The following is a 112,598-nucleotide window of genomic DNA, read 5'->3' on the forward strand; positions in this document are numbered from 1 at the left end:
GGCCGCCACGGGAAGCGAGAACGTGCCGGTGGTGATCGCGGCCACCGCGAAGCGATACAGGATCAGCGCCGTCGCATCATTGGCGAGGCCTTCGCCCTCGAGGATGACCATCACCCGGCGCGGCAGATGCAGCCGGCGCGCGATCGCGAGCGGGGCCACGACGTCGGGTGGCGCCACGATGGCGCCGAGCAGGAAGCCGAGGCTCCAGGGCAGGCCGAGCAGCGTGTGGGTCGCGACCGCCACCATGGAGGCGGTGAAGATCACGCAGCCGACCGCCAGCAGCACGATCGGCCGCAAATTGCGCTTGAACTCGCGCCAGCTCATCGCGACGCTCGAGGAATAGATCAGCGGCGGCAGCACCACCAGCAGCACGAGCTCGGGAGGCAGCACGAACGCCGGCATCTTCGGCACGAAGGCGAGCGCGATGCCGGCCAGCATCAACAGGATCGCGGGCGCGAGGTTGGCGCGCCGCGCGATCAAGGCGGTTCCCGCCAGCACCGCCAGCAGGATGAGGAATGTCTGAAAATGTGCTTCCATCGGAAACAGCCGGGCGCTGCAGCGCCGGGCTCAGTCCCGGAGATCGTAGCGGTAGGACTTCGAGACGATCTGCCAGCCGTCCTTCAGCTTCATCGCCACGAGGTAATCGGTGAAATAGCGCGGCGGCAGCTGGCAGCGCACCTTGATGAAGGCGGTCTTGTCGTCCGAACGGTCGATGGTGACGATGAAGTCCTCGCGCGGCTTGCCCTCAGCCCTGGCCGACGGACGCTTGCGCACCCAGGCGAGCCAGTCGGGGACGGTCAGGATCTTGAGCTCGCCGTTCTCGACCCAGCGCAGGTCGGCCGAGGGGTGGAAGACCGCGCCGAGCTTGTCGGCATCGCCCTCGTAGAGCGCATCGAAATAGCCCTGCACGACGGCCTCGACGCTGGAACGATCTGTGCTCACGGCATGCTCCTGGGAACCCGGACAAACAAGCATCGCATTTTCGATGCAAATCCGGGCTTGGCAAGTCATGAACTGCGGCCGATGCTCCGCCGACAGAAATATACTGGCCGACGCGGCAAGTTCCGGGAATATGGGCCTTACGTGATTCCGATCACAGGCCGAATGGCCGCTCTCCGGTACGCAAAGCCAACAGGTCTCCCTTGGCTGTGGGGTAGGTACGATGTCTTGGTCATCTGGATTGGGCGGATTTCGATGGGCCGGGTTCCTGCTGGCGGCCGTGCTGCTGCTGGCCGGCCACCCCGCGCTCGCGGAGAAGCGGGTGGCGCTCGTCATCGGCAACTCCGCCTATCAAAACGTGCCGCAGCTCACCAACCCCGCCAATGACGGTGCGGTGATGACCGCGACCTTCAAGAGTGCCGGCTTCGACGTCGTCGATTACCGCCGCGACCTGACCGCGCGGGAGACGCGGCGGGCGCTGCGCGATTTCGCCGACGCCGCCCGTGATGCCGACATCGCGGTGGTCTACTATGCCGGCCACGGCATGGAGGTCGAAGGATCCAACTACCTGATCCCGATCGATGCGCGGCTCGAGCGCGACACCGACGTCTATGACGAGACGCTGTCGCTCGATCGCATCCTTGTCGCCGTCGAGCCGGCGAAGAAGCTGCGGCTCGTCATCCTCGACGCCTGCCGCGACAACCCGTTCACCCGCAACATGCAGCGGACGGTGGCGACCCGCAGCCTCGGCCGCGGCCTCGCAAAGGTCGAGCCGACCAGCCCCAATACGCTGATCGCCTATTCCGCCAAGGCCGGCTCCACCGCGCAGGATGGCGACGGCAAGAACTCGCCGTTCACGCTGGCGCTGTCGCGGCACATCGCCACCCCCGGCCTCGACGTCCGCAAGGCGTTCGGCTTCGTGCGCGACGAGGTTCTGAAGTCGACCGCCAACCGCCAGGAGCCCTTCGTGTATGGCTCGCTCGGCGGCGAGGACGTGCCGCTGGTTCCGGGCGTGCCGCGGGTCGTCACGCAGATGCCGGTGACGCCACCGCCGGCCAATCCGCAGGCCGACATGCGGCGCGACTATGAGCTCGCGATGCAGGTCGGCAACAAGGGCGCGCTGAACGCCTTCCTGGCGCAGTATCCGGACGGCTTCTATGCCAGCCTCGCCAAGCTGCAGCTCGAGAAGCTGGCGGCCGAGGAGAACCGGGCGGCGGCGTCGGAGAAGGCGCGCCTGACCGAAGCCGAGCGGGCCCGCCTCGCCGCGGAAGGCGCGCGCAAGGATACGCTGGCGAAAGCGGAGGCCGAAGCCAAGGCGGCCGAGCAGGCGCGCGTCGCTGCCGAGAAGGCCAATCAGCTGGCACAGCAGCAGGCTGCCGAAGCCGAGAAGAAGCGCCAGGAGCAGCAGCTCGCGGTCGTCGACAATCCGCGCGCCGCGACCTCGCCTGCGGCGGCAGCGCCCGCGCCCGAGAAGGGGCCGCAGGTGGCTGCGCTGACCCCGGCCGATCAGCCCGCGGATCTCGCCAAGTCCGTGCAACTCGAATTGCGCCGCGTCGGCTGCCTCACCGAGGATGCCGATGGCGATTGGGGCTCCGCCTCGCGCCGCTCGCTGTCGCAGTTCAACCGCTTCGCCGGAACCAAGCTCGAGACCCAGACCGCCTCGGCCGATGCGCTCCAGGCGATCAAGCTCAAGCAGGCGCGGGTCTGCCCGCTGACCTGTCAGCACGGCTACAAGTCCGACGGCGACCGCTGCACCCGCATTGTCTGCGCCGAGGGCTCGTTCGTGAACGACGACAACGAGTGCGAGAAGCGGCGCGACAAGAAGCCGGTGGCGAAGCGCGACAATAGTGACGAGGCGGATGCGCCGTCGCGTCGCCGCGCCCGCACGCTGTCCGAGCCGGGCATGCCGATGCCGGCTCCCGGCGTCGGCGTCGGCATTGGTGTCGGCGGCGTTGGTGTGGGCGTCGGGATGGCGCCGAGCATGGCCGCCCCCAAGCCGCAGGCGGCGGCGCGTCCCAAGTCGTCGTCGGGGCAGATCTTTTGTGACCAGCATACCTGCCGCCCTGTCACGCCGGGCTGCCGGCTGGAATTCCGCGGCGGCGGCGGCATGTTCAACAACGCCAACGCCGAGGTGTGCAACTGATCAGGACGAGATCGCGCTGGCGGCGATGTTGACCATGAGGGCGACGAGCGCAGTGTTGTAGATGAACGAGATGATGCCGTGCACGGTCGCGGTGCGGCGGATGATCTTGTCGGTGATCCCCACGTCGGAGACCTGAGCGGTCATGCCGATGATGAAGGAGAAGTAGACGAAGTCCCAATAGTCGGCGTGCTCGTCCTTGTCGCCGCTCGGGAATTGCAGGCCGCCGGGCTTGGTGCCGCGGTAGTAGTCGTGGGCATAGTGCAGGGCGAAGGTGGTATGCACCGCGGCCCAGGACAGGCTCACGGTGAGCAGCGCAAGCGTCAGCGCCGGGGCGTCGCGCTTGGAGGCGCCGAGCTCGAACACGATGGCGGCGATGCTGGCGAAGGCGCCGAGCGCCGTCACCAGCAGGATCACGAAGCGGCCGTCGTCCTGCATGATCGCCTTGCGGCGGATGTGCTGGTGCTCGCTGCGCAACATCATCACCGCCACCAGCACGAGATAGATCGTCGTGAAGATGTCCCAGCTGATCAAGAGCCGCGTGATCAGCCGCAGCGCAGCGGGCAGCAGGAAGAACGCGGCGGCTGCAATGCCCAGCGCCATGAAGGTGCGGGGCCGCGCATAGACGATGCGCAAGGCGGCCGGCAGCCGCGCGAAGCGCGCCAGCGCCGGGTCGTCAGGATGCAGCCCGGCCAACGGCGCGGCTCAGCTCTTGCGTTCGGCGACGAAGTGCGCGGCGGCCCGCAGCACGTCGCCCTTGGCGCCGAAGATCGACAGCGCGGCGTCGCCGCGGGCGAGCAGGTCGCGCACGCGCTGCTTGGCGCCCTCGATGCCGAGCTGGGTGACGAAGGTGGTCTTGCCGAGCTCGGCGTCGGCGCCGGCCGGCTTGCCGAGCGTGGCGGCATCGCCCTCGACGTCGAGCAGGTCGTCGGCGATCTGGAAGGCTTCGCCGAGCGCGCGGCCGTAATCGTCGAGCGCCTGGTACTCGGCCGACGAGGCCTGGCCGAGCAGGGCGCCGGCGATGCAGCCGAAGCGGAGCAGGGCGCCGGTCTTCATCTGCTGCACGCGGGCGACGTCGACCGGATCGCGGTCGCCGAACCGGCCCTCGCCGGCAAGGTCGAGGATCTGGCCGCCGGCCATGCCGCCGACACCGGCGCAGCGGGCGAGCGCGCGGGTCAGCGCCAGGCGGACGCCGGCGTCGGGGTGGATCTCGTCGCGGGTGATGATGTCGAAGGCGATGGTCAGCAGCGCGTCACCAGCCAGGATCGCGGTGGCATCGTCATACGCCTTGTGCAGCGTCGGGCGGCCACGACGCAGGTCCGAATTGTCCATCGCCGGCAGGTCGTCATGGATCAGCGAATAGCAATGGATGCATTCGAGCGCCGCGCCCGCCATCAGCGCGCCGCGGCGGGGCACGCCGAACACGGCGGCGCTCTCGACGACCAGGAAGGGGCGCAGCCGCTTGCCGCCGCCGAGGCTGGAATAGCGCATCGACTCGATCAGCCGCTTCGGACGGGCGATCTCGTCGGCCATCGCGGCATCGGACAGGAGCTCGCCGAGCAGCGCTTCGGTCTCCTCCGCGGTCTTGTCCAGGCGTTGGGTGAAGTCGTTGGCCGTCGCGGTCATTTAAGAAGAGCTCCAAGGGCAAAATTCGCCGGACAATCGTTGATGGCGGCGACTTCGTCAATTGTGGGAACGGTGGCGGCTTTCGGCCGCAATGGCGGAAAAAGGCAGGAATCCTGATGGAGATGTCGGATAATCCCGGGCCATCGTCCGTCCCCGCGGCGGTCCAACCCGAGCGACGCCTGCCCTTGCGTACCGTCAGAGCCATCCTCCTGGTCGTCGTCCTGGTGCTGCTCGTGCCCTACGTGCTGACGCCGTTCTATGCCGTCGGTCACCCCATCTCGACCCTGATGCTGTGGCGGTCGCTGACGGGGCAGCCGGTTACGCGGCACTGGATCGATCTGGCGGCGATGTCGCCCTATCTGCCGCGCTCGGTGGTGGCCGCGGAGGACGCCAAATTCTGCGGGCATCACGGCATCGACTGGGGGGCGCTGCGCGAGGTCATGGACGATGCCGAGGACGGCGAGGTCTCGCGCGGCGGCTCGACCATCACCCAGCAGGTCGCCAAGAACCTGTTCCTGTGGCAGGGCCGCAGCTACGTCCGCAAGGCGCTGGAGCTGCCGCTGGCGCTGTGGATCGACCTCGTCCTGAGCAAGCGGCGCATCCTGGAGATCTATCTCAACATCGCCGAGCTAGGCCCGTCCGGCCAGTTCGGGGCGGAAGCCGGCGCCAATTACGCCTTCAACCGCTCGGCCGCCGGCCTGGGCCCGCGCGAGGCGGCGCTGCTGGCCTCGATCCTGCCCAATCCCGTCCGGCGCAGCGCGCGGACGCCGGGTCCCGGCGTGCGCCGGCTGTCCGCGACCTATATGGTACGGGCGCAGGCACAGAGCCTGCAGGCCTGCTGGGGAGATCGCCGTTGAGGGGGCGCGGTACGGCGCGAAATTTGGCCAAAAATGCCTCGGAGAGCCCTAGCCATCCCGGACCCCTTCCTCTATAAGCGCGGCCTTGATCGGCATCCGGGCTCGCCAGCTTCATGGCTGCAGCCGTCCGTTGCGGACGATGCCTTGCAAAAATACCCTAGAGGATACCGATATGGCCGTCCCCAGAAGAAAAACTTCGCCGTCGCGTCGCGGCATGCGCCGCTCGGCTGACGCGATCAAGAAGCCGACCTATGTCGAGGACAAGGACTCCGGCGAGCTGCGTCGTCCGCACCATCTCGACCTGAAGACCGGCATGTACAAGGGCCGTCAGGTCCTGAAGAAGAAAGACGCCTGAGCGTCCGCAGGGTAGCTTTCGAAGCTGCCCGAATTCGGCCATTGATGGGGTTGAAATCGGTCCCGCGCGATTTGATTCGCCGGGGCCGTTATCTGCGTCATGTGTGATCCCGTCGCGCCGGAACACGTTCGGACCCGTCGATCTCGCGCGAGCCATCGCCCGCGCCATCCCCAAGGCTTCAACCGATGTCCATGGTCGGTTTCCCGCTGCTGCTGATCCCGCTGGCGATCTACAACATGATCGTCTTCCTGATGCCGGGGGTCGCCTTCAGCGAGACGCTGCTGCGTCTCCAGCTCCCTTCCGGCGAGGTCTGGACGATCTCGCTCGGCGACATGCTGCTGGCGCTCGGCGTGCTGCTGCTGCTGCTCGAGGTCATCAAGGCGGCGAAGCCGAACGGAAAATATCTCACCGACCATCTGCTGTCGTTGCTGGTGTTCGGCGGCGCCGCAGCCGAGTTCGTGATGTGGCAGAAGTTCGGGAACTCGACCTTCCTGCTGCTCACGCTGCTGGCCATGGTCGATTTCTTCGGCGGCATCTCCCTGCGCACCAAGCGCCGCGCCCGCGCGGCGATCGCCGTGCCGGCTGCAGCCCCGGCCGTCGAGCCGGTCGCGGAGGCGACACCCGAGCCGACCGAGGAGCCCGCCAAGGTCGAGGTTCCGCCGCCGCCGGCTGCTCCTGTTGCCGAGACGCGGGTTGTCGAGGAGCCGGTCGATGCCGTGCCGGCCGCAGCGTCGGTCGCGGAATCAGTGCTGCTCGACCGCTCGGTGCCCCGGCCCGTGGCCTCGCCTGCTGCTGTCGAAGAGAACGCGGCTGCGGAGCATCTGGAGCCGGAGCCCGCCGGCCACACCGTGCCCGAGTTGTCGAAGGACGACGCCAAGGCCCCGGACGCGCCGAAGCCGTGAGCTGTCAGCTATAGCCTGCGTCAGATCACACGGCGGGTCGCACCGCCTGCGCCCGGCTGCAGCGTTGCTGAATAGGCCGATCTGGCATCGGCGGGTGCCGCGCGCCTGAGCTGTCGCGTCTGCGGCAACTGCTCGGCGGTCGCGATCAGATGGGTGACGAAACCGGCATCCGGACGAGCCGCACGGATGACGCTCTCACGGCGCTCGAAGGCGCGGCCGGCGGGCACCAGCGCGACGCCAGCAGACGCTTCGGCCGCGGCCGTATGGCGGTCCTCATCCCGATGATTGGTTAACATCGTCCTACCCAATCCGGCGCGGTTGTCACGCTATGGGACGCCGGAGCCTTTCGCCAGTCGAACTCGCAAGAGAAATGCCTCTCCGGCAGATCGCGTTCCGATTCGATCAAACATGGTTGACGGGCAATCGGAGCCGCAGTGTCGCGACGACATGCGCTCCGTTAACCAGAGGTGCGTAGTCTGATTCGCGAAGCTCGGCGTCTCCGCTCGCATCGGTAGGCGCTGGACGCATTGCAATCGAGGCCGGGCCGCCCCCGGCATGTCCCGAAACGAGGCGATCTTGACCCCCGATTTGCCGCAGACCGCGATGATCCTGTCCTCCCTTGGCCAAGCCGCCTTCGTGTGGGATCTGGCGAGCGATGTGATCGTCTGGAGCGATCATGTCGGCGCCGTGTTTCCAGACGTGCCGCTGCCGCAGCTCTGCAGCGGCGCGGAGTTCGGCAAGCTGATCGAACCGGAACGTGCCGTCCGCTCCGAGGTCATGCGCCAGGCAGCGCCGTTGCACGGCGTGGATGGCACGCCCTATCGCATCGAATACGGCGTGCGGACGCATTCGGCGGCGCCGCTGATCTGGGTCGAAGAGACCGGCTGCTGGTTCGCCGGGCCGGACGGCCAGCCGGCGCGGGCGCAAGGGATCGTCAGGGTCAACAACGAGCGGCATGCGCGCGACGAGCAACTGCTCAAGCTGTCGCGCCATGATCCGCTGACCGGCGCACTGAACCGCACCCATCTGCTGGCGACGCTCGCCGAGGTGATCGAGGAGTCACAGCGTTTCCGCTTCGCCTGCGCCTTCATGCTGGTCGGGATCGATCATCTGGCGCGCATCAACGATGCATTCGGCTTCGACGTTGCCGACGGTGTCGTGCTGGAGATCGCCCAGCGCATCCGCGCGCGTTTGCGTGGCGGCGACACGCTGGGACGGTTCTCGGGCAACAAGTTCGGGCTGATCCTGAAGAACTGCACGATGGACGACATGACGATCGCTGCCGAGCGGTTCCTCGCGGCGGTGCGCGACGATGTCGTGCCGACCAAGTCCGGACCGGTCGCGGTGACCGCGACCATCGGCGCGGTCAGCGTGCCGCGTCACGCGCGATCGGTCGAAGAAGCCGTCAATCGCGCGCATGAGACGCTGGATCTGGCGAAGCATCGTCGCATCGGTTCGTTCTCGACGTGGCGGCCGAACGTCGAGCGCGACGCCCAGCGCAAGGTCAACATCCGTGTCACCGACGAGATCGTCACCGCGCTCAACGAGCGTCGCATCGTCACGGCGTTCGAGCCGGTCGTGCACGCCCAGTCGCGCGACACCGCGTTCTACGAATGCCTGGTGCGGATGCGCCAGGACGACGGCCGCGCCGTGCTCGCGCCGGACATCGTGCCGGTCGCCGAGCGTCTCGGCCTGATCCGTCTGGTCGATCACCGCATCCTGGAGCTGGTCGTGGCTGAGCTGGCGAGCTCGCCGGGCGTGACGCTGAGCCTCAACATCTCGCCGGAGACCACCATGGATCCGGACTGGTGGGCCTCGATCGAATCGATGATGCGCGCCCATCCGGGCGTTGCCGAGCGGCTGATCGTCGAGATCACCGAGACGGTCGAGATCCAGGACATCGACGATCTTCGCGGCTTCGTGTCGCGACTGAAGGATCTCGGCAGCCGGATCGCGATCGACGATTTCGGCGCCGGCCACACCTCGTTCCGCAACCTGCGCAAGCTCGGCGTCGACATCGTCAAGATCGATGGCGCGTTCGTGCAGAACCTGGTGCGCTCGGCCGATGACCGCGCCTTCGTGCAGACGCTGGTCGAGCTGGCGCGTCGGCTGCAGATCAGGACGGTCGCGGAATGGGTGCAGGACGAGGCGTCGGTTGCGCTGCTGCGTGACTGGGGCTGCGACTACATCCAAGGCCGGGTGATCGGCCTTGCCTCGGTCGAACGTCCCTGGATCGGCAAGACGTCCGGGACCGGCCAGGTGGAATTGCCGGCGGCGAGCTGATCGGCCGCCGGCTCCGAACGGCGGGCCTCAGCCCTGCTGCTCGTCCTTCTTCGGATCGGACATGCGGTCGAGCCGGTCCTGCATTTCCCTCATCTGGCGGCGCAACTCGTCGATGTTGTCGTCGGCGGGAGCCGCCGGCTCTGCCGCCTTGTCTTCCGCGCGTGCAGCCGGCACAGGCGGCGCGAACGGCTTGAACATCGAGAAGGTCTGCTGGAACAGCTCCATGTTGCGGCGCACCTGCTCCTCGAGCGGGGCGAACGGCGTGCCGCTGAAGGTGTCGGCGATCTGCTTGCGGAACTTCTCCTGCTCCCTGGTCAGCGTATCGATCGACTGCTCCAGGTATTTGGGAACCACCATCTGCATGCTGTCGCCGTAAAAGCGGATCAACTGGCGCAGAAAAGTGGTCGGCAGCAGGTTCTGGCCGGCCTTGTTCTCCTGCTCGAAAATGATCTGGGCCAGCACCGAGCGGGTGATGTCGTCGCCCGTCTTGGCGTCGTAAACCAGGAAATCCTCACCGTTCTTAACCATTGCGGCCAAGTCCTCGAGGGTCACGTAGGTACTCGTCCCGGTATTATAGAGCCGCCGGTTCGCGTATTTCTTGATTGTGGTGGGTTGGTCAGATTTCGCCATGGAGCTCACACATGCAAACCGAGAACAGGGAACCCGGCGGGATTGCCGCAGGGCAAACGAGCTACGCAATGCAATAACGTAATCACTTTCGAGCGAGTTCGGCTACGGTTTTGTGCGGAACGGTTAATCCCACAGCAGAAATCTTGCCCAGGAAACGGCCAGCTGAACTAATTTGAGTGCGGCGCAGCAGGAATTGCTGCTTCCGCCAATTGACATGTCGCAACGACGTTAACAGGATGACGGCCGAAGGTTGCACTTGCCACTCCGGGCTTGCGGACGGCCGGCACGACCATGAATTGAAAAATTCGCTTTCAGTTCAAACACCCCTCAAGCTCTCAAGCCCTCGTTCTCACACCCAAGATCAGAAACTCCAGGAGATGCCCATGTCAGACGATGTCGTCATCGTCAGCGCCGCCCGCACCGCGGTCGGAAGCTTCAACGGTGCCTTTGCCAGTGTTCCGGCCCATGAGCTGGGCGCAGTCGCCATCAAGGCCGCGCTGGAACGTGCCGGCGTCGAGCCGGGCCGCGTGTCCGAAGTCATCATGGGACAGATCCTGACCGCCGCGCAGGGCCAGAACCCGGCGCGCCAGGCTTCGATCGGTGCCGGCATTCCGGTCGACAGCCCGGCCTGGGGTATCAACCAGCTGTGCGGCTCCGGCCTGCGCTCGGTCGCGCTCGGTTATCAGGCTCTGAAGAACGGCGACTCCGACATCGTGGTCGCCGGCGGCCAGGAGTCGATGAGCATGGCCGCGCATGCGCAATATCTGCGCGCTGGCGTGAAGATGGGCTCGCTCGACCTGGTCGACACCATGATCAAGGACGGCCTGTGGGATGCCTTCAACGGCTACCACATGGGCAACACCGCCGAGAACGTCGCCAAGCAGTATCAGATCACGCGCGCGCAGCAGGACGAGTTCGCGGTGGCATCCCAGAACAAGGCCGAGGCGGCGCAGAAGGCCGGCAGGTTCAAGGATGAGATCGCGGCGGTGACGATCAAGGGCCGCAAGGGCGACACCGTGGTCGATACCGACGAGTATCCGCGTCACGGCGCCACCATCGAGTCGATGGCCAAGCTCCGCGCGGCGTTCGAGAAGGACGGCACGGTCACGGCCGGCAATGCCTCGGGCATCAATGACGGCGCCGCTGCCGTGGTGCTGATGACCGCCAAGCAGGCGGCCAAGGAAGGCAAGACGCCGCTGGCGCGGATCGTCTCCTGGGGCCAGGCCGGCGTCGATCCGAAGATCATGGGCACCGGCCCGATCCCGGCCTCGCGCGCGGCGCTGAAGAAGGCCGGCTGGAACATCGCCGACCTCGACCTGATCGAAGCCAACGAGGCGTTCGCGGCGCAGGCCTGCGCGGTGAACAAGGATCTCGGCTGGGACACGTCCAAGGTCAACGTCAACGGCGGCGCGATTGCGATCGGTCACCCGATCGGCGCATCCGGCGCCCGCGTGCTGGTGACCCTGCTGCACGAGATGCAGAAGCGCGATGCCAAGAAGGGGCTCGCCACGCTGTGCATCGGCGGTGGCATGGGCATCGCGCTGTGCGTTGCACGCGACTAAAAAGACGGCAGTGCTTGCGAAGCGTTCGGCCTCGCAATCGCGTCCATCTCAACTAAAGATCAACGCCCGGCGATCTCGCCGGGCGTTTTGTTCTTGATGTCCGTCAAACACGTCGCATAATCGACCACTAAAAAATGGAAGTGAGCGATCATGAATGTCTCTGCGGCAAGTTGATTGTCGCGCGGACGCGCATGATCCAATAACAACGGAAAGCTGTGGCGGCATCCAGAGGTTGTCGTCGCGCGATCGATCATCGAGGGAAGGATTCGATATGGCACGTGTGGCGTTGGTGACGGGAGGGACGCGCGGCATTGGCGCGGCGATCAGCAAGGCGCTGAAGGCTGCGGGACACAAGGTCGCGGCGAACTATGGCGGCAACGAAGCCGCCGCGGAGAAATTCAAGGGCGAGACCGGCATTCCCGTCTTCAAATGGGACGTCAGCTCGTTCGACGCCTGCGCCGAAGGCATCAAGAAGGTCGAGGCGGAGCTCGGTCCGGTCGATATCCTGGTCAACAATGCCGGCATCACCCGTGATACGGCTTTTCACAAGATGACGCTCGAGCAGTGGAGCGCCGTCATCAACACCAATCTCGGCTCGCTGTTCAACATGACCCGCCCGGTGATCGAGGGCATGCGCTCGCGCAAGTTCGGCCGCATCATCAACATCTCGTCCATCAATGGTCAGAAGGGCCAGTTCGGTCAGGTGAACTACTCGGCCGCGAAGGCCGGCGACATCGGCTTCACCAAGGCGCTGGCGCTGGAAACGGCGAAGGCCGGCATCACGGTCAACGTGATCTGCCCGGGCTACATCAACACCGAGATGGTGCAGGCCGTGCCGAAGGACGTGCTGGAGAAGTCGATCCTGCCGTTGATCCCGGTTGGCCGCCTCGGCGAGCCCGAGGAGATCGCGCGCGCGGTCGTTTTCCTCGCGGCCGATGAGGCCGGCGCGCTCACCGGCTCGACGCTGTCGATCAACGGTGGTCAATACATGGCCTAGCATTGCATGGCGTAGACCTCCCAGGGGACGTTGCTTCGCGGCGTCGCCTGCGGCAAAAGAACGTGATGCCCGCGCTCGTCGCGGGCATTCACGTCTTTGAGGATGACCCGCATGGGCACAGGCGTGGATGGCCGGCAACAACGCCGGCGGTGACGGAGCCTGCCGCCTGATGTCCCAGCGCAACGCGACCCTGATCGGATTGACCGCGATCCTGATGTGGTCGCTGCTCGCGCTGATGACGGTGGCGACGGGTACGATCCCAGCCTTTCAGCTTGCCGCCATGACGTTCGCCATCGGCGGTCTGGTCGGCCTGCTGACCTGGATCGGCCGGCGCGCGGCGTGGGGCGCCTTGCGGCAGCCGTGGCAGGCCTGGGTCGTCGGTGTCGGCGGGCTGTTCGGCTATCACGCGCTGTATTTTCTGGCCCTGCGTTTTGCGCCGCCGGCCGAAGCCGGACTGCTGAACTATCTTTGGCCATTGTTGATAGTGCTGTTCTCCGCCTTTCTTCCCGGCGAGCGGCTGGCGCTCCACCACGTCATCGGTGCCGCCATCGGTCTCGTCGGCACCGCGCTGCTGCTGGTCGGCAATGGCGCGAGCTTCGCATCGAGCCACGTGCCCGGACTCGCTGCTGCCGTCATCGCGGCCTTCGTGTGGGCGATCTATTCGGTGCTGTCGCGCCGTCTCAAGACGGTGCCGACCGACGCGGTGGCAGGCTTCTGCCTCGCCACCTCCGTTCTCGCAGCGGTGATGCATGCAGGCCTGGAACGCACGGTCTGGCCGGCCACGACGGTGGAATGGCTCGCAGTCTTGGGTCTCGGCATCGGTCCGGTCGGGGCGGCGTTCTATGCCTGGGACATCGGCATGAAGCGTGGCGACATCCGCGTGCTCGGGGCCGCATCCTACGCCACGCCGCTGCTGTCGACCGCCTTCCTCATTGTCGCCGGCTATGCCCAGCCGACCGCCACGATTGCGCTCGCCGCGCTGTTGATCGCTGGCGGCGGATTGGTTGCGGCCAAGGACATGCTGCTGCGGAAGCGCCGTTGAGGCATCCGCCGGCTTCGCTGCAGATCCCTGTCGTTATCCTTGATGCACGCTTAACCTTTCGTGCTGCAGAGCGGTCTGTCGGTAGCTTGCAACCGCCGATATAGTTTTCGTTCCATCTGCACCTAACCCCGCCTTTACCCGTGCTGCGCAAGAGTCGCCGGCAATGAGATTGACAACGGGGCGGCGGATGCCGGACGTGAGACATTACATCGCTCGCGCGGGGAGCTTGTTTCGCGTGCCTGCGGACAATCCCGAGCTGACGCGCGCGCAGTTTCAGGCCTTCTCCAAGCAGGTGCCGCTGCTTTATTTCATTCTGATCACCAACAGCCTCGCGCTCGCCTACACGTTCCTGCCGCTCGCCCCGACATGGCTGACGGTGTCCGTGCCGGCGCTGCTCTCGACCATCACCGGCGTTCGCATGCTGTGGTGGCTGCGCCAGAACAATGTCACCAGCGGCGACGCGGAGGTGCTGCATAGTCTGCGCGTCACCAACCGGATCGCCGGGCCGATCGGTGTGTTGTTCGTGGTCTGGTCGTTCCTGCTGTTTCCCTACGGCGATCCGTTCGCACAGGGGCAGGTCGCGTTCTTCATGGCCGTCACGGTCATCGGCATCATCTTCTGCCTGATGCATCTGCGCTCGGCTGCGCTGATCGTCACCCTCGTGGTCATCGTTCCCTACGTGATCTTCTTCATGGCGACTGGCGTCCACGCATTGCGCGCGATCGCCGTCAATCAGCTGCTCGTGTCCGGCGCCATGGTCACGGTGCTGTTCATCTACTATCGCGATTTTGCCGCGCTCGTCGCGAGCCGCAAGTCGCTGCTGGCCGAGCAGGCCGCAACGCAAGCGTTGTCCGACGAGAACTTCCGGCTCGCCAATCTCGATGCGCTCACCGACCTGCCGAACAGGCGCCGCTTCTTCTCCGAGCTCATACAGGCGTTCGCCGAAGCCGAGCGGGATGGCACACGGCTCGCGGTCGGCATCATCGACCTCGACGGCTTCAAGCCGATCAACGACACCTATGGACATAGCGTCGGCGATCGCGTGCTGATCGAGGCGGCACGCCGGATCAGGGAGGTGTGCGAGGGCGTCGGTCAACAAGTCCATCTTGCTCGGCTGGGAGGCGATGAGTTCGGATTGATCGTCGCCGGAAGCCCGTCGGATGAGGATCTTCTGGCGCTCGGGCGCCTGATCACCGAACGCATCAAGCTCCCCTACGAGCTCGATACCGCGCATACCGGGCTGTCATGTTCGACCGGCTTCGCGCTCTATCCGCGTTCCGCGACCGCTGCTGATGCGCTGTACGAGTGCGCCGACTATGCGCTCTACCACGCCAAGCGCCGCGCCCGCGGCCAGGCGGTGATCTTCTCCAGCGAGCTGGAAGCCGAGGTCCGCAGCCGCAACCTGATCGAGCATCTGCTGCGCACCGCCGATTTCGAAACTGAAATGGAGCTGGTGTTCCAGCCGATCATGGATGCGATGAACACGCGCACCACCGGCTTCGAGGTGCTGGCCCGCTGGCGCAGCCCCCGGCTCGGGCTGGTGTCACCGGCCGATTTCATTCCAGCGGCCGAGCGCATCGGCATGATCCGCACTCTCACCCGCGTCCTGCTGGTGAAGGCCCTGGCGGCGGCGCGGACCTGGCCCGACGACATCCGCATCTCCTTCAACCTCTCCGCCCACGACATCTGCTCGCCCGACGGCGTCCTGCCGCTGATCGCCGTCATTCACGCCAGCGGTGTGCCGCCCCGGCGCATCGAGTTCGAGATCACGGAGACCGCGGTCACCTTCGACTTCACCCGCGCCGAGCAGTCGGTCCTGGCGCTGAAGGCGATCGGCTGCAGCATCTCGCTGGACGATTTCGGCACCGGCTATTCGTCGCTCAGTCACGTTCACCGGCTGCCCCTCGACAAGCTCAAGGTCGACCGCAGCTTCGTGAGGGACGTCAACGCCAATCCGGTCAGCCACAAGATCATCAAGTCGCTGACCGGCCTGTGCGCCGATATGGAAATCTCCTGCGTCGTCGAGGGCGTCGAGACCCAGGAGCAGCTCGACAGCCTGCGCCGGCTCGGCGCCGACTACATTCAGGGCTACTACTTCGCCAAGCCGATGCCGGGGGATGCCGTGCTCGGCTTCCTGACCCGGGAACGCCAGCGTTTTGCCAACGCGGACGTCGGTGTCGAACCGGTCAAGTTCGCCGGCGCGGGCATCTAGCGTGCCTCAGCCTTGCGGCTCGAAATCCGCAGGCGCGAGCTCGAATCCCTCGAACATGAATCCCGGGGCGACGGTGCAGCCGACCAGGGTCCAGTCGCCCGTGCTCGCTGCGGCCTGCCACGCATGGGCGGGGACCACCGCCTGCGGCTGCTGACCAGCAACGAGGTCGATGCCCAGCGTGATCGTCTGCCGCTCTTGTCTCTCGCCTGCGATCTGCAGGATCAACGGCGCGCCGGCATAGAAGTGCCAGGTCTCGACGGCGTCCACCCTGTGCCAGTGCGAGCGTTCGCCGCGGGCGAGCAGGAAGTAGATCAGGGTCGACGCAGCCCGGCCGTTCGCATCGGTGGCTGGATCGCGGAAGGTCTCGCGAAAGTGGCCGCCTTCCGGATGCGGCTGCAGGCCGAGACGTACGATGATGTCGGCAGCCGAAAGTGCAGGCATCGGCCCGTCCGCCTCAGGACTTGTTCTTGCGTTCGCGCAATTCGCCGAACACCTGGTCTGGGCTTGCCCCCTTCATGCGCAATCGGACGGCCACCGCCGGGTCATCGGCGCGCAGGAATACGTTGGCCAGCTTCTCCTCGCCGAGCAGCGTCGGAATGGTGGCCTGATTGGCCGCGCGCAGCCGCACCACCTCGTCGGCGCGAGCTTTCAACGCCGCGTTGTCCGGATCGACCGTCAGCGCGAATTTGACGTTCGAAGCCGTGTATTCGTGGCCGCAATACAGCCGGAAATCGTCTGGCAGCGCCCGCAGCTTCAGCAGCGAATCCCACATCATCGGATAGGTGCCCTCGAACACGCGGCCGCAGCCGATCGAGAACAGCGTGTCGGCGGCGAACACGGCCTTGTCGGCATCGAACACGTAGGAGACATGGTCGAGCGTATGACCGGGCGTCTCCAGCACACGCGCGAGCAGGTCGCCGATCTTGACGACATCGCCATGGCCGACGCGCAGATCGGCATTGGCGATTGCGGTCGTCTTGTCGTGCGGCGCGACCACGCGACAGCCATAGCGCTGCTTCAGCTCGGCAACGCCGCCGACGTGGTCGTGATGGTGATGGGTGATCAGGATGTCGGTGAGGCGCCAGCCGGCCGACTCGAGCTGCCGCGCGATCGGGCCGGCCTCGGGCGCGTCGATCGAGGCGGTCGCGCCGGTCGCGGGGTCATGAATCAGGTAGCCGAAATTGTCGGACAGGCAGGTGAAGACGCGGATGTCGGCGGCCATGATGTCTCCGTCGGCGGGACCTGGCGGGGCACGATCGTGCCGCTCGCGATGTCAAAAAAGTCGTGAGGGACCAGGGGCCGGGCCCGGCGTCGTGGGCGGTCCCCGGCCTCTCCTGGAGGCAGAGATATGGCGTTAACGTTGCGGGCGCAACGCAATATTCGGCGCGCGGCAGGCCGCCCCCGCATGATACATTGCCCTCATGGACGTGATCGATCTGCGAAATTTCTATTCGGGTCGCCTCGGGATCGTCGCGCGGCTCCTGATCAACCGCGGCATCCGCGCGCGCTGGCCGAGCGCGACCGGGCAGCGCGTGCTCGGCATCGGTTATCCGACGCCTTATCTCGGCCTGTTCCGGGAAGACTCCGAACGCTGCATCGCCTTCATGCCGGCCGCACAGGGCGTGCTGAAATGGCCGACCGCGCGGCCGACGCTGGCTTCGCTGGTTGACGAGTTCTCATTGCCGCTGCCGGATTCCGCTGTCGACCGTATTCTCATCGTGCACGCGCTCGAAATGTCGGATGATCCGGCCGGGCTGCTGCGCGAAGTCTGGCGGGTGCTGGCGCCGGCAGGGCGCGTGATCATCGTGATCCCCAACCGGCGCGGCGTCTGGACGCGGACCGACAACACCCCATTCGGCCATGGCCGGCCGTATTCGCGCTCGCAGATCACCCAGCTGCTGCGCCAGACCTGGTTCACGCCGAGCGCCTGGGGCGAGGCGCTGTTCATGCCGCCGGTCGGCGGCTGGTTCCTGAAATCGGCGATGGCCTGGGAACGCGTCGGCGCGGCGCTGTCGCTGCCCTTTGCCGGCGTGCATATCGTCGAGGCGACCAAACAGGTCTACCGCGTCATTCCTGCGCGCCGCGAGCGCATCCGGCTAATTCCGCGCCTCGAGCCGGTGCTGGCACCGTCGCCATCGACGCAGGGATCGAATCGGCGGGGCGCGGCGCTGCCGGCCGCCCATGGCCATGGCGACATCGCGAACTGAGCGGCTCACCGCCGGCGGCGGAAGCTCGCCCGATCCGTCGTAAGCGCAGAGCAGGTTCGCAAACAAAAAAGGGTGGGCTCGACGCCCACCCTTTCGATCCTACTGATCGTCAAGATCACTCGCCCGGATTGAGATCCTCGCTCGGGGCCGGCGCTGCTGCGGCAGCCTCGGAACGCGGGCCGTGCGGCCGCCGGCGGCGGCGCGGATAGCGCTCGCCACCGCCCTCGAAGGCGGCAGGCGGGTTGGCGATCTGCGGCTGCGGACCGGTGATGAAGGAGGGCAGGCGGTCGACGCCGCTGTCGGCGATCACGGGCTGCGGTTGCGGCTGCGGCTGATATTGTGCCGGCTGCGGCCGCTCGCGATGCTCTCGGGGCTCGCGAGGTTCACGATGCTCGCGCGGTTCACGATGCTCCCGCGGTTCGCGTTGCTCCCGGGGCTCGCGATGTTCACGCGGCTCACGATGTTCGCGGGCTTCGCGGTGCTCGCGCGGCTGCTGCTGATCGCGCTGATAGGGCTGCTGATTGTCGCCGCGTTCGCGCTGCCCGCCCTCGCGGTCGCGCATGAAGGGCTGGGGCTGCTGCTGGGGCTGAACGAAGCCCGGCTCCTGGCCGAAATTCGAGAAGCTCTCGCCGTCATCCTCGAGGTCGTCGACGGTCAGGTCATCGGTGGCGCGCGGCTGCTGCGGCTGGTTCTGACGGAACTGCTCCTGGGCGGCCGCGATCAGGCGGAAATAGTGCTCGGCGTGCTGGTAGTAGTTCTCGGCGGCGACGGGATCACCCGAGGAGCGCGCATCGCGGGCAAGCTGGACGTATTTCTCGGCGACATGAGAGGCGGTGCCGCGGATCTTGATGTCCGGCCCGTTGGACTCGAACACCCTGGTCAGCGGATTCTGGCCGCGCCGGTTATTATTATTGTTATTACCGTTGTTACGGTTGCGCATCCGCTTGTTGTTCTGACCGTTTCTCATGTCCTGCCTTTATTCCAACCCTGCGTTAGGAGCACTGATTGTCACAGCACTGATTGTCGTCGGAGTACCAATGCCGTATTGAAATACCGTTTCGCGACCCGCGCGCCCTGCGCGTGGTCCACTGGACCAGTCCGAACCCATGCCAGTTGCGGCATGCCGGTCTTGGCCGATGTCGATGTGATCGACAGCCGAATCTCTCGACAAAAGCGCGTTCAAAACGCGTTCCCCACCCACCAGCCCTTCCGGCCGGCGAACCACGTCATTCAGCCAGCCACGGCGGTGTGCGCCACGACGGACCCAGTTTGCTTAGCGTAAGACCTCAAGTGCAAAGTCAGGCTTTCGTTCGCTTTGCAGTCGTAGGCTGCGCAGCCATCCGGCTCTCGCGCTCGACAGATCTGCGTTCTGGAACCAATCGCCCGGCGCGGCTCTCTGGCATTGGTCCGCGGCGGTGTTCCGTGAATACCGCTCGGCGGGGCCTGCGCCGGTGCTATGAGCGGAACGTAGTCGCTCCCGGGGGATATTCCAAGAGCTTTTTCTGCAAGTGCCGGCCTTTACCGGCGCTTTTTTAGAGCCATGACGGCTCTTGGAATACCGCCCAGATCGGCCCGAATCGACGCCGAATCGGCTGCCAGTCCGGCCTCTGCCATGAGCGTGGCGACATCGTCGCTCTGTCCCAGCCCCACCTCCACGATGAGAGCGCCGCCGGGTTGAAGCAGGTCGGCCGCCTGCGGAACCAGCGCGCGATAGGCCACGAGTCCATCATCGCCGCCGTCGAGCGCCCGGCGCGGATCATGGGCGCGCACGTCGATGGAGAGACCGGCGATGTCGGCCGATGGGATGTAGGGCGGGTTGGAGACGATCAGGTCGAACGGCGCTTGCAGCGCGCTCGCATAGGAGCAGGCGACGAAGCCGGCGCGGTCGCCGAGCCCGAGGAACCGCGCGTTGTCGCGGGCCGTTGCGAGCGCGGCGCTGCTGATGTCCGTGCCGACGCCGGTGGCCTGTGGCAGCTCGGACAGCAGCGCCAGCAGGATGGCGCCCGAGCCGGTGCCGAGATCGGCGATGCGCAACGGCCGTGTCAGCGCGCCGCCGGCGGCGAGATGGTCCAGCGCCAGTTCGACCACGGTCTCGGTGTCCGGCCGCGGCACCAGCGTGTCGACTGATAGCCGCAGCTCGAGGCCCCAGAATTCCTTGGCGCCGAGAATCCGGGCGACGGGCTCGCCGGCCAGCCGGCGCTGCGCCAGCGCAGCCAGACGTTCCGCGTCGTCATGGGAGAGCCGTCGCTTGCCGTGCGTCACGAGACCGGTGAGATCGAACTGCAGTGCGTGGCCAACCAGCAGCCGCGCATCGAGCTCGGGCGAATCGAGGCCGCCGGCCTCGAAGCGAGCTGCGAGCGCGCGTCGCGCCGCATCGATCGTTGCGCCGGCGACGATCTCGGTCATCGCGCAAGCTCTCTCCACGGGTCATCCCCGCGAACGCGGGGATCCATACGCCGTGCCGTTGCGGGACGGGAGGTTGGAGTTGCCGTATCGGCCAACCACTGCTGCCGGTGGTTATGGGTCCCTGCGTTCGCAGGGACGACACCGACGGTGCCGCGCCGGGATCGCATCGCCTCTGGCAATGCGTACACGCGCATCACGCCGCAGCGCCCTGCGCGGCGAGCTGCGCCGCCTGGTGCTCGGTCGTCAGCGCGTCGATCAATTCTCCCAGCGCTTCGCCCGCGATCACCTGCGGCAGCTTGTAGAGCGTCAGGTTGATGCGGTGGTCGGTGACGCGCCCTTGCGGGAAATTGTAGGTGCGGATGCGCTCGGAGCGATCGCCGGAGCCGACCTTCTCCTTGCGCTCGGCGGAGCGCGCAGCGTCCACCTTCTGCTGCTCGGCGTCGTAGATGCGCGAGCGCAAAATGTTCATCGCCGAGGCCCGGTTCTTATGCTGCGAGCGGCTGTCCTGCATCATCACCACGATCCCGGTCGGAATGTGGGTGATGCGGATCGCCGATTCGGTCTTGTTGACGTGCTGGCCGCCGGCGCCTTGCGCGCGCATGGTCTCGATGCGCAGATCGTCCTGCTTGATGTCGACGTCGACATCCTCGACCTCCGGCAGCACGGCCACCGTCGCGGCCGAGGTGTGGATGCGCCCTTGTGTCTCCGTGTCGGGCACGCGCTGCACGCGGTGCACGCCGGATTCGAATTTCAGCTTGGCGAAGGCGCCGCGGCCCTGCACTTCGGCGATGATTTCCTTGTAGCCGCCGACGGTTCCTTCGGAGGCCGAGATCACCTCGACCTTCCAGCCCTGCAGGGCGGCGAAGCGCTCGTACATCCGGAACAGATCGCCGGCGAACAGCGAGGCCTCGTCGCCGCCGGTGCCGGCGCGGATTTCGAGCACGACGTTGCGGTCGTCCATCGCGTCCTTCGGCAACAGCGCGACACGGATCTTCTGCTCCAGCTCGCCGCGGCGCGCGACCAGATCGTCGCGCTCGGCCTCGGCCATTCCACGCATCTCGGCATCGGTCTCGGGATCTGCGATCAGCGCCTCGGTATCGGCGAGCTCCTTGACGCCTGCGCGATAGGCCTTCACCGCGTCGATCAGCGGATTGAGCTCGGCGAGCTCGCGGGTGATCTGCACGTAGCGGTCGGAATTGACCTGGCCGAGCAGCTCAGCCTCGAGCGAGGCGTGATGCGCGAGCAGAACGTCCAGTTTGGCTTCGGGAAGCGACGACATGATGCAATCTGATGTAGGAGCAAACGATACGGACGGAAGACGCTCGGCGTGCGACAAGCCCGCTACAGCGCGAGGCCTTCGCTCTCGGCGAACTCGGTCAGCTTCTGCCGCATCGAGTGGCTGCCGGCCGGCGCCGCCAGCCACTCGGCCATCTTGGCTTCCGCCTTGGCGGCGTCGAGCTCGAGGATCATCGCCTTGACCGGGCCGTGCGCGGTCGCCGACAGCGACAGCGAGCGGTAGCCCAGCGCAATCAGCGCCAGCGCGCCGATCGGCTTGGAGGCCATCTCGCCGCACAGCGACACCGAGCGCTTCGCCGCCTTGGCCTTGCACACGATCTCCCGCAGCGCGCGCAGGATCGGCGTCGACAGCGTGTCGAAGCGCTCGGACACCTTGGCGTTGCCGCGGTCGACCGCGAACAGGAACTGGAACAGGTCGTTGGAGCCGACCGAAATGAAATCGACCTTCGCGAGCAGCTCGTCCATCTGATAGAGCAGCGCCGGGACCTCGAGCATGGTGCCGACGTCGACGCGCTCCGGCAGCGTGTGGCCGTGCTGGCGTAAGTATGTCAGTTCGCGCTCGACGATGGCCTTCGCGGTGTCGAACTCGGCGACCTCCGAGATCATCGGGAACATGATGCGCAGCGAACGGCCGCCGCCGGCGCGCAGCAGCGCCCTGATCTGGCCGCGCAGCAGGCCCGGACGATCGAGCCCGAGGCGGATCGCGCGCCAGCCGAGCGCCGGATTTTCCTCGATCACGGTCTCCATGTAGGGCAGCGCCTTGTCGCCGCCGATGTCGAGTGTCCGGAACGTGACAGGCTTCGTACCGGCCGCGTCGAGGACCGTACGATACAGCGCGAGCTGGTCGCTGGAGCGCGGCAGGCTGGCCGACACCATGAACTGCAGCTCGGTGCGGAACAGGCCGATGCCGGCGCTGCCGGTGTCCTCGATGTGCGGCAGGTCGATGACCAGGCCGGCATTGATCATCAGCTCGATCGGCTGGCCGTCCTTGGTCTTGCAGGGCTTGTTGCGCAGCTCGCTGTACTGCGCCTGGCGGCGGGCGCGGAAGCGCACCCGCTCGGCATAGGCGGATTCGATCTCGGCGGACGGCCGCACATAGATCGAGCCGGAGGTGCCGTCGACGATGATGGCATCGCCGGGATCGGCGATGCCGGGCGCGTTCGGCACCTCGCCGACGGCGGGAATGCCGAGCGCTCGCGCCACGATGGCGACGTGCGAGTTGGCGGTGCCTTCCTCCAGCACCAGGCCGCGCAGCCGCTTGCGGTCGTAGTCGAGCAGCGCGGCCGGCCCCATCGCGCGGGCGATCAGGATGGCGTTGTCGGGCAGATGCTCGCGGCTCGGCGCGTGATCCTGGCCGACAAGCTGGCGCAGCAGCCGATAGCCGAGATCCTCGAGGTCGTGCAGCCGCTCGCGCAAATAAGGATCGGTCGAGCGCAGCATGCGCGCGCGGGTGTCGGACTGCACGCGCTCGACGGCGGCCTCGGCGGTGAGGCCGGTGGCGACGGCTTCGTGCAGCTTGTGCGACCAGCCCTGGTCGTTGGCGAACATCCGATACGCTTCGAGCACCTCGCGATGCTCGCCGCCGTCGGCGACGTCGCCGCGCTCCAGCATGCGATCGAGGTCGGCGCGCAGCTTCGCCAGCGCGGCGTCGAGCCGCTTGATCTCCTTGGGCAGGTCCTCGGCGATGTAGTTGTTGACGACGACGCGCGGCTCGTGGAGCACGACATGGCCGAGCGCGATGCCGTCCGACAGCACCGCGCCGGTCTTGTGCACCGAATGGCGCACCGCCGGCTCGGCGCCGGGCTGCGCCAGCGCTGCGAGCTCGCCGGAGGCGATCATCTCGGCGAGCACCATCGCGGTGGTCTGCAGCGCCTCGACCTCTTCCTCGACATAGGTGCGCTTGGCGCGGTTCTGCACCACCAGCACGCCGAGCGTGTTGCCGGCGCGCAGGATCGGGACGCCGAGGAAAGAGTGGTAGATTTCTTCGCCGGTCTCCGGACGGTAGGAGAAGGCCGGGTGATTCTGCGCGTCGCTCAGGTTGAGCGGCGTGGCCTCGCTGGCGACGAGGCCGACCAGGCCTTCATGTGCGCTCAGCACCGTCATGTGCACGGCGTCGCGGTTCAGACCTTCGGTGGCGTAGAGCTCAAGCGTGTTGTCGACGCGCAGCACATAGACCGAGCAGACCTCCGCGACCATGTTGGCCGCGATCAGCACCACGATCTTGTCGAGCCGCTCCTGTGCCGAGACCTGCTCCGCCATGGTCTCGCGAAGCCGTCTGAGCAAGACGCGGGGGCCTCCCGACGTGCTTCGCATGTGGCACAATCCCCCTTCCTGGGACCAACCCGGCGTTCGGCCGGACTGGCGCTAAAGTCGCGAAATCGAACAGCTTTCTTGATTCGTCACCTTCGCACGCCGAGGCTGCCGGGTCGAATCAGGACAACCAACACTGGAGCACAATTTCGCGGCAGCCATCCTGCGAGGCGTATAGCGAATTAGGGCTTGTTTTGCCAAGCAAAACGCCTGCCACTGCAGCCGGCGTCAACGGCTTTCGCGCACGTCTGCGCGATGTCCCGCTGTTACGAAACGGGACATCGCCAGCTCCGGAGGAGAATTTCCTAGGCCTGGTCGAGTCCGTAGAGCGTATGCAGCGTCCGGACGGCCAGTTCGGTATAGGCGGCATCGATCAGCACCGAGAACTTGATCTCGGAGGTCGTGATCGCGCGGATGTTGATGTTGCGGGCGGCCAGCGCCGCGAATCCCTTGGCGGCGACGCCGGCATGGCTGCGCATGCCCGAGCCGATCACCGAGACCTTGGACACGTCGGTCGCGGTGTCCAGGCGCTGGTAGCCGATCTTGTCCTTGGCCGCCGTGATGGTCTCGCGAGCCCGGTTATAATCGGTCGCCGGCACCGTGAAGGTCAGGTCGGTGGTCTTGCCATCCTCGGAGACGTTCTGGACGATCATGTCGACGTTGATGTTGGCATCCGCCAGCGGCCCGAAGATCGAGGCCGCAACGCCCGGCTTGTCCTCGATCTGGCGGACCGAGATCTGGGCCTCGTCCTTGGAGAAGGCGATACCGGTGACGACATGATTTTCCATGATTTGTTCCTCGCTGCAGATCAGCGTTCCCGGCGGCTGGTTGGCATGCGGATCGATATCCTCGGGTTTGTCGAACGAGGAGCGGACGAAGATCGGCATGTTGTGGACCATGCCCAGTTCCACCGAGCGGACCTGCAGCACCTTGGCGCCCTGGGACGCCAGCTCCAGCATGTCCTCGAAGGCGATCTTGTCGAGCCGCTTGGCCTTCGGCACCACCCGGGGATCGGTGGTATAGACGCCGTCGACGTCAGTATAGATGTCGCAGCGGTCGGCCTTGATGGCGGCGGCGATGGCCACCGCGGAGGTATCCGAGCCACCGCGCCCGAGCGTGGTGATTCGGCCCGTGTCGGCGTTGATGCCCTGGAAGCCGGCGATGACCGCGACCTCCTTGCGTTCCTGAAAGCGCTTGATCAGCTCGGAGCCGTCGATGTCGACGATTCGCGCCGAGGCATGGGCGTCGCTGGTCTTGATCGGGATCTGCCAGCCCTGCCAGGAGCGGGCCTGGATGCCCATGCTCTGCAGCACGATCGCAAGCAGGCCGGACGTCACCTGCTCGCCCGAGGCCACCACGGCGTCGTATTCGCGCGCATCATGCATCGGCGAGGCTTCGGTGCACCAGGCCACCAGCTCGTTGGTCTTGCCGGACATCGCCGAGACCACGACGGCGACCTCATGACCGGCATCCACCTCGCGCTTGACGTGGCGCGCGACGTTGCGGATGCGGTCGATGTTGGCGACGGAGGTGCCGCCGAATTTCAGCACGAGGCGACCCATGACGACGCGCTCATTCCCATCAGGAGGATAAGTTGACCGGTCCAGCGCGAAACCGGAGGCGCGCCAGCCGAAACGCGCGTATACATAGCGCCGCGGCCGGGGGCAAGACGGTTCCTATTGGTGATGGGGTGGGGTAGAGGCGGAGTATGGCGCGTTACATCGACGAAATCCTGCAACCCGGCGAGAAGGTGCTGTATTCGACCAATGCGCACTGGATGTTCTACCTCCCCGCCATCGGCGCCTGGATCGTTGCGTTCGGGCTCGTCCTGCTGTCGCGCATGACCGTCAACGACAATCTGACCATGCTGTGCCTGGCCACCGCTGCGGTGATCGCGGCGGTCGCGCTGTACTGGACGGTCCGGGCCTGGTTCCACCGCCTGACCACCGAGACGGATGTCACCAACCGCCGCGTGGTCCACAAGACCGGTTTCATCCGCCGGCGTACCTTCGAGATGGCGCTCGACAAGGTCGAGAGTGTCGACGTCAACCAGACCATCATGGGACGGATTCTCAATTACGGGGACGTCACCATCCTGGGCGTGGGCGAGGGCAAGGAAACCATCACCACCATCGCGGAGCCGCTGGCGTTCCGGAACGCCATCACGGTGCGTTAGCCGTCCGACGGCCCGTCAGGTCCCATCATTGAGTATTCAGCGATGACAATGCCTCAGGATTCCCGCAGCTCCTCCGTTCCCCCGGGCTCGACCGTCGATCCGGCCGAGATCGCCAAGTTCTCGAAACTGTCCGAGACCTGGTGGGACCCCAAGGGCAAGATGGCGCCGCTGCACAAGATCAACCCGCTGCGCCTCACCTACATCCGCGATGCCGCCTGCCGGAAGTTCGAGCGCAACGCCAAGAGCCTCAACTGTCTCTCCGGCTTGCGGATGCTCGACATCGGCTGCGGCGCGGGCCTGTTGTGCGAACCGTTCACGCGGCTGGGCGCGCAGGTCGTCGGCGTCGACCCCTCGGCCAGCAACATCGCCGCCGCCAAGCTCCATGCGGAGAAGGGCCACCTCTCGATCGACTACCGCTGCACCACCATCGAGGAGATGGACGCGCGCGAGCGCTTCGACATCGTGCTGGCGATGGAGGTGGTCGAGCACGTCACCGACGTCAGCGCCTTCCTCGGCCGCTGCGCCGCGGTGCTGAAGCCCGGCGGCATGATGGTGGTCTCGACCCTCAACCGCAACTGGAAGAGTTTTGCACTCGCCATCGTCGGCGCCGAATACGTGCTGCGCTGGCTGCCGCGCGGCACCCATGAATGGAGCAAGTTCGTCACGCCTGACGAGTTGACCAAATACCTGCTCGACAACCGCCTCGTCATCACCGAGCAGAGCGGCGTCGTCTACAGCCCCTTCGCCGACCGCTGGAGCCTGTCCACCGACATGGACGTGAACTACATGATGGTGGCGGAGCAGATGGTGTAGCGGGAGCTTTGGCTTGGGTTTGCCAAAGCTGTTCTCGCTTATCATCCCAACACGGTCTGCAATCCTGACATGCGGCTGAACCTTCGTCTGCGCTGTTGACCCGGCGCGCGGCGCTCGCCACGGTGCACCCCTCACCGTCGCGCAGTTTCCCCCATGCTCTCCATCACCTCGCTCTGGATCCCCTTCACGCTGGTCGCTGCCGCCGGCCAGGTCGCGCGCAATGCGATGCAGCGGTCGTTGACGGCCAAGCTCGGCACCTGGGGCGCGACCAATATCCGCTTCCTGTTCGGGTTTCCGTTCTCGCTGGTGTTCCTAACGGTGGTGCTGCTGGCGACCGGTGACCGGCTGCCATGGCCGTCGGCGAGTTTCTGGCCGTGGCTGCTGCTCGGCGCGCTCAGCCAGATCGTCGCCACCGGGCTGATGCTGCTGGCGATGACTGATCGCTCGTTCGTGGTCACCACGGCCTATCTGAAGACCGAGGCGATCCAGACCGCGATCTTCGGCTTCATCTTTCTCGGCGACCCCTTGTCGATCCCGAAGGTGGTCGCGATCCTGATCGCCACCATCGGCGTCGTCATCACCGCGCTGAGGCCGGGCGGCGAAAAGAGTTTCGCCGAGTTGAAGCCGACCGTGACGGGGCTGGTCGCGGCGGCGGCGTTCGCGCTGTCGGCGGTCGGCTTTCGCGGCGCGATCATCACCGTCGAGGGCGTGTCCTTCGTGACCGCGGCGTCGACCACGCTGGTGTGGGGGCTGTTCGTGCAGACGGCGATCCTCTCGGTCTATCTGCTGGCGCGCGCGCCGAACATCCTGCGCGGAATTCTCTCGCTGTGGCGGCCGTCGATGATGGCCGGCTTCGTCGGCGCGTTCGCCTCGCAGTTCTGGTTCCTGGCCTTCGCGCTCACCGCCGCTGCGAACGTTCGCACCTTGGCGCTGGTCGAGGTGCTGTTCGCGCAAGCCGTGTCGTACTACTCGTTCAAGCAGTCGGCCTCGCTGCGCGAGATCGGCGGCATCGCGCTGATCGTCGCCGGCGTGGCGCTGCTGATCGCGCTGTAGTCAGCCCTTGATGGCGATCAGCACGGCGCCGCAGGCAATCAACGCGATGCCGATCCAGCCCTGCGGCGAGGGCCGCTCGCCGAGGAAGACGACGCCGAACAGCGCGACCAGGACGACGCTGAGCTTGTCGATCGGCGCGACCAAGGTCGCCGGTCCGAGCTTCAAGGCGCGGAAGTAGCACAGCCACGAGGCGCCGGTGCCGAGCGCCGACAGCGTCAGGAAGATCCAGCTCCTGGTCGAGATCGGACCGGGGCTGGTGAGCTGGCCGGTCGCGAACAGGATCATCGCCAAGGTCACCAGCACGATCGCGGTCCGGATCAGCGTGGCGAGATCGGAGTTGAGACCTTCGACGCCGACCTTGGCGAAGATCGCGGTGAGCGCGGCGAACAGCGCCGACAACAACGCCCAGAGCTGCCAGGAGGAGGAGAGGGGGGACATTGTCAGCTCCCGGAGGAAAATTGCATCTCAGGGCTCGTCCGCAGTTTAAGTCCAGACATTTCAACCGTCATTGCGAGCGCAGCGAAGCAATCCAGAGTCCCGTGCGCAGCCCTGGATTGCTTCGCTGCGCTCGCAATGACGGAGAATGCTGCGAGAGTTTGCTTCCAAGTCACGCGGCTTCGTGATCTGGGACGCGATCATTCCGGATCGTCAATTCCGGTCGTCCGGCAGCACCGGGATCGGGGCGACCTCGATGCCTTCCTCGATCAGCTCGCGGGCCTCGTCGAGCGACGCCTCACCATAGATCGGCCGGTGCTCGGTCTCGCCGTAATGCATCTTGCGCGCTTCGGTCGGGAAGCGCTCGCCGACGTCGTCGGCGGTCTTGACGATGTGGTCGCGCAGTTCCTTGAGCTTTGCGCGCAGCTCGCGCTCTTGCGCCATCAGCAGCGACGTCGGTCCGGGTGGAATGACCTCTTGCGCTGGAGGTGGCGCCGGAGTGGCTGCGGGCACCGGTGTCGCCTCGCGTCCCTTCTTGCTGACGATGCGCGGCGCCATGATGGCCTTCTCGACCTTGGTCGAGCCGCAGGACGGGCATTCCACCAGCTTGCGCTTGACCTGGGAGTCATAGGCCGAAGAGCTCGCAAACCAGCTCTCGAACGTATGGTCTCGCTCGCAGCGCAGCGCGTAGCGGATCATGCCGAACCCCGCACCAGGTGCAGATGGTCGGGGCCAGCCTTGGGATCGGCGATGCCGAAGCGGCGCCCGTGCTGCAGCGAGGGAATGGTCTGGCGCACGCTCTCGACGCGCGCGGGATCGATGCGCGCCACGATCACACCTGGCTCGACGCCGCCCTCGGCGAGGATCTCTCCCCAGGGATCGATGATCAGCGAATGGCCGAAGGTCTCGCGCTTGTTCTCGTGCAGGCCGCATTGCGCGGCGGCAAACACGAAGCAGCCGGTCTCGATGGCGCGGGCGCGCAGCAGCGTGTGCCAATGCGCCTCGCCGGTCTTGCGGGTGAACGCGGAGGGGACGCTGATGAACGAGGCGCCGCTCTCGGCGAGCGCGCGATACAGCGCTGGGAAGCGGACGTCGTAGCAGATCGTCAGTCCCAGCCGGCCCCACGGCAGATCCGAGATCACCGCCGTCTCGCCCGGTTGATAGTTGGCCGACTCGCGATAGCTCTCACCGCCCGGCAGGTCGATGTCGAACATGTGGATCTTGTCGTAGCTCGCCAGCACGTTGCCGTCGGGCCCGATCAGGAACGACCGGTTCACCGCCTTCTCGGCCGAGAAGCGCAGCGCCAGCGATCCGATATGCAGATGGATGTTCAGCTCCTTGGCCAGAGCGCGGTAGGCCTTCAGCGAGGGATCGTCCTCCTCGCTCTTGAGCTGCGCGAACAGCGCCGTCCGGTTGAGCTGCATCATGTTGCTCACTTCCGGCGTCTGGACGTATTGCGCGCCTTGCGCGACCGCTTCCCGAATCAGCCTAGTGCCCTGCTCGAGGCTCGGCTCGGGCAAGAGCGAGGTGCGCATCTGCACCATGGCGGCGGTAAAGCTGCGGTCGTTGCTCATGATGTCGCCTTGTCTCCAGCCAGCATGGCGTCGAGCCTGCCCTCGCGGTCGAGCGCATAGAGATCGTCGCAGCCGCCGACATGGGCGTTGCCGATGAAGATCTGCGGAAAGGTGGAGCCCGGCCCGACGCGGTCGTACATCTTCTGCCGGATGGTCGGATCCTTGCCCGCATCGTGCTCCGTGAACGGAACGTTCTTGCGGGTCAGGAGCGATTTGGCGGCGGTGCAGTAGCCGCACCCGGGACGCGTGTAGATTTCGATCGCAGCGGTCATGTCGCGCTCAGCTGTTACGGTGCGTCGGATTATATGGTGGCGCGCGGGGTATCGACAACCCGGGCAAAGACCAGCACGCTCACCTCGGCTGCCTTGGCGCGCAGCAGGGCACGGGCGCAGGCGTCCACCGTCGCGCCGGTGGTGAGAACGTCGTCGACCAGCACGATGCGGCGTCCCTGGACCGTGTGCAGGCGGTCAGCTGATACCTGGAATGCGCCCTGCACATTGCTGGCCCGCTGCGCCCGCGACAGCCCGACCTGCTGCTCGGTGGCGCGAACCCGGCGCAGCGTATCGCCGCTGAGGCCGACGCCGCTAGCGCGGGCGATCACCCGCGCCAGTGCGCCGGACTGGTTGTAGCGGCGGCTGAAGCCGCGCTGCCAATGCAGCGGCACCGGCACCAGCAGGTCGGCGTCGGCCAACAGCTCGCGGCCGGCGCGGGCCATCCAGCGGCCCATGATCGGCGCCAGATCGGTGCGGTCCTGATATTTCAGCGCATGCACCAGCGTGCCCGCGACCTCGTCATAGCGCACGGCGGCCCGTGCCCTGGCATAGGCCGGGGGCGCCGCGATCGCTTCCATCGACAGCAGCTCGGGGCCGGGATCGTAGACGAAGGGGATGCCGAGCTTGGGGCAGTAGGGCCGCTCGATGAACGACAATTTGCCCCAGCAGGCCGCGCACACGCCCTCGCCGTCGACCGGTTCGCGACAGGAGATGCACAGGGTGGGGAGCGCAATGTCGAGCGCGAGCTTGGCGACGTGGGCGCAGGCGCTGTGGAGCGACCCGAAGGCCGAGCGCACCGGATCAGGCAAGGAGATCATGGTGCTCCCCGAGGATCGCGCGCGCCGATCTGCTCCGGACGCCATGGCCATTGATGATCGCATCATAGGCCGCGCGCATCTGCCGGGCGGCCTGCTCCGGTCGCACGGCACCGATCCCTGTGCCCATGCCTGGCACCAGCAGAGATGAGATCGGCGTCGGGGTCGTTCTGTTGTGTGCCAGCACCGCGATGAGCGCCGCGCGAAATGCGAGATAGACATTGGCCGTATCGTCGATGCGTGACGGCACGCGCATGGTCGGAGCACAGACCAGGAAGCGGGGGACGGGATGTCCGGTGGCGACGATGATCGCCTGACCGACCGCAAGCTCGCCGTAATGGTGCTCGGCGATCACGTCGCGTAACGTGGTCTGGAGCTCCCAGCCGAAGTGGCGCACATAGTGCAGATCGATACCGCCATCCATGAATCCGAAGCTGTTGGCCGGGCTGACGATGGCGTCTGCGGATTGCTCCAGGATGCTGCCGTGGGAGATGTGCACGCCTGCAACGTCGCCGAACGCGACACGCCACGCATCGACCACCTCGTTGCTGATGTCGCGAAGGTGAACCGTGAGCATGATCGCAATCGACCCGGGCGCCGAGCGCCAAATTTCGGCTCGACCATCATAGGTTAGCGTGGCTCTGCAGCCGGCTCAAGCGACGCATTGCCCGGCCACCGGGATCGTCGTAACCAGCCGCGATGACCCAGTCTTCCAGCGCCCCCGTTCTGTTCGATCGTTCCCTGCTCGGCCTCAGGCAGCGGCGGGCTGCGCGTTCGCCCGAGACCTTCCTGCTGGAGCGTGCTGCCGAAGATCTCGGGGATCGCCTCGCCGCGGTGAACCGATCCTTCGACGGTGCCGCGGATATCTGGACGCCGGGCGCCGGATTGAAACCGTATCTGGTCGGACAGGTTGCGCAGCTGGTGCATCTTGCTGCGCCCGACGCGGCCGCCGAGACGCTGCCGCTGGCGCCGCAATCGCTCGATCTGGCGCTGTCAGCGCTGGCGTTTCAGTTCGTCAACGATCTCCCGGGTCTGCTCGTGCAGATCCGGCGTGCTCTCCGTCCGGATGGCTTGCTGCTCGCGGCGATGATCGGCGGCGATACGCTCACTGAGCTCCGGCAATCCTTCGCGGCCGCCGAGGCCGAATGCGAGGGCGGCGTGTCGCCGCGCGTGGCGCCGTTCGCCGATCTGCGCGATGTCGGCGGCCTGTTGCAGCGGGCCGGCTTTGCGCTGCCGGTCACCGATGTCGACCGTGTCGTCGTCCGCTATGCCAGCGCGTTCGGCCTGATGCAGGACCTGCGCCGCATGGGCGCGGCCAACAGCCTGGTCGAGCGCCGCCGCATGCCGCTGCGTCGCGCCACTTTGCTGCGCATGGCGGAAATCTATGCCAAACGTTTCGCCGACCCCGATGGCCGCATCCGGGCCACCTTCGACATCATCTGGATGTCCGGCTGGGCGCCGCATGAGAGCCAGCAGAAGCCGTTGAAGCCGGGCTCGGCGACGGCGAGTTTGGAGGCGGCGGTGAAGCGCACTCCGTATTCCAAAACGGATGAGTAACTACCATCGTCATCGCCGGGCTCGACCCGGCGATCCATCCTCTTTTTCGAAGGATGATGGATGCGCGGGCCTTCGCCGCGCCGAAGGGGCTACGGCCCCGCAGGCGGGTCAAGCCCGCGCATGACGAGAGAGGGTGTGGGAAGCGTCGCGCCTCACATCAACAGATCGATCAGATGCGGCAGCAGCGGAATGTCCGCGGGCGGCATCGGATAGTCGCGCAGCTTGTTGGGGCGCACCCAGGCGAGCTGCTGGCCTTCGCGCGCGGAGACCACGCCTTCCCAACGGCGGCAGATGTAGAGCGGCATCAGCAGATGAAACGTCTCATAGGCGTGGCTCGCAAAGGTCAGCGGCGCCAGGCACGCCTCGCGCACGGTGATTCCGAGCTCCTCGTCGAGCTCGCGGATCAGGCTGGCCTCCGGCCGCTCGCCGGGCTCGAGCTTGCCGCCGGGAAATTCCCAGAGTCCGGCGAGCGTCTTGCCGGGCGGCCGCTGCGCCAGCAGCACGCGATTGTCGGCGTCGACGAGGGCGCAGGCGACGACGAGGGTCAGCTTGAGGTCAGGCATGGCTTCACGGGTGACGAAATTTATCGAGCGTTAACCCATTCGCGCGATCCCCGCAAATCCACGGAACTCGACGGAACGGTATGGAACTGGGGCAAGCGACCCTTAAGTGGTTCGATTGTACTCTGGTTCCCTGTTCTCACCGGGGTCATTCGATGCGCTGGCTGTTCGATCATCTCCGCCGCTTTCGCCGCGATCAGCGTGGCAACATCGCGATCACCTTTGCCATCGCCTGCGTGCCACTGCTGGCCTTCATCGGCGCCGGTGTCGACTACTCGATGGCCAACAGGTTGCGGACCAAGCTGCAGATGGCCGTCGACGAAGCCGTGCTGGCGGGCGTCGCCGCCGGCAAGGCGGCACTCGATTCCGGGGCGAACCAGTCGGCCGCGATCGCAAAGGCCAACGCCGCAGCAAGCGCGTTTTTCAGCGGCAATACCGAGGGCATGAGCGCAACGCCGACCCTGACCTTCACGGTCAGCGGCCGCAAGCTCTCGGGTGTCGGATCCGCGAGCAGCGCGATGAACACCTCCTTCATGCGCATCGCCGGTCTCCCGACGATGCAACTGTCCGCCCAATCCAAATCGTCGGCCACGATGCAGCCCTATATGAACGTCTATCTGCTGGTCGACATTTCATCGTCCATGCTGCTGCCCGCCACGCAGGCCGGCATCACCCAGATGAACAACGGGACCGGCTGCACTCTCGCTTGCCACGATACGACCGACGGCACGGATTCCTACAGCTATGCGCTGAAGAACAACGTGCTGCTGCGCTATCAGGTGGTCAATCAGGGCGTGCAGAACCTTCTCACCTACCTGAATGGCAGCTCCGTCTATAAGACCTACGTCAAGGTCGGACTGTGGTCGTTCGACAATCAGCTGACCCAGATGTCGCCGCTGACCTCCAACTTCACCTCGGTCGGCAACAATTTTCCGGCGCCGGGTCTCGCCTACAACGATGCCGCGGCGGCCACGCCGTTCGACAGCCTGATCGACAGCTTCGTCTCCACCGTCGGCACCGGCGGCGACGGCAGCACCTCGGCTTCGCCGATGAAGATGGTCATCATCGCGACCGACGGCGTCAACGATCCGACGCGGGCCTGGACCTCGCAGACCTCGCTGCGCTCGCAGGTGCGGGTGTTCAACACCGGTTTCTGCACCACGCTGACCAGGAATTCCGTGACGATCGCCATCATCAATACGCCCTATTACCCGATGCCCTGGGACTGGGGATACAAGGCGACGCTCGGCCAGCCGGGCAGCCTCGGCGGCGCCACGCGCGTCGATGACATCCCGATCGCGCTGAAGGCCTGCGCCGGCGACAACTTCCTGGCCGCCTCCGACGTCGCCACGATTCAGAATTCGTTTACCTATCTGTTCAACAAGGCGGCGCCGGTCCGGCTCACCAACTGACGATCCGCATCCGAGCAGGCGCTATTCGGGCGCCCGCCGGTGCCGTTAACGCGCGCTTAACTGCAGCCGCATCGATCCGGGTTTCCACGGAGCGGCTAAGCGAACCTTAAACGCCTGACGCCTAGTTTTTCGGCATCCGCCGAGCCGCCCAAACTGCCTGTCAGGCTTCATCCATGCGCCACTTGTCGAATCTTCTCGCTCGCTTTTGCCGCAGCGCCAGCGGCAACGTTGCCGTGACGTTCGCCATCGTCTGCGTGCCGGTGATCTCGGCGGTCGGTTGCGGCGTCGACTACAGCCGCGCCAACCAGATGCGCGCCAAGCTGCAGTCCGCGGTGGACGCCGCCTCGGTCGGCGCCGTGTCCCGCACATCCCCGGCCTTCATCGCGGCGGGGAGCATGACCTCGGACGGCGTGATCGCCGCCGGCAATGACGACGCCACCAAGCTCTTCAACGGCAACATGTCCGGCACGTCGGGCTACACGCTCAACAGCCTGACGCCGGAAGTGAAGAAGACCGGCGCGGTCCTCACGGCCAGCGTGTCGTACTCGGCCACCGTGCCGATGATGTTCATGACCGTCGTCGGCATCAAGACCATGACGCTGCAGGGCTCGTCGAAGGCGACGGCTTCGATGCCTAGGTATGTCGACTTCTACCTGCTGCTCGACAACTCGCCGTCGATGGGTGTCGCGGCGACGCCCGACGACGTCACCAAGATGGTCAACGCGACTTCCGACGGCAAGTACGGCAGCAACCGCTATTGCGCCTTCGCCTGCCACGACTACAACGACTCCAACAACTTCTACAATCTCGCAAAGAGCATTGGAGTCACCACGCGCATCGACGTGCTGCGCAGCGCCACCCAGCAGCTGATGGACAGGGCGATGCAGAAGCAGACCTACCCGAACCAGTTCCGCATGGCGCTCTATGATTTCGGGGCCGCGTCGAAGACGATCGGCTTGCGGTCGCTGTTCGCGCTGTCGTCGAACCTGTCCAGTGCCAAGAGCGCAGCCGGAAACATCGACCTCATGGGGGTTTACGGCAACAACGATTCCTACACGGCCGACAAGGATACGCCGTTCACCACCGTGTTCCCGGCCATCAACAACGAGATCTCGACGCCTGGCGACGGCACCACGGGCTCGCCGCTCAAATATCTGTTCTTCGTTTCGGACGGCGTGGCTGACGAAAGCAACGCCGCCTGTCTGAAGCCGAAGGCCAGCGGCAACCGCTGCCAGTCCCCGATCAATCCGGCGCTGTGCACCACGCTCAAGAGCCGCGGCATCAAGATCGCCGTGCTGTACACGACCTACCTGCAACTGCCGACGAACAACTGGTACATGAACTGGATCGATCCGTTCAACGCCGGACCGTTCGGTCCCTCGCCGAACAGCGAAATCGCGCAGAACATGCAGGCTTGCGCCTCCGACGGCTTCTACTTCGAGGTCTCGCCGACCCAAGGCATCTCGGATGCGCTCCAGAAGCTGTTCGATCGGGCCATCGCCGACGCGCGTATCGCGGGTTGATCTCTACCAGAATGCAATCCACAGGACGGCTTGATTTGTTCCGTTACGATCCGTAGCATTGCCTCCTGTAACCGAGGGATGTGATGATCAAGCTTGCAGCATTGTCGTCTTTCATTTTGGCGGGACTCTGCAGTCCAAGTCTGGCGATGGACTGCTGGAGCCCGCCCGTGAGGGCGCTGGGCGATCAGACCGTCCAAGGCCAGATGTTCGTCGCTGCCGGCAAGCGATGCTACATGATGTTGCAGGCAACGAACGGAGCGATGCTCAGCGCGCACGTGCTGGAGCAACCCAGTCACGGTTCAGCGACGGTGCGGGGCCTTCGGGTCACGTATGGTCCGCAGCCCAGCTATATCGGCGAGGACCGGTACGTCTATTCCTGGAAGGGTCTCGATAGGCTGAATCAACCGCGCACCTTCACCGTCGAGATGCGCGTCGTGGTCAGCCAGAAGCTCTGAACGGCTCAGGACCTGTAGTCGCCGTTGATGGCGACATACTCCTTGGTCAGGTCGCAGGTCAGGACGCGGTCGCGGCCCTTGCCGAGGCCGAGTGCGACCTTGATCTGGATGGTCTGCGCCTTCATCGCCTCGGAGACTTCGGTCTCGTCATAGGACGGATCGCGCGCGCCCTTCGAGGCGACGCGGATGCCGTTGAAGGAGATCGAGAGCTTGTCGCGATCGGCCGGCTCGCCGGCCTTGCCGACGGCCATCACGACGCGGCCCCAATTGGCGTCCTCGCCGGCGATCGCGGTCTTCACCAGCGGCGAGTTGGCGATCGACATCGCGATCCTGCGCGCCGACGGCTTGCTCTTGGCGCCCTCGACGACGATCTCGACCAGCTTGCGGGCCCCCTCGCCGTCGCGCGCGACCTGCTCGGCGAGATCGGCCAGCACGGCGTTGAACGCCTTCACGAACGCCTTGGCGTTGGGATCGCTGATGCGGCTGATCTTCGTCGCACCCTTGGCCGCCGCCGCGCCGGTCGCGAAGGCGAGCAAGGTGTCGGAGGTCGAGGTGTCGCCGTCGATGGTCACGGCGTTGAAGGTGTCCTCGACGCCGGCCTTGAGCAGCGCCTGCAGCGCGGGCGCCGTGATCGGCGCATCGGTGAAGATGAAGGACAGCATCGTCGCCATGTCGGGCGCGATCATGCCGGCGCCCTTGGCCATGCCGTTGATCCTCACCTTGGCCTTGCCGAGCTTGACGGTAGCGGTCGCGACCTTGGGGAAGGTGTCGGTGGTCATGATGGCGCGCGCCGCGCCCATCCAGTCGCCGGCCTCGGCCGTGCCGGCGAGGCCTTCCAGCACGCCGTCGAACTTGGTGGCGTCGAGCGGTTCGCCGATGACGCCGGTCGAGGCGAGGAAGATCTCGTCCTGCTTGCAGCCGACCGCCTTGGCGGCGATCGCCGCCGTCAGCGCCGTCGACTGTTTGCCGGTCTTGCCGGTGAAGGCATTGGCGTTGCCGGAATTGACGACCAGCGCACGCGCCTTGCCGCCCTTCAGCTTGGCGCGGCACCATTCGACCGGGGCGGAGGGGCATTTCGACTTGGTGAACACGCCGGCGACGGTGGTGCCGGGATCGAGCAGCGCCAGCAGCACGTCGGTGCGGTTCTTGTAGCGGATGCCGGCCGCTGCGGTCGCCAGCCTGACGCCGGCGAGCGCCGGCATCTCGGGGACTTCGGTCGGGGCGAGCGGGGAGACGGCTGAGGACATCGGGAGGCTTCCGGCGGGATTGGCGGGAAGCGCTCTGTATCATCTCGGCCAGCGTTGTGGGAGTGGATGTCTCCACGCCCACAGCCGTCATCCCCGCGAACGCGGGGATCCATAACCACAGGATTTAGTCGTGATCCTCGGTATTGGCCGCGTGCCCTTTTCAGGCATCACGCGGTATGGGTCCCGGCGCGGAGGCCGGGACGACACTGTTTGTGACGCGCCGATGTCGCGTCTCAGGCCAAGCGGCTCGGCTGCTTACTTCTTCGCCGGCTCGGCCGGCTTCGCGTCCGCCGGCTTGGCGTCGGCGGCCGGCTTGTCCAGGCGCTCGATCTTGGCGGACTCGCGCAGCTTGCCGACGTAGTCGGCCTGGGCCTTGCGGGTCACGTAGGTCTCGATCTGGCTCTTGACCTGGTCGAACTCCGGCGGCTTGCGGTTGCGCTTTTCCTCGACCTTGATGACGTGCCAGCCGAACTGGGTCTTCACCGGGTCCGAGATCTTGCCCGGCTCCATGCCGAACGCGACGTTGGCGAATTCCGGCACCATCTGCTCCTTGGTGAAGAAGCCGAGATCGCCGCCATCGGAGGCGCCGGGGTCCTTGGACTTCTTCTTGGCGAGCTCGGCGAAATCGGCGCCCTTGGCGAGCTCGGCCTTGACGGCCTTGGCCTCGTCCTCGGTCTCGACCAGGATGTGGCGCGCATGCACCTCCTGCTCGCCGCCGATCTGCTTGGAGGCCTCCTCATAGACCTTCTTCATTGCGTCCGGCGTGGTCGCGGCCTTGCCCTCGCTGGCGAGCAGGCTGTCCATCAGCAGGCGGTTGCGGGTGAAGGCGAGGCGCTTCTTGAACTCCTCGCTGTCGGCGACCTTCTTGTCCTCGGCCGCCTTGGAAACGAGCTTCATGTCGATCAGGAACGACAGCACGTTCTCGTCCTTGGTCGCCGGGTCCATCTGCGCCAGGCTCTGGCCGAGCTCCTCCTCGGCGAGCGTGACGTCGCTCTTGCGGATTTCGGCACCGTTCACCTTGGCCAGCACCGGGTTGGCATCGTCGGCGGCGCGCGCGGGGGCGACCAGCAGCGACAATGCGAGACTGCCGGCAATAGCGGTAGCAAGGCCGAAGCGCAGGCCGGTTTTCGTAACCGGGAACGACTTGGTCATGGAAAATCCTTGTCTTGGAAGAGGGGGCTCCAGGGGCGTGGCCTCAGGGCGGCGGGGACACTCGCCCAATCGCGGTGCCTTGGCAACGCGAAAAGTCTGTCAATTTCGTGAAATCGGCGACAGGTTTGAGGGCAAAGTCCCGCTGTCGGGCGCCGTTGACAACGTTCCCCCCCAGCCATATCTCTGCCCGATCGCTTCAAGGGCGATAGCGCTTATTTTACTGCGTTTTTGGCCGTTGAACCCTGGTTTGCTCGTCTCCCACTCATCTGACGGCCGCCTGATGGCGCCGACGTTCGAGCCTGGCGCGGGTGCTGCGGTGCATCACGCCGGGAACAGCAAACCCAAACCATGAGTTACGGCTGCTACGCAGACCCATAGAGGCAGGATTTCAGCAATGATCGGCGCGCTCGCCCGTAAGCTTTTCGGCTCCGCCAATGACCGCCGCGTCAAGGGCTACCAGTCCCGCGTCAATGCCATCAACGCGCTGGAGCCGGAGCTCGCCAAGCTGACCGACGAGCAGCTCAAGGCGCGCACCGAGGAGTTCAGGAAGCAGCTCGCCGACGGCAAGGCGCTCGACGACATCCTGGTTCCGGCCTTCGCCACCGTCCGCGAGGCCTCCAAGCGCACCCTCGGCCAGCGCCATTTCGACGTGCAGCTGATCGGCGGCATGGTGCTGCACGAGGGTGACATCGCCGAGATGAAGACCGGCGAAGGCAAGACCCTGGTGGCGACGCTCGCGGTGTACCTCAACGCGCTGGCCGGCAAGGGCGTCCACGTCGTGACGGTGAACGATTACCTCGCCCGCCGCGACGCCGGCTGGATGAGCCAGATCTACGGTTTCCTGGGCCTGACCACCGGCGTCATCGTGCACGGCCTCGACGATGCCGAGCGCAAGGCGGCCTACGCCTGCGACATCACCTACGGCACCAACAACGAATACGGCTTCGACTATCTGCGCGACAACATGAAGTACCGTCTGGAGGACATGGTCCAGCGCGGGCACTTCTTCGCCATCGTCGACGAGGTCGACTCGATCCTGATCGACGAAGCCCGCACGCCGCTGATCATCTCCGGTCCGCTCGACGACCGCTCCGACTTCTACAACACCATCGACACCTTCGTGCCGAAGCTCGACAAGTCCGACTACGAGGTCGACGAGAAGCAGCGCACGGTCACCCTGACCGAAGCCGGCATGGAGAAGATCGAGACCTTGCTGCGCGATGCCGGCCAGCTCAAGGGCGAGTCGCTCTACGACGTCGAGAACGTCTCCGTCGTTCACCACATCAACCAGGCGCTGCGCGCCCACACGCTGTTCACCCGCGACAAGGACTACATCGTCCGCGACGGCGAGGTGGTGATCATCGACGAGTTCACCGGACGCATGATGCCGGGCCGACGCTATTCCGAGGGCCTGCATCAGGCGCTCGAGGCCAAGGAGCACCAGCCGGTGCAGCCCGAGAACCAGACGCTGGCCTCGATCACCTTCCAGAACTACTTCCGAATGTATTCCAAGCTCGCCGGCATGACCGGCACGGCCGCCACCGAGGCGGACGAGCTGTTCGACATCTACAAGCTCGAGGTGCTGGAGATCCCGACCAATTTGCCGGTGGCGCGTCTCGATGAGGACGACGAGGTCTATCGCACCCAGCAGGAGAAATACGCCGCCATTCTCGCCGAGATCGAGCGCGCCAATGCGCGCCTTCAGCCGGTGCTGGTCGGCACCGCGTCGATCGAGAAGTCCGAGGTGCTCGCCGCCTATCTGAAGCAGCACGGCTACAAGCAGATCGATTTCGGCCAGCCGGCAGCGCTCGACAAGCTCTATGCGGCGGCCCGCGCGGGCAAGCCGGCAAAACTGTTCGCGGTGCTGAACGCGCGCTTCCACGAGCAGGAAGCCTATATCGTGGCCGAAGCCGGCGTCCCCGGCGCGATCACGATCGCGACCAACATGGCGGGCCGCGGCACCGACATCAAGCTCGGCGGTTCGCTGGACATGCGTCTGCAGCAGGAGACCGCCGGAATCACCGACGAGGCCGAGAAGGCCGCCAAGATCGAGCAGATCAAGGCCGACATCGCCCGCTTCCGCGAGATCGTGCTGAAGGCCGAGGAGACTGTCGAGATCGAGCCCGCCAAGGGCTCGAAGGCGGCCAAGACCGTGGTCAAGCCGGGCGGCCTCTACATCATCGGCTCCGAGCGCCACGAATCCCGCCGCATCGACAACCAGCTGCGCGGCCGCTCCGGCCGTCAGGGCGATCCGGGCCGCTCGAAATTCTTCCTGTCGCTGGAAGACGATCTGATGCGGATCTTCGGCTCCGACCGGCTGGACAGCATGCTGACCCGCCTCGGCCTCAAGGAAGGCGAGGCCATCATCCACCCCTGGATCAACAAGGCGCTGGAGAAGGCGCAGCAGAAGGTCGAGGCGCGCAACTTCGATATCCGCAAGAACCTCCTGAAGTTCGACAACGTCCAGAACGACCAGCGCAAGGTGATCTTCGACCAGCGCGTCGAGCTGATGCAGGACGAGAGCGTCGTCGAGACCATCACCGACATGCGCCACGCCTTCGTCGACGATCTCGTCAGCAAGCACGTGCCCGAGCACGCCTATGCCGAGCAGTGGGACGTGGCGGGCTTGAAGGACGAATTGAAGCGCGTGCTCGACCTTGATCTGCCGGTCGATGCCTGGGCCAAGGAAGAGGGCATCGCCGACGAGGAGCTGCTCAAGCGCATCGAGACCCATGCCGACGAGCGCATGGCCGCCAAGGTCGCGCAATGGGGCCCCGACGTGATGCGCTACGTCGAGAAGACGATCCTGCTGCAGACGCTCGACCATCTCTGGCGCGAGCACCTGATCATGCTCGACCATCTGCGCCAGGTCATCGGCCTGCGCGGCTATGGCCAGCGCGATCCATTGCAGGAGTACAAGTCGGAAGCCTTCACGCTGTTCGAGGCCATGATCGCGCATCTGCGCGAGGCGGTCACGGCACAGCTGATGCGCGTCGAGATCGTGCCGCCTGAGGAGCAGCAGCAGACGCTGCCGCCGATGCAGGCCCATCACGCCGACCCCCACACCGGCGAGGACGAGATGGCCTTCGCCAACGTCTCCCTGGTGCCGTCCTCCGCCGCCGCGCCGGTCCCCGCCGAAGCCCGCAACCCGACCGACCCCACCACCTGGGGCAAGGTCGGCCGCAACGAGGACTGCCCCTGCGGCTCCGGCAAGAAGTACAAGCACTGCCACGGCAGGTACGCGTAAGCGCGAGACGGCCGCGACAGTCTTTCCTCCGTCATTGCGAGCGCAGCGAAGCAATCCAGAGTCCCGCCCACGACTCTGGATTGCTTCGCTACGCTCGCAATGACGCCGTTGCCCGAGCTGCGCATCCAACCCACCACTGTCGTCCCTGCGTTCGCAGGACGACACCTTTGGCTTGGCGCGATCCGGGCACACACTCCGCTGTCATCCCGGCGAACGCCGGGATCCATAGCCACAGGCCGATGTGTCGAGGGACGCTGACCGCTCCAGCACGTCGCCTCACACCTGTCGGAGCAGGGGACGCAGGTCAGCGCACAGCGCCGCTCGCGTGGCGCGGTGCCGCGCTCCGGCCGTTCCGCTTCCAACCCGACGTCCACTGCCGGATGCGCGCCACCGAGCGTCGCACCGCACTTGCCTTCAGCTCGCCCGAGCACACCGCCGCCGTCAGCGCGCCGTTGATCTCGCGGCCGACATCCGACGTCTGGTCCTCGTCGCTGAACTTGGTGAACATGATGATATCAGCGCCCGCCTTGACCGCGTCGATGGCGGCGGCGGCCGGCGGCTTGGCGTCGAGGATGGCCTTCATGGCGAGATCGTCCGTCATGACAACGCCGTCATAGCCGAGCTCGCGGCGCAGCATGCGATCGATCGCATGGCCGCCGCTCTGGGTGGCGACGCCGTCCCATCGGCCCGCATGAGCGAGATGGCCGACCATGATCGCCCCAGCCAGCCCCCGCCGTATCAACCGTCGATATGGCTTCAGCTCGGCTGACGACCATGTCTTCGTCACGTCGGCAATGCCGGCATGACTGTCGGCGGTCGACGATCCATGCCCCGGGAAATGCTTGAGCACCGTCAGGATGCCCTGCTTGCGGTGCGCCTGGATGAACGCCGCCGCATAACGCACCACTGTCTCGGAATCGCTGCCATAGCTGCGCTGCCGCTGCCCGATGATCGGGTTCGACGGGTTGGTGTTGAGGTCCACCACCGGCGCGAGATTGATGTTGATGTGCAGCGTCGCAAGCTTCTCGGCGAGCGCGGCGTAGGCGCTGCGCGCCGCCGTGATGGAGCCCCGAGCGACCTCTGCAGCCGATGGTGTTGCGGCAAGCCCGATGTTCGGTCCAAGCCGCTCGACGGTGCCGCCTTCGTCGTCGATGGCAATGAACGGCGGAGTCGCGCACTTGCAGGACCGGATCCGCTCGATCATCGCTGTGAGATCATCCGCTGTGCCGACATTGCGCCCGAGAATGACGACACCGCCGATCAGTCCCTCCTCGAGATCGGCGAGCAGCTGCTTAAATCCCGGATCGGACGGCTTGGTCGCGAAGAAGCCGGCCATGATCATCGGGCCAACGAGCTGCGGTGTCGCAGATCGGTTGCCGCAGTCGGCGGCAAGGCCGGGCTGACCCGACAGCATCAGAAAGCTGGCGGCCAGCAACAGTCGGCCTGATCGTCGGAGCATAGTGCTCTCCGCTGGGCGGCTGTTTCGGTGACGGCTCGTAGGCACCGGTTCAGATCGCGTCGCCCCCGGTCGGTCTCAGATCGTCGCCAGGCTCTCGACCTTCGCTCCTTCCGCGATCGTGCGCGGTGCCGTATTCAGCTGCTCGATCGCAAACCCGGCCGCCTTCTTGTAGTTGGCCATGAACGCGTCGCGCTCGGCCGGCGGCACCACCTCGTCAATATTAGTGAACTTGCCGCCGCAGCGCTCGTCGACGAGGTTGAGCAGGCCGAACGGGCCGGCGCCGCGGTTGCGCAGGATCACTTGCGAGATCGGGCCGCACAGCTTCTCGTCGTAGGCCGCGAGCGCGGCCGGCGTCACGCCGTGGGCCAGCAGCATGGTGCCGAGCACGCGGGCGTCGACGATCGCCTGGCTCGCGCCGTTCGAGCCGGTCGGGTACATCGCATGCGCGGCGTCGCCCAGCAGCGCGACCGGGCCGTCGACCCAGGTCGAGACCGGATCGCGGTCGATCATCGGGTTCTCATAGGCGCCGTCGGCGCCGGCGATCAGCGCGGGCACGTCGAGCCAGTCATAGGTCCAGCCGGCGAAATGATGCGCGAACTCACTGACCGGCACCTGGCGGAACCAGCCGGTCTGTTTCCAGCCCTCGGTGTTGTCCATCGTCACTTCCGCGATCCAGTTGATCAGGGCGAGGCCCGTCCGGGGATCGGGATGCGAGATCGGATAGACCACGACGCGATGGCGATGGGTGCCGAGGCCGACGAACGACGATCCGGTGCGCATCGGCTTGGCCCAGGTCACGCCGCGCCACATCACGGCGCCGCCCCAATGGATCGGCGGCTGCGTCGGATGCATCTGCGCGCGCACCGCCGAGTGGATGCCGTCGGCGCCGATCAGGAGCCGGCCGCGCTGCTCGGAGCGCGAGCCATCGGCATGCTCGATGCGCGCCGTCACCGTGCCATCGGCGTTCTTCGCATAGCCCGCGACGCGGCTGGCGAGCCGCACGGTCGCGGCGCCCGCGCGCTGCACCAGCCGGCTGTGCAGCAGCATGTGCAGCTTGCCGCGATGCACGGCATATTGCGGCCAGTTGTAGCCGGCGAGCAGCCCGCGCGTCTCGGAATAGATGTCGTTGCCGTTCAGGCCGACCAACGCCCACTCCTTCGCCGGCACGCCGACCTGGTCCAGGTCGTCGGCGCCGATGCCGAGGTCGTAGAGCTCGCGCACGGCGTTCGGCTGCAAATTGATGCCGACCCCGAGCGGCCGCATCTCGCGCACGCTCTCATAGACGATGCAGGGCACGCCGATCTGCTGCAGGGTCAGCGCCGTCGCGAGGCCGCCAATGCCGCCGCCGGCGATGAGGACAGGAAGGTCGGTCATGGGCATGGTCCGCTACACGTGAACTCGAAACAGAACTCGAACAATGGACCAAAGGGATGGCGACACGGCGCGTGCAGCGCGTGCGGATCGCTCCCCCTCGATCCACGGCCAGCGTTGTCCGCTGGGCTGATGAAAAAGGCCTAGTTCAGAAGCCCGGCGGAGACAAGGGGAATGGGCTTGGCCCGCGGGTATGATAGGCTGGCCCGATGCGGCACCGATCTCTCATCCTCTGTCTTTCCCTGCTCCTCTCCTGCCTCGGGAGCCCGGCCATGGCTTTTGACATCGAAGCCCACCGGGGCGGCCGCGGGCTGTTCCCGGAGAACACGCTGCAGGCCTTCACCGCGGCCTTGGCCATGGGAGTCGACACGCTGGAGCTCGACACCGGGGTCACGCGTGACGGCGTGCTGGTGGTCTCGCACGAGCGGCGGCTCAATCCCGATCTCGCCCGCGACGCGTCCGGCAACTACGTCGCGCCGCCCGGCCGCCCGCTGCTGGAGCTGTCGCTGGCCGAGGTGCAGTCCTACGATGTCGGCCAGATCCGGCCCGGCAGCGACTACGCCAAGCAGTTTCCCGATCAGAAGGTGCTGTCCGGCGACGTCCCGCCGCGGATCCCGACCCTGAAGGAAGTCATCGATCTCGTGCGCCTGTTTGGCAACGAGCATGTGAAGCTCAACATCGAGACCAAGCTCGATCCGGATCATCCCGGGGAGGCACCGGATCCGGAGCGGTTCGTCACATTGCTGCTCGGCCTGATCGAGGCCGAGCATTTTGCCGGCCGCGTGATGATTCAATCGTTCGACTGGCGCACCTTGCAGCTGGTGCAGCAGCGCGCGCCTCAGATTCCAACCGTCTATCTGTCGCTGCAACGTGGCAAGGCGCCGACGGTGTCGCTGACCGAGGCGACGCGCTGGACGGCAGGCTTCAACCCCGCCGATCACGGCGGCTCGCTGCCGCGCACCATCCACGCCGCCGGCGGCAAAGTGTGGTCGCCCTATTTCGCCGACGTCACGCCGGAGCTGATCCGCGAAGCGCACGCGCTCGGGCTGAGCGTCGTGGTGTGGACCGTCAACAAGCCGGAGGACATAACGCGGCTGATCGATGGCGGCGTCGACGGCATCATCTCCGACCGGCCGGACCTGTTGCGCAAGGTTGCGGTAGAGAAGGGCATCGTCCAGCCGATTGGGCCCGCGGGTTCGAAGTGAGGCCACCCGTGGAGCTTGTATCTCTCGGGTTCAAGATGGCCGGCCATCGCTTTTGATCCCGTTTTGACATCCCGAGCCGGCGCGGCATCGCCGGTCCGCTCCCTCGCCCCGTTCTTACGGGGAGAGGGTTGGGGTGAGGGGCGCCGCACGGGAAGTGTTCGTGGTGAGACCTGTACCCGTCGGCCGGAGCGCTGGCGGTGAGTTATTGCATCGACGATCGAGGTTTTGTGCTTGCCTGCCTCCACATCGTCATGGCCGGGCTTGTCCCGGCCATCCACGTCGTTCGGCACGCTGAGAACGACGTGGATGCCCGGGACAAGCCCGGGCATGACGGAGTGACTAACGAAGAGGATCGGCTATCGCGGCAGCCTCGTATGCCAATGTGCGATCGTCCGGCCCCAGTCAGGGCGAGGTGCACCGAGCGAGCGGCGAATCGATCGCACATCGGGAAACTGCAGTCGCGCGCAGCTCTCACCCCATCACCACCTCATGCCGGATCACGAACGGCGCCAGCAAGGTGTGCACCTCGTGCTCGATCGCCTTGCGTTGCTCGGCCGGCACGTTGCGCAGGGTCACCGTGGCGAGGCTGCCGTGGCTGCCATGGGCGCCGACTTTCACACTGCAATCGATGCCGCGATCGGTCAGCTGCGACAGCACCTTTGTGAACACGCGCGCGGCGGCGTCCCAGCGCAGCTGCGGCTTGAACACCTTGCCGACGCCGGTCACCGGCATCGGATCGATCGGGATGATCTGCACCGGCACCGCGGCGCGCTCCGGGGTGCGCGCGCGCACCCAGTCCTCCAGCTCGCCCGGCTGCACGGAGGCGCCCGGCTTGAGCTGGACGTAGCCGATCGGCAGCTCGCCGGCATAGGCGTCGGGTTGGCCGACCACGGCGGCGAAGCCGACCGCCGGATGTTGGAACAGGATGTCCTCGATCGGCGCCGGGTCGATGTTGTGGCCGCCGCGGATCACGAGGTCCTTGGCGCGGCCGGTGATCCACAGGAAGCCGTCGGCATCGAGCCGGCCGAGATCGCCGGAGTTGACCCAGTGTCCCTCGACGAAGGCGCCCTTGTTGTGGGCGTCGTCGAGATAGCCGGAGAACACGCCGGGCCCGGCCATGATGACGACGCCGATCTCGTCGACAGCGCAGTCGCGCTCGTAGCGCCCGTCGGCATCGAGCTTGACGATGCGCACCTTGGCGTAGGGCAAGGGCAGGCCGACCGAGCCGAGCCGGATCGGCTGGTCCGGATAGGCCATGGTGTGCACGCTGGCCGTCTCGGTCATGCCGTAGACCTCGATCACCGGCAGCTTCAGCTTGTCCATGATCGCCTGTCCCACGGCGACCGGAATTGCCGAGCCGCCGCCGGCGGCGTAACGCAGGCTGGAGATGTCGGCTTGGCCTTGCGGCACGCCGAGCGTCGCCGCCAGCACCGTCGGCACGCTCGACAGCGTCTCCGGCTTGAAGCGCTCGACCAGGCCCCAGATGTTGCGCACCGCATTCGGATTGCGCCAGCCGGCGCCGGACAGCACCACCAGCGAGCCGCCGGCCGACAGCGTCTGCAGCGCCTGGGTCAGCGATCCCCCGACGTGAAACAGCGGCATGCCGAACAGCAGCGTGCCGCCGGGCTTGGCCTTCAGAACAAGGTTGATGCCCCAGGCCTGGTAGACCTGGTTGCCATGGCTGTGCCGCACCAACTTCGGCGTGCCGGTGGTGCCGCCAGTGTGGAAATACGCCGCGGTGTCGCTGGCCTTGATCTGCCGGCCGCTGACGAGGTGATCCGCCGGTTGCGGCTTGATCAGATCGTTGAAGGCATGGATGCCGTTGGCCGGGTCGCCGCCGCCATGCACCTGCACGATCGCCTTGAGGTGCTTGAGGCTGCCGCGCACCTTTTCGACCTTCTGCCAGATGTCGGTGCCGGGCAGGGGGCCGAGCGCCACCAGCACCTTGGTCTTGGCGGCATCGAGGATCTCGGCGATCTGGTGCGGCTCGAGCAGCGGGTTGACCGGGTTGGCGATGCCCGCGGCCTCCGCGCCGAACAAGGTCACGAAGGCGTCGGGCACAAGCGGCAGCATGAAGCTGACGACGTCATCGGGGCCGACGCCGAGCGCATGAAACATGTTGGCGGCCTGCGTCACCCGGGCGACGAAGTCGCGATAGGAGATCACGACCGGCGTATCGGCGGGATCGGCATTCTGCAGAAACTGGATCGCCGGGGCGTCGGGATTGGCCGATGCCCCGCATTTGAGCGCCTCATAGGTGCTCTGCGCCGCGATCCGTTCGCTGTACGGCATCTGCTCGAAGGCGCGGATGTCCGCCGTGCTGGCGAATGTCGGATAATCGCTGCCGATGGCGCGATCGAGCAGATGAATGCCCATAGGATTTCCCATGGCCTGTCCTCCCTGTGTCGTGTCCTCGTCCGGCCGAATGCGGCCGCCATCGCGCGCGGGCTCTGTGGCCCGTTCGCCGCGATCGTCAGGGAACAAGATGAGGGAGGAATTGTCTTGCGTCCATCCCGGCGTTGCCGGGTCGACGATCCCATTTGCCGCAGGAGAATGGAGACCTCCTTTTCCTTGATGCGGCGCGAAACTTCGCGGCGTCCGTCATTGCGAGCGAATCGACGCAATCCAGAGCCTTCTGTTGCGCGCTCCACAATGCCCGCGTCGCTCGGAGAGCTTACGCGGCGGCGCTGGCGCTCTGCGGTGTGGTCTCGTGTGACGCTCCGACCTCCTGGATCATCCGGCTGATGGCGTCGCGCGGCATCGGCTTGCCGAACAGGAAGCCCTGCACGCTGCTGCAGCCTTCGTCGCGCAGGAAGGCGAGGTGCTGCTCGGTCTCGACGCCCTCGGCCAGCACGGGAATGTTCAGGCTGCGCCCGAGCAGCAGCGTCGCCTTGACGATGGCGGCGGCGTGCACGCTGGTCTCGACCGATTGGATGAAGCTCTTGTCGACCTTGATCTTGTCGAACGGGAATACCTGCAAGGTCGAGAGCGACGAATAGCCGGTGCCGAAATCGTCCATCGCAACCGTGACGCCGATCGCCTTCAGCGCCTGCATCACCTGCAGCGCATGCTGGCGGTCGGCGATGATGCCGGTCTCGGTCAGCTCGATCTCCAGCCGCGCCGGCGCCAGCCCGGTCTCGCGCAGCACCTCGGCGACGCGCCTCGGTAGATCGTGGTTGAGCTGCATCGGCGCGACGTTGACGGCCACTTTGAACGGCTGGCTCCAGCTCGCCGCGGTCGCGCAGGCGGTGCGCAGTACCCAGTCGCCGATGTCGACGATCAGTCCCGTCTGTTCGGCCATCGGGATGAAATCGTTCGGCGGCACGCGGCCCTTGACCGGGTGATTCCAGCGCAGCAGCGCCTCGAAGCCGATGATCTCGCCGCTCTGCGTGTCGTTCTGGACCTGGTAGTGCAGCTCGAACTCGTTGCGCACCAGCGCGCGCTTGAGGTCGATGGCAAGCTCGGCGCGGCGCCGGCTGGCCTCGTCCATCGACGGCTCGTAGGTGCAGATCTTGCCCTGGCCGAGGCTCTTGGCGCGATACATCGCGAGATCGGCGCGGGCGAGCAGTTCGTCGGAGGTCAGGCCGTGCTCGGGATGCAGCGCGATGCCGATGCTGCAGCCGACCGACAGGCTGCGTTGCTCCCAGTCGACGGGGCTGAGCACCAGCGCGCGGACCCGCTCGGCGAACTTCGCCGCCTCGGCGCGGGCGAAGATCTCGCTCTTCACCGCGACGAACTCGTCGCCGCCGATCCGGGCCAGGAACTCGCCCGGCTGCAGCGTCGACGCGATCCGCTGCGCGATCGTCGTCAGCACCGCATCGCCGGCGGCGTGGCCGTGCGCGTCGTTGATGTCCTTGAAGCGGTCGAGGTCGATCGCCAGCACGACCAGATGTGCGGTCTCGTCGCCCTCGGTCAGCAGCGGCGCGAGCCGCTGGCCGAGACCGTTGCGGTTGGCGAGGCCCGTGAGCGGATCCTGCAGCGCCAGCTGCCGATAGCCTTCGACCGCCTCCTGCGTGGCCTGCATGTCGATCATGTAGGCCGACGCCGCCATCGCCATGATCAGGCCGATGCCGGTGACGATGCTGATGAGCATCACGCTGTCGGACAGCGCTTGCGCCGGCGCGGACACTCCGGCCATCGGCATCAAGGTCAACGCCGCCATGCCGGTAAAATGCAGGCTGAGGATCGCGAGGACCATCGCGGCGAGCTGCCATATTTGCAGAACCGCGTCACTGGCCGCGCGATCCGGTTGGCGGCGACCGCGCCGAAGCCCATCGCCAGCATGAGCGAGAGCCAGATCGCCGGCGCGTGCCACGTCCGGATGCCGTCGAGATTGAGCGCGCTCATGCCGGTGTAGTGCATTGCGGCGATGCCGAAGCCGAACACGGCGCCGCCGATCTCGATCAGCGGGCCGCGCTGGGTGCGGGTGGTGATGAAGAAGCCGAGCCAGGAAAACACGATCGCCAGGCCGAGCGAGGCGAAGGTGAGGCCGGCTTCGAACGAGCGGTTGCCGGGCGAGTCATAGCCGAGGATCGCCGCGAAATGCGTCGTCCACACCGTGCCGCCGGCGACGAGGCCTGCGAGAAACAGCAGATGAAACCGGCGCAGCCCGGTGTTGCGGCGGACGCGCGCCAGCAGGCGCATCGACAGAATGGAGCCGAGCACGCAGACCAGCAGCGCGGCGGCGACGTAGCGGAGATCGTGATCGGCGGGGAGGCAGGACAGGATCGTCAACATCGGCAAAGAACCCTCACGCGGGCCAGCTACGGTTCGCGGCGCGCTGCGTTTTGCCGCGCGTGAATCGCAGTTAGCAAAGCGTCAATGCGGACAGGAATGCTGCCCGCATCGATCCATGCACGAGGTTGGAAAGCCGATGCTTAAGGCACGCGGCGCCTGCTTGCGAGTTCCGGATGGAACCCTGGACATCATGACGAAATCATCAACACGTTTTGTCAGTCTGCGCCAAGCTGGAACTGCGCCGGCTCAGTGCGATGCTCTCGCATGGCCTTCAGAACCATGAGGCCAACGGCCGAACCTCGCCCTTTGAGACGCGCGCAAAGTGGAGCGCTCCTCAGCGTGAGGAGTAGCAGCAGCTTGGCGTATTGATGGTCCCGTGTGCAGCGCCCGCCCCGGCGCTCGATCCTCTCCATGAGGTCGCTGTCGATAGCCGACAGCGACCTCATGGCCTGTGTGCAGGGCCGATTTCGGCGCTCAACCCTCATGGTGAGGAGCGCCTCGCCCGTTAGATGGCTATGCGGCATGTGGGAATCCGCGGCGCGTTCCGGCGATGCTCTCGCATCGCCGTGAGAACCATGAGGCCCGTGAACGGTCAGCGATAATCCCCTTGCTCCGCCGTAACCCACCACCACACGCGTATTTGCGTTCCCCGGGCCCGCAACGGGTTGCCGCTGGATGACGAAATTCATACGATCGGATGACAGTCACATGAATTTTGGAGTGCCGGATGCGTGCGCAGCAGCGAGCCTTGTCGAACCCGGTCGCCCTGTGGTGGGCGATGCTGACCCTGGTCAGCCTCGCCAACATCGTGTTCTGGCTCATCCTGTATCGCCAGCTCAACGGCGGGAGCGCCGCAGCGAGTCAGTCCTCCGACACCAGTGCGATGCTCGCACTGTCGGCGGCCTATGTGTTCGGCTGCGCTTTCCGCTCGGTGCTGCCGCGCGCCGACGTGCAGCGCATCTGCCTGGTCGACAGCTGGCTGTCGAGCATCTTCGTCGGCCGCAGCGTCGCGACCATCGCGGAGATCGCGTTCGCCGCGCAATGGGCCATCATCCTGGCGCAGCTCGGCGCGATCGCCGATGCCGAGACCGCGGTCAACATGGCGCGTCTCATCGTGCCGATCATCGTCGTCGCCGAGATCTGCTCCTGGTACGCGGTCGTCACGAAGAACTTCCTCTACAACGCGATCGAGAACTCGCTGTGGGCGGTTGCCTTCCTGCTCGTCGGCATTGGCCTCGGGCGTCTCTTGCCGGAGTTCGACGGGCTGGTGCGTGGTCTGCTGATCACGGGCCTCGTCGGCATCGCCTGCTATCTCGCGTTCCTCGTCGTCGTCGACGTGCCGATGTATGTGAAGCGCTGGCGCATCGAGCGCGCGGCCGGCACGCCGCTGCTGCATCCGCTGGTGGGCTTGCGCGATTCCGCCACGCAGTGGACCGTCACCCACGAGTTCGAGCACTGGAAGGAAGAGATCGCCTGGATGTCGCTGTATTTCAGCGCTGCGGTCTGGGGCTCGCTGGCGCTGTGCGCGCTGTCGGCGATGAACGATCAGCTGCCGCGTGATCGCGCCGCAGCGGCGCCTGCGGCGATTGTGCAGCCGGTGCAGATGCGCTGAGCCGTTCACGGCAGGGATCAAGGCGACAAACAACCCGCGGTGACATGCACCGCGGGTTGCTTCGTGTCTGCTGACATCAGCCGTGCATCGCGAAGTGATGTCCGTCGTCCATCTGGACGACGTGGCTGTAGTCGACATGCGGGGCGTCGTGCGCGCCACCGGCATGGCCGACGTCGAAGTTCGGCGGCACGATGCCGGTGTTGCCGGGGTGGCCGTGATCGCCGAAATTGTCGACGATGATCGGGTTGTGCGACGAGCCTTCGCCGTGCAGCGGGCCGCCGCCGAAGCCGAACCCCGAGCCGGACTCGGCGCCCTGGACGTTCTCGCCGGCCTGGTGGACCGCCGAGGCAATCGAGTCCCAGAACCCGCCATGGCTGCCGCCATCCGCCCCGGCATGGGCGATCTGGATGCTGCCGTCGCTGCGCAGGCCGTCCTGCGCCAGCTTGAAGATGTCACCGATCGCAGCGCCGAGATTGCCGTGGCTGAGATCGCTGACCAGCGAGCCGAGATCGTGCCCGATCGATTCGAGCTGGTGGCCGATGCTGCCGGTCATGTCTCCGGCGGTCTGCGCCAGGCCGCTGATGCCTTCGCCGAGGAAGTGGCCGACGCCGTCGACCACACCGGTGCCGACCGATTCGACGCCGTGCGCCAGGCCGGACACCGCGGCACCGACGTTGCCGCCGATCAGGTCGCCCGCCGCGGACACCGTGTCGGTGACCACGCCGATGGCGCCGTCAGCAACCGCCACGCCGGCGTCGAAGCCGCCCTTCACCACGGCGCCCGCGGCGTCGAGCGCATCGGCCCCGACATCGGCCGCGGTGCCGACGATGGTGCCGGCCATGTCGAGCGCGCCGTGACCGAGCGCGCCGGCCGCTTCCAGTCCGGCTTCGCCGAGACCGACCGCGGTATGCACCGCGTCCCCTGCGACATCGAGCGCACCATGCGCCACGTCACCGGCGACGTGCAGCCCGCCATCGACGATGTCGCCGCCGATATTCTTCACGTCATTGACCACGCCGTCGATGTCGCCATGCACGAGATGGCCGAGGCCCGAGGCCACGTCGCCGACCACGTTGACGCCGGTATGAAGGACGTCACTGCCGACATGCACGACGGTCGACGCCACGTCCTCGACGGTGTGGAGCACGCCGCTGCCGACCGCCTCGGCACCGTGCTCGAGCGCGCCGAGCACGCCACCCACGGCGTGAAAGGCCTCGCCACCCAGCGCGCCGATTCCGTGCACCACGCTGCCGACCGCATGCGCCGCGTCGCCGGCCACATGCTCCACGGTGTTGACCACGGCCGAAGCCGCGCCGCCGACCGCACCCGCCACATCGCTGGCCACGTCCTTCACGTCATCCACGACCGAACTGACGGCATCGGTGACATCATCCCAAAAGCCCATGATTTGCTCCTCTCGGTTGCGTCACCTCGCCTCGGGTGACGGCGCTGTTGTCGCAGATCCCGGCCGCGCGCTCCGTGCGCGACGTCACGCAGGAAAATGTTGCGCGAACGAGCTTCGCATGATGCCGGTTGGCCTTGCCCGTCGGGCGACTCGGGCGCCCGTGTCGTTGTTGTTTGCGCGTATGTCAGCGGGCCGGGCGCCACTCAAACGGCCTGCGCCGAGAGACTGATTTCGTTTGCGCGTTCAAGCTGATTTGGGCTGTCCAGTCCGTAGCGAAAAAATATATCGCTTCTCTTTTTCAGAAGAGCGTGGTCTTCTCTCGCTCGTCCTGCCTCATCGACGAGGGGCGCTACGCGGTCGTCACGAAGCGTGGAGTGCGGGATGTGGTGGGCGGGCCGGGTTGCAGCGTGAGCAATCGCGCCGACGAACTACACCGGTCCGTACGGTCAAGTCGCGTGGTCCTGGCCTCCCGAAGCTGAGGTCAAGTCCGTGCCGATGCGCCTCAAGCGCTCGCGCGGATGACGGTGGCCAACAAGCCCGGCGCACCGGGGAGATCGCGAAGCAGCCGTTCAAACCATCGCGCAGGGAGGGCCGGGTCGTTCCGGCTGGACCTGTGGTTCTGCCGCCTGCATTTTTTCCGCAGGCGGGCCACGGGCCTCAGTCGAGGCCCGGCCTTCCCTGCACCCTCGCTTTGGAGAGGGTGATCAGACGAGCAACACTCGGACGCGAAAGCGGGCGCGAGAATGCCCAGCCGTGCCAACAAACTCCGGCGTCATCCCGGGCAAGACCGGCGACGCGCAGCGTCGCAGGGCGCCGACCCGGGATCCATACTCCGCGGCCCCTGTATGACTCATGCTGGAGCATCCTCCTCGCGCAACGATTTCCGCCGGTGGTTATGGATCCCGGCGTTCGCCGGGATGACACTGGTTGGTTTGAGGCGGTTGCGGACTCATGGACGCTGCGTGGTTCGTCGTGACGACGCAGGCCGAACGATCAGCCGCCAGACAGCGATCCGCGCGATGTCTGGCTCGTCGTCCTACTTGAACCCGGCAAACCTGCTGTCGAACGAGTTCGACTGCAGCACCGGGGCGGCGCCGGAGACCAGGGCGGTCTGGGTCTGCGCGGGCGCCGAGGCCGGTGCCTCGCTGGCGGCGGGCTTGAACGGCGGCCGGGCGGCGGCCTGCTTGGTTTCGGCCGGCTTGGTCTCAGCGGGCTTGGCGGCGACCGGCTTCGGCGCCGGCTTGGCTTCCGCGGTCTTGCTCTCGGCCGGCTTCGTCGTCGCCGTGGTCTCGGCCGACGCATTGCCACCGAGACCCATCTTGCGGGCAAGGCTCGACATGAAGCCCGGCTTCTCGGGCGCGCTCACGGCGGCCACGCGCGTGGTCGGTGCGGCCACCGGGGCGGGCGCCGCGCTGGCGGCCGGCGCGGCCGCGACCTCGTCGGCCTCAGGCGCGCGCGGCGGGTTGACGTGACCCGGAATCGTGCCCGGAATCGGCGTGAAATTGGCGAGCGACAGGCCCGGCGCTTCGCCGGCGTCGGACAGGCCGGTCGAGGCGCCCGGCACGCGATTGGCGAACACCGGGTTCATGCCGCCGTCGATGCCGGTATTGAGCTTGGCGACCGGCGTCCCCTTGGAGACCAGCTTGGCGTATTCGGCTTCGTCCGCCTGCTGCTTCTCGCGCACCGCCGTCGTGATCTCATCGGGCACGACATAGGCCGGACATTTCGCGGCGGCGTCGAACACCGGATCGCGCGTGGCGCCCGGCGGCTTCTGGGCATTGAAGACGTATTTCTTCTCGCAGAAGTCGACCTTCGGCTCCTGACGGGTGACCTCGAAGGCATCATAGCCTTCCTTGATCATGCGCCAGAACGGCATGTTCGGATTGTTGCGGTGCCTCGCCATGTTCGCCGGTGTCATCCGGAACGGATAGGCCTGGAACTGGAATGCGCGCTGGCCGCCGAAGAACGACTCGCGTCCGAGCGCATAGATCTCGGCGATCTGCTCGTCGGTCATCGCAAAGCAGCCGCGGGACGAGCAGTCGCCGTGCACCATCAGCTGCGAGCCGGTGCGTCCCAGCGCCTTGTCGAAGGCGTTGGGATAGCCGGTGTTGAACGACAGATAATAGGCCGACTGCGGATTCATCTGGCTCGGATTGATCGAGTAGAATCCCTCGGGTGCCTGGCGGTCGCCCTCGCGAACCTTCGGGCCGAGATCGCCGGACCAGCGGCAGATCGGATAGGTCTTGAGCAGCCCGAACCGGCCGGAGCGGTCCTGCTTCCAGACCTCGAGCTCGGCCTCCTGCTTGAACACGCGCACCAGGATCGGCGACTGCGTGTCCATGTCCTTCTCGGCGATCGTCGCCACGAGTTTGGGCGGAACAGGCTGATTGGCCTTGGCGCTGGTGGCGAGCGCGACCTGGTCGCTGTTGCAACCGGTCAGCAGCGCGCCGGCGGCCAACGCCGCAGAGGTCATCAGAACCCGGACGAAAGCGCGGTTGATCAAAGCGAAGCTCCCCGCAAACCCAGCATGTCGCGACACCCCACTCTCGTCTCGATCGATCGCCCCGGGAAAGCTGGTACGGATCCCAGGCCGACGGCGCGCCATGCCCACGTCAAACCAATGATTAAAATTGTACCCTTTGGCCCTGGGAGCCGCAACCCGGGCTACGGCGGTGCCGCGGCGCGGTGGCTCTCGTGGTCAACAACTTCTAAACAACTGACCCCGCCGGCAGGGCCGAAATGCGGCCAAACGGCTGGAAAGACTCACAAAAACGCGAGCACGGGCGGCCGGGCAGGGGCCTCTCCGGGCTCAGCTCAGCTTGCGGCCGATCTCGATGAACTTCTGCCGGCGCTGCTTGCGGATGGCGTCGGCGTCGAGACCCTTGAGCTCGTCGAAGGCCTGGGCGATCGCGTCACCCGTGGCTGCGATCATCGCGGCAGGGTCGCGGTGGGCACCGCCGACCGGCTCCTTCAGGATGGTGTCGACCACCCCGAAGCGCAGCATGTCCTGGGCGGTGATCTTCATGCTGTTGGCGGCTTCCTGCGCCTTGGTGCCGTCGCGCCACAGGATCGAGGAGGCGGCTTCCGGCGAGATCACGCTGTAGATCGCGTGCTCAAGCATCAGCACCCGGTTGGCGGTGGTCAGCGCGATGGCGCCGCCCGACATGCCCTCGCCGGTGATGATCGCGACGTTCGGCACGCCCAGCGCCAGGCAGGCGTCGGTCGAGCGCGCGATGGCCTCGGCCTGGCCGCGCTCCTCGGCGCCGATCCCGGGATAGGCGCCGGCGGAATCGACCAGCGACAGCACCGGGATGCCGAACCGCTCAGCCATCTCCATCAGCCGGACCGCCTTGCGGTAGCCTTCCGGGCGGGCCATGCCGAAATTGTGCTTGAGGCGGGATTCGGTGGTGGCGCCCTTTTCCTGGCCCATCACGCAGATCGGCTCGCGGCGGAAGCGGCCGAAGCCGCCGAGCAAAGCGGCGTCCTCGCCGAACTTGCGGTCGCCGGCCAGCGGCGTGAACTCGGTGATCAGGGCGCTGACGAAGTCGGTGAAGTGCGGTCGCTGCGGATGGCGCGCGACCATGGTCTTCTGCCACGGCGTCAGATTGGCATAGAGCTCGGCCAGCGCCTGGCCGGCCTTCTCCTCGATGCGGCCGACCTCCTCGCCGATATCGGTGCCGGAGGCGGCCATCGCCCGGAGTTCATCGACCTTGGAATCGAGCTCGGCAACGGGCTTTTCGAAATCGAGGTAGCTGCGCATGGGATCCGGCATGGAGGAGCTGAAGGAAGACCGCTGAACGAAGTCGGTTCGGCCTTCGGACCTGAAGGTGAGCGACTTCAGGAGCTTGAAGGTCGATCGGTGCCCGGCCTCCAGGCATCACGCCGGGTTCGCGGGCAGGATGGCGCTCTTTCAGGGCAGACGGGCGCGAAGTCAAGCGGGCGCCGCGCCGCGCCGGCGGAATTGGTTGCGGGAAGGTGTCGGGCGGGCTCAGGTCTCGGCGAGCGGGTGCAGGTCGCGCACCAGGCTCTTCAGCCGCTCCTCGACCACATGGGTGTAGATCTGGGTGGTCGAGATGTCGGTGTGGCCGAGCAGGGTCTGCACGATGCGCAGGTCGGCGCCATTGTGCAGCAGGTGGCTGGCGAAGGCGTGCCGCAGCACGTGCGGCGACACCAGCCGGGCCGGCAGGCCGCTGGCCACTGCGAGCTCCTTGAGGTCGCGGGCGAAGTGCTGGCGGGTGAGGTGGCCGCTCTCGCCGAACGACGGAAACAGCCATTTACCAAAGGTGGCGCTGGCCTTCTTCTCCGGCTTCTGCTTGTCGAGAACAGCGAGATAGTCGGCCATCGCCTGGCGCGAGGCCTGGTTGAGCGGCACCAGCCGCTCCTTGTTGCCCTTGCCGCGCACCACGATCATCCGGGCATCGTTGCGCGCCGCCGTGCGCGGCAGCGCCACCAGCTCGGAGACGCGCAGTCCCGTGGCGTAGAGCACCTCGAGCAGGCAATACAGCCGCAGCGCCCGAAGCCGTTGCGACGGCGACACGTCGGCTTCCGACAGCTCCTTGGCTTTCGTCAGCATGCGGTCGACGTCGCCGATCGACAGCACCTTCGGCAGGGAACGGCCGCGCTTCGGGCCGGAGAGGATCGCGGCCGGATCGTCGCTGCGGATGCGCTCGCTCAGCAGGAAACGAAAAAGGTGCCGCATCGCCGAAAGACGGCGGGCGACGCTGGACGATTTGAAGCCTCTGTCGTCGAGGTCGGCCAGATAGTCGCGCAGCGCCTGGGTGTTGGCGGCAATGAAGGTGCCGCCCTTGCGCGTCAGAAACTCGGAGAGATCGGTGAGGTCGCGGCGATAGGCGTCCAGGGTGTTCTGGCCGGCGCCCTGCTCGGCAGCCATCATGTCGAGGAAAAGGCCCATCAGCCTGGCGTCGGAGGCCTTGACGTTCATGTCGTGAAATCCGCTGCGTCCGAGGCGATCGAATCACTACGAGGCGTTCGCGCCGGCACGTTGAGCGGTGACCGCAAATCTGGCCGATATCGCGGCGCCGGGCGGCCTCAGAGAAGCGCAAAAATCTTAATCAATGCCCTGTGGCTTTTGTGTTCGCCGCGCCGTCCTGGTTCACTTCTTCTGGAACTTGTCGGGCGGGATCGACACCGTCATCTCGCGCGATTTGGGCGTGACGAAATTCGCGAGCGCGTAGATCGCGCCATAGACCACGCCGACGATCACGGCGATCACGGTCAGGAAGCGGAACAGGCTGGGCATTGGGCTCGCGCAGGCCACCGGAGAGGAACCGTTTCATCCAACATGTTCGGACACGGCTGGCAAGTCCGGCGCTGCCGGCTTCCCGTCCGATGTCCAGTTGTCTTGCTCCGTCATTCCGGGGCGGCGCGCGCAGCGCGACGAGCCCGGAATCCATACCCACAGGATGCCGTGTGGGGCAGGCTGGTGGTGGGTATCTCGCTCCACGACATCTGCCTGTGGGTATGGATTCCGGGCTCGCGCTACGCGCGCCCCGGAATGACGTCCGTGGCGAGGGCCGGGGGCGTACGGCGGAACAGGATGCCTTTGAAAGCAGCAGGGCCTGGGTTAGAAGCGGGGAGATGACCGACACGACCCAACCAGCACCCAGCCCCGCCGCTGCGGAGGCCGCGATCCTCGCGGGCCTCGGCAAGCGGCTGATCGTGCTGGTCGGCATGATGGGGGCCGGCAAGTCAACCGTGGGGCGTCGGCTGGCGACGCGGCTGCGGCTGCCGTTCGTCGATGCAGACACCGAGATAGAGACCGCGGCCGGCATGAGCATACCGGAGATCTTCGAATCGCGCGGCGAGGACTATTTTCGCAACGGCGAGGCGCGGGTGATCGCCCGCCTGCTGGAAACCGGGCCGGCGGTGCTGGCGACCGGCGGCGGTGCCTTCATGCGCGAGGAGACCCGCCACCGCATCCACGACAAGGCGGTGTCGCTGTGGCTGAAGGCCGATGCCGACGTCATCATGCGCCGGGTCAGGCGGCGGGCCGACCGCCCGCTGCTGCAGACCGCCGATCCAGAAGGTACGGTGGCCCGGCTGCTGACCGAGCGCGAGCCGGTCTACCAGACCGCCGACATCACGATCTGCTCGCGCGACGTGCCGCATGACCGGGTGGCCGAGGATTGCCTGGAGGCGCTGCGGACATTCCTCTCTCCGCCCGAGGCCAATGGGCAGCCGGTCGGGCCGCAGCCCGATCCGATTCAACCCGACCCTCCGCAGGCCATGAGCGCGCTCCGATGACGGCACCCCTGAAGCATTCCGATCCGATCACCGTCGACGTCGAGCTGGGCGATCGCGCCTATGACATCGTCATCGGCCGCGGCGTGCTGGCCACGCTCGGCCAGCGCATCGCGGCGCTACGGCCGGGGGTGCGCACCGCCATCGTCACGGACCGCACCGTGGCCGCGCACTGGCTGAAGCCGACCGAGGCGATCCTGGCGGAGGCGGGCATTCCGTCGTCGACGATCGTCGTCGAGGAGGGCGAGGGCTCGAAGACTTACGCCGGGCTGGAAAAGGTCAGCGAGGCGCTGATCGCGGCGAAGATCGAGCGCAACGATCTCGTCATCGCGCTCGGCGGCGGCGTGGTCGGGGACCTCGCCGGCTTTGCCGCGGCGATCCTGCGCCGCGGCGTCGATTTCGTGCAGGTGCCTACCTCGCTGCTGGCGCAGGTCGATTCCTCCGTCGGCGGCAAAACGGGGATCAACTCGCCGCAGGGCAAGAACCTGCTTGGCGCCTTCCACCAGCCGGTGCTGGTGATCGCCGACACCGCGGTGCTCGACACCTTGTCGCCGCGCCAGTTCCGCGCCGGCTATGCCGAAGTCGCCAAATACGGCCTGCTCGGCGATGCCAGCTTCTTTGCCTGGCTCGAGGCCAACCACGCCGACATCGTCAAGGGCGGCGCGGCGCGCGAGCATGCGGTGGCGACCTCCTGCCGCGCCAAGGCCGCGATCGTCGCCCGCGACGAACGCGAGACCGGCGACCGCGCGCTGCTCAATCTCGGCCACACCTTCGGCCATGCGCTGGAGGCCATCACCGGCTTCTCCGACCGGCTGTTCCACGGCGAGGGCGTGTCGGTCGGCATGGTCTTGGCGGCGCAGTTCTCGGCCGAGCTCGGCATGCTGCCGCCCGACGATGTCGTCAGGATCGAGCGTCATCTTGCCGCGGCCGGCTTGCCGACCCATCTGCAGGACATCGCTGGCTTCGCCCAGGAGGGGATCGGCGACGCCGACCGGCTTTTGGCCCTGATGGCGCAGGACAAGAAGGTGAAGCGCGGCAAGCTGACCTTCATCCTGATGGAGGCGATCGGCCGGGCCGTCATCGCCAAGGACGTCGATCCATCACGCGTGCGCGACTTCCTGCAGGTCAAGCTGAAGAGCCGTCACTGATCCTGCCGGGCTTTACGCGTGTTGAGCACTGCCAGCGGATCATCGGCGGCCTCCATTGAGAGCGACATCGGCGTCATGGACTGGATCACACTCTCGATCGTCATTCTCCTCCTCGCGGGCTCCGCTTTTTTCGCGCTGAGCGAGACGGCGCTGACCGGCGCCTCCCGCGCCTCGATGCTGCGGCTGTCGAAACAGGGCAACCGTGATGCCGACGTGGTGTCGAGCCTGTTCGACATGCGCGAACGCCTGATCGGCGCGCTGCTGCTCGGCAACAACATCGCCAATATCGGCGCCTCGGCGCTGGCGACCGGCATCTTCACGGCCTGGTTCGGCGAGGTCGGCGTGCTCTATGCGACCGGCGTCATGACCGCGCTGGTCGTGATCTTCGCCGAGGTGCTGCCGAAGACGATCGCCATCAACGCGCCGGACCGCGTGTCGCTCGCGGTGGCGCGGCCGATGCGCGCGACGGTGTTCGTGCTCGGTCCGGTGCTGGCCGTGATCGAGGCCATCGTGCGCGTCCTGATGCGGCTGATCGGCTTCAAGGTCGGCGCCAACCAGCCGATGCTGTCGCCGACCGAACGCCTGCGCGGCGCGGTCGATCTGCTGCATCATGAAGGCAAGGTCGAGAAGCAGGATCGCGACATGCTCGGCGGCCTGCTCGACCTGCGCGAGCTGCAGGTGTCGGACGTCATGGTTCACCGCACCGAGATGGTGATGGTGAATGCCGACCTGCCGCAGGAGGAGCTGGTGCGCGAAGTCCTGGCCACCGAGTACACCCGCATCCCGCTGTGGCGCGGCACGCCCGAAAACATCATCGGCGTGCTGCATGCGAAGGATTTGTTACGCGCGATCCGCGCGGCCGAGGGCGATGTGTCGCACATCGACGTCGCGTCGCTGGCGCTGCCGCCCTGGTTCGTTCCGGAGATGCGCTCGGTGTCGGAACAGCTGAAGGCGTTCCGCCGCCGCAAGACGCATTTTGCGCTCGTCGTCGACGAGTATGGCGAGGTCGAAGGCATCGTCACGCTCGAGGACATTCTCGAGGAGATCGTCGGTGACATTTCCGATGAGCAGGACGTGCAGGTCGCCGGCGTGCGTGTGCAGCCGGATGGATCCGTCGTCGTCGATGGTTCGGTGCCGATCCGCGACCTCAATCGCGCGATGGACTGGACGCTGCCGGATGAAGAGGCGACGACGGTGGCAGGTCTCGTGATTCACGAGGCGCGCTCGATCCCTGACCGCGGCCAGAGCTTCACGTTTCACGGCTTCCGCTTCCGCGTGCTGCGCCGCGAGCGCAATCGCATCACCGCGCTGCGCATCGTGCCGGTGCCGCGCGGCGAGACCGAGGAGACGCGACCGCGCCGTGCCGGCACGGCGTTCTAATTGGGAGGGTTCTGATTGGGAGTCAGGCTTCGCCCGGCGCCTTCGCATGCAGCGCCAGCGCGTGCACCGAGCCGGCAAGTTCCGACGATAATGCGGCGTTGATCAGGCGATGCCGATCGACGCGGCTCTTGCCGGCGAAGGCCTGCGACACAATATACACGCGGAAATGGGTCTCACCGCTGGGACGGTGTCCCATGTGGCCCGCATGAAGATGTGATTCGTCCTGCACATCGAGGCTTTCCGGAGAGAAAGCTTCGCGTAACTTTTTGATGATAGCATCTTGGGTTCGCATGGTCTCCGGAAATACGCATCAAATTATTTTTCGTCAATCGGCGGGCTCCGCCTGAGGTATTCGCAATGTCAAGACTTGAAGCTTTGCGCGTTGCGTAGTCAAAGTCCGCCATGCCGATCGATTCAAACAAATTCTTCGACTCCATCCGCATCAAGCCCAAGAAGACGGCTGCGCGGCAGCCGGTGGTGCGCGAGGAGGCTCAGCCGTGCCAGTGGCCGGACTGCAAGAACAAGGGCTCGCACCGCGCGCCCAAGGGACGCGAGAACCAGCGCGAGTATTGGCACTTCTGTCTCGATCACGTGCGCGAATACAATCAGTCCTATAACTTCTTTTCCGGCATGAATGCCGATGCCGTCGCGCGTTATCAGAAGGATGCGCTGACCGGACATCGCCCGACCTGGAAGATGGGCGCCAATACCGCGGGCAAGCGCGGCACCGGCAATGCCGAGTCTGATCTCGGCGATGCCTCGGATCCGTTCAGCGTGTTCGCCGAGATCAACGGCCGCGCCGGCTGGCGCCCGGGTGCGCAGTCCGCACCGAAGGCCGAGACGCGCAAGGTGTTCAACGCCGAGAAAAAGGCGCTGCAGGTGATGGGGCTCGGCCCCGACGTCACGCTGGAAGACGTCAAGGCCAAGTACAAGGCGCTGGTGAAGCAGCACCATCCCGATGCCAATGGCGGCGACCGCTCCACCGAGGACCGCCTGATCGAGATCATCAAGGCCTACAACTACCTGAAGACGGTGGTGAAGGGCTGACGCGCGGCAGCGAGGCTGCCGCGCAGCGACCGTCCGTTCGGCGCACCACTCAGGGCTTCGGCCCGATATAGGCCGAACTCGGCCGGATCAGTCGCCCCGTCCGCTGCTGCTCCCGCGCATGCGCGGTCCAGCCGGCGGCCCGCGCCACCGCGAAGATCGGCGTGAACGCCTGGCGCGGAATCCTGAGCGCATCGAGCAGGATAGCCGTGAAGAACTCGACATTGGTGTCGAGCACCCGCTCCGGATTCTTCTGCCGCAGCGCCTGGCGGATATAAGCCTCCACCTCGCTGGCAAACGGCAGATCCGCCCCGCTCCCCGCCAGCCGCTCGATCGCGCTCTTGAGCACGTCGGCCCGGGGATCGCGCACCCGGTAGATCCGATGCCCGAACCCCATCAGCCGCTCGCCGCGGCCGAGCGCCCCATCCACCCAAGGGGCGATGTTCTCGCGGGTCCCGATCGCGTTCAGCATCTCCAGCACCGGCTCCGGCGCGCCGCCGTGCAACGGGCCGGTCAGCGCGCAGTAGCCGGCGGTGGTCGCGGCGAACAGGTCGGCCTGGGTCGAGGCGACCACGCGGGCGGTGAAGGTGGAGGCGTTCATGCCGTGGTCGCTGACGGTCACGAGATAGGTGTCGAGGGCGGCCACCTCGCCATCGGTCGGCGTGTCGCCGCGGACCATGCGCAGGGTATCCGCGGCGTGGCTGAGGTCGGGATCGGGCGCGATCGGCTGTGCGCCCCGGACGCGCTGCACCAGGGCGCCGGCGATGACCGGGCCGGCGCCGACGATGGTGGCTTCGTCGTCGAGACTGGCCTCGGGCCGAAGCGCCGCGACGGCGGCGCGGTAGCCGTCGATGATCGACAATCCGGCGGTCGCGGCGAGCAGCTCCGGCAACCGCGCGAAAGCGCGCTGGCGGGCCCGGCCGAGGCTGGCGCGGACGTTGGCCTCGCTGACGCTGCGCTTCGTCGCCGCACTCCACAGGCGAGCGGTCACTCCCTCGAAGCCGCTGGCGGCGGCGAGATCCGCCACCCGGTGGCCTGTGATGATGAGCTCGCCCTGCTGGCCGTCGACATGGCTGAGCACGGTCTCGGCGGCCGGGACGCCATCGAGACCGATGGGAGACTTCGAAAGCTGGATCGTCATGGCGGGATCTCCTGCGTGAATGGTCACGCGTGCAAGATCGGCCTCGTGGACAACTTGATCAATCTTGATTAAGCTGATCAATATGAAAAAAGACAGCGGCCTTTACCTATCCGCAACAGAGGCGTCCGCGGAGCTCGCGATCTCCCCGGCGACGCTCTACGCCTATGTCAGCCGCGGCCTCGTCCGCTCGGAGCCGTCGCCGAACTCCCGGAGCAATCGCTATCGTGCCGAGGATATCCGCGCGCTGAAGGAGCGGCGTGTACCGGCCACAGAGCCGCGCGCCTTCCGCAGCTTCGACGCGGACCTTCCGGTGTTCGATTCGGCGGTGGCGACGATCACGGAAGCCGGTCCGATCTATCGCGGTGTGAATTGCGTCGAACTGGCGGAGCGGGATTCACTGGAGCATGCGGCGACCCTGCTGTGGGATGTCACCGCCATCGACCCGTTCGCACCCGACAATCTGCCGCAGGTCTCGGACGACATGCGCCTCATCGCGGAGGCCGCGCGCCGAGCCGCCCCCATCGATCGGGCGATCGCTGTGCTCGCATTGGCGGCCCATGCCGATCCTGCGGCGTTCAATCGCGCTCCCGACGGCCGCGCGCTGGTCGGCGCCCGCATCGTGCGCCTCGTCGTCGCGACCATGCTCAATGTAGCGCCTTCGGCGGAGCCTCTGCACATCCAGGTCGCCAAGGCCTGGGCTCCCGAGCACAAGCATGCGTCCGACCTGATCCGCCGCACCCTGGTGCTGCTGGCCGACCACGAACTCAACGCGTCGACCTTCACGGTTCGCTGCGCAGCCTCGACGGGACTGAGTCTCTACGACGCCGTGATTGCGGGCCTGGCGGCGTTGAAAGGACCCCAGCACGGCGGCGCCGGCGTGCTGGCCTCGCAATTGGTGAAGACCCTGATCGATCGCGACGTCGCGCCGCTGATCCGTGAGCGCGTGGCGCTCGGCGAGCGCTTCGCCGGCTTCGGGCATGGCGTTTATAAACGTGGCGACCCACGGGCGATGTCGCTGCTGGATGCGCTGACGCGCGCCGGCGCGCCGCGCAAATTCACCCGCGAAGTGCCCGAGCGGATCGCGGAAGCGACCGGCGAATTCGTCAACATCGACTATGCGCTCGCCGTGCTGGTGCACAGCCTGCGGCTGCCATCGGGCAGCGAGCTGGCGCTGTTCGCGATGGCCCGGTGCGTCGGCTGGATCGCGCATGCCTGCGAGCAGCTGCAGTTCGGCCGGCTGATCCGGCCGCGCGCGCGCTACACCGGGCCCGCGCCCGGCCGCAGCGCCACGGTGCATTCGCTCTGATGACCTAATTCGCCCCACCAGCGGCGAGCTGGGTTTCGCGCCGCCTCCGCAGCAGCCGCAGCACCAGCCAGACCACGATCGTGCCCGCGACCGCGGCCAGGATCCAGGTCGACTTGGCGATGTGGCTGTGGTGCGGGATGCCGCCATAGCGGTGCAGCAGCTGGACCGCGAACACGCCCGGCAGCACGTGGGCGCAGGCCCACAGCAGGATGGCCGGGATGTTGACCGCATAGAACCGGGTCGGAGGAATATCGAGCGCGCCGGCCGTGATCGGCACCACGGCGCGAATCGGCGCCACGAACCGGGCGAAGAAGATCGCGAGCGTGCCGAAGCGGTGGAAGAAGGCCTCGCTCTGCGCGACGAGCTTGGGATAGTTGGAGAACGGCCATGCGGTCAGGATCTCACGCTGCTGGCGATGCCCGATCCAGAATGCGCCGCCATCCCCGAGCACCGCGCCCAGAATGGCCGAGGCCAGCACCCATTGCAGCGTCAGCTCGCCGCCGGGAATCAGCGCGCTCAGCGCCAGGATGATGGTCGTGCCGGGGACCACCGAGCCCAGGATCGGCACCGCCTCCAGCAGCGCGGCCAGAAACAGGGTGAGATAGGCCAGTCCCGCATGCGCTGAGACGAAGGCGATGAGGGGGTCGAGCAGATGGGCCAAGCGTGTCCTGCCGGTGGGGAGTGGGAGAGCGACGAACTCTTCGATAAGTAGGAACCCCGCCCCGGAGTGCCACGTCAGAACGCTGCAAGCGTGGTTCGGGCGAAAAGGTGACACGATTCGCAGGGCTGCCTTTCAAAAACGTCGTCCCATGCCTATCTCGATGATATAACGACGGAACTTTGATCAAGGCTTAGGCTTCTGCCCGCGCGTGCTCTCTGCTAGGCTGGCTATGAAGCCCTTCAACCGCAGCCAATCATGAAATCTGGTTTCGGGAATGCCCGGGACCTCGGAGGATGAATGACGACCGCCGCTACGACCAACGCGCAGGAGATGACCGGTGTGCCCGACATGAAGGTGTCGGTGCGGCAGGTGTTCGGGATCGACAGCGACCTTGAGGTGCCGGCCTTTTCCGCAACCGACCCGCACGTCCCGGAAGTCGATGCCGACTATCGCTTCGACCGCGCGACCACGCTCGCGATCCTGGCCGGCTTCGCCAAGAACCGGCGCGTGATGGTGACCGGCTACCACGGCACTGGCAAGTCGACCCATATCGAGCAGGTCGCCGCCCGCCTCAACTGGCCCTGCGTGCGCGTCAATCTGGACAGCCACATCAGCCGTATCGACCTCGTCGGCAAGGACGCGATCGTGGTCAAGGACGGCAAGCAGGTCACGGAATTCCGCGACGGCATCCTGCCCTGGGCGCTGCAGCACAACGTGGCGCTGGTGTTCGACGAGTACGACGCGGGACGCCCCGACGTGATGTTCGTGATCCAGCGCGTGCTCGAAGTGTCGGGAAGGCTGACGCTGCTCGACCAGAACAAGGTGATCAAGCCGCACCCGGCGTTCCGCCTGTTCGCGACCGCCAACACCATCGGCCTTGGCGACACCTCGGGCCTCTATCACGGCACGCAGCAGATCAACCAGGGCCAGATGGACCGCTGGTCGATCGTCACGACGCTGAACTATCTGGCGCATGACGAGGAGGTCGAGATCGTGCTGGCGAAGGCCAAGCACTATCAGAACGCGCAGGGCCGCGACACCGTCAACAAGATGGTGCGGCTCGCCGACCTCACGCGCAACGCGTTTGCCAATGGCGATCTGTCGACGGTCATGAGCCCGCGCACGGTGATCACCTGGGCGGAAAACTCCGAGATCTTCGGCGACATCGGCTTCGCCTTCCGCGTGACGTTCCTCAACAAGTGCGACGAGCTCGAGCGTCCGCTGGTCGCGGAGTTCTATCAGCGCTGCTTCAATGCGGAGCTGCCGGAATCGGCGATCAACGTCGCGCTGAGCTGATAACGGCAGAGCGTCCCGGCCCCGCGCCGGGACACACGCCGCGACGTTTCGGCCATAGGCTGGAGTTGGCGTCGATACGAATGGATGACCGCCGGTGGTTATGGGTCCCGGCGTTCGCCGGGACGACACCGCAGGGATCAGATGACCACATCCAACAGCAAACTCCGTCCCGGGACCAAGGAAGCGCCGACCGAGCCGTTCAAGCGCTCGGTGACGGGCTGCCTGCGCGCCATTGCCCGAGCTCCTGAGCTTGAAGTTTCGTTTGCCGCCGAGCGGCCCGGCCTTGCGCCGGGCAAGGCGCGGCTGCCGGAGCCGGCGCGCAAGATGACCAAGCGGGATGCCGCGGTTGTGCGCGGCCATGCCGATTCGATCGCGCTGAAGATCGCCTGCCATGACCCGAAGATCCATCGCAAGCTGATCCCCGGCAATCCGCAGGCGCGCGGCGTGTTCGAGGCGGTCGAGCAGGCGCGCGTCGAGGCGATCGGCGCCAAGCGCATGGCCGGCGTCGCCAAGAACCTGACGGCGATGCTCGACGATCACTTCCATCGCGGCAAGTATGACGAGATCACCGATCGTGCCGATGCGCCGTTGTCGGACGCGCTGGCGATGCTGGTGCGCGAGCGGCTGACCGGCATGGCGCCGCCGAACGCGGCGCGCAAGGTGGTCGATCTCTGGCGTCCGTTCCTCGAGGACCGGATCGGCTCCCGCCTCGACGAGCTCGGCCGCTTCACCGAGGATCAGGCCAAGTTCGGCGACCTCGTTCACGACCTTCTCTCGGCGCTCGATCTCGGCGACGAGCGCAATGCCGATTCCGAAGAGGACGAGGACAACGACGACAATCGCGACGGCGACAACGACCAGTCCGGCGCCGAAGGATCGCCGGAATCCGATGCCGCGCAGGAGATGAGTGCCGACCAGGCGCAGACGACCTCGGACGAGATGTCGGAGAGCGCCATGGAGGCCGCGCAGGCGTCCGCCTCCGACACGCTCGATGACGGTGAACTCGGCGACGACGAGACGCCGGGCGAGGCGACGCGGCCGAACCGCCATGGCGCCAACGAGCCGCGCGGGCCGGAGTATCACGCCTTCGCGCCGAAATTCGACGAGATCATCGCGGCCGAGGATCTGTGCGACCACGACGAACTGGAGCGGCTGCGCTCCTATCTCGACAAGCAGCTTGCACATCTGCAGGGCATCGTGGCGCGGCTCGCCAACCGGCTGCAGCGCCGGCTGATGGCTCAGCAGAACCGCGCCTGGGAGTTCGACCTCGAAGAGGGGATCCTCGATCCGGCCCGGCTGTCGCGCGTTGTCATCGATCCCTATCAGCCGTTGTCGTTCATGCGCGAGAAGGAAGCGACCTTCCGCGACACGGTCGTCACGTTGCTGCTCGACAATTCCGGCTCAATGCGCGGACGGCCGATCACGGTGGCCGCAACCTGCGCCGACATTCTCGCTCGCACCTTGGAGCGTTGCGGCGTCAAGGTCGAGATCCTCGGCTTCACCACGCGGGCTTGGAAGGGCGGGCAGTCGCGCGAGGCGTGGCTCGCCGCAGGCAAGCCGGCCAATCCGGGCCGCCTCAACGATCTCCGCCACATCATCTACAAGTCGGCCGACGCGCCGTGGCGTCGTGCCCGGAAAAATCTCGGCCTCATGATGCGCGAGGGATTGTTGAAGGAGAACATCGACGGCGAGGCGCTGGACTGGGCGCACAAGCGCCTGCTTGGCCGGACCGAGCAGCGCAAGATCCTGATGATGATCTCGGACGGCGCGCCGGTCGACGATTCCACGCTGTCGGTCAATGCCGGCAACTATCTCGAACGGCACCTGCGCCACATCATCGAGGAGATCGAGACCCGCTCGCCGGTCGAGCTGATCGCGATCGGCATCGGCCACGACGTCACGCGCTATTACCGCCGTGCGGTGACGATCGTCGACGCCGAGGAGCTCGGCGGCGCCATCACCGAGAAGCTCGCCGAATTGTTCACGGAGACCCACGCGGCGCCGCAGCCCGCGCGCGGCCAGAAGCGCAAGCTGCATTCGTAACGGCCGTTGGCCGGGGGTGTCCTCCTCCCGCATCGGAGGAGGCGTGGGGAGGGGGCCCCGCTGACGATGTCGCTGCAGGCGCCAGCCGACCGAAGGCGTTTTCTTGCGCTGGCCATGGGCGGCGTGTCGGCTCTGGCATGGTCCGGCGTCGCCTCGGCGCAAACGGCTCCGCCGCCGGTCCGCAGGCGCGGAGCCGTCGACGAGCACTCCGTCACCTCGGCGGTCAAGATCGAGGTCAAGGCGCGGCCGTTGCCCTCGTTCGACCTGCGCGATCGGACCAGGTTGCGCTTCGGGATCCTGCAATATCGCAGCGGCGTCGCGCTGACCTCGTCCTATCCGGGCTTCGGCGGCCTCTCCGGCATCCGGCTCGATGCCACCGGCCAGCGCTTTCTCGCGATCAGCGACAAGGGCGGCTGGTTCACCGGCCGCATCGTCTATTCCGGCCGCGAGATCGCCGGACTTGCCGATGTCGAAGCGGCGCCCTTGCTCGGTCCGGACGGGCGGCCGATCACCGATCGCGGCTGGTACGATTCCGAGGCGCTCGCGCGTGACGGCGATACCGTCTATGTCGGCCTCGAACGCGTCAACCAGCTGCTGCGCTACGACTTCGGCAAGGGCGGGACCGGCGCGCGCAGCGAGATCGTGCCGTTGCCGCCTGCCGCCAAGCGATTGCCCAACAACAAGGGGCTGGAGGCGCTGGTGGTCGTGCCGACAGGCCTGCCGCTCGCCGGCACCGTGATTGCGCTCTCCGAGCGCGGCCTGGATGCGAACGGCAATCTGCTGGCGTTCCTGATCGGCGGACCGTCCCCGGGACAGTTCAGCCTCGTGCGCAGCGACGATTTCGATATCAGCGATGCGGTGCTGCTGCCGTCGGGCGATCTGCTGGTGCTCGAACGCAAGTTTTCGCTGCTCAGCGGCGTCGGCATCCGGATCCGGCGGCTGACGCTGGCGCAGATCGCGCCGGGCGCGTTGGTCGAGGGTCCGGCGATCTTCACCGCCGATCTCGGCCAGGAGATCGACAATCTCGAAGGCATCGACGCGCATGTGACGGCCCAGGGAGAGACCGTTCTGACCTTGGTGTCCGACGACAATTTCTCGATGATCCAGCGCACGCTGCTGCTGCAGTTCACGTTGCTGGAGTAAGGCGCCGCCGCGGCCGCTGTGGCGCGCGCAGCCCTGTTCATCGTCGATACGCGTCGACATCCGTTCAGCGAGATGGTCAGATCATCCCTTCTATCCAGCCCGGAACCCAGCATGAGCGCCCTGTTCACTCCGATCAAGCTGCGCAGCCTCGAGCTCGCCAACCGCCTCATCGTCTCGCCGATGTGCCAGTACTCGGCCGAGAATGGCGTGGCCAATGATTGGCACTTCACCCACATCAATACGCTGGCGCTGTCTGGTGCCGCGATGTTCTGCATTGAGGCGACGCATGTGGAGCCGATCGGGCGCATCACCCCCGGCTGCCTCGGGCTGTGGGACGACGCGACCGAGGCCGCGTTCGCACCCATTCTGGCCTCGGCCCGCAAGCATTCGAACACGGCGATCGCGATGCAGCTCGCCCATGCCGGGCGCAAGGGCTCCAGCCACAAGCCATGGGATGGCGGCCAGCAGATTCCGCTGGCTGATGGCGGCTGGCAGACGGTCGCGCCCTCGGCCCTGCCGCACAAGGACGGCGAGCTCGCACCGGAGGCGCTCGATGACGCCGGCCTTGCACGCATTCGCGATGCGTTTGCTTCCGCAGCGCAACGCGCCGCCCGCCTCGGCATCGATGCGATCGAGGTCCACGGCGCACATGGCTATTTGCTGCATCAATTCCTGTCGCCGATCGCCAACCGGCGCAGCGACACCTATGGCGGATCGCTCGAGAACCGCATGCGGTTGCCGCTCGAAGTGTTCGACGCGGTGCGCGCCGCCTTCCCTGCAGACAAGCCGGTCGGTCTTCGCGTCTCGGCAACGGACTGGGTCGAGGGCGGCTGGGATCTCGAGCAGACGATCGTGTTGGCGCACGAGATCAAGCGCCGCGGCGCCGACTGGATCGATGTGTCCTCAGGCGGCGTCTCGCCGCTGCAAAAGATCGCGCTCGGGCCCGGCTATCAGGTGCCGTTCGCCGAAGCGGTCAAGAAAGCCACCGGGCTGCCGACCATGGCGGTCGGCCTGATCACGCAGGCGCAGCAAGCCGAGGAGATCGTGGCGTCGGGCAAGGCTGACGTGGTCGCGCTCGCTCGCGGCATGCTCTACGACCCGCGTTGGGGCTGGCATGCCGCAGCGGAGCTCGGCGGTCAGGTGGCCGCACCTCCGCAATATTGGCGCTCGCAGCCGTCGACGCAGAAGGAGCTGTTCGGCCGCACTACGTTCGGCGCACGCTGAACGCTCGCCTCCCGGTGTGATCGCTTGCCCCGGCAATCAATTCCAGGTAGCGTGCGAAGGCAGTGCCGCCTGTGGCGGGTCATGGCAAGCGATGTTCGCCGAGCGGTTAGCGACAGACCAGGATCTCACTAGCATCGCCAAGCGCGCCGGAGTCTGGCGCCGGCTTGGCGCGTTGTTGATCGACATAATCGCCATCGCGGCCATTCTGCAGGTCTGCGCGTTGATCCTGTTTCCGCTGAGCCACGGCCGCGTTCAGTTTGCCGACGGCATCTATGCCATCAGCTGCAGAAAGCTTGACGCGGTCCCGCCCGGGGTCGCCGTGCCTGCCGATCTCAAGCCCAACCGGATCGTCGATTGCACAAACAGCGTGTTCGGCCTGCCCTCTGCCCGCATGGTACGGATCGCGCAGGTTACGCAGGACGGCTCGTTCACCAAGGAAATCCACGTCGACAGCATGCTCGATGCGGAGGGCAGGCCGGTCAAGGGACTCTCGCTCGGGATTTTCCTGCTGCCGCTGCTGCTGGTCCTGCGCGCCCGATTCGATACGGCCGCCGGCACGCCCGGCCGAAGGATTTGTCGTATTCGTCTGGCGCGCGCCGATGGCGGTGCGGTGACGAATGCCGCGGCCTGGCGGCGTTACGGCCTTCTGCTCCTGGTCGTGAGTCCCGCGCTGATCTGGTCGGTCGTGCTCTCATTCCTGGATATCGCCGCGTTGCCGGCATCTTTGCTCATTGGCCTGACGCTCGCATCGTATGCTCCGCTGCTGATCGCCGGCCTTGCGACATTGCGGCAGGTCTACGCCCGAAGCGATAGCTGGTACGACCAGTTCGCGGCCACTGCCGTCTATTGCGTTGATCGCGGGTGGGCCGCTGCCGAGTCGCCGACTCCGCTCTCGCCCGCGCCGTTGAGCCCGCAGCGGAGCTATCTTGCCCGGCATTGGCGCGGTGAGCTGTCCTTGCCCGTATCGTACTGGGTCAACGGAGCACTGCTTGGCGTGATTGCGACGCTCGCGATCCAGGTCGTGACCGCGCTGCTCGTGCAGCAGGGATTCGATGCGCAGCCGCTGCCGGCGCTCGTCCTGATGGGCGCGATATGGCTCTGCACCTTGTTGTTCACGCTTTGGCAGGCCGTCGGTATCTGGCGCTCGTCGACGCGCTATGGCGACGGCGACAACAGCGCGTGGGGCGGCCTCGCGAAGATCATGGTCGCGCTCGGCGTCGGAATCTCGGGTTGGCACTTCTTTACGCAGGGCCTGCCGCGGATCGCAGGGCTTGCCGAAATCGTTGCCGGCGACAGCTCGCTCGGACCGCATCAATTCAAGGTCCTCGCTGCTGGCGAGATGCTGGAATTCAGCGGTGGCATCAAGTACGGCACGGCCGAGGAGCTCGAAGGTTTCCTGAACGCGATGTCGGAGATCAAGACGGTGCGGCTCGATTCAGCCGGCGGCCGCATCCGCGAGGCGCAACGGATGTCCGACCTGATCAAGGCGCGCGGATTGTCGACCCTGGTCGAGAAGCAATGCCTGTCCGCCTGCACCATTGTCTTCCTGGGTGGCAAGGACCGTATCGTCGTGTCAGATGCACGGCTCGGCTTCCATCAACCCTCCTATCGCGGAATCACCGCTGCCGAGCGCAGCCGGACCATCGCGATCGAGGAGGAGCGGCTGCAGAACCTGGGGCTGACCCGCGCCTTTGCCGAACGCGCCAATATGGCGGAGCCGAGCTCGATGTGGTTTCCTGACCATGCCGAACTGCTGAGCGAGCATGTCGCGACCCGCCTCGTGCCTGCGACCGCACCTGCCGCAACCGCACCTGCCGCGGCCTCGTCGGCAACGAAAGTTCGGACCATTGCAGTGGATGGTGCGAACAGCGGGCAGTCGGCCGCATCTGCCCCGCCGCTGCCCAAGGTTTACCTGCCTCCGGACCTCGTGCAGCGACTCCAGTCGGAGAAACCTCCCGGTCGTTTTCCATCACCCATGACGGGCCTCAAATAGCCGCGATCTGCGCTGTCGCGTGATCGCCCCTGCACAGTCGGTGATTGTCGACGTCTCATGAAGTGCTAGACTTCGCAGACCACGTGCGGCGCAGCCGACTCGGTTGGTCGTGTTTCGTCTCGCGTGACGATGAGCGCATCGCAAAGATGCGCCGCAATATAAACGCGAGAGGATAGCGCCATGGAAATCGGATACTTCACGATGCCCTCGCATCCGCCGGAGTGCGGATTGAAGGAGGGCCAGGAATGGGACCTGCAGGTCCTGCGCTGGCTCGATGAGCTCGGCTATCAGGAAGCGTGGATCGGCGAGCATCACACCGCGCCCTGGGAGCCGCATCCGGCGCCCGACTTGATCCTGGCGCAGGCCTTCCGCGAAACCAAGAACATCCGTCTCGGACCCGGCGGCTTCCTGCTGCCCTACCATCATCCCGCTGAGCTCGCCAACCGCGTCGCGATGCTCGATCATCTGTCCGACGGCCGGCTCAATTTCGGCATCGCCGCATCGGGCCTGCCGAGCGACTGGGCGATGTTCAATGTCGACGGCATGAGCGGCCAGAACCGCGAGATGACACGCGAGGCGCTGGAGATCATCCTGCGTTTGTGGAACGAGCCGGCACCGTTCACGCACAAGGGCAAGTACTGGACGGTGACCAAGCCGGACGTGATGTTCGACTTCCTCAAGCCGCACATCAAGCCGGTGCAGGCGCCGCATCCGCCGATCGGCGTCGCCGGGCTGTCGAAGAACTCGGACACCTTGAAGCTCGCCGGCGAGCGCGGCTTCATTCCGATGAGCCTCAACCTCAACCCGGCCTATGTGTCGTCGCACTGGGACTCGGTCGAAGCGGGCGCCGCCAAGTCGGGCCGCACTCCGAACCGCAACGATTGGCGGCTGGTGCGCGAGGTGTTCGTCGCCGAGACTGATGAGGAAGCCTGGCGCTTGTCGTCCGGCGACATGATGGGCCGGATGATGGGCGAGTACTTCCTGCCGCTGCTCGGCCATTTCGGCTTCAAGGACTACCTGAAGCATTCGCCCGACGTGCCTGACACCGACGTGACCGTGGACTATTGCGCCAAGCGCAACTGGATCATCGGCTCGCCGGCGACGGTGACCGAGAAGATCGAGAAGATCTGGCACGAGGTCGGCGGCTTCGGAACGCTGTGCGTGTTCGGCTTCGACTACAAGCACAAGCCGGAAGCCTGGCACAACTCGCTGCGTCTCCTGAAGCACGAGGTGATGCCGAGGTTGCGCCATCTCAATGCCGGCATGACCAAAGCGGCGTAGACTGCCAGATATCAGCCGGGCCGGCGGTCGTCGCCGGTCCGGATCAACGAGGCCATGAAAGGCCGTGCCATGCGCATCCGTGTCCGCCAGTCTGCCCACGTGCTCGAGCGTTCGGGACTAGCCTTGGCGGGCGCGGCCTGCGGCGTGTTCGTCGGCGCCCATGTCGGCTCCAGTGTGCCTGCGCTGACTACCCAGGGCTTCCTGGTGCTCATGATGTTGGCGGGCGCGTTCGGATTCTACCTCGGGATCGATACGCCGCAGATGCCGTTCCATCCGCACGAGGAAGGGACGCCGGCAGCGAACAAGATCGATGCGGCCGAATTTCTCAGCGCGGTCGGCACCTTTCTCGCGACGCTGACAGCGTTCTTCGCCGTCGGGATCATCATCCTGCGCGAAGACCCGCACATCGTCTGGACTTCCCTGATCATGGCCGGCTGGGTGATCGGCGTGGTGATGCAGATCGTCGCGGGCGCGATTGCACGCATGCGCCACTGAGGTGGAACGCGTCGCGCTGCAATCGACGCCCGGACAAACAACAAACTACGCGCGTGGTGCAGTGGCTCTGGCAGTTGCAGCCGAGCCCGTCGACTGTCCGGCACCTGGCCGCGGCTGCAGCGGCTTCTTGGCTGGCGCAGGCAGCAAGCCTTCGCGGATGGCCTGCTTGCGCGCCAGTTTGCGCCGGCGCCTGATGGCATCGGATTTCTCGCGCGCCTTCTGCTCCGAGGGTTTCTCATAGGATCTGCGGCGCTTCATCTCGCGGAAGACGCCCTCGCGCTGCATCTTTCGCTTCAGGATGCGCAACGCCTTGTCGACGTCGTTGTCACGAACAAGAACCTGCAAGCGTCCTCCTTCTCTTCATCTCGCGATGACATTGTCTGGGTAAGTTCGGCGTCTGGTTAGTTCGGGCGGCGGGGCGCCGGTCGCAGCGTCACGTTGAACAGGCGAATTCTGAAATGAACTTGCGTGCCTCGCGCTGAGACAGCGTGATCCCCTTCGTGGAAGGCGGGAGCACGAGGTGTCTCTCTGCCATCGATGGCCGGGCCGTTACCGATGGTCCTTTCAAGATAGGCTCCAAGGGGCGACAATGCCAGCGGATTGGGCTGCAGCATCAGTGTCTGGCAACTATATTTGCCTCGCGCCCTTGTAATTACGCGGAAAACCTCTACCTTCAGATTGTTCGATTAGCCGCCGTGCCTTTCTGAATGTGCCCGCGGGCTATTTCCAAAGACATCGCTCAGTTGAATGTGAGATCGCGCCATACGCGCGCGTCGAATGCTTTGGAGAAAGACATGCCGCAGGGTACCGTGAAGTGGTTCAATGGCCAGAAGGGCTTTGGTTTCATTCAGCCGCAGGACGGCGGAAGTGACGTTTTCGTTCATATCAGCGCCGTCGAGCGTGCGGGTCTGAGCGGTCTGGCCGAGGGCCAGAAGGTCAATTTCGAGCTGAAGACCGATAAAATGCGCGGCAAGGTCAGCGCTGAGAATCTCTCGCTGGCCTGATCGCCCCACGCCATTTCACGGATGTACTGAAATGGCTGGTTCGCCCGCTCAATCCTGTGATTGAGCGGGCCGCTTGCGTTTGTGCTTTGACTGCCGCTCGTGAAAGGATTGGTCGATGGTCATCAAGAAGGCATCGCAGCCCTCGGCTGAAAGCATCGCCCGCGCGCAACGCCGGCAGACTGCCGCCGAGGAGGGAGCGAAGGCGATGGCCGAGTCCGATCGACGCGCCGTTGCGGTGCGCCAGAACATGGAGCGCCTGCGGATGCTGAGATTGGCGAAGGAGGCGGAACAGGCGAAAGCCGCCGCCGATGCGCCGCCCGCTGCGACCGCCAAGCGACGCAAGAAGGCCGCGTCATAATCCGCTTGCGGTGGTATACTGCCGTTGATTCCGACGAACAGCGTTCCGCGTCCAGATTCACAGTCGTGCCGAGGAGGCTGACGTGACCAGACCCACAACGTCGAACGTGCGCATTTCCAAGGTCGATGCGAGCGACGGAGGGCAGACGATTGCGTTCGCACTCGCGATCGGTGCTGCGAGGCAGGTCTGTCATCTCGAGACCAGCTTCTGCAGCCGCAATCAGGCGCTGGCTTATCTGCAGCGGAACCGCACCATTCTGGAGCAGCGCGCCCGCGAGCTGTTCGTGCGCGGTGAGCTCACCGACGGCGTCATTCACCTCAAGATGATCTGACGCCGCACGGCGATGCCGGGGCACGCTCGCGACCTCGCCCCGTCCCTATTTGGAGCTAATTACTCCGTCTTCTGCTTGACGGGCAGCGGAACGCGCTCATACGTCGCCGGCAGATTGACCGGACGATAGTCTTTCGACTCGGCGATGCGCATCAGCACGCTCTCGTGGACGAAGGCGCCTTCCGGAACGAAGCGTGGCTCGCAGTTCGGAATGTAGCAGCCGAGATGCACCTTGCGCGCCGGCCACTCCTTGTACTTGGCCTTCTTCGGCAGATATTCGAGCACCCGCCAGACCGCCGTCATGGAGTCGTGCAGCGCGCCCTGAATACTCGGCGCGACATATTGAAACGGGCTGTTCTTGCGCTGGACGCCCCAGGCGAGCTGGTTCACGGTGCGGGGATTGACCGCAAGCCCGGCTTCCACCGCCTCGTCGATCATCCAGAGCAGCGGATATTTCGACGCTGCAGACTCCGCCTCGGGATAGCCGCCGCCGACGTCGCAATGCACGCCGGCGAACCACACTTGCTTGGTGTCCTGCGGGCGCGCCTGCGCCTTGTTGAAGCGGTTGGGCGTGAACGTCTGCGGCATGTTCCACGGCTTCAGCCGGAACATGCAGCGCCGCTCGTCCATCGCCGCTGCCTGGCGGAAGATCCTGACGCTCGGATTCTGGATCGTGAAGGCGAGTTCCTCAAGGCTCGGCAGCGCAAGCAGCCGGTCGGTGCGCGGCACGATGACGCTCGCGACCGTGTCCCACACGCCGACGAAGTGGATCGTCGGCCAGCGTGTCGAAGTGATGCGCGCGAACTGTGCGGCCTGATCGTCACGGCTTTCCGGGATCGGACCTTCCTCCTCGGTGCTCTCGACCTCCGAGGTGACGCCGCGTCCGGCCTTGGGATTGTCCGACGAGTATTTCTTGTAGGCGATCACGCCCGAGCCGGCGAGATTGATCTGGTCGGGCGAGATCAGCCCGACCTTGTGGATCAGTCCTGCGAGCACGCGCACCGTGTAGGCGCCGCGCGAAAAGCCGAACAGGAAGATGCGGTCGCCGTCCTGGTAATGCGTCGCCAGGAAGCAGTAGGCGTTGATGACGTTGTCATCGAGTCCGTAGCCGGTGGCGAGCCCAAGCACCATGTTGAAATTGGCCTTGAAGCGATGCCAGCTGTCGGGCTGGGTCAAGGTTCCGACGCCGGGGTCGTAGAAGACGGCCTGGAGCGGCGTGGTCTTGTCGGTCTTGCGCAGGCAGCGATAGAGCTTCAGGACGTTGGAAATGTTCTCGCTGATCTCGTTGCCGGTGCCGTCGCAGCAGATCACAATATTTTTCATGGCAAAGGAATGTCCGAGATAATGCTACCGCAGCGAGTGTAGAGCATCCGGCCGATGTTGGGGAGGTCGGTTCGCCCTGACACTTCGTCTGTGTTGCGCCCGGCGGACACTCATTGCTGCAGGCTGGTCGCCGCGACGGGCAGAAGTCGCCGTCGTGCGAACCGCGGTTCGCACCGCAGGCGAAAGACAACGACCAGGAGCAATGGCCAAAAGACAACGGCCGGATCTCGCGATCCGGCCGTTTGTTATGTCATGCCGCTCGAAACCCGCGTGCGACGCGTTCGGCTTCGGCGTGTCGTGCTGGAACTCAGCTGGCCTTGGCGACCGGAGCGGCCTCGGCGGCCTTCTTCTCGATGGCGCGCTTCAGCTCCAGCGCGCGCGGCGACAGCGCCGCGGCGTTGGCCTTCATCAGATAGGCATCGAGGCCACCATTGTGGTCGACGCTCTTGATCGCATTGGTCGAGACGCGCAGGCGCACGTTGCGGCCGAGTGCATCCGAGATGAAGGTCACGTTGCACAGGTTCGGCAGGAAGCGCCGCTTGGTCTTGATGTTAGAGTGGCTCACCTTGTGGCCAACCTGGGGGCCCTTGGCCGTCAGTTCACAACGCCGCGACATGGCAATAAATCCTCTCTCATCCCCGCACCCTTCGTCCACCCAAGGTCGGTGGGCCGCGGGGGTCCAAAACTCGTCCAGCTCTTCTCTGGGAGATGCGGTCCTATAGGGGGGATGCGGCTTTTCGTCAAGGTTTTGAAGGCCGCGGCGAATCCGGACGTGGCCGCGGGCCAAAACAGCCGCCCGTCCAGCCGATCATGCCCCCCGGTGCTCCGGCCCAAGCCGCCGGACAGCAGAAAAGCGACTGTATAATCAATAGTATAGCTTGCAACCTAGACCATATAAAGGGCGCATTCGAGCGCGATGGATGTTGTCCCGCGAACAGCCCCGAGCGCCAGAAAGGTGCCGTGCTGTGCGGTACCGGAGATTGCGAGGGGTTCCGGCAGCCGCCAGACCAGCGTCGTCGGCCCGGTGCAAAGCGCTGGACAAACCGCCATTGTTGGACGGTTCGCGTTGTTCGAAGGCAGTTTTGGCTTAAGTAGCAAGAACGCGCGCCGGATGGACCCGGCGCTCTCAGGCAGGCGGATCGGCAGGATCATCCCTCACGTGACCATCACATCGGCTCTTCCGTTTCGCTCTCCGCGCGCGATTGCAGCGGGGTCTTTCCTGTGCCTGCTGCTGCTCGCCGAGGGCGCGCACGCCCAGGCCCGGCTCGACGCGCAATACACCGCCTCGTTGGCCGGAATTCCCGTCGGCAAGGGCACCTGGGCGGTCGAGATCGCCGATGACCAATACGCGGCGTCCGCCCAAGGCGGCACGGCCGGGTTGCTCAAGAGCTTTTCGCAGGGCTCAGGCACCGGCGCGGTGCAGGGCCGGGTCGTCAACGGCGCCCTGGTCGGGCAGAGCTATCAGGCGTCGACCACGACGGGGAAGAAGTCCGAGCAGATCCACATCAACCTGCAGAACGGCAATGTGAAGGATTTCGCCATCGAGCCGGCGCCCCCGGTCGATCCCGACCGGATCCCGGTGACGGATGCGCACAAGCGCGGAGTACTGGATCCGATGACCGCATCGCTGGTGCGGGTGCCCGGCACCGGTGAGCTGCTGTCGCCGGAGTCCTGCCGAGGCGCGGCGCCGGTGTTCGACGGCCGCATGCGCTACGAACTCAAGCTCGACTACAAGCGCATGGAGAACGTCAAGGCTGACAAGGGCTATCGCGGCGTGGCCCTCGTGTGCGCGATCTACTTCACCCCCGTCGCCGGCTACATTCCGGACCGGCCGGTGGTCAAATATCTCGCCCAGGCCCGCAACATGGAAATCTCCTTCGTGCCGATCGCGGGCACGCGTGTCCTGGTGCCTTTCAAGGTGGTCATCCCGACCCCGCTGGGTACCGCAATGCTGGAGGCGACGTCCTTCATCGTCCAGGCGACGCCGCACGTCGCCAAGACGCAATAGGCCGGCCGGCGCGCTGTTTTTGGTTGACGCCCGTCATGAGGCTCGCACCTGTGCGTCCCGGAATGACCGGCTCTGAGTATTCAAATGACTGCTGTCTGCGACCAGTGAATCCGTTTGACTCCTGCGCGATTCTGATTCGACTCGGGACTCGCGGAAACACGGGCCAGTTCCCTCGCAAAAGCGTTGCTTGTCGCGGCCGCAAAAACTTGATCTAGTGCTGATGAGATCGCAGAGCGCGAGATGTTGCGGTGAACGAAGCCGGAAAGACGATGGAGTCACCGATTCCTTCGTGATTCGTTCTCAAGGCGTTCCGAAGCTTAAGCTGCGTCCCTATATGCGTAGCAATGTGACACAGGGGTGAGGAGCGCAGCCTCTCAGAACCACGACAAATTAAGCATCCATTGCGCCTGACCCGCGCGCCTGCAACGTCCGCTTCGAGACCCAAATTTAACGAATGGCTTTTTCGTCTTTTTCGGCTGCCTCGCCTTTCGAGCGCACGCCCGATCGCGTTGCCGGAAGCGGCGTCACCGCCGTGCTCGGCCCGACCAACACCGGCAAGACGCATCTGGCGATCGAGCGCATGCTCGCGCATTCCTCCGGGATCATCGGCCTGCCGCTGCGGCTGCTCGCGCGCGAGGTCTACAACAAGATCGCGGATCGGGTCGGCAGCGCGGCGGTCGCGCTGATCACCGGCGAGGAAAAGATCAAGCCGAAGAGCCCGCGCTATTGGGTCTCGACGGTCGAGGCCATGCCGCGGGATCTCGACGTCGCCTTTCTCGCCGTCGACGAGATCCAGATCGCCGCCGATCTCGAGCGCGGCCATGTCTTCACCGACCGCATCCTCAACCGCCGCGGTCGCGACGAGACGCTGCTGCTCGGCGCAGCCACGATGCGGCCGATCATCGAGCGCCTGCTGCCGGGCGCTTCGATGGTGACGCGGCCGCGCTTGTCGCAGCTCGAATTCGCTGGCGATCGCAAGATCACGCGGCAGCCGCGCCGGACTGCGATCGTCGCGTTCTCGGCCGACGAGGTCTATGCGATCGCCGAGCTGATCCGCCGGCAGCATGGTGGCGCTGCTGTCGTGCTGGGCTCGCTGTCGCCGCGCACCCGTAATGCGCAGGTCGCGATGTTCCAGAATGGCGACGTCGACTATCTCGTGGCCACCGATGCCATCGGCATGGGCCTCAATCTCGACGTCGACCATGTCGCCTTTGCCTCCGACCGGAAATATGACGGCTATCAGTTTCGCCGCCTGACTCCGTCGGAGTTTGCCCAGATCGCGGGTCGTGCCGGGCGCGCGACGCGCAACGGCACCTTCGGCACCACCGGACGTTGTGCGCCGTTCGAGCCCGAGCTGGTCAACGCGCTGCAGAACCACACCTTCGACAGCGTGAAGGTGCTGCAATGGCGCAACGCGAAGCTCGATTTTGCGTCGTTGAGCGCGCTGCAGGTGTCACTGGCCATGACGCCGGCGCACGAGGCGCTGACCCGCGCGCCGATCGCCGAGGATCTGCGCGTGCTGGATCATGCGGCGCGCGATGCCGAGGTGCGCGACATGGCACATGGTGCGACGGCGGTCGAACGTCTCTGGGAAACCTGCCAGATTCCCGATTATCGCAGGCTGTCGCCGGCCGCCCATGCCGAGCTCGTCACCACCGTGTTCGGCTTCCTGATGCAGAAGGGGCGGATTCCCGACGCTTGGTATGCGGCCCAGGTCGATCAGGCCGACCGGGTCGATGGCGACATCGACACGCTGTCCGGGCGAATTGCACAAATTCGCACCTGGACCTTCGTGGCGAACCGGCCGGATTGGCTACGTGATCCCGACTATTGGCAGGGTATTACCCGCGAACTCGAAAATAAATTGTCAGACGCCCTTCATGAACGGCTCACGGAGCGTTTCGTTGATCGTCGTACCAGTGTATTGATGCGGCGCCTGCGGGAGAACAGTGTTTTGAATACGGAAATCGGCAAGACCGGCGAAGTCATCGTTGAAGGGCACGCGATCGGCCGCCTGGATGGATTCACGTTTGCGCCCGACGCCGCCGAGGCTGGCTCGGACGCCAAGGCCCTGCAGGCTGCCGCCCAGAAGGCTTTGGCCGGCGAGATCGAAGCGCGCGCCGAGAAGCTGTCCAACGCGCCCGACGAGCACATCGTGCTCACCGCCGACGGAACCGTGCGCTGGACCGGCGATGCCGTTGCCAAGCTCGTTGCTGCCGACGACGCGCTGCATCCGCGGCTGCGCATCATCGCTGACGAGCGCCTCACGGGCGCGGCGCGCGACAAGGTGCAGGCCCGGCTCGACCTGTGGCTGAAGACGCATGTCGAGAAGTTGCTCGGGCCCTTGTTCGAGCTGTCCAAGGCCGAGGACATCACCGGCATCGCGCGTGGCATCGCCTTCCAGCTGGTGGAGGCGCTCGGCGTCATCGAGCGCACGAAAATCGCCAACGAGATGAAGGATCTCGACCAGCCTTCGCGCGCGGTCCTGCGCAAATATGGCGTGCGCTTCGGCGCCTATCACATCTACGTCCCGGCCTTGCTGAAGCCTGCCGCGCGCGCGCTCGCCGCGCTGTTGTGGGCGGAGAAGCAGGGCAATGTCGACATGTCCGCGCTGACCGGCGCGCAGCATCTGGCGAGCTCGGGACGGACCTCGTTCCCGGCCGACAAGGCGCTGCCGCGGGATGCCTATCGCGTGCTCGGCTACAAGCAGGCGGGTGAGCGCGCGGTGCGCGTCGACATCCTGGAGCGCCTCGCCGATCTGATTCGTCCCGCCCTGGCCTGGCGCGAGAACGCAGCCGGTGAGAAACCGGCAGGAGCCTTCGATGGCCGCGGCTTCGTCGTGACCCAGGCGATGACCTCGCTGACCGGTTCGGCCGGCGAGGATTTCGCCTCGGTCCTGCGCGCACTCGGCTACCGGATGGAGAAGCGTGCGCCGCTGCCGCCCAAGGTGGTCGAGAAGCCGGCCGAGACGCCTGCGTCCGGCGAGGCTGCTGCCACAACGGAGGCGGCACCAGCCGATGCCGCGGCTCAGCCTGTCGAGGCTGGCGCTGGCGAGGAGGTGCCGACGGTCGCGGAAGCCGCCGTCGCCCCCGTCATCGAGCAGGTGATGGCCGCGCCTGAGACGCCCTCGGTGGATGATATGGCAGCGGTCCAGGCGGAGCCTGAGCCGCCGGTGTCGACGATGGCCTCGCTGCCGACCGTCGACTTCGTGACACCAGCAGCGGCGGGTGTCGCGCCGGTTGCGGTTCCTGCGGCCGAGCCGACGGACGAGCCGGCTTCAGACGCGATGAGCGCTGACGCCAGCGCAGCCGATGGTCATCCCGACCCGGTGCAGTCCGAAACCGCCGAGGCGGCGCCGGCTGAAGCGGCCCCGTCTCCTGAAGCGGCGCCGTCTGCCGAAGCGACCCCGGCCGAAGCGGCGCAGGCGCCCGCCGAGCCGGTGCTGGTCGAGGTCTGGCGTCCGGGTGGCCGCTCCGAGGAGCGGCGGCCGCGGCACGAGCATCATCAGCGCAACAGGCATCACCGCCCGCAGCACGACCGCGGTCAGGCCGCTGCCGGTGGCGAGCAGGCGACTGCCGGCGCCGCGCCGGCTGAAGGCGAGGCGCGTGATCGCCATCGCGGCCATGGCCGTCGCGATCGGGTCAAGGAGTTCGGCAAGGACTTCCGCAAGGGACCGCCGCGCGAGGGCGGCGATGCGGCGGCCGCCGCCGCGACGCCTGCGCGTGAGGACCGCGGTCCGCGCCGTGACCACGACGCCAAGGGGCGTGATCAGAACCGCGATCGCAACAAGGGCGGCAAGTTCGGAGGCGACCGCGAGGGACGCGGCGGCCGTGACTTCGGCAAGGGCGGCCGCGACAAGCGCGAGGGCGGCCCGGCGCTGCGGCCCTACGCCTCGAGCGGTGGCGGCGGCGGTGGGCGTGACCGGCCGGTCGATCCGAACTCGCCGTTCGCCAAGCTCGCCGCGCTCAAGGAGCAGTTGGCGGCGAACAACCGCAAGGACTGATTCCCGCGTGATCGCGCGGGCCGAGCCGGAAGGACCACGCCGACGTCCGACGCCCCTTCAGAGCGCCAGCGCCTCGACAAGTGGCTGTGGCATGCGCGGGTGGTGAAGGCCCGCACCAGTGCCGCGGCCCTGGTGTCCTCGGGCCATGTCCGCATCAACGGTGTCCGCGAGACCTCGCCGGGGCACGGCGTGAAGATCGGCGACGTGCTGACGATCGCGCTCGACCGCAATGTCCGCGTGCTCAAGGTCACCGGCTTCGCCGAGCGCCGTGGTGACGCGAGCGCGGCACGCGGCCTGTACGATGATGTCGAAGGGACCGGCCGATCGTGATCGGCTGTGTCGAAGCCGCGCGCGGTTCAGTTCTTGGTCCTGCCTGACTTGCGGCACACCACGTCCTGCGCTAGTGCAGGCCAGCCGATTTGTCGATCCGTTCCGGAGCCCTGGATGACTTACGTCGTCACCGAAAACTGCATCAAATGCAAATACACCGATTGCGTTGAGGTCTGCCCGGTAGACTGCTTCTACGAGGGCGACAACATGCTCGTGATTCATCCGGACGAATGCATCGACTGCGGCGTCTGCGAACCGGAATGCCCGGCCGACGCCATCAAGCCGGACACCGAGCCGGGGCTGGAAAAATGGCTCGGCGTCAACGCCGAATACGCCAAGTCCTGGCCCAACATCACCCAGAAGAAGGACCCGCCGGCCGATGCCAAGGAGCACGACGGCGAGCAGGGCAAGTTCGAAAAATTTTTCTCGCCCAAGCCCGGCGCCGGCGACTGAGCCGGACCGGCGGTACGGAGGCCCCGTCCAGCTGCGAATCGCAGCCAGTGGGAATCACAGCGCGCAAACAACGAGGTAGGACGATTTTACGGCCGGCGGGACGGCCGTAAAATTTTTCGAATTAAGCGCATCCCACTTAACCCTAACTTTGCGGATCCGTCACAATCCCGCCCCTGCGCCCTCTAAATCATTGATTTTTGCGGGAAATGTGCTATATATGGCACATTCTTCGAGCCGAACCCGGCCATGCGTATATTTTTGGCCGCCCTTTTAGGTTCCGCAACATCAAACAGGGGCGTGGCAGTTCCGCGCGCAGGCTGTGTCACAGAAAACGCGTAAAAAGAGTGCTTCCAAGAGTACAAAAAAAGCCGCCGCGGCCAGCCGCAGCGTTTCCAAGGGCCGTGCCCGTACTCCTGTAAAGGAGACTAGGGCTGCCGCGAAGGCTTCGGCTGCCAAGTCCACCAAGAACAAAAGAAGCGCAATGCCTGAAAAGACTGCCAAGACTGCCGCGAAAGCATCCGCCGCTAAGACCACTCTTGCCAAGGACTCTGTTGCGAAGACCGCTGCGAAGCCGGCTGCTGCGCCGAAGGTGACCAAGACGGCCGCGCCTGTTGCCGCGGCTGCCCCTGTCGCCAAGGCGGCCCCTGTTGCTGCCAAGCCGCCCGTCGCTGCCAAGCCGGCCGCCGCTCCCGCGCCTGCCGCTGCTGCGCCGCGCGTCGAGGAGAAGAAGCTGCCGACCCAGCGCCAGGGCTTCAAGACCAACGAATTCGTCGTCTATCCGGCTCACGGCGTCGGCCAGATCCTGGCCATCGAGGAGCAGGAGATCGCGGGTGCCAAGCTTGAGCTGTTCGTCATCAACTTCATCAAGGACAAGATGACGCTGCGCGTGCCCACCGCCAAGGTCACCAATGTCGGCATGCGCAAGCTGTCCGACCCGGCGCTGGTGAAGAAGGCGCTCGAGACCCTGAAGGGCCGTGCCCGCGTCAAGCGCACGATGTGGTCGCGTCGCGCCCAGGAATACGAAGCGAAGATCAATTCGGGCGACATCGTCGCGATCGCCGAGGTCGTGCGCGACCTGTATCGCTCGGAGTCGCAGCCGGAGCAGTCCTACAGCGAACGGCAGCTTTATGAAGCCGCTCTCGACCGGCTGTCGCGCGAGATCGCGGTCGTGCAGCACTCGACCGAGACCGAGGCCGTCAAGGAGATCGAGACGCAGCTCGCCAAGAGCCCGCGCCGCGGCGCCAAGACCGAAGCCGATGCGGTCGCCGAGGGCGATGCCGACGCCGAGGGTGATGCCGACGACATCGACGGCGACGACGCCGCCGTGGCCGACGAGGCCGCCTGATCGACCGTGACTGCGTTTTCCAATTAGTTGCTTACGAAGGCCCGGCCGAAAGGTCGGGCTTTTTGTTTGACGAGCCGCTTGTTGGACGCGCTGGGAACGGCGCGGCTTGGTTGCAGCGTCCACTCGTCTTCGCCGCGCATGTGCTTTCAATGGGACCCTGTGTGTCTCCGCAATCTCGGTGTCGTCCCCGCCTAGTGCGCAATTGCGCACGCGGAGCGGGGACCCATAACCACCGGCTCCTGCGAGAGAGCGCGCTGGAGCTCCAGCCCGTCGCACCATTTCCTGCTGTGGTTATGGATCCCGGGTCGGCGCCCGGCAACGCTGGCGCGTTGCCAGGCTTGCCCGGGATGACTGTCTTTGCTGGGCGGGCTTCGCCGCAAAGCACTGCCGCCCGCTAAGCGCTGTCCGTTTCCGCCTGCAGCCGTATGATGCTGATCGGCCGCAGCAGCAGCGTGTTCAGCTCCGGCATATGCGCCGCTGGCATGCGGTGCGGCCCGGCTTGTTCGGTCCACAGGTCCAGGGCGCGCCAGCCGACGTTGAAGACTGCGAGGGCTGCGGCATCGGTCCGCTCGAGTCGGGCCAACTGGTCTGGCACAGGTCGCGCGGGATCGTAGTCGTCCAGGATGAGCTCCGGCTGCGCGACGGGCGGCAGCGCCCGGCAGCCGGCCTGCTCAATCCAGGCGAGCCCCTGGCTGTCCACGGCGCAGCAAAACGGCATGCCGCCGAAGCCGCCGCCGCGGATGCCGGTCTCGATCCACCAATCGTTCTGCCAAGGCTCGTAGCCGAACAGCATCCCTTCCAGCCGCTCGAAATACTCGTTCCACCCCCCGTGGGCCCTGAACGCCGCCTCCCACACCAGCTTCATCGCCGGAATGCGCCACTCCTCACCCTTGGTGGTGAAGTAGACGTCCCTTGTGCCCTGATGACCGCGCTTGGTCGGTCCATCGCCGAACGGCTCCAGCTCGACCTCCTTGTGCAGCCGGCCGGCCGCGACCCAGTGGTCGAACCGCTCCTCGCCTTCGAAGCTCATCGGCAGATAGGCTTCGGTGAACCGCGCCAGCTTCTTGCGGCCGTCGAGCAGCAGCGGCAGCTCGTAGCCGGTGTGGATCAGATAGGGCGCCTCCTCGATGGACCGAGTCCGATGGACGACGAACTCGCGATCGGGAAAGTCGAGGGCGACCCAGTCGAGGCTGATCCCGAAAGCCTCGCAGAGCTTCCGTGCCTCTGTATCATCGAGGCGGAAGATCCTTTGATCCAGCTCGCTGTCGTCCGCTGCGCCGACGAGGTCGCAAAGCCGGGGGCGATCGGTGACAGCGAACCGGGCCTGCAGCACCGGGCACCACTGGTCGCGATCGAACAGGGACAACAGAAACAAATCAGGAGCTGGTGACGGCGCTATCATGCGCACAGACTTGCAGGTGGCTGCATCACCGCCAACCGATTTTGCCGCGGCACCGGAAGCGCGGCCATCATCTTCCATGAAGGCCTGCCACGGCGCGCGACACGCCGACGCGCGCTCAGCCGCTGATCACTCCACCACGATCTTGACGCGGTCGCGGACCTTGACCTGGGCGCGGGCGTCGAGGCCGTTGAGGACGCGGAAGCGCTCGATCGGGCGGTCGACGCCCGACATGCGGTGCGCCAGCGATTCCACCGTGTCGCCGGGCTGCACGGTGATCACCTTGATGCGCAGCGGACGGGCGGACTGAATCTCGTCCAGGCTGAGCCGGCGGAAAGAGTTCACGGTCTCCCGCGCGTTGCGCTCGCTCTCGGTGGTCTTCTGCCGGGAGGCGAAGATGAAGCGGTAGACGTCGCTGCCGACGCGCAGCGCATAGACCTTGAACTGCCAGGGATCGCCGCTCGCCGTCGTCGCGGCCGCCGGGAAGCCGTTGATGGTCAGCTCCTCGGTCGCCGACTTGTCGACGTTCTCCATCCAGCCGGAATTGAGATAGTCGCCGAGCGTCTGGCGGGGAGACACGCGCACCACGTCGAAGCGCATCGCCTGGGCGCCGCCCTCGCGCACGCCGATCACGGCCTGCGCGGTGTTGTCGAGGGAGAAGTTCTCCGGCGCCTGGAAGGTGAAGCCGAGCTTCGGATGCAGGAAGCGCCGGCCGCGGACGAAGCCCTCGCTCGGATCCTCGCCGTAGACGATGTTGTCGACCGCGGCGAGATAGCTCTCGCGGTCATGCTCCTTGGCGTCGGCCGAGACGTATTGCTTGGCAATGGCGGCTGCGTTCTGCACCCGCTCTGGGGTCGCCGGATGCGACGACAGGAAATCCTGCGCCCGCGGATCGATCGCGACCTTGCCGGCCTTCAGTTCGGCATTGCGCTCCATCGACGACAGGAACCGGGCCGCGCCATAGGGATCGAACTTGGCCTTGGCCGAGATGCCGACGCCGATGCCGTCGGCCTCGAATTCCTGGGTGCGCGAGAAGCTCGCCATCGTCAGCTTGGTCTTGGCGAGCGCGAGTGCCGTCAGATCCGGATCGTTGTTGCCCATGTCGGAGACGACGCGGGTCACCACGGCGGCCTGGCGGGCCTGGTCCTCGCGGATGGCGGCGTGGCGCGCCAGCACGTGGGCCATCTCGTGGCTCAGCACCGAGGACAGCTCCGACGTGTCATTGGCGAGCGCGATCAGGCCGCGCGTAACGTAGAGCTGGCCGGTCGGCAGCGCGAAGGCGTTGACGGCCCCCGAATTCAGGATCGTGACCTTGTAGCCCTGATCGGGGCGATCGGAGACGGCAACGAGGCGATCGACGATGCGGCCGATCAACCCTTCGAGCTGTGGATCCTCATACGCGCCGCCATAGGTTGCAAGAATGCGCTCATGCTCGCGATCGCTGGCCGGCGTGGTCTGCACCATCGCCGGCTTCGGACGCGGTGTCGGCAGCGGCGCGGCCGCCTGCTGCAGCTTGCCCATGTCGCTGCAGGCACCCAGCGCCAGCCCCGCGCACAGCAAGACCGGTGCGATCCGCGAACCGCAGCTCAGCATCCTCATGCGTGCACGAACAGACAAATTCACGTCGCTACTCACGTACCTTCGCGGATCAGTTGCCGCCCAAAATCTCGATCTGTGCGATCTGCGTCAGTTCCAGTCTCGGGCCTTGTTGCGCCTCAACCCATCCGCGCACTCGAACTCGGCGATTCGCAAGTGATTTCGTATCGATGCCGGCACCTTCCAATACCGCCAGCATACGCTTTGGAATAATCACCGAGAAGCCCCGTGTCCAGTTACGAGCGAAGTTCAGATAAGTTGTTGTCCCTGTCTGTCGTACGGACAACACCTTCCCTTCGACAACCGTAAATAGCCCTGTGCGAGCCAAAATATCGTCTGGACTTTCGGCGTTTTTTATGACGGTCCCAATCTTCCAGACACCGCGTCCGCCAGCGCGCGCCTCCGCTTCGGCCGCATCCAGGCTGGCGGCGCAATCCCGGTCCGGCACGTCGATGCCGCGCAGCACGGCGCCCTGCCGGAGCAGTTCGGCCTGCACCGGCAAGTCGGCACCGGGCAGGAACGCGAACGCCCGCTGCCGGCCGTAGCGGTCGGGTGCGTCGTCCTCGCCGCGCAGCATGACGTCGCGGTCACCCAGCACGGCGCGCAGCGTGTCCGTCGCGGTTGCGCGCTCTTCGGATGGCGGGACCTCGATGCCGGCGAGCCTGATCTCGCGGCCGTCGCTGAGCCTGAGGCTGCGCGGGTCGACGACGTCGCTCACATGCCCGTCGCCGAGCTCTGCGAACGCACACGGTGCGGCACGGCTCGTCGATGCCGCCGCGAGTGTTGCGATCAGCATGGCTCCGGTGAACCAGCATCTGCAGGTGAAGTTGTGTGCACGCGCCATGCCGCATCGTCGCACGAAATATCCGTTCCATTGAGCGGAAAACAGCGGCGTATTGGTGCTTTGTTGGGCGCTTGCCGCATCCGCGGTCGTGCGCCATGATGCCAACTATCAACGAGGCCGCCGCCATGCAGCGCGCGCCCTGCAGGGAGGAGATCGATGAGCACAATCATGCGCGGCGCGGCGGCGTCGCTGTTCATGCTGGCATCGGCGCTGACATTGTCCGCGGGCGCGGCTCACGCGCAGAGCAAGCCGCTGAAGATCGGCGGCATTCTCGACATGTCGAGCCTCTACGCCGACATCACCGGCGTCGGCAGCGAGACCGCGGCGAAGATGGCGGTGGAGGATTTCGGCGGCGAGGTGCTGGGACGCAAGATCGAGGTGCTCGCGGCCGATCATCTCAACAAGGCCGATCTCGCCGCCAACATCGCCCGCGACATGCTCGACAACCAGGGCGTCGAGATGATCTGGGATGTCGCGGCCTCCGCTACCGCGCTCGCCGCCGGCGAGATCGCCAAGGCGCGCAACAAGATCATCATCTTCAACGGCCCGGGTTCGGTCAGGCTCTCGAACGAGGCCTGCGGCCCCTACACCGTGCATTATGTGTTCGACACGTTCGGGCAGGCCAACGTCACTGGCCTCGCCGCAGTGAAATCCGGCCTCGACAGCTGGTTCTTCCTCACCGCCGACTACGCCTTCGGCCAGGATCTCGAGAAGGACACCAGCGCCGTCGTGGTGAAGTCGGGCGGCAAGGTGGTCGGCAGCGTCCGGCACCCGCTCAACACCTCGGACTTCTCGTCCTTCCTGCTGCAGGCGCAGGCCTCCAAGGCCAGGGTGATCGGCCTCGCCAATGCCGGCGGCGATACCATCAACGCGATCAAGCAGGCCGCCGAGTTCGGCATCACCAAGGGCGGCCAGAAGCTGTCGCCGCTGCTCGCCTTCGTGTCCGACATCGACAGCGTCGGGCTGGAGACGGCGCAGGGCCTGCTGGTCGCAGAGGCGTTCTACTGGGATCTCAACGACGACACCCGCGCCTTCACCAAGCGTTTCATGGAGCGCACCAAGCGCGTCCCGACCTCGGCGCAGGCCGGCGTCTACTCGTCGGTCACGCACTATCTCAAGGCGGTGAAGGCCGCAGGCACCACCGACCCGGACGCCGTGATGAAGCTGATGAAGGCGACCCCGATCAACGACATGTTCGCCAAGAACGGCCGCATCCGCGAGGATGGCCGCATGGTGCACGACATGTATCTGTTCGAGGTCAAGAAGCCGTCGGAGTCGAAAGGCAAGTCCGACGACTACAAGCTGCTGGCGACCGTGCCCGCCAACGAGGCGTTCCAGTCGCTGGAGCTGTCGCGCTGTCCGCTGGTGAAGAAGTAACGACCGCCACAGCCGTTGGTACGATATGACATGCGGACTCATCCAGAACGTCGGTTGTTCCGGGTCAACGCGTAGCGTTGAACCGGGAACCTCGACCTGAGTCCTCGTCTCGGATTCCGGGTTCGACGCTGTCGCGTCGCCCCGGAATGACCAAAACTCACATCAACAGCGGAGCGCCGGCCATGACCAACACCACCGTCCTGCAGCATCTCGAATCCGGCCTGCTCACGATCACGATGAACCGGCCGGAGCGGCGCAACGCGCTCAATGGCGATCTCACCAAGGGGCTGGTCGAGGCCGCGCAGCGGGCCGCCGGCGATCCGGACGTGCGCGCCGTACTGCTGAAGGGCGCGGGCGGCACGTTCTGCGTCGGCGGCGACGTCAAGGCGATGGCCGAAGCCAGGACGGCGCCGTCGTTCGAGACCAAGATCACCTCGCTGCGCGAGCGCATGGAGGTGTCGCGCCTGCTGCATCTGATGCAGAAGCCCGTGGTGGCGCAGATCGACGGCGCGGCAGCCGGCGCCGGCCTGTCGATCGCGCTGGCCTGTGATCTGCGCGTCGCCGGCGAGTCCGCCAAGATCACCACCGCCTTCGCCAAGGTCGGGCTGTCCGGCGATTTCGGCGGCACCTATTTCCTCACCCAGCTGCTCGGCAGCGCCAAGGCGCGCGAGCTCTATCTGACCTCGCCGATCCTCACCGCGCGGGAGGCGCTCGCGCTGGGCATGGTGACGAAGGTCGTGCCCGACGCCGAGGTCGAAGCCGCCACGCGCGAGCTGGCGCTGTCGCTGGCCCAGGGGCCGACCGTGACGCTCGGCTACATCAAGCGCAACATCAACAATGCCGAGAGCATGACGCTCGAAGCCTGCTTCGACGCCGAGGCGATGCACCACTCCCGCTGCAGCGACACCGAGGATCACAGGGAGGCGGCGAAGGCGTTCGTCGAGAAGCGGGCGCCGGTGTTTCAGGGACGGTAGGTCCGATCCGTCATTGCGAGGAGCTCTTGCGACGAAGCAATCCAGAGCTGCGCGTGAAGCTCTGGATTGCGTCGCTTCGCTCGCATGACGATGGTTACGCCTTTGACTCGTGCGAACAGGTGATCATTCAAAGAGGATTGCCATGACTTACCTCCACCTGCGCCAGATCTGTCTCGTCGCCCGCAGTCTCGAGCCGGCCGTGTCCGACATCGCCGCCATCATGGGCCTGGAGATCTGCTACCGCGATCCGCATGTCGGCAAATACGGGCTGGAGAATGCGCTGCTGCCGGTCGGACCGATCCTGCTCGAAGTGGTGGCGCCGACGCGCGACGGCACCGCGGCGGGCCGTTTCCTCGACAAGTCAGGCGGACAGGGCGGCTACATGGCCATCTTCTCCTGTGACGACCCGGACGGTCGCGCCGCTCGTGCGAATGCCATGGGTGTGCGCACGGCCAACGTGATCGATCATGCGCCCTATCACGGCGTGCAGCTGCATCCGCGCGACTGCCGCGCCGCCTTCATCGAACTCAATCACACCGATGGCAGCGACGACGTGCTGGGTCCGTATCCTCCGGCCGGTCCGGACTGGACGCGCGCCATCCGCGGCGACGTCACCACCCTGCTGACTGAGGTGGTGCTGCAGAGCCCAGATCCCGCATCGCTCGCGGCGCATTGGGGACGCATCCTCGATGTCGCGCCGTCGATCGACAGCCACGGTGTTCAGCTGCTGAAGCTGCCGAACGCCGCGATCCGCGTCGAACCCGGCGAGCGCGAGCTGATGAGCGGCTTGACGTTTCGCGTGACAGATGTCGCGCGCGTCATGGGCGCCGCGCGGGCCCGCGGCTATGCGACATCGGGCGATGGCTTCGAAATCGGTGGTGTGAGGTTTACACCGGTCAAGTGAGGTTTGTGAGTTCGTCTCAGGTCTCGTTGCTGCGGTCTCGTGCCCGTCCGATGGACCGCGATCTGGGCTACGTATGTGCCATGCCCCTCACCCGGATTGCATCTTCGATGCAATCCGACCTCTCCCCGCAAAGGGCGGGGAGAGGTTGCAGCGCCCGCGCTGAGAGCGATTGCCCAACAAGCTAAGTGATAGTTCCGTTCTGATAGATACACGAACAGCCGCCGCGCGGCTGCTGTGCTCCCTCTCCCCGTTCTGCACGGGGAGAGGATCGGGGTGAGGGGCAGCCGCACGGGAAGTGTGTGTAGTCGAGACCTGCAGCCGCTCACCGGCCCTTGAAGTTCGCGAAGCGCCGCTCCTCCGTGGCCTTCACGCCTTCCTTGAAATCCTCCGTCGCGCGCAGCCGGGTCTGCTCGGCGAGCTCGTGCTCGGTGGCGGCCATGACGCGGTCGGCGAGGTTGGCGCGCATCGTGGCGCGGGTCGAGAGCAGGCCGAGCGGGGAGCATTCGGCGATCTCGGCGGCGAGCTTCATCGCCACCGTGCGCACCTGGTCCTGCGGCACGCATTCGTTGGCGAGGCCCATTCTGAGCGCCTCCTCGCCGGTGACGCGGCGGCTGGTGTAGAACATCAGCTCGGCGTTGTTCTTGCCGACCAGCTCGGGCAGCGTCACCGTCAATCCGAAGCCGGGATGGAAGCCGAGCTTGGTGAAGTTGGCCGAGAAGCGCGCCTCCGGACAGGTGACGCGGAAATCGGCCGAGACGGCCAACCCCAATCCGCCGCCGATCGCGGCGCCATGCACGGCGGCGACGATCGGCTTCTTGCAGCGGAAGATCCGCACCGCCTGCATGTAGAGATGATTGATCGCCCCGAGACTGTCGGCTGGATCGCCTTTCGCCTCGGCCGCCTCCTGCGCCTGCCGGGCCGGATCGGTGAAGTTGGCGCCGGCGCAGAACGCCTTGCCCTGCGCCGCCAGCACCGACGCGCGGATCTCGATGTCGCGGTCGAAGCCTTCGAGCGCATCCGCGATCTGGTTGATCAGCGAAATGTCGAAGAAATTGAGCGGCGGCCGGCGGATCTCGATCAGGCCGACATGGCCGTGGATCTCGACACCGATGTCAGGGAAGTGGGGCATGTGGGGTCTCCTAATAGCAGAATCATTCAGCAACACGCTCGGTGCACCCTCTCCCCTTGTGGGAGAGGGTGGATCGCCGGCGCGGAAGCGACGGCGAGCCGGGTGAGGGGTTCTCTCGGCAGTAGGCCGTGCGGATGGAGACCCCTCACCCGCCTCCGATGCTTCGCATCTGCGGCACCCTCTCCCACAAGGGGAGAGGGTGCACCGAGCAAGCCTATCGAACGCTCACGTCCAACCAGAAGATCGTAAACAGAAGCGCAGCGCCGCCGTCTCACCTCAACCCCAACCCGCGGGCGATGATGCCGCGGAGGACTTCGGTGGTGCCGCCCTGGATGGTTAGCTTCGGCGCGGTCTGCATTGCGAAGGTCAGCTGGTTCTCCAAGGTCTCGCGATTGCCTGCGTCCTCCTCGACGAAGGCGGCGAGGTCGCGGACGCGATGCGGCAGCTGCTGCTCCCACACCGTGCCGATGTCCTTGACGATCGACGCCTCGACGACCGGCTCCTTGCCGGCCTGCAGCATGCCGGCGACCGACACCGACATCCGCCGCATCGTGTGCAGCTGCGCCACGAGACGGCCGATGCCCTCGGCGCTGCGCGTGTCGGGCTCGGGGCCGACGGCGCGCACCAGTTCGGTCAGCACGTAATAGGTCTCGAGAAACCGCTCCGGCCCCGACCGCTCATAGGCAAGCTCCGAGGTCGCCTGCTTCCACGCGCCGTCGATCTCGCCGAGCTGATGATCGTCGGGCACGAAGGCGTCGGTGAAGACCACCTCGTTGAACTCCTTCTGCCCGGTGATCTGGCCAATCGGATTCACCTTGATGCCCGGCGACTTCATGTTCACGAGGAACTGCGTCAGCCCGTGACGCCGGTTCTCCTTGGTCGACGGCGAGGTGCGGAAGATCGCGATCATGTAGTCGGCCATATGCGCCGAGGTGGTCCAGATCTTTGAGCCGTTGATCAGCCAGCCACCCTCGGTCTTCGTCGCGCGGGTCTTGGCCGCAAACAGGTCCGAACCCGAATTCGGCTCGCTCATGCCGATCGCGAAGCACAGCTCGCCGCGGCAGATGCGCGGCAGGATGTCCATCTTGATGTGCTCGGGCGCGTAGCGCAGCAGGATCGGCCCGCTCTGCCGGTCGGCGACGAAGAAGCGCCGGGTGGGCGCGTTGGCGACGCGCATCTCCTCGGTGACGACATAGCGCTCCAGGAACGAGCGCTCGTGGCCGCCATATTTTTTCGGCCAGGTCATGCCGAGCCAGCCGCGCTCGCCGACGCGTCGCGAGAACTCGCGCGCATCCGCATCCTCGCGCTTGGGCTGGAACGGATTGAAGGTCCCGGCCGCGATCTCCTCAGCGAGAAAGGCGCGCACCTCCTTGCGCAGCTCTTCGCATTCCCTGGGCAGGCGGATCGGATCGAAACGGAGCGCGGTCATTGGCTATCCTTCTCGTTTCGTTTCACCGCGAGGCGACCAGGGGCCAGAGTTCGTCGGCGCCGCGGGCGGCGACGCGCTGGCCGAGCGCGACGGCCCAATGGCTCTCGGAGCCGAAATCGTCGCGCCAGGCGAGCGCTCGCAGCGAGAAGCGGTGCAGAATGTGCTCGGTGGTGAAGCCGATCGCGCCATGCACCTGATGCGCGATCGCAGCGCCCTTTTCGGCAGCCTCGGCGCAGCGGATCTTGGCCGAGACGGCTTCGAGAAACACCGCATCGTCGAATGCGCTCGCGCGGGCGATCGCGTCGGCGGCCGAGGTCGCGGCGGCGCTGGCTGCGGCGCTCTCGCCGGCGAGCCGCGCGAGATTGTGCTGCACCGCCTGGAATTTTCCGATCGGCTTCTCGAAGGCGACGCGCTCGCCAGCATAATTGACGCTGATCGTCAGCAACCGGTCGAGCGCGCCGGCGATCTGCAGGCCGCGCGCGACGCCGCCCATCAGCATCAAGGTCGTGACATCTATTCCGACCGGGGCAGGGCGGCACGCCGAGGGCGTGACGTTGTCGAAGGTCACCGTGTCGCTTGGATCGCCGGCGAGATTGAGCCCCGCCGCGATGCGCAGCTGCGCCGTCTCGACCAGCGCGATCGCTGCGCCGTCGCGTCCCTGCGCGACCACGGCGACGTGCTCTGCGGCCTTGGCGAACGGCACGCCGCGCGCGCGGCCGGACAATGTGCCGTCGGCGTTCAGCGTGATGACGTCCCTGGGATTTGCCGGTGCGACCGTCATGGCACCCGCGGGCGCGGCAATGCCGCCCTGCTGCAGCAGCCAGCCGGCGAGCAGCGTCTCGGCGAGGGGGACTGCGAGCGCGAAGCGGCCGGCGGCATGGATGATGGCAAAGCCGTCGGCGAGATCGGTGCCGGCGCCGCCGAGCTCTTCGGCCACCCAGGCCAGCGGCAGTCCGGCCTCGCTCAGCGCCTGCCACAGCGGCGCCGTCCAGCGTCCGTCCTTGTCGTGATTGATCGTCTGCGGGTCGGCGAGATCGGCGAAGATCTTCTCCGCGGTCGCAACCACGATGTTCTCAGCTTCCGCCACAGCGCTCCTCGCCCTTCCCAGATCGCCCGTCTCGGCGCGCGACGATAGCGAAGCGCACCGGCGATGCTTTTGGCCATGATGAGCGCTCGCCAAGGTCCTGACAAGCGCCGCGGCCCGCAGGGCCCCGCCCGTTCCCCGCATGGGCTGCAGCGATTTCCGCAGCGCGGAGATTGGCCTGATTTTGCAGACGCCGTGATCTTGGCTAAGAAGCAGGGATCAGAGAACGACAAGCCGGCAAACCAAGGAAGGCGAAAATGGCGATGGAAGGTCTGTGCGCGATCGTGACGGGTTCGGCCTCCGGCCTCGGTGCTGCGACCGCGGAGCTGCTGGCCAAAGCCGGCATGCGCATTGTCGTAAACTACTCCAACAGCAAGACGGAAGCCGAGCAGACCGCGGATCTCTGCCGCAAGGCAGGCGTCGAGGTCGTCGTCGTCCAGGGCGATGTGTCGCGTGACGAGGATTGCAAGACCATCGTCGCCGCGGCCGCGCCGTGGGGCCGGATCGACGCGCTCGTCAACAATGCCGGCACCACCAAGCACGTCCCGCATGATCAGCTCGACGGACTGTCGGCGGAAGATTTTCAGCGCATCTTCGCGGTCAACACCATCGGCCCGTTCCAGATGGTGCGCGCGGCGCGGTCGCTGCTCGAAGCTGCCGCCAAGCAGAGCGGGCGCGCCTCGGCGGTCGTCAACGTGTCGTCGGTCGCCGGCATCAGCGGCGTCGGCTCCTCGGTCGCCTATGCCGCGAGCAAGGGCGCGCTCAACACCATGACCTTGTCGTTGTCGCGCGCGCTGGCGCCGTCGATCCGCGTCAACACGGTGTGCCCCGGCTATATCGATACGCCGTGGTTCACCAAGGGGCGCGGCGAGGCCGGCGCCAAGCAGGTGCGCGACGCCGTGGTGGCGCGGGTGCCGTTGCGGACGGCGTCATCGGCCGAGGACATCGCGCAACTGGTCACGTTCCTGGCCAGCCCCGCCTCCGGACAGATGACCGGCGAGGTCGTGCGCATGGATGCGGGGATGCATCTCCTGGGGTGAGATCGTCGTTGTGCGCGGTGACGCAATGCAGACCTTTCACTTGGCCCTGGATTGCTTCGCTGCGCTCGCAATGACGGGGTTGGCAGCTGTGAAGCCTATTGCCAGCAGGGGTGAGCGACTGTCCCCGGTGGCGCAGCGGTCCTTTGTCTCTGCGGCGGCCGTGTCATTTGCGCGCGCATTCTTCCTCCACGTCATTGCGAGCGCAGCGAAGCAATCCAGGGGCCCAGCAGGGACTCTGGATTGCGTTGTTTCGCTTCCAATGAAGGGAGTGGCGGCTAGCGGTTGAAGTCGCGAATGGTGCCTGAGGCCACCAGCCTGTTCCAGATGAACAAGACGACCACGGCGCCGAGAGTCGCGGTCACGTAGCCCGCGCCTTCGCTAGGGCTGTAGTGTCCGATGGCCTGTCCGACCGCGGTCGCGAGGAACGCGCCGACGACGCCCAGCACGATGGTCAGGATGAATCCTGAGGGATTGTTGGGCCCTGGCGAAATCAGCCGTGCGAGGAAGCCGGCGACCAGCCCGACGATCAGAATGTGCAGCATGATTATCGTCCTTCGCGTCCACGCATCGAAGATCGTCAGAGCCGGCCGGCCAGTTCGTGCTCGGTCGGCAGCCGCCCGTCCGGCGTCAGCTGATCGATCACCTTCGGCAGGTATTGGCTGAGGCCGTTCAGCAGCTCGTCGCGCGATAGCCCGCTCTGCGCGGTGAGCTGATCGAGCTGGTCGGCACCGAGCGCATTGGCGAGGTCGCCGGGCGAGATCGGCTTGTTCTGTCCGGGGCTGACCCACGTGTTCGCGGCGTCGCCGTGGCCGCTCTGCTGGAACTGCCGCAGCAGATCACCGAGGCCACCGGACAGCACGCTGCCGGCCGCGCCGCCTGCGAGCAGTCCGCCGAGGCCGCCGGCCAAGATGTTGCCAAGTCCGCCGCCGAGGGCGCCGCCAAGTGGGCCGCCAGGCGCGCCGCCGAGCGGTCCGCTCGGCTGGCTGTGCGGCGTCGGCGGTGGAACGGGCGCCGGCGCTGCATTCGGCTGCTGGCCGCCCTGCGAGAAGTGTTTCACGGCCTTCCACGCCAGCAGCGCCAGAATGGCCATGGTCATCGGCGACATGCCGCCGTTGTCCTTGGTGCTGGGATGCGACGGCCCGTGCGGGCCGTTCTGCATGCCGTTGAGAATGTCGAGTAGACCCATGGACTGCCTCCTGCGCCCCACGGCGACAAAACTAGGCAGTCGTCCGCACCGTTACAAGCCGGCGCGGCACAACGGCCCGCCGCGGCAATGTTGCGCGGTGATGATGAGCGGGGGCTGAACGAAAGCGCGGCCTGAGCGGCGCGTGCGTCAGTTGCGGATGTCGGCCCGTTTGGGCGCCTTCGGGGCCGTCGCGAGTTGTCCCTGTGCCTGGCTCTGACCCGGACCGGCGAGCATCTTCTTCAGCTCGTCGAGCTTCTCCGACAGCACCGGGAAATTGCACGAGAACGAATCCCGGACGACACCCTTGGCGCATTGCGCGGCCTTGGCGCGGGCCCGCGCCTCCGGCGTTCCGGCTGGCGCAACCGCGGTTCCCACTGGCGCCATCGCAGCCTGGGCCGCCGCGGGCGGCTTGACGGGCCGCTGCGGCGGCAAGGCCGGAACCGTCGGCTTCGGCGGCTCGATCGCGGCGCGGACGTTGAGATCTTTCAACGACGCGCGCTGCAGGTCCTGCGGCTGCGGTCGCGTCATCATCGCCGAGCTCATATTGGCGTGGCGCTGCCGCTCGAGATATTGCGTGTATTGCTGGTCGATGAACTTCTGCTCGTCCGGCGTCGGATTGGGGCCGGCGATGTCGAAGCTGCGATCTTGCATGAAGTCGTAATAGGCGTAGCCGCCGCCGGGCTTCCGCCTGCCGGCAAATTTCGCATTGCATTGAGCGAGCGCCGCCGTCTTCTCTTCCTTGGTCGCCGATTTCTCGGCGGCGTCGGCGCATTCCTCGAAATCCGTCGGTGCTCGGCTCCACCACTCCGCGTGCACGCGTTGAGGTTGAATCGCGGGCAAGCAAGTGAGCGCGGCAAACACCAATACTGGCAGGCGGGGTGGGTACACGTACGGCTTCCTCGACGTCTCCTGCCTCAGATGACGGGAGATTGTCGCCATTTTGCGGCGAGGTGTCTCTCGGATGCTGCGCGAAATGCGGCCATCTTCGTGGCGGGCCCGCATTCCGTGATCTTGTTGCCACAGTCGGGCGCCGATCGAAGGTCCGGTCGGGCCGGAATACCGCCGGGCTGTGGCGCCGGAACGATGCCGTCCGCCGTTCTCCCGGATTCATCCCGCCTTGGTTGATGAATCTAATCTTGACGATGGAAAGATAGCGCTTGACGGGTACCTGACTGCGCTCCTAAGCTCATCTTGACATTGGAAAGATGATCTGCGGTCGCGCAGAGGAGATGCAGGTATGAAAGTATTCCTCACCGTGAAGCTCGCGCTGCTGCCCTTCATTGTCATCTGGGCTCTGCTCGGCGCTCAGCAGCCGAGCTGGGCGGTCTGGTCCGCTCTCGCGCTCTCTCTCGCCGGCAATCTCTGGCGCGCAACACGGCGGGAGCTCGCATTGCTCGAGCTCGGCAGCCTCGCACTGTTCGTGTTGCTGGCGATCGCCAACGACGTCGCGCCGAATTGGACGGCTGCGAATGCGCTGTGGCTGTCCTTCGCGGCGCTCGGCGTCATCAGCCTCGCCTCGCTCGCGGTCGGCCGGCCCTGGACATCGGATTATGCCCGCGCCAGCTACGCCGACAACGCCGCGACGCCGCAGTTTCATCTGATCAACATGCTGATGACCGGACTATGGGGCGTGCTGTTTCTCGTGCTCGGGCTGTGCCGCTGGGCTGGCGTGGCCTCCTGGATCACGACCGCGATCGTGGTTTTCGGTGCGCTGATCTCGATCTTCGGCCCGCGGCTCGCGATCCGCCAGGCGCTGCGCCGGATGCGCGAGTCGCGCGAGGAGCATCATTGGCCGGCGCCGGCATTCTCCGGCGGCGCCGGGCGTGATTGCGATGTCGCCATCGTCGGCGCCGGGATCGGCGGCCTGACCGCAGCCGCCTTGCTGGCCGATGCCGGCCTCAAGGTGAAGGTGTTCGATCACCACGTCGTGCCCGGCGGCTACTGCCACAGCTATCTGCGCAAGGCGCATCACGACAACAAGCCGGTGCTGTACCGCTTCGATGCCGGTCCGCATGATTTCTCCGGCGTCTGGCCCGGCGGTCCGGTCGACGGCGTGCTGCGGCGGCTCGGCGTCGCCGATCGCATCGTGTGGAAGCGCGTCAACCATTCCTATCACCTGGCGGGCCGGCGCATCGACGTGCCCGAAGACTGGCGTGCCTATGTGCAGCTGCTGTGCGAGATGTTTCCAGCCAGCGCGGACGGCCTCGTCAAGCTGTTCGATACGATCCACGCGATCTTCGAGAGCATGTATGCGACCGGCCAGGGCCGCAGCGGCATTCCCGGCATGCCGCAATCGATCGAGGACATGCTGGCCTTCCCGCGCAAGCATCCGCAGGCCTACCGCTGGATGAACCGGCCGTTCGACGAACTGGTCGCCGCCCACGTCTCCGATCCGGCGTTGATCGCCACGCTGAATGCGCTGTCCGGCTATCTCGGTGACGGGAGCGAGCGGCTGAGCTGCGCGCAGATGGTCCCAATCTTCGGCTACTACTTCAAGGGCGGCTTCTATCCGGTCGGAGGATCCGGCCAGCTCGCCGACGTGCTCACCGATGCGATCGTCGCGCGCGGCGGCGAGGTGCAGCTGAAGTCGAAGGTCACGCGCATCCTGGTGGAGCAGGGCCGCGCGGCCGGCGTCATGCTCGGCAACGGCCGCACCATCCGCGCCGGGGCCGTCGTCTCCAATGCTGATCTCGGTCGCACCTTCACCGAGTTGCTGACATCAGGCGATCTGCCCGCCGCATTTCGCGAACGCGCCGCTGCGATCGCGCCGGCCAATTCGTGCTTCTCGGTGCATCTCGGGCTCGACATCGTGCCGGACGTCGCTCCGGCCACCCATCTCGACACCCCGATGGGCATAGGCCTTGCCGTGATGTCCAAGCTCGATCCGTCGGCGGCGCCCGAGGGACATGCGACGATGACGATCATCACGCTTGTGACGCATGAGGAGGCGAAGGCCTGGTTTCCCAATGACGGCGGCGACGATTGGAAGGCGTGGCGCCGCTCGCCGGACTACGAGGCCCGCAAGCTCGCGCTCGGCGATGCCATGGTCGCCGCCGCCGAAACCATCATTCCCGGCCTGTCGCAGCACATCGTGTATCGCACCGACGCTAGCCCGGTGACCTATGCGCGCTATGACCTCGCCAGCGCCGGCTCGATCTATGGCGTGGCGCGGTCGGCGCGGCTGAAGGGGGCCAAGGCGCCGCTGCGCAATCTCGTCATTGCCGGCGGAGGCAATGCCGGCGCGGGTGTCGAGGCGGTGGTCATCTCGGGCGCGGAGGCGGCCGAGGCGCTGGTGCCCGGCCTGCTGTCGCGGCCGTCAAACCCTGTCGAAGCGCCGCAGCCGCGCGTCCCGGAGATGGCCTGAGCGGAATTGGCGGCTGCAGCCCGGATCTCCACCGCCGGTTCGCGTAAAGCGCGAGACTTCGTCTCACTGCACGCTATATTCCTCCGCCAGCTTTTGGGGGAGATGGCCGTGCGGTACCGTCACAGGCAGTGGGGCCTCGTCGCGATCGCGACGTGTCTCGGCTCGGGCGCCGTTGGCGGTGTGCTGTTGTGGAATGCCGGCCACGGTTTGACTGCAGCCTGCCTGCTGGCGACCGAGCTCGTCATTGCGCTGCTGTTCTCGTCGCTCACGGTCGAAATCGCCGACGGCGAGCTGTGCTGGTACTTCGGCCCGGGGCTGTGGCGCTATCGCGTCGGGCTCGACGCGATTACCGGGATCGCCGTGGTGCGTAACCGCTGGTGGCACGGGCTCGGCGTCGGCATCGTCGCTGGGATCCGCTTCTACACCGTCTCGGGGCTGGACGCCGTCGAGCTCCGCGTCGTCAGTACTGGGCTGCGCCGCATCGGCACCGACGACCCGCACGGTCTCGCCGCCGCGATCCGCGCGGCCTGCGCCGCCCAGGGGCGCGCCGCTCAGGGCGTGTAGAGATAGCGCAGCAAGGTGCGGCCGACGCTTTCGAGGCTCGAGGCCGAGCACTGCTCGATCGTGTCCTGCGTGGTGTTGAAATACGGCTCGTAGTCGAAATCGATCACCAGGAAGCTCGGAATGCCGGCCTGCTGCAGGGCGCTGTGGTCGTCGCTGATCGGGTAGGACGTCGGCTCCGGCGAGAACGCCTGCGGTGCGATGCGGCTGCCGATGCTCCAGAACTTCTTCACTTCCGGCAGCGCCGAATGCAGTGACGACGGCTCCGGCTGCAGCTTGAGGTCCTTGTCGCAGACCATGTCGAAATCGACCGCCTTCTCCGGCTTGCGCGTCGGATAATAGTCCTTCAGGTGCGCGGCGAAATGCGGCGAGCCGAGCGCGTGCCAGGTCGGATCGCCGGCGCCGAGCGATTTCGGCCCCTCCTCGCCGTCGAAGAAGATGAAGTCGATGCCGATGTCCGGCTTCGGCGACAGTGACAGCACACGCGCGGTCTCCAGCAGCAGCGCCACGGCGGAGGCCGAATTGTTGGCGCCGGGCATCGGGGCATCCGGCGATTTGGCGTCGCGATAGGCCTTGATGATGCTGTCGTAATGCGTGGCGACGATGACACGGCTCGGGTTCTGCACCTGGAAGCGGGCGATGATGTTGGTGAGCGGGATCGCCTTGCCGTCGTCGCCCTTGGCGGTGAAGCTCTGCGTCAGCACGGCATCGGCCGCGCTCTTGGCCATCGCCGCCTTGATGTAGTCGATGGTCTTCTGGTGGCCGGGCTCGCCCATCGACCGCGGCGTGAACTGCAGCAGATCGGCGATGACGGCCATCGCGCGCTGGCCGTCCCACAGTTCGATCTGAACGTCCGCCGCGCGCGCCGGCAGCGATGTCAGGAGGACGACCGCCGTGACCGTCGAAATGGCGAGGCGGGGCCAGAACTCTCTCATCCGAAACTCTTCAATGACTGATGTCAGGACGTCTTCTTGCCGAACGGAATGAACAGGATGCCGGCGCAGCACGCCAGCGCCACGGCGAAATAATAGGTGATCGCCCGCGAGCCGATGGTCGGGATCAGCGTGAAGGTGGTGACCAGCGTGCCGACGACGTTGCCGATGGTCGAGACGCCGTAGACCAGCCCGGCGACGCGGCCGGCCTCGCCGGCCGAGCGCGTCAGCAGGCTGACCGCGATCGGCGAGAACGTGCCGAGCAGCGTCAGCGGCACCAGCAGCAGCGCGGTCGAGGCCATCAAGGTGGCCGCCGGACCGTCACCGATGCTGTCGAGGATGTCGGCCATGACCGCGTCGGCAGTCGCCGGCACCAGCGCCATGTAGGCGGCGGCGATCAGGATCATGGTGCCGATGGTGCGCGTGGTCGGCTGGCGGTCGACGATGGCGCTGCCGGCGAAATAGCCGATCGCGAGCGCGCACAGCACGGTCGATATCAGGCTCGCCCAGGCGCCGATGCCGCTGCCGAAATACGGATTGAGGTAGCGGCTGCCGAGCATCTCGAAGCCCATCAGCACGCAGCCGACGAGAAACGAGCAGACGTAGATCGCGACGACGCCGGCGCGGGAGACGTGCTCGCTCATGGCAGCTTCTTGTTGTGGCGCTCGATGCTCTTCAGCGCCTCGACCGGCGCGAAGTCGTCGGTCAGCACCTTGGCCTTGGCGTCGATCACCTGGCCGTTGTCGATGTCGACGCGCTTGCGCTGCGCCAGCAGCTCGGCCAGCTTGTAGCGGAAGCCGAATTCCTTGTCGCGCTCCTGCGCGATCGCAGCGAGATCCTCGGCCTTCCGCTCGTCGCCGGGATAGGCGACCATGACGATGTTGCCGCCGGCCTCGTAGAAGTCGACCTGCGGGAAGACGCTGTGGATGGTCTTGACCGCGGCGTCGAAGAGCATGGTCGACGGCTCGACATTCTGCGCCACCACGCCGCCCTCGGCGAGATGGTCCTTGACCAGCTGGTAGAATTCCTTGGTCAGGAGATGGAACGGCACGAACGGCCCGCGATAGGCGTCGATCAGGATGATGTCGTAGCGCTCTTTCGATTCCTGCACGAACAGCCTTCCGTCGCGGTTGGCGACGTGAAAGTTCGGCTCCTCCTTGATGCCGAAATATTTCTTGGCGAGTTCCAGCACCGTCGGGTCGAGCTCCACCGACGTGACCTGCACCTTGGGCAGGAAGCGGTGCAGGTACCAGGCGGTGCGGCCGCCGCCGAAGCCGATCTCCAGGATCGAGTTGACGGTCTTGGCGTACATCACGCTCGCGGTCATGAAGCGGGTGTAGTCGACCGGCAAATCGAGCTCGTCGCGGGTGTTGTAGACGCTCTCGGTATAGATGCGCCGGTTATGACCGAACGTCATGCTGCGGTAGGGCGCCTGCTCGTAGACATAGATGTTGTTGTAGAGCGACTCCTTGGACTCCAGCAGATTGCGGGTGTCCTGGGCGCTGGCGGCGGCGAGGGAGAGGACAGCTGCGAGCGCGCCGAAAATGACCGAACGAATGAGCATCGACTTGTCTATATCCCTCGGCTGGAGAATGGAGTGGGCCCGCGCCGCGCTGCGGCTCCGTGGCCGGGACGGCTGTCCAACGGTCACGAGCCGCGCTGAGGCACGACCAATACGGCGATCCCGAGGCCGGTTCCGCATCGGCGCCGTTCTCTTAGACCATCGGCCGCCGGGCGGATAGTCAAACCGCCCCTCCCAACGGGGGTGTGATCGGGCGGGCGCTGCCGCCTGGACCGGCCCGGCACGCGGGCGTTCCGCCTCCCCACCCGGCCGAGCGCCCGCGCGGCGTTCTGCCACGGGCTAAAGGCTTGGCTCTCGACGCCGACCGGAGAGGCTTCCGGTGGCCGGCCGGGTCTGCTATGCAGACCGGCGAAGCAGGTGCACGTTGGTGCAGGCTCCGGTCCCGTAGCTCAGCTGGATAGAGCGGCGGTTTCCTAAACCGTAGGTCGCATGTTCGAGTCATGCCGGGATCGCCATCCGCCGCAGCGTCTTGCGCGCAGAGTCCAGCTCAGACTGAGAGGCGTTAATCCCGCTTGATCGGAGATCGGGTGGCCTCCACGGGCACCTTCGGGGACCTTCCGGGAATGAGACGGCGGCCACCGCCGCCCCATGCATCACTTGGAGAAGTATCCCATGCACACGACCATCGAGCCGGGCATCCTGTATTTCGGGACGCCCGTCGTCCTCATCAGCACCGTCAACGAGGACGGCAGCTTCAATCTCGCACCGATGTCGTCGGCGTTCTGGCTCGGCTGGCGTTGCATGTTGGGGCTCGCCGCCGGATCGAAGACGCCGCAGAACATGCGCCGCACCGGCGAATGCGTGGTGAATCTGCCGTCGGTCGATCTGGTTGCCGCCGTTGATCGGCTGGCGCTGACTACCGGCTCAGACCCGGTGCCGGCGATGAAGCGGCACAAGGGCTATCGCCACGAGGCGGACAAATTCGGCGAGGCCGGCCTGACCGCGATTCTCTCGGAGACCGTCGCGGCGCCACGCGTTGCCGAATGTCCGGTCCAGCTCGAAGCGCGGATCGAGGCGGTGCATGGCGTCGCCGATGATAATGCGATCCTGAAGGGCCACATCCAGTGCTTCGAGGTCCGCGTGCAGCGGGTGCATGTCGATCCGTCCATCCTGATGGACGGCGCCCGCGACCGCATCGACCCCGACAAATGGCGCCCGCTGATCATGAGCTTCCAGCAGTTCTATGGCCTCGGGCCGCGCGTCCATGACTCGCGGCTTGGGACGATTCCGGAGGCGGCCTATCGCACGCCGGACATCGCGCGCGCTCGGACGATGGCTGCCGTCGACGCCTAGGCGCTTTACCCTGTCATGCCTGCGGCCGTGACGGACGAGGACATCAGGCCGGCTGTTCTCAAGTAGCATGAGACCTAGCCCTCCCCCAACAGCTCCCGCACCCTTGGCACCACGATCTTGCCATACAGCTCGATGCTGCGCATCAGCTTGGCGTGCGGCAGCGGGCCGGCGGAGTATTTCAGCTGGAAGCGCGACAGGCCGAGCGCCTTGATGGTCGCCGCGATCTTCTGCGCCACCGTCTCGGGCGAGCCGACATAGAGCGAGCCGTGATCGGCCTCCTGGACGAACTCGTCGCGTCCCATCGGCGGCCAGCCGCGCTCGCGGCCAATGCGGTCGCGCATGGTCTTGTAGTCCGGCCACAGCTCCTCGCGCGCCTGCGCATCGGTGTCGGCGACATAGCCCGGCGAATGCACGCCGATCGGCTTGATCTCGCGGCCGAACTGCTTGATCGCGCGGTGATACAGGTCGACATAGGGGGCGAAGCGCTTCGGGTCGCCGCCGATGATCGCCAGCATCAGCGGCAGCTCGTAATGCGCCGCGCGCACCACCGATTCAGGGCTGCCGCCGACGCCGATCCAGGCCTTCAGCGGGCCACGCTCGACCGGCGGATAGACGAGTTGATCCCTGAGCGGCGGGCGCAGGTTGCCCTGCCAGGTCAGCGGCTGCTGCGGCAGCAGGCTGACGAACAGATCGAGCTTCTCCTCGAACAGCGCCTCATAGTCCTTGAGGTCGAAGCCGAACAGCGGAAACGATTCCGTGAACGAGCCTCGGCCGAGGATGACCTCGGCGCGGCCGTTCGACACTGCGTCGAGGGTGGAGAACCGCTGGAACACCCGGATCGGATCGTCCGAGCTCAGCACGGTCACGGCGGAGCCGAGCCGGATGCGGCGCGTGCGGGCCGCAATCGCCGCCAGCGCCACCTCCGGCGCCGAGATCGCGAAATCGCCGCGGTGATGCTCGCCGAGCCCGATGAAGTCGATCCCGAGCTGGTCGGCGAGCACGGCTTCCTCGACCACGTCGCGGATCACCTGGGCATGTGAGCCCATCGCGCCGTCGGCAGCGCGGGTGACGTCGCCGAACGTGTCCAGGCCGAATTCGATCTGTGGGGTCATGTCTCATTCCATTGCGTCGGGCCGTCATACGGCGTTGGCTCGTCAGCTGGAAGGGGCGGAGGCCGATTGCAAGCGGGCGGTGACGAAACACAGGGTTTCGCTGCGGCGAGGCTAAGTAACCTTGCGACGCATGTGCTTGCCTCTTGTGGCACGTCATGCCCGGGCTCGTCCCGGGCATCCACGTCCATCCGCGTCCGCCGGACGACGTGGATGGCCGGGACGAGCCCGGCCATGACGATGGGAGTGCAGGACCACCTTGCCACTCCGCCAACGTGACCAGCAGCCAGCAAAAATTCATCTTTCGTTTTTCCGAAAACTATGCTCTACTGCGTCCATCCTGCCTCATCGATGAGGGGCGTACGCGCGGTCGTCACGAGACGCGAGGCGGGGATGCGGTGGCCATGGCGGATCGCAGCGTGCTTGTCGCGCCGACGAACGATCTGCCGCGGACGGTCAAGCCGTGTGGTCCTGGTCTCCCGACGCTGAGACCAAGCCGGTGGGACGATCCCATCTGCGACGGGGGCAAGACAGCCGGTCCCCGGGGAGAGCACGGAGCAGCCGTAAGCCCATCGCGCAGGGAATGCCGGATGTTCGGCTGAACCTGTGGTTCTCGCCGCCTGCATTTTTTTCGCAGGCGGGCCATGGGTGAGGCCTTCACCCGGCATTCCCTGCGCCCTCATCTTTCCGAGGGCGTCACATCCAGGCAAAACTCGGGCATGAGCTGCCGCGGGATCGCGCCGTCATGACTCACAGTCGTCATGGCTCAAATGGATGCCGCGCAAGCCGCGCCGCCGGCGCGATCATGCCATGAGAAAAAACGGGCGTGTGAGCCGCTCGCACATCACCTAGGCTGCGTGTCAATTCTCAGACGGGGAATCACGTCCATGGCGGCTGACGATTATCAGATCTTCGAGGCGGGCGATGTGGTGCTGCAATCCGGGGTGACATTCCCGTCGCTGCGCCTCGCCTACAAGACGTATGGCACGCTGAACGCGGCCAGGGACAACGTCATCCTGTACCCGACCTCGTTCGGCGCCCAGCACTACGACACCGAATGGCTGATCACGCCGGGCGGCGTGCTCGATCCCGACCGCTACTTCATCATCATCCCGAATCTGTTCGGCAACGGCCTGTCGTCCTCGCCCTCGAACACGCCGTTCGGCGAGGCGCCGTTCCCGGCGATCAGCTATCACGACGCGGTCGCGGTGCAGCGGCGGCTGCTCGAGGAGCGGTTCGGCATCACCCGGCTGGCGCTGGTCTATGGCTGGTCGATGGGCGGCATGCAGGCCTACCACTGGGCCGCCTGTCATGCCGACATGGTGGAGCGCGCGGCGATCGTCTGCGGCAGCGCGCGCTGCTCACCCTTCAATCATCTGTTCCTCGATGCCGTGAAGGCGGCGCTGACGGCCGATCCCGCCTACGCGAACGGCCGCTTCGTCGCAAAGCCGGTCGCGGGCCTGCGCGCGATGGGACGCATCTATGCGGGATGGGCGATGTCCTACGAATTCTATCGCGACGAAGTCTGGCGCGAGCAGGGCTTTGCCTCGCAGGAGGACTATCTCGTCGCCATCTGGGACACCGCCTTCGCGCATCGCGACGCCGACAATCTGCTGACGCAGATCGCGATCTGGCAAGGCGGCGACATCAGCAACTGCGCGGCCATCGGCGGCGATCTCGACCGCGCGCTGTCAGCGATCACCGCACGCATGCTGCTGATGCCCGGACGGACCGACCGCTATTTCGACTGGCGCGACAACGAACGCGAGCTTCCAAAGCTGGTCAACGCCCGCTCCGCCGCGTTGCGCCCGATCCCCTCGGTCCACGGCCACCGCGCCGGCAATCCTATTCGCATCCCGGCCGACCGCGACTTCATCAATGCCAACGTCAAGTCCCTTCTCCAGAGCTGACACCAGAGTTCGACATGACTGATGTACCCGCCGACGAATTCGCGCCCCGCCCGAAGCTGCTGACACCGCCGATGCTGCAGCAGCTCTGCACGCGCTCCGACCTGCACGGCGCGCGCCGCGCCCTCGGCCATTACGGCGCGATCGTCGGCGTGGGCGCGCTGATCGGGACGATCGCATCCACGCATGGTGTGCTGTGGGCGCTGCCGCTGATGGTCGTGCAGGGCGTGCTCATCGCGTTCCTGTTCATGGCGATGCACGAGACCGCGCACAAGACCGCGTTCGCGAGCCCCGCGCTCAACATCATCGTCGGCTATCTCTCCGGCTTCCTGATCGCGTGGCCGTACGAATATTACTGCCTGTTCCACTGGGAGCATCACCGCCACACGCAGGATCCCCAGCGCGACCCGGAGCTGATCGTCGGTCCCCGGCCGCGAACGGAGACGCAGCTCGCGATCGCCTATACCGGTCTGCTGCAGCTCATCGGCCGGCTGCGGCTGCTGGTCAGGCATGCGGTCACGGGAACGGTCACCTTCTCGTGGGTGCCGGCCGGCCGCCGCGCGACCGTGGTGCGCGAGGCGCGGCTCTATGTTGCCGGCTACGCGCTGGCGCTGTTCGGCTCGTTCATGCTGCACAGCGCGCTGCTATTGTGGGTCTGGGTGCTGCCGCTGTTCCTCGGACAGCTGGTGTTGCGGCCCTATCTCTATGCCGAGCACACCGGCTGCGACCATACCCGCAGCGCCTTTGAGAACACCCGCACCACCTTTACGACGCGGCTGGTGCACTGGCTGGCCTGGAACATGCCCTACCACGCCGAGCACCACGCCTATCCCGCGGTGCCATTCCACGCCCTGCCGAAGCTGCATGCGATCGTCGACGGCGAGATCAAATATCGCGGGGAGGGTTATGTCGAAGTGACGAAGCAGACCCGCGCGTGGTTTCGCGCGCAGTGGAAGTGAGAGCTGAAGTAGGATGAGTTGGCGTTCGAGTTATGGCCACGCAGACGGTGCACCCTCTCCCCCAAGGCGAAGCGAACGCTTCGCCAGGGTGGGAGAGGGTGGCTTTCATGCAACGCATGAAAGCCGGGTGAGGGGTTGCCACGAACTCGGACCTGAATTCGTGGCACGAACCCCTCACCCGAGTGAGGTTGTGGCTGTCAGTTGTGTAGCCCTCTCCCACAAGGGGAGAGGGCGCAGTCATTGGCGCCGTGCTGACCTAAAAGCTGTGCTATCTGCTCACCGCCACCGCTCGCGCATCCGCGCACCCAGATCGATCCGCGGCCCCGAGCTCGCGTACGCCGCGCCGGCCTGCACTTTCGGCCAACTCGTGCGCTCGAACAGCTGCACCAGCGCCTCGGGGATGAACCGCGTGCGCGAGGCGTAGACATGACGATCGCCGCGGACGGGCTGGCCATGGACGAAGAAGCGCTGCGGCACCAGCAGGTGCAGGTCGTCCTTGGCGCGGGTCATCGCGA

Annotated in this window: 100 protein-coding genes, 1 tRNA gene and 2 pseudogenes (2 of these 103 only partly in view); 50 read left to right on the plus strand and 53 right to left on the minus strand. The window is 66.2% G+C overall.

Going from position 1 to position 112,598, the window contains the following annotated elements:
* Positions 1–537: the 5' end (the start) of a Na+/H+ antiporter gene (locus ACQR1I_RS00515; protein ID WP_434865243.1), read on the minus strand. It extends 1,071 nt beyond the left edge of the window; the window shows 537 of its 1,608 coding nt (coding positions 1–537); its start codon is at positions 535–537; the stop codon falls past the left edge of the window.
* A gap of 30 nt (positions 538–567) precedes the next feature.
* Positions 568–942 (minus strand): nuclear transport factor 2 family protein, encoded by a 375-nt coding sequence (locus tag ACQR1I_RS00520; protein WP_434865244.1) that lies wholly within the window; start codon positions 940–942, stop codon positions 568–570.
* A 220-nt stretch (positions 943–1,162) separates the two neighbouring features.
* Between ACQR1I_RS00520 and ACQR1I_RS00525 the strand changes: the two genes are divergently transcribed.
* A complete protein-coding gene (locus ACQR1I_RS00525) occupies positions 1,163–3,082 on the plus strand; it encodes a caspase family protein (RefSeq protein ID WP_434865245.1) in 1,920 nt (639 codons plus the stop codon).
* On the opposite strand, the gene ACQR1I_RS00530 is transcribed toward ACQR1I_RS00525, so the two are convergent.
* Complete coding sequence (locus ACQR1I_RS00530) at positions 3,083–3,775, minus strand: DUF1345 domain-containing protein (protein ID WP_434865246.1); 693 nt, start codon at positions 3,773–3,775, stop codon at positions 3,083–3,085.
* A 9-nt stretch (positions 3,776–3,784) separates the two neighbouring features.
* Positions 3,785–4,705, minus strand: a complete 921-nt coding sequence (locus ACQR1I_RS00535; protein ID WP_434865247.1) for a polyprenyl synthetase family protein — start codon at positions 4,703–4,705, stop codon at positions 3,785–3,787.
* A 116-nt stretch (positions 4,706–4,821) separates the two neighbouring features.
* Between ACQR1I_RS00535 and mtgA the strand changes: the two genes are divergently transcribed.
* The 3 genes from mtgA to ACQR1I_RS00550 all read left to right on the plus strand — a co-directional run bounded on the left by mtgA (position 4,822) and on the right by ACQR1I_RS00550 (position 6,819).
* Entirely contained in the window at positions 4,822–5,562 is a 741-nt protein-coding gene (mtgA, locus tag ACQR1I_RS00540) for a monofunctional biosynthetic peptidoglycan transglycosylase (RefSeq protein WP_434865248.1), read from the plus strand.
* Positions 5,563–5,734: 172 nt separating this feature from the next.
* Positions 5,735–5,917, plus strand: coding sequence for a 50S ribosomal protein L32 (rpmF, locus tag ACQR1I_RS00545; protein WP_006610266.1), 183 nt, complete (start codon positions 5,735–5,737; stop codon positions 5,915–5,917).
* 185 nt (positions 5,918–6,102) lie between these two features.
* A complete protein-coding gene (locus ACQR1I_RS00550) occupies positions 6,103–6,819 on the plus strand; it encodes a hypothetical protein (protein ID WP_434865249.1) in 717 nt (238 codons plus the stop codon).
* Between the two features lie 20 nt (positions 6,820–6,839).
* Here ACQR1I_RS00550 and ACQR1I_RS00555 read toward each other — a convergent pair whose 3' ends face one another.
* Entirely contained in the window at positions 6,840–7,115 is a 276-nt protein-coding gene (locus ACQR1I_RS00555; RefSeq protein ID WP_434865250.1) for a hypothetical protein, read from the minus strand.
* 259 nt (positions 7,116–7,374) lie between these two features.
* Here ACQR1I_RS00555 and ACQR1I_RS00560 point away from each other — a divergent pair, with 259 nt between their 5' ends.
* Positions 7,375–9,102, plus strand: a complete 1,728-nt coding sequence (locus ACQR1I_RS00560) for an EAL domain-containing protein (protein WP_434865251.1) — start codon at positions 7,375–7,377, stop codon at positions 9,100–9,102.
* Positions 9,103–9,129: 27 nt separating this feature from the next.
* Here ACQR1I_RS00560 and phaR read toward each other — a convergent pair whose 3' ends face one another.
* Complete coding sequence (phaR, locus tag ACQR1I_RS00565) at positions 9,130–9,732, minus strand: polyhydroxyalkanoate synthesis repressor PhaR (protein ID WP_434865252.1); 603 nt, start codon at positions 9,730–9,732, stop codon at positions 9,130–9,132.
* A gap of 383 nt (positions 9,733–10,115) precedes the next feature.
* On the opposite strand from phaR, the gene ACQR1I_RS00570 reads away from it, so the two are divergent.
* On the plus strand, positions 10,116–11,294 hold the full coding sequence (locus tag ACQR1I_RS00570; protein WP_434865253.1) for an acetyl-CoA C-acetyltransferase: 1,179 nt from the start codon (positions 10,116–10,118) through the stop codon (positions 11,292–11,294).
* A 59-nt stretch (positions 11,295–11,353) separates the two neighbouring features.
* On the opposite strand, the gene ACQR1I_RS00575 is transcribed toward ACQR1I_RS00570, so the two are convergent.
* Positions 11,354–11,548, minus strand: coding sequence for a hypothetical protein (locus ACQR1I_RS00575; RefSeq protein ID WP_434865254.1), 195 nt, complete (start codon positions 11,546–11,548; stop codon positions 11,354–11,356).
* A 17-nt stretch (positions 11,549–11,565) separates the two neighbouring features.
* Here ACQR1I_RS00575 and ACQR1I_RS00580 point away from each other — a divergent pair, with 17 nt between their 5' ends.
* The 3 genes from ACQR1I_RS00580 (at position 11,566) to ACQR1I_RS00590 (ending at position 15,545) form a co-directional block, all read left to right on the plus strand.
* The gene (locus ACQR1I_RS00580; protein WP_434865255.1) at positions 11,566–12,291 is read left to right on the plus strand and encodes a beta-ketoacyl-ACP reductase; all 726 of its coding nucleotides are present in this window, start codon (positions 11,566–11,568) and stop codon (positions 12,289–12,291) included.
* Between the two features lie 169 nt (positions 12,292–12,460).
* Positions 12,461–13,333, plus strand: coding sequence for an aromatic amino acid exporter YddG (gene yddG, locus ACQR1I_RS00585; protein ID WP_434865256.1), 873 nt, complete (start codon positions 12,461–12,463; stop codon positions 13,331–13,333).
* A 187-nt stretch (positions 13,334–13,520) separates the two neighbouring features.
* Positions 13,521–15,545: a putative bifunctional diguanylate cyclase/phosphodiesterase gene (locus tag ACQR1I_RS00590; protein ID WP_434865257.1), complete on the plus strand. Its 2,025-nt coding sequence runs from the start codon at positions 13,521–13,523 to the stop codon at positions 15,543–15,545.
* A 6-nt stretch (positions 15,546–15,551) separates the two neighbouring features.
* On the opposite strand, the gene ACQR1I_RS00595 is transcribed toward ACQR1I_RS00590, so the two are convergent.
* Positions 15,552–15,986: a cupin domain-containing protein gene (locus tag ACQR1I_RS00595; RefSeq protein ID WP_434865258.1), complete on the minus strand. Its 435-nt coding sequence runs from the start codon at positions 15,984–15,986 to the stop codon at positions 15,552–15,554.
* A gap of 13 nt (positions 15,987–15,999) precedes the next feature.
* Positions 16,000–16,767: a hydroxyacylglutathione hydrolase gene (gloB, locus tag ACQR1I_RS00600; protein ID WP_434865259.1), complete on the minus strand. Its 768-nt coding sequence runs from the start codon at positions 16,765–16,767 to the stop codon at positions 16,000–16,002.
* A 199-nt stretch (positions 16,768–16,966) separates the two neighbouring features.
* On the opposite strand from gloB, the gene ACQR1I_RS00605 reads away from it, so the two are divergent.
* Complete coding sequence (locus ACQR1I_RS00605; protein WP_434865260.1) at positions 16,967–17,752, plus strand: class I SAM-dependent methyltransferase; 786 nt, start codon at positions 16,967–16,969, stop codon at positions 17,750–17,752.
* Between the two features lie 115 nt (positions 17,753–17,867).
* On the opposite strand, the gene ACQR1I_RS00610 is transcribed toward ACQR1I_RS00605, so the two are convergent.
* The 5 genes from ACQR1I_RS00610 to ACQR1I_RS00630 form a co-directional block, all read right to left on the minus strand.
* Positions 17,868–18,719, minus strand: a complete 852-nt coding sequence (locus ACQR1I_RS00610) for a DUF4167 domain-containing protein (protein WP_434865261.1) — start codon at positions 18,717–18,719, stop codon at positions 17,868–17,870.
* 551 nt (positions 18,720–19,270) lie between these two features.
* Positions 19,271–20,158 carry a peptide chain release factor N(5)-glutamine methyltransferase gene (prmC, locus tag ACQR1I_RS00615; protein ID WP_434865262.1) on the minus strand — a complete coding sequence of 296 codons (888 nt, stop codon included), beginning with the start codon at positions 20,156–20,158 and terminating at the stop codon, positions 19,271–19,273.
* Positions 20,159–20,351: 193 nt separating this feature from the next.
* Positions 20,352–21,437: a peptide chain release factor 1 gene (prfA, locus tag ACQR1I_RS00620; protein ID WP_434865263.1), complete on the minus strand. Its 1,086-nt coding sequence runs from the start codon at positions 21,435–21,437 to the stop codon at positions 20,352–20,354.
* A gap of 62 nt (positions 21,438–21,499) precedes the next feature.
* The gene (gene ptsP, locus ACQR1I_RS00625) at positions 21,500–23,767 is read right to left on the minus strand and encodes a phosphoenolpyruvate--protein phosphotransferase (RefSeq protein ID WP_434865264.1); all 2,268 of its coding nucleotides are present in this window, start codon (positions 23,765–23,767) and stop codon (positions 21,500–21,502) included.
* Between the two features lie 302 nt (positions 23,768–24,069).
* Positions 24,070–25,326, minus strand: coding sequence for an aspartate kinase (locus ACQR1I_RS00630; RefSeq protein ID WP_434865265.1), 1,257 nt, complete (start codon positions 25,324–25,326; stop codon positions 24,070–24,072).
* 146 nt (positions 25,327–25,472) lie between these two features.
* On the opposite strand from ACQR1I_RS00630, the gene ACQR1I_RS00635 reads away from it, so the two are divergent.
* The 3 genes from ACQR1I_RS00635 (at position 25,473) to ACQR1I_RS00645 (ending at position 27,806) form a co-directional block, all read left to right on the plus strand.
* On the plus strand, positions 25,473–25,940 hold the full coding sequence (locus tag ACQR1I_RS00635; RefSeq protein WP_434865266.1) for a PH domain-containing protein: 468 nt from the start codon (positions 25,473–25,475) through the stop codon (positions 25,938–25,940).
* A 48-nt stretch (positions 25,941–25,988) separates the two neighbouring features.
* Positions 25,989–26,753 carry a bifunctional 2-polyprenyl-6-hydroxyphenol methylase/3-demethylubiquinol 3-O-methyltransferase UbiG gene (gene ubiG / locus ACQR1I_RS00640; protein WP_434865873.1) on the plus strand — a complete coding sequence of 255 codons (765 nt, stop codon included), beginning with the start codon at positions 25,989–25,991 and terminating at the stop codon, positions 26,751–26,753.
* A gap of 153 nt (positions 26,754–26,906) precedes the next feature.
* Positions 26,907–27,806, plus strand: a complete 900-nt coding sequence (locus tag ACQR1I_RS00645; protein ID WP_434865267.1) for an EamA family transporter — start codon at positions 26,907–26,909, stop codon at positions 27,804–27,806.
* Here the strand turns inward: ACQR1I_RS00645 and ACQR1I_RS00650 are convergent, their stop codons facing one another.
* The 6 genes from ACQR1I_RS00650 to ACQR1I_RS00675 all read right to left on the minus strand — a co-directional run bounded on the left by ACQR1I_RS00650 (position 27,807) and on the right by ACQR1I_RS00675 (position 31,479).
* Positions 27,807–28,244 carry an EamA family transporter gene (locus ACQR1I_RS00650; RefSeq protein WP_434865268.1) on the minus strand — a complete coding sequence of 146 codons (438 nt, stop codon included), beginning with the start codon at positions 28,242–28,244 and terminating at the stop codon, positions 27,807–27,809.
* Between the two features lie 210 nt (positions 28,245–28,454).
* Positions 28,455–28,940: a DUF1178 family protein gene (locus tag ACQR1I_RS00655; RefSeq protein WP_434865269.1), complete on the minus strand. Its 486-nt coding sequence runs from the start codon at positions 28,938–28,940 to the stop codon at positions 28,455–28,457.
* Positions 28,937–29,815, minus strand: coding sequence for a carbon-nitrogen hydrolase family protein (locus ACQR1I_RS00660; RefSeq protein WP_434865270.1), 879 nt, complete (start codon positions 29,813–29,815; stop codon positions 28,937–28,939). The genes ACQR1I_RS00655 and ACQR1I_RS00660 overlap by 4 nt, the downstream gene beginning before the upstream one ends.
* Positions 29,812–30,087 (minus strand): glutaredoxin 3, encoded by a 276-nt coding sequence (gene grxC / locus ACQR1I_RS00665; protein ID WP_434865271.1) that lies wholly within the window; start codon positions 30,085–30,087, stop codon positions 29,812–29,814. Before grxC ends, ACQR1I_RS00660 begins: the two co-directional genes overlap by 4 nt.
* Before the next feature lie 29 nt (positions 30,088–30,116).
* Positions 30,117–30,905, minus strand: coding sequence for a ComF family protein (locus ACQR1I_RS00670; RefSeq protein WP_434865272.1), 789 nt, complete (start codon positions 30,903–30,905; stop codon positions 30,117–30,119).
* On the minus strand, positions 30,889–31,479 hold the full coding sequence (locus tag ACQR1I_RS00675) for a macro domain-containing protein (RefSeq protein ID WP_434865273.1): 591 nt from the start codon (positions 31,477–31,479) through the stop codon (positions 30,889–30,891). Before ACQR1I_RS00675 ends, ACQR1I_RS00670 begins: the two co-directional genes overlap by 17 nt.
* A 122-nt stretch (positions 31,480–31,601) precedes the next feature.
* Here ACQR1I_RS00675 and ACQR1I_RS00680 point away from each other — a divergent pair, with 122 nt between their 5' ends.
* The gene (locus ACQR1I_RS00680; RefSeq protein WP_434865274.1) at positions 31,602–32,459 is read left to right on the plus strand and encodes a methyltransferase domain-containing protein; all 858 of its coding nucleotides are present in this window, start codon (positions 31,602–31,604) and stop codon (positions 32,457–32,459) included.
* A 152-nt stretch (positions 32,460–32,611) separates the two neighbouring features.
* Here the strand turns inward: ACQR1I_RS00680 and ACQR1I_RS00685 are convergent, their stop codons facing one another.
* Positions 32,612–33,022 carry a (deoxy)nucleoside triphosphate pyrophosphohydrolase gene (locus tag ACQR1I_RS00685; protein ID WP_434865275.1) on the minus strand — a complete coding sequence of 137 codons (411 nt, stop codon included), beginning with the start codon at positions 33,020–33,022 and terminating at the stop codon, positions 32,612–32,614.
* A 152-nt stretch (positions 33,023–33,174) separates the two neighbouring features.
* On the opposite strand from ACQR1I_RS00685, the gene ACQR1I_RS00690 reads away from it, so the two are divergent.
* From ACQR1I_RS00690 to ACQR1I_RS00700, 3 genes are all read left to right on the plus strand, one after another.
* Positions 33,175–34,431 (plus strand): TadE/TadG family type IV pilus assembly protein, encoded by a 1,257-nt coding sequence (locus tag ACQR1I_RS00690; protein ID WP_434865276.1) that lies wholly within the window; start codon positions 33,175–33,177, stop codon positions 34,429–34,431.
* A gap of 173 nt (positions 34,432–34,604) precedes the next feature.
* Positions 34,605–35,954: a TadE/TadG family type IV pilus assembly protein gene (locus tag ACQR1I_RS00695; protein ID WP_434865277.1), complete on the plus strand. Its 1,350-nt coding sequence runs from the start codon at positions 34,605–34,607 to the stop codon at positions 35,952–35,954.
* Between the two features lie 83 nt (positions 35,955–36,037).
* The gene (locus ACQR1I_RS00700; protein WP_434865278.1) at positions 36,038–36,409 is read left to right on the plus strand and encodes a hypothetical protein; all 372 of its coding nucleotides are present in this window, start codon (positions 36,038–36,040) and stop codon (positions 36,407–36,409) included.
* 5 nt (positions 36,410–36,414) lie between these two features.
* Here ACQR1I_RS00700 and argJ read toward each other — a convergent pair whose 3' ends face one another.
* Together argJ and ACQR1I_RS00710 are read right to left on the minus strand one after the other, a co-directional pair.
* Complete coding sequence (argJ, locus tag ACQR1I_RS00705) at positions 36,415–37,656, minus strand: bifunctional glutamate N-acetyltransferase/amino-acid acetyltransferase ArgJ (protein WP_434865279.1); 1,242 nt, start codon at positions 37,654–37,656, stop codon at positions 36,415–36,417.
* 255 nt (positions 37,657–37,911) lie between these two features.
* Positions 37,912–38,808, minus strand: coding sequence for a peptidylprolyl isomerase (locus ACQR1I_RS00710; RefSeq protein ID WP_434865280.1), 897 nt, complete (start codon positions 38,806–38,808; stop codon positions 37,912–37,914).
* 394 nt (positions 38,809–39,202) lie between these two features.
* Here ACQR1I_RS00710 and secA point away from each other — a divergent pair, with 394 nt between their 5' ends.
* On the plus strand, positions 39,203–42,055 hold the full coding sequence (gene secA, locus ACQR1I_RS00715; RefSeq protein WP_434865281.1) for a preprotein translocase subunit SecA: 2,853 nt from the start codon (positions 39,203–39,205) through the stop codon (positions 42,053–42,055).
* 304 nt (positions 42,056–42,359) lie between these two features.
* Here secA and ACQR1I_RS00720 read toward each other — a convergent pair whose 3' ends face one another.
* Positions 42,360–43,514: a glycoside hydrolase family 3 N-terminal domain-containing protein gene (locus tag ACQR1I_RS00720; protein ID WP_434865282.1), complete on the minus strand. Its 1,155-nt coding sequence runs from the start codon at positions 43,512–43,514 to the stop codon at positions 42,360–42,362.
* Positions 43,515–43,589: 75 nt separating this feature from the next.
* Positions 43,590–44,888, minus strand: a complete 1,299-nt coding sequence (locus ACQR1I_RS00725) for a flavin-dependent oxidoreductase (protein ID WP_434865283.1) — start codon at positions 44,886–44,888, stop codon at positions 43,590–43,592.
* A gap of 269 nt (positions 44,889–45,157) precedes the next feature.
* Here ACQR1I_RS00725 and ACQR1I_RS00730 point away from each other — a divergent pair, with 269 nt between their 5' ends.
* Entirely contained in the window at positions 45,158–46,090 is a 933-nt protein-coding gene (locus ACQR1I_RS00730; protein WP_434865284.1) for a glycerophosphodiester phosphodiesterase, read from the plus strand.
* A gap of 471 nt (positions 46,091–46,561) precedes the next feature.
* Here the strand turns inward: ACQR1I_RS00730 and ACQR1I_RS00735 are convergent, their stop codons facing one another.
* Entirely contained in the window at positions 46,562–48,478 is a 1,917-nt protein-coding gene (locus ACQR1I_RS00735) for an acyl-CoA synthetase (protein ID WP_434865285.1), read from the minus strand.
* A gap of 286 nt (positions 48,479–48,764) precedes the next feature.
* Positions 48,765–50,827, minus strand: a pseudogene (locus ACQR1I_RS00740) (putative bifunctional diguanylate cyclase/phosphodiesterase).
* Positions 50,828–51,554: 727 nt separating this feature from the next.
* On the opposite strand from ACQR1I_RS00740, the gene ACQR1I_RS00745 reads away from it, so the two are divergent.
* Positions 51,555–52,439 carry a hypothetical protein gene (locus ACQR1I_RS00745; protein WP_434865286.1) on the plus strand — a complete coding sequence of 295 codons (885 nt, stop codon included), beginning with the start codon at positions 51,555–51,557 and terminating at the stop codon, positions 52,437–52,439.
* 76 nt (positions 52,440–52,515) lie between these two features.
* Here the strand turns inward: ACQR1I_RS00745 and ACQR1I_RS00750 are convergent, their stop codons facing one another.
* The 5 genes from ACQR1I_RS00750 to ACQR1I_RS00770 form a co-directional block, all read right to left on the minus strand.
* A complete protein-coding gene (locus tag ACQR1I_RS00750; RefSeq protein WP_434865287.1) occupies positions 52,516–53,844 on the minus strand; it encodes a hypothetical protein in 1,329 nt (442 codons plus the stop codon).
* Positions 53,845–54,880: 1,036 nt separating this feature from the next.
* On the minus strand, positions 54,881–56,347 hold the full coding sequence (locus ACQR1I_RS00755; protein WP_434865288.1) for a L,D-transpeptidase family protein: 1,467 nt from the start codon (positions 56,345–56,347) through the stop codon (positions 54,881–54,883).
* A 306-nt stretch (positions 56,348–56,653) separates the two neighbouring features.
* Positions 56,654–57,616: an acetyl-CoA carboxylase carboxyltransferase subunit alpha gene (locus tag ACQR1I_RS00760; protein ID WP_434865289.1), complete on the minus strand. Its 963-nt coding sequence runs from the start codon at positions 57,614–57,616 to the stop codon at positions 56,654–56,656.
* A gap of 216 nt (positions 57,617–57,832) precedes the next feature.
* Complete coding sequence (gene xerD / locus ACQR1I_RS00765; protein ID WP_434865290.1) at positions 57,833–58,786, minus strand: site-specific tyrosine recombinase XerD; 954 nt, start codon at positions 58,784–58,786, stop codon at positions 57,833–57,835.
* A 171-nt stretch (positions 58,787–58,957) separates the two neighbouring features.
* The gene (locus ACQR1I_RS00770) at positions 58,958–59,104 is read right to left on the minus strand and encodes a hypothetical protein (protein WP_006613638.1); all 147 of its coding nucleotides are present in this window, start codon (positions 59,102–59,104) and stop codon (positions 58,958–58,960) included.
* A 338-nt stretch (positions 59,105–59,442) separates the two neighbouring features.
* Here ACQR1I_RS00770 and ACQR1I_RS00775 point away from each other — a divergent pair, with 338 nt between their 5' ends.
* The 3 genes from ACQR1I_RS00775 to ACQR1I_RS00785 all read left to right on the plus strand — a co-directional run bounded on the left by ACQR1I_RS00775 (position 59,443) and on the right by ACQR1I_RS00785 (position 62,633).
* Positions 59,443–60,108: a shikimate kinase gene (locus ACQR1I_RS00775; protein WP_434865291.1), complete on the plus strand. Its 666-nt coding sequence runs from the start codon at positions 59,443–59,445 to the stop codon at positions 60,106–60,108.
* On the plus strand, positions 60,105–61,253 hold the full coding sequence (gene aroB, locus ACQR1I_RS00780) for a 3-dehydroquinate synthase (RefSeq protein ID WP_434865292.1): 1,149 nt from the start codon (positions 60,105–60,107) through the stop codon (positions 61,251–61,253). The genes ACQR1I_RS00775 and aroB overlap by 4 nt, the downstream gene beginning before the upstream one ends.
* Positions 61,254–61,328: 75 nt before the next feature.
* The gene (locus ACQR1I_RS00785) at positions 61,329–62,633 is read left to right on the plus strand and encodes an HlyC/CorC family transporter (RefSeq protein WP_434865293.1); all 1,305 of its coding nucleotides are present in this window, start codon (positions 61,329–61,331) and stop codon (positions 62,631–62,633) included.
* Between the two features lie 22 nt (positions 62,634–62,655).
* Here ACQR1I_RS00785 and ACQR1I_RS00790 read toward each other — a convergent pair whose 3' ends face one another.
* Complete coding sequence (locus ACQR1I_RS00790; RefSeq protein ID WP_434865294.1) at positions 62,656–62,925, minus strand: BolA family protein; 270 nt, start codon at positions 62,923–62,925, stop codon at positions 62,656–62,658.
* 110 nt (positions 62,926–63,035) lie between these two features.
* Between ACQR1I_RS00790 and ACQR1I_RS00795 the strand changes: the two genes are divergently transcribed.
* Positions 63,036–63,680 (plus strand): J domain-containing protein, encoded by a 645-nt coding sequence (locus ACQR1I_RS00795; protein WP_434865295.1) that lies wholly within the window; start codon positions 63,036–63,038, stop codon positions 63,678–63,680.
* A 49-nt stretch (positions 63,681–63,729) separates the two neighbouring features.
* Here ACQR1I_RS00795 and ACQR1I_RS00800 read toward each other — a convergent pair whose 3' ends face one another.
* Positions 63,730–64,818, minus strand: a complete 1,089-nt coding sequence (locus ACQR1I_RS00800) for a citrate synthase/methylcitrate synthase (protein ID WP_434865296.1) — start codon at positions 64,816–64,818, stop codon at positions 63,730–63,732.
* An 82-nt stretch (positions 64,819–64,900) separates the two neighbouring features.
* Here ACQR1I_RS00800 and ACQR1I_RS00805 point away from each other — a divergent pair, with 82 nt between their 5' ends.
* Entirely contained in the window at positions 64,901–66,124 is a 1,224-nt protein-coding gene (locus ACQR1I_RS00805; RefSeq protein WP_434865297.1) for a citrate/2-methylcitrate synthase, read from the plus strand.
* Between the two features lie 4 nt (positions 66,125–66,128).
* Here ACQR1I_RS00805 and ACQR1I_RS00810 read toward each other — a convergent pair whose 3' ends face one another.
* On the minus strand, positions 66,129–66,785 hold the full coding sequence (locus tag ACQR1I_RS00810) for a DedA family protein (RefSeq protein ID WP_434865298.1): 657 nt from the start codon (positions 66,783–66,785) through the stop codon (positions 66,129–66,131).
* A gap of 297 nt (positions 66,786–67,082) precedes the next feature.
* Between ACQR1I_RS00810 and cobS the strand changes: the two genes are divergently transcribed.
* The 7 genes from cobS (at position 67,083) to ACQR1I_RS00845 (ending at position 76,260) form a co-directional block, all read left to right on the plus strand.
* Positions 67,083–68,081, plus strand: a complete 999-nt coding sequence (gene cobS, locus ACQR1I_RS00815; protein ID WP_172114496.1) for a cobaltochelatase subunit CobS — start codon at positions 67,083–67,085, stop codon at positions 68,079–68,081.
* A 141-nt stretch (positions 68,082–68,222) separates the two neighbouring features.
* Positions 68,223–70,124, plus strand: coding sequence for a cobaltochelatase subunit CobT (gene cobT / locus ACQR1I_RS00820; RefSeq protein ID WP_434865299.1), 1,902 nt, complete (start codon positions 68,223–68,225; stop codon positions 70,122–70,124).
* A 66-nt stretch (positions 70,125–70,190) separates the two neighbouring features.
* Positions 70,191–71,267: an esterase-like activity of phytase family protein gene (locus ACQR1I_RS00825; RefSeq protein WP_434865300.1), complete on the plus strand. Its 1,077-nt coding sequence runs from the start codon at positions 70,191–70,193 to the stop codon at positions 71,265–71,267.
* Between the two features lie 111 nt (positions 71,268–71,378).
* Positions 71,379–72,491 carry an NADH:flavin oxidoreductase/NADH oxidase gene (locus ACQR1I_RS00830; protein ID WP_434865301.1) on the plus strand — a complete coding sequence of 371 codons (1,113 nt, stop codon included), beginning with the start codon at positions 71,379–71,381 and terminating at the stop codon, positions 72,489–72,491.
* Positions 72,382–74,484 (plus strand): RDD family protein, encoded by a 2,103-nt coding sequence (locus tag ACQR1I_RS00835; RefSeq protein ID WP_434865302.1) that lies wholly within the window; start codon positions 72,382–72,384, stop codon positions 74,482–74,484. Before ACQR1I_RS00830 ends, ACQR1I_RS00835 begins: the two co-directional genes overlap by 110 nt.
* A 180-nt stretch (positions 74,485–74,664) precedes the next feature.
* Positions 74,665–75,765, plus strand: a complete 1,101-nt coding sequence (locus ACQR1I_RS00840; protein WP_434865303.1) for an LLM class flavin-dependent oxidoreductase — start codon at positions 74,665–74,667, stop codon at positions 75,763–75,765.
* A gap of 69 nt (positions 75,766–75,834) precedes the next feature.
* Positions 75,835–76,260, plus strand: a complete 426-nt coding sequence (locus tag ACQR1I_RS00845) for a hypothetical protein (protein WP_434865304.1) — start codon at positions 75,835–75,837, stop codon at positions 76,258–76,260.
* Positions 76,261–76,305: 45 nt separating this feature from the next.
* On the opposite strand, the gene rpsU is transcribed toward ACQR1I_RS00845, so the two are convergent.
* Positions 76,306–76,605 carry a 30S ribosomal protein S21 gene (gene rpsU / locus ACQR1I_RS00850; protein WP_434865305.1) on the minus strand — a complete coding sequence of 100 codons (300 nt, stop codon included), beginning with the start codon at positions 76,603–76,605 and terminating at the stop codon, positions 76,306–76,308.
* Positions 76,606–77,054: 449 nt separating this feature from the next.
* Between rpsU and ACQR1I_RS00855 the strand changes: the two genes are divergently transcribed.
* From ACQR1I_RS00855 to ACQR1I_RS00865, 3 genes are all read left to right on the plus strand, one after another.
* Positions 77,055–77,264 carry a cold-shock protein gene (locus ACQR1I_RS00855; protein WP_434865306.1) on the plus strand — a complete coding sequence of 70 codons (210 nt, stop codon included), beginning with the start codon at positions 77,055–77,057 and terminating at the stop codon, positions 77,262–77,264.
* A 115-nt stretch (positions 77,265–77,379) separates the two neighbouring features.
* Entirely contained in the window at positions 77,380–77,622 is a 243-nt protein-coding gene (locus tag ACQR1I_RS00860) for a transcriptional regulator (RefSeq protein ID WP_434865307.1), read from the plus strand.
* Positions 77,623–77,704: 82 nt separating this feature from the next.
* A complete protein-coding gene (locus ACQR1I_RS00865; RefSeq protein WP_434865308.1) occupies positions 77,705–77,953 on the plus strand; it encodes a hypothetical protein in 249 nt (82 codons plus the stop codon).
* Positions 77,954–78,012: 59 nt separating this feature from the next.
* On the opposite strand, the gene ACQR1I_RS00870 is transcribed toward ACQR1I_RS00865, so the two are convergent.
* The 3 genes from ACQR1I_RS00870 to ACQR1I_RS00880 form a co-directional block, all read right to left on the minus strand.
* Positions 78,013–79,275: a T6SS phospholipase effector Tle1-like catalytic domain-containing protein gene (locus tag ACQR1I_RS00870; protein ID WP_434865309.1), complete on the minus strand. Its 1,263-nt coding sequence runs from the start codon at positions 79,273–79,275 to the stop codon at positions 78,013–78,015.
* A 307-nt stretch (positions 79,276–79,582) separates the two neighbouring features.
* Complete coding sequence (gene rpmB / locus ACQR1I_RS00875; protein WP_011923832.1) at positions 79,583–79,891, minus strand: 50S ribosomal protein L28; 309 nt, start codon at positions 79,889–79,891, stop codon at positions 79,583–79,585.
* 269 nt (positions 79,892–80,160) lie between these two features.
* Entirely contained in the window at positions 80,161–80,427 is a 267-nt protein-coding gene (locus ACQR1I_RS00880) for a hypothetical protein (protein ID WP_434865310.1), read from the minus strand.
* A gap of 7 nt (positions 80,428–80,434) precedes the next feature.
* Between ACQR1I_RS00880 and ACQR1I_RS00885 the strand changes: the two genes are divergently transcribed.
* The 5 genes and pseudogenes from ACQR1I_RS00885 to ACQR1I_RS00905 all read left to right on the plus strand — a co-directional run bounded on the left by ACQR1I_RS00885 (position 80,435) and on the right by ACQR1I_RS00905 (position 87,414).
* Positions 80,435–81,283, plus strand: coding sequence for a DUF3108 domain-containing protein (locus ACQR1I_RS00885; RefSeq protein ID WP_434865311.1), 849 nt, complete (start codon positions 80,435–80,437; stop codon positions 81,281–81,283).
* Between the two features lie 454 nt (positions 81,284–81,737).
* The gene (locus tag ACQR1I_RS00890; RefSeq protein WP_434865312.1) at positions 81,738–85,286 is read left to right on the plus strand and encodes a helicase-related protein; all 3,549 of its coding nucleotides are present in this window, start codon (positions 81,738–81,740) and stop codon (positions 85,284–85,286) included.
* A 60-nt stretch (positions 85,287–85,346) separates the two neighbouring features.
* Positions 85,347–85,616 (plus strand): annotated as a pseudogene (locus ACQR1I_RS00895) (RNA-binding S4 domain-containing protein); the annotation flags it as partial.
* 114 nt (positions 85,617–85,730) lie between these two features.
* Entirely contained in the window at positions 85,731–86,069 is a 339-nt protein-coding gene (gene fdxA, locus ACQR1I_RS00900; protein ID WP_434865313.1) for a ferredoxin FdxA, read from the plus strand.
* Between the two features lie 481 nt (positions 86,070–86,550).
* Positions 86,551–87,414: a CarD family transcriptional regulator gene (locus tag ACQR1I_RS00905; protein WP_434865314.1), complete on the plus strand. Its 864-nt coding sequence runs from the start codon at positions 86,551–86,553 to the stop codon at positions 87,412–87,414.
* A gap of 394 nt (positions 87,415–87,808) precedes the next feature.
* Here the strand turns inward: ACQR1I_RS00905 and ACQR1I_RS00910 are convergent, their stop codons facing one another.
* From ACQR1I_RS00910 to ACQR1I_RS00920, 3 genes are all read right to left on the minus strand, one after another.
* Positions 87,809–88,780, minus strand: coding sequence for a hypothetical protein (locus ACQR1I_RS00910; RefSeq protein ID WP_434865315.1), 972 nt, complete (start codon positions 88,778–88,780; stop codon positions 87,809–87,811).
* Positions 88,781–88,942: 162 nt separating this feature from the next.
* Positions 88,943–90,412 carry a M48 family metalloprotease gene (locus tag ACQR1I_RS00915; RefSeq protein ID WP_434865316.1) on the minus strand — a complete coding sequence of 490 codons (1,470 nt, stop codon included), beginning with the start codon at positions 90,410–90,412 and terminating at the stop codon, positions 88,943–88,945.
* Between the two features lie 49 nt (positions 90,413–90,461).
* Positions 90,462–91,205 carry a thermonuclease family protein gene (locus ACQR1I_RS00920; RefSeq protein ID WP_434865874.1) on the minus strand — a complete coding sequence of 248 codons (744 nt, stop codon included), beginning with the start codon at positions 91,203–91,205 and terminating at the stop codon, positions 90,462–90,464.
* Positions 91,206–91,448: 243 nt separating this feature from the next.
* On the opposite strand from ACQR1I_RS00920, the gene ACQR1I_RS00925 reads away from it, so the two are divergent.
* From ACQR1I_RS00925 to ACQR1I_RS00935, 3 genes are all read left to right on the plus strand, one after another.
* Positions 91,449–92,630, plus strand: a complete 1,182-nt coding sequence (locus tag ACQR1I_RS00925) for an ABC transporter substrate-binding protein (RefSeq protein WP_434865875.1) — start codon at positions 91,449–91,451, stop codon at positions 92,628–92,630.
* 182 nt (positions 92,631–92,812) lie between these two features.
* A complete protein-coding gene (locus ACQR1I_RS00930) occupies positions 92,813–93,604 on the plus strand; it encodes an enoyl-CoA hydratase (RefSeq protein ID WP_434865317.1) in 792 nt (263 codons plus the stop codon).
* A 142-nt stretch (positions 93,605–93,746) separates the two neighbouring features.
* The gene (locus ACQR1I_RS00935) at positions 93,747–94,508 is read left to right on the plus strand and encodes a VOC family protein (protein WP_434865318.1); all 762 of its coding nucleotides are present in this window, start codon (positions 93,747–93,749) and stop codon (positions 94,506–94,508) included.
* 322 nt (positions 94,509–94,830) lie between these two features.
* Here ACQR1I_RS00935 and ACQR1I_RS00940 read toward each other — a convergent pair whose 3' ends face one another.
* From ACQR1I_RS00940 to ACQR1I_RS00950, 3 genes are all read right to left on the minus strand, one after another.
* Positions 94,831–95,637 carry an enoyl-CoA hydratase/isomerase family protein gene (locus ACQR1I_RS00940; RefSeq protein ID WP_434865319.1) on the minus strand — a complete coding sequence of 269 codons (807 nt, stop codon included), beginning with the start codon at positions 95,635–95,637 and terminating at the stop codon, positions 94,831–94,833.
* Between the two features lie 271 nt (positions 95,638–95,908).
* Positions 95,909–97,066, minus strand: a complete 1,158-nt coding sequence (locus tag ACQR1I_RS00945; RefSeq protein WP_434865320.1) for an acyl-CoA dehydrogenase family protein — start codon at positions 97,064–97,066, stop codon at positions 95,909–95,911.
* 22 nt (positions 97,067–97,088) lie between these two features.
* Positions 97,089–98,153, minus strand: a complete 1,065-nt coding sequence (locus ACQR1I_RS00950) for an acyl-CoA dehydrogenase family protein (RefSeq protein WP_434865321.1) — start codon at positions 98,151–98,153, stop codon at positions 97,089–97,091.
* 254 nt (positions 98,154–98,407) lie between these two features.
* Here ACQR1I_RS00950 and ACQR1I_RS00955 point away from each other — a divergent pair, with 254 nt between their 5' ends.
* Positions 98,408–99,190, plus strand: coding sequence for an SDR family NAD(P)-dependent oxidoreductase (locus ACQR1I_RS00955; protein ID WP_434865322.1), 783 nt, complete (start codon positions 98,408–98,410; stop codon positions 99,188–99,190).
* A gap of 275 nt (positions 99,191–99,465) precedes the next feature.
* Here ACQR1I_RS00955 and ACQR1I_RS00960 read toward each other — a convergent pair whose 3' ends face one another.
* From ACQR1I_RS00960 to ACQR1I_RS00970, 3 genes are all read right to left on the minus strand, one after another.
* Positions 99,466–99,732, minus strand: coding sequence for a GlsB/YeaQ/YmgE family stress response membrane protein (locus ACQR1I_RS00960; RefSeq protein ID WP_434865323.1), 267 nt, complete (start codon positions 99,730–99,732; stop codon positions 99,466–99,468).
* Between the two features lie 35 nt (positions 99,733–99,767).
* Positions 99,768–100,376, minus strand: a complete 609-nt coding sequence (locus tag ACQR1I_RS00965) for a YidB family protein (protein ID WP_434865324.1) — start codon at positions 100,374–100,376, stop codon at positions 99,768–99,770.
* A gap of 147 nt (positions 100,377–100,523) precedes the next feature.
* Positions 100,524–101,207, minus strand: a complete 684-nt coding sequence (locus tag ACQR1I_RS00970) for a hypothetical protein (protein WP_434865876.1) — start codon at positions 101,205–101,207, stop codon at positions 100,524–100,526.
* A gap of 406 nt (positions 101,208–101,613) precedes the next feature.
* On the opposite strand from ACQR1I_RS00970, the gene ACQR1I_RS00975 reads away from it, so the two are divergent.
* Both ACQR1I_RS00975 and ACQR1I_RS00980 read left to right on the plus strand, forming a co-directional pair.
* Positions 101,614–103,740 (plus strand): FAD-dependent oxidoreductase, encoded by a 2,127-nt coding sequence (locus ACQR1I_RS00975; RefSeq protein ID WP_434865325.1) that lies wholly within the window; start codon positions 101,614–101,616, stop codon positions 103,738–103,740.
* Between the two features lie 102 nt (positions 103,741–103,842).
* Positions 103,843–104,304, plus strand: coding sequence for a hypothetical protein (locus tag ACQR1I_RS00980; RefSeq protein WP_434865326.1), 462 nt, complete (start codon positions 103,843–103,845; stop codon positions 104,302–104,304).
* On the opposite strand, the gene ACQR1I_RS00985 is transcribed toward ACQR1I_RS00980, so the two are convergent.
* Genes ACQR1I_RS00985 through ACQR1I_RS00995 form a run of 3 tightly spaced genes read right to left on the minus strand, consistent with a single transcriptional unit; the run spans position 104,292 to position 106,797 of the window.
* Positions 104,292–105,236 carry a M28 family peptidase gene (locus ACQR1I_RS00985; RefSeq protein ID WP_434865327.1) on the minus strand — a complete coding sequence of 315 codons (945 nt, stop codon included), beginning with the start codon at positions 105,234–105,236 and terminating at the stop codon, positions 104,292–104,294. The genes ACQR1I_RS00980 and ACQR1I_RS00985 overlap by 13 nt on opposite strands.
* A gap of 23 nt (positions 105,237–105,259) precedes the next feature.
* Entirely contained in the window at positions 105,260–105,877 is a 618-nt protein-coding gene (locus tag ACQR1I_RS00990) for a fused MFS/spermidine synthase (RefSeq protein WP_434865328.1), read from the minus strand.
* Positions 105,874–106,797 (minus strand): spermidine synthase, encoded by a 924-nt coding sequence (locus ACQR1I_RS00995; protein WP_434865329.1) that lies wholly within the window; start codon positions 106,795–106,797, stop codon positions 105,874–105,876. Before ACQR1I_RS00995 ends, ACQR1I_RS00990 begins: the two co-directional genes overlap by 4 nt.
* Before the next feature lie 396 nt (positions 106,798–107,193).
* Here ACQR1I_RS00995 and ACQR1I_RS01000 point away from each other — a divergent pair.
* Together ACQR1I_RS01000 and ACQR1I_RS01005 are read left to right on the plus strand one after the other, a co-directional pair.
* Positions 107,194–107,270, plus strand: a tRNA-Arg gene (locus ACQR1I_RS01000).
* A gap of 157 nt (positions 107,271–107,427) precedes the next feature.
* Positions 107,428–108,108, plus strand: a complete 681-nt coding sequence (locus ACQR1I_RS01005) for a flavin reductase family protein (RefSeq protein ID WP_434865330.1) — start codon at positions 107,428–107,430, stop codon at positions 108,106–108,108.
* Positions 108,109–108,182: 74 nt separating this feature from the next.
* Here the strand turns inward: ACQR1I_RS01005 and ACQR1I_RS01010 are convergent, their stop codons facing one another.
* Complete coding sequence (locus tag ACQR1I_RS01010; RefSeq protein WP_434865331.1) at positions 108,183–109,220, minus strand: LLM class flavin-dependent oxidoreductase; 1,038 nt, start codon at positions 109,218–109,220, stop codon at positions 108,183–108,185.
* Positions 109,221–110,104: 884 nt separating this feature from the next.
* Here ACQR1I_RS01010 and ACQR1I_RS01015 point away from each other — a divergent pair.
* Positions 110,105–111,127, plus strand: coding sequence for an alpha/beta fold hydrolase (locus ACQR1I_RS01015; RefSeq protein ID WP_434865332.1), 1,023 nt, complete (start codon positions 110,105–110,107; stop codon positions 111,125–111,127).
* 14 nt (positions 111,128–111,141) lie between these two features.
* Positions 111,142–112,083 carry a fatty acid desaturase gene (locus ACQR1I_RS01020; RefSeq protein ID WP_434865333.1) on the plus strand — a complete coding sequence of 314 codons (942 nt, stop codon included), beginning with the start codon at positions 111,142–111,144 and terminating at the stop codon, positions 112,081–112,083.
* Positions 112,084–112,359: 276 nt separating this feature from the next.
* Here the strand turns inward: ACQR1I_RS01020 and ACQR1I_RS01025 are convergent, their stop codons facing one another.
* On the minus strand, positions 112,360–112,598 hold the 3' portion of the coding sequence (locus ACQR1I_RS01025) for an ATP-dependent helicase (RefSeq protein WP_434865334.1). The gene runs 1,864 nt beyond the window's last position; the window shows 239 of its 2,103 coding nt (coding positions 1,865–2,103); its start codon lies beyond the right edge, outside the window; its stop codon occupies positions 112,360–112,362.

It is taken from the genome of Bradyrhizobium sp. HKCCYLS2038, assembly GCF_051167655.1.
Taxonomy (GTDB): Bacteria; Pseudomonadota; Alphaproteobacteria; order Rhizobiales; family Xanthobacteraceae; genus Bradyrhizobium.

Excerpts from the sequence above, each read along its gene's own strand:
- ACQR1I_RS00995 (WP_434865329.1), bottom strand. The coding sequence starts at position 106,797 with ATGCTCATTCGTTCGGTCATTTTCGGCGCGCTCGCAGCTGTCCTCTCC.
- ACQR1I_RS00870 (WP_434865309.1), bottom strand. The coding sequence starts at position 79,275 with ATGAAAAATATTGTGATCTGCTGCGACGGCACCGGCAACGAGATCAGC.
- fdxA (WP_434865313.1), top strand. The coding sequence starts at position 85,731 with ATGACTTACGTCGTCACCGAAAACTGCATCAAATGCAAATACACCGAT.
- ACQR1I_RS00855 (WP_434865306.1), top strand. The coding sequence starts at position 77,055 with ATGCCGCAGGGTACCGTGAAGTGGTTCAATGGCCAGAAGGGCTTTGGT.
- ACQR1I_RS00990 (WP_434865328.1), bottom strand. The coding sequence starts at position 105,877 with ATGAGCGAGCACGTCTCCCGCGCCGGCGTCGTCGCGATCTACGTCTGC.
- ACQR1I_RS00700 (WP_434865278.1), top strand. The coding sequence starts at position 36,038 with ATGATCAAGCTTGCAGCATTGTCGTCTTTCATTTTGGCGGGACTCTGC.
- ACQR1I_RS00940 (WP_434865319.1), bottom strand. The coding sequence starts at position 95,637 with ATGCCCCACTTCCCTGACATCGGTGTCGAGATCCACGGCCATGTCGGC.
- ACQR1I_RS00710 (WP_434865280.1), bottom strand. The coding sequence starts at position 38,808 with ATGACCAAGTCGTTCCCGGTTACGAAAACCGGCCTGCGCTTCGGCCTT.
- ACQR1I_RS00730 (WP_434865284.1), top strand. The coding sequence starts at position 45,158 with ATGGCTTTTGACATCGAAGCCCACCGGGGCGGCCGCGGGCTGTTCCCG.
- ACQR1I_RS00980 (WP_434865326.1), top strand. The coding sequence starts at position 103,843 with ATGGCCGTGCGGTACCGTCACAGGCAGTGGGGCCTCGTCGCGATCGCG.
- ACQR1I_RS00535 (WP_434865247.1), bottom strand. The coding sequence starts at position 4,705 with ATGACCGCGACGGCCAACGACTTCACCCAACGCCTGGACAAGACCGCG.
- ACQR1I_RS00805 (WP_434865297.1), top strand. The coding sequence starts at position 64,901 with ATGAAAAAAGACAGCGGCCTTTACCTATCCGCAACAGAGGCGTCCGCG.
- ACQR1I_RS00835 (WP_434865302.1), top strand. The coding sequence starts at position 72,382 with ATGCCGCAGCGGAGCTCGGCGGTCAGGTGGCCGCACCTCCGCAATATT.
- ACQR1I_RS00985 (WP_434865327.1), bottom strand. The coding sequence starts at position 105,236 with ATGAGAGAGTTCTGGCCCCGCCTCGCCATTTCGACGGTCACGGCGGTC.
- ACQR1I_RS00630 (WP_434865265.1), bottom strand. The coding sequence starts at position 25,326 with ATGGGTCGCCTCGTGCTGAAATTCGGCGGCACCTCCGTCGCCAACATC.
- ACQR1I_RS00750 (WP_434865287.1), bottom strand. The coding sequence starts at position 53,844 with ATGGGCTTTTGGGATGATGTCACCGATGCCGTCAGTTCGGTCGTGGAT.
- rpmF (WP_006610266.1), top strand. The coding sequence starts at position 5,735 with ATGGCCGTCCCCAGAAGAAAAACTTCGCCGTCGCGTCGCGGCATGCGC.
- ACQR1I_RS00915 (WP_434865316.1), bottom strand. The coding sequence starts at position 90,412 with ATGAGGATGCTGAGCTGCGGTTCGCGGATCGCACCGGTCTTGCTGTGC.
- ACQR1I_RS00925 (WP_434865875.1), top strand. The coding sequence starts at position 91,449 with ATGCTGGCATCGGCGCTGACATTGTCCGCGGGCGCGGCTCACGCGCAG.
- ACQR1I_RS00695 (WP_434865277.1), top strand. The coding sequence starts at position 34,605 with ATGCGCCACTTGTCGAATCTTCTCGCTCGCTTTTGCCGCAGCGCCAGC.
- grxC (WP_434865271.1), bottom strand. The coding sequence starts at position 30,087 with ATGACCGCTGCGATCGAAATCTACACGCGTCCCGGGTGCGGCTACTGC.
- ACQR1I_RS00745 (WP_434865286.1), top strand. The coding sequence starts at position 51,555 with ATGCGTGCGCAGCAGCGAGCCTTGTCGAACCCGGTCGCCCTGTGGTGG.
- ACQR1I_RS00830 (WP_434865301.1), top strand. The coding sequence starts at position 71,379 with ATGAGCGCCCTGTTCACTCCGATCAAGCTGCGCAGCCTCGAGCTCGCC.
- ACQR1I_RS00660 (WP_434865270.1), bottom strand. The coding sequence starts at position 29,815 with ATGAGCAACGACCGCAGCTTTACCGCCGCCATGGTGCAGATGCGCACC.
- ACQR1I_RS00795 (WP_434865295.1), top strand. The coding sequence starts at position 63,036 with ATGCCGATCGATTCAAACAAATTCTTCGACTCCATCCGCATCAAGCCC.
- ACQR1I_RS01010 (WP_434865331.1), bottom strand. The coding sequence starts at position 109,220 with ATGACCCCACAGATCGAATTCGGCCTGGACACGTTCGGCGACGTCACC.
- ACQR1I_RS00880 (WP_434865310.1), bottom strand. The coding sequence starts at position 80,427 with ATGATCCTGCCGATCCGCCTGCCTGAGAGCGCCGGGTCCATCCGGCGC.
- ACQR1I_RS00575 (WP_434865254.1), bottom strand. The coding sequence starts at position 11,548 with ATGATCGATCGCGCGACGACAACCTCTGGATGCCGCCACAGCTTTCCG.
- ACQR1I_RS00725 (WP_434865283.1), bottom strand. The coding sequence starts at position 44,888 with ATGACCGACCTTCCTGTCCTCATCGCCGGCGGCGGCATTGGCGGCCTC.
- cobT (WP_434865299.1), top strand. The coding sequence starts at position 68,223 with ATGACCACATCCAACAGCAAACTCCGTCCCGGGACCAAGGAAGCGCCG.
- ACQR1I_RS00825 (WP_434865300.1), top strand. The coding sequence starts at position 70,191 with ATGTCGCTGCAGGCGCCAGCCGACCGAAGGCGTTTTCTTGCGCTGGCC.
- ACQR1I_RS00890 (WP_434865312.1), top strand. The coding sequence starts at position 81,738 with ATGGCTTTTTCGTCTTTTTCGGCTGCCTCGCCTTTCGAGCGCACGCCC.
- ACQR1I_RS00945 (WP_434865320.1), bottom strand. The coding sequence starts at position 97,066 with ATGACCGCGCTCCGTTTCGATCCGATCCGCCTGCCCAGGGAATGCGAA.
- mtgA (WP_434865248.1), top strand. The coding sequence starts at position 4,822 with ATGGAGATGTCGGATAATCCCGGGCCATCGTCCGTCCCCGCGGCGGTC.
- argJ (WP_434865279.1), bottom strand. The coding sequence starts at position 37,656 with ATGTCCTCAGCCGTCTCCCCGCTCGCCCCGACCGAAGTCCCCGAGATG.
- ACQR1I_RS00920 (WP_434865874.1), bottom strand. The coding sequence starts at position 91,205 with ATGCTGATCGCAACACTCGCGGCGGCATCGACGAGCCGTGCCGCACCG.
- ubiG (WP_434865873.1), top strand. The coding sequence starts at position 25,989 with ATGCCTCAGGATTCCCGCAGCTCCTCCGTTCCCCCGGGCTCGACCGTC.
- secA (WP_434865281.1), top strand. The coding sequence starts at position 39,203 with ATGATCGGCGCGCTCGCCCGTAAGCTTTTCGGCTCCGCCAATGACCGC.
- ACQR1I_RS00965 (WP_434865324.1), bottom strand. The coding sequence starts at position 100,376 with ATGGGTCTACTCGACATTCTCAACGGCATGCAGAACGGCCCGCACGGG.
- ACQR1I_RS00905 (WP_434865314.1), top strand. The coding sequence starts at position 86,551 with ATGCCTGAAAAGACTGCCAAGACTGCCGCGAAAGCATCCGCCGCTAAG.
- ACQR1I_RS00720 (WP_434865282.1), bottom strand. The coding sequence starts at position 43,514 with ATGCTCCGACGATCAGGCCGACTGTTGCTGGCCGCCAGCTTTCTGATG.
- ACQR1I_RS00605 (WP_434865260.1), top strand. The coding sequence starts at position 16,967 with ATGGACGTGATCGATCTGCGAAATTTCTATTCGGGTCGCCTCGGGATC.
- ACQR1I_RS00760 (WP_434865289.1), bottom strand. The coding sequence starts at position 57,616 with ATGCCGGATCCCATGCGCAGCTACCTCGATTTCGAAAAGCCCGTTGCC.
- ACQR1I_RS00680 (WP_434865274.1), top strand. The coding sequence starts at position 31,602 with ATGACCCAGTCTTCCAGCGCCCCCGTTCTGTTCGATCGTTCCCTGCTC.
- ACQR1I_RS00800 (WP_434865296.1), bottom strand. The coding sequence starts at position 64,818 with ATGACGATCCAGCTTTCGAAGTCTCCCATCGGTCTCGATGGCGTCCCG.
- ACQR1I_RS00635 (WP_434865266.1), top strand. The coding sequence starts at position 25,473 with ATGGCGCGTTACATCGACGAAATCCTGCAACCCGGCGAGAAGGTGCTG.
- ACQR1I_RS00790 (WP_434865294.1), bottom strand. The coding sequence starts at position 62,925 with ATGCGAACCCAAGATGCTATCATCAAAAAGTTACGCGAAGCTTTCTCT.
- phaR (WP_434865252.1), bottom strand. The coding sequence starts at position 9,732 with ATGGCGAAATCTGACCAACCCACCACAATCAAGAAATACGCGAACCGG.
- ACQR1I_RS00690 (WP_434865276.1), top strand. The coding sequence starts at position 33,175 with ATGCGCTGGCTGTTCGATCATCTCCGCCGCTTTCGCCGCGATCAGCGT.
- ACQR1I_RS01005 (WP_434865330.1), top strand. The coding sequence starts at position 107,428 with ATGCACACGACCATCGAGCCGGGCATCCTGTATTTCGGGACGCCCGTC.
- ACQR1I_RS00785 (WP_434865293.1), top strand. The coding sequence starts at position 61,329 with ATGGACTGGATCACACTCTCGATCGTCATTCTCCTCCTCGCGGGCTCC.
- ptsP (WP_434865264.1), bottom strand. The coding sequence starts at position 23,767 with ATGCGAAGCACGTCGGGAGGCCCCCGCGTCTTGCTCAGACGGCTTCGC.
- ACQR1I_RS00975 (WP_434865325.1), top strand. The coding sequence starts at position 101,614 with ATGAAAGTATTCCTCACCGTGAAGCTCGCGCTGCTGCCCTTCATTGTC.
- ACQR1I_RS01020 (WP_434865333.1), top strand. The coding sequence starts at position 111,142 with ATGACTGATGTACCCGCCGACGAATTCGCGCCCCGCCCGAAGCTGCTG.
- ACQR1I_RS00955 (WP_434865322.1), top strand. The coding sequence starts at position 98,408 with ATGGCGATGGAAGGTCTGTGCGCGATCGTGACGGGTTCGGCCTCCGGC.
- ACQR1I_RS00570 (WP_434865253.1), top strand. The coding sequence starts at position 10,116 with ATGTCAGACGATGTCGTCATCGTCAGCGCCGCCCGCACCGCGGTCGGA.
- ACQR1I_RS00525 (WP_434865245.1), top strand. The coding sequence starts at position 1,163 with ATGTCTTGGTCATCTGGATTGGGCGGATTTCGATGGGCCGGGTTCCTG.
- yddG (WP_434865256.1), top strand. The coding sequence starts at position 12,461 with ATGTCCCAGCGCAACGCGACCCTGATCGGATTGACCGCGATCCTGATG.
- ACQR1I_RS00735 (WP_434865285.1), bottom strand. The coding sequence starts at position 48,478 with ATGGGAAATCCTATGGGCATTCATCTGCTCGATCGCGCCATCGGCAGC.
- ACQR1I_RS00770 (WP_006613638.1), bottom strand. The coding sequence starts at position 59,104 with ATGCCCAGCCTGTTCCGCTTCCTGACCGTGATCGCCGTGATCGTCGGC.
- xerD (WP_434865290.1), bottom strand. The coding sequence starts at position 58,786 with ATGAACGTCAAGGCCTCCGACGCCAGGCTGATGGGCCTTTTCCTCGAC.
- ACQR1I_RS00580 (WP_434865255.1), top strand. The coding sequence starts at position 11,566 with ATGGCACGTGTGGCGTTGGTGACGGGAGGGACGCGCGGCATTGGCGCG.
- ACQR1I_RS01015 (WP_434865332.1), top strand. The coding sequence starts at position 110,105 with ATGGCGGCTGACGATTATCAGATCTTCGAGGCGGGCGATGTGGTGCTG.
- aroB (WP_434865292.1), top strand. The coding sequence starts at position 60,105 with ATGACGGCACCCCTGAAGCATTCCGATCCGATCACCGTCGACGTCGAG.
- ACQR1I_RS00840 (WP_434865303.1), top strand. The coding sequence starts at position 74,665 with ATGGAAATCGGATACTTCACGATGCCCTCGCATCCGCCGGAGTGCGGA.
- ACQR1I_RS00650 (WP_434865268.1), bottom strand. The coding sequence starts at position 28,244 with ATGTCCCCCCTCTCCTCCTCCTGGCAGCTCTGGGCGTTGTTGTCGGCG.
- ACQR1I_RS00675 (WP_434865273.1), bottom strand. The coding sequence starts at position 31,479 with ATGCTCACGGTTCACCTTCGCGACATCAGCAACGAGGTGGTCGATGCG.
- ACQR1I_RS00670 (WP_434865272.1), bottom strand. The coding sequence starts at position 30,905 with ATGATCTCCTTGCCTGATCCGGTGCGCTCGGCCTTCGGGTCGCTCCAC.
- ACQR1I_RS00935 (WP_434865318.1), top strand. The coding sequence starts at position 93,747 with ATGACTTACCTCCACCTGCGCCAGATCTGTCTCGTCGCCCGCAGTCTC.
- prfA (WP_434865263.1), bottom strand. The coding sequence starts at position 21,437 with ATGTCGTCGCTTCCCGAAGCCAAACTGGACGTTCTGCTCGCGCATCAC.
- gloB (WP_434865259.1), bottom strand. The coding sequence starts at position 16,767 with ATGGCCGCCGACATCCGCGTCTTCACCTGCCTGTCCGACAATTTCGGC.
- ACQR1I_RS00645 (WP_434865267.1), top strand. The coding sequence starts at position 26,907 with ATGCTCTCCATCACCTCGCTCTGGATCCCCTTCACGCTGGTCGCTGCC.
- ACQR1I_RS00775 (WP_434865291.1), top strand. The coding sequence starts at position 59,443 with ATGACCGACACGACCCAACCAGCACCCAGCCCCGCCGCTGCGGAGGCC.
- ACQR1I_RS00655 (WP_434865269.1), bottom strand. The coding sequence starts at position 28,940 with ATGATCCGCTACGCGCTGCGCTGCGAGCGAGACCATACGTTCGAGAGC.
- ACQR1I_RS00560 (WP_434865251.1), top strand. The coding sequence starts at position 7,375 with ATGTCCCGAAACGAGGCGATCTTGACCCCCGATTTGCCGCAGACCGCG.
- ACQR1I_RS00685 (WP_434865275.1), bottom strand. The coding sequence starts at position 33,022 with ATGCCTGACCTCAAGCTGACCCTCGTCGTCGCCTGCGCCCTCGTCGAC.
- prmC (WP_434865262.1), bottom strand. The coding sequence starts at position 20,158 with ATGACCGAGATCGTCGCCGGCGCAACGATCGATGCGGCGCGACGCGCG.
- ACQR1I_RS00555 (WP_434865250.1), bottom strand. The coding sequence starts at position 7,115 with ATGTTAACCAATCATCGGGATGAGGACCGCCATACGGCCGCGGCCGAA.
- ACQR1I_RS00960 (WP_434865323.1), bottom strand. The coding sequence starts at position 99,732 with ATGCTGCACATTCTGATCGTCGGGCTGGTCGCCGGCTTCCTCGCACGG.
- ACQR1I_RS00845 (WP_434865304.1), top strand. The coding sequence starts at position 75,835 with ATGCGCATCCGTGTCCGCCAGTCTGCCCACGTGCTCGAGCGTTCGGGA.
- rpmB (WP_011923832.1), bottom strand. The coding sequence starts at position 79,891 with ATGTCGCGGCGTTGTGAACTGACGGCCAAGGGCCCCCAGGTTGGCCAC.
- ACQR1I_RS00860 (WP_434865307.1), top strand. The coding sequence starts at position 77,380 with ATGGTCATCAAGAAGGCATCGCAGCCCTCGGCTGAAAGCATCGCCCGC.
- ACQR1I_RS00595 (WP_434865258.1), bottom strand. The coding sequence starts at position 15,986 with ATGCCTGCACTTTCGGCTGCCGACATCATCGTACGTCTCGGCCTGCAG.
- ACQR1I_RS00610 (WP_434865261.1), bottom strand. The coding sequence starts at position 18,719 with ATGAGAAACGGTCAGAACAACAAGCGGATGCGCAACCGTAACAACGGT.
- ACQR1I_RS00590 (WP_434865257.1), top strand. The coding sequence starts at position 13,521 with ATGCCGGACGTGAGACATTACATCGCTCGCGCGGGGAGCTTGTTTCGC.
- ACQR1I_RS00550 (WP_434865249.1), top strand. The coding sequence starts at position 6,103 with ATGTCCATGGTCGGTTTCCCGCTGCTGCTGATCCCGCTGGCGATCTAC.
- cobS (WP_172114496.1), top strand. The coding sequence starts at position 67,083 with ATGACGACCGCCGCTACGACCAACGCGCAGGAGATGACCGGTGTGCCC.
- ACQR1I_RS00930 (WP_434865317.1), top strand. The coding sequence starts at position 92,813 with ATGACCAACACCACCGTCCTGCAGCATCTCGAATCCGGCCTGCTCACG.